Source organism: Achromobacter aegrifaciens (genome assembly GCF_902859965.1).
Classification (GTDB): domain Bacteria; phylum Pseudomonadota; class Gammaproteobacteria; order Burkholderiales; family Burkholderiaceae_B; genus Achromobacter; species Achromobacter aegrifaciens.
In genome coordinates, this window is the sequence record NZ_CADIKO010000001.1 from 1 (window position 1) to 111849 (window position 111849).

Sequence of the window (111849 nt, forward strand, 5' to 3'; positions counted from 1 at the left end):
ATAGGTAGATGCTGTAAGCCGGTGTCCGGGCGGAGGGATCCGAAGCGCAGCCCCACCGGGGCGAGCATCGGACTCCCGCAGCCCGGACGCCGGCGACTCAAGAACCCCGCCTCACAACACCGAAGCGGCAGAGCCTCGAGCTTGCGGATGTCGGGGATCTTTAGCCGCCGAGGCTGCCCTGCGCCATTCCGATGCTCGCCCCGGTGGGGCTGCGCTTCGGATGGCTCCGGGGTCCTCGGCTGGCAGTCGCCTAATGCGCTGGCTTCAGACCCGTTCATGGGTAGATGCTGTAAGCCGGCGGCCGGGCGGAGGGATCCGAAGCGCAGCCCCACCGGGGCGAGCATCGGAATCCCGCAGCCCGGACGCTGGCGACTCAAGAACCCCGCCCCACAAAACCGAAGTGCGATCCGGATTTTCTTCATCCAGACGCCTTGGGAGCGGGTTTTCCTTACCCGACAGCGTTCAGGCGACCAGGCGGTCCAAGGCTTCGCGGTACTTGGCGGCGGTCTTTTCCAGCACGTCCTGCGGCAGGCGCGGCGCGGGCGGGGTCTTGTCCCAGGTCTGGGTTTCCAGCCAGTCACGCACGAATTGCTTGTCGAACGACGGGGGGCTGATGCCCACGCGGTAGCCGTCGGCAGGCCAGAAGCGCGAGGAATCCGGCGTCAACACTTCGTCCATCAGATACAGCGTGCCGTCGTCGTCCAGCCCGAATTCGAACTTGGTGTCGGCGATGATGATGCCCTTGGTGGCCGCGAACTTGGCGGCTTCGGCATACAGTTTGAGGGTCACGTCGCGGATGCGCTCGGCCATTTCCTGGCCGACTTCCTTGACCACGTGGGCAAAGTCCACGTTCTCGTCGTGCATGCCGAACTCGGCCTTGGCGGCGGGCGTGAAGATGGGTTCGGGCAGCTGGCTTGCCTGTTGCAGGCCGGCGGGCAGCTTGATGCCGCAGACGGCGCCGGTGGCCTGGTAGTCCTTCCAGCCCGAGCCGATCAGGTAGCCGCGGGCGACCGCTTCCACCAGGATGGGCTTCAAGCGCTTGACCACCACGGCGCGGCCGCGCACCTGGTCGACTTCGTCCGGCGCGACCACGTCTTCGGGCTTGATGCCGGTGGAGTGGTTCGGCAGGATGTGGGCCAGCTTCTGCAGCCAGAACTCGGTCAGTTCGGTCAGCACCTGTCCCTTGCCTGGGATGGGGTCGTCAAGAATCACGTCAAACGCGGAGATGCGATCCGATGCGACGATCAGCAACTTGTCGTCGCCCACCGCGTACATGTCGCGCACCTTACCGCGGCCCAGCAGCGGCAAGGACTTGATGCTGGATTGATGCAAAGCAGAAGTCACGGGAATGGCCTATGGCAATAATGAAGATTCCCGCCTCGGGCAAGCGCCAGGGCGGGAAGTAGAACGGAATCCGGGAACTGCGGGCAAGGCCGGCGCGGCGCGCGGGTCCTGCGAAGCGCATAGGTTACTGCAAATGGGCAGGTTTTGCCGGGCCTCCCCTCGACGCCACCCGGCGGCCGGGTTAGGCTCTTGCCTCCCCTATGATGCGCGCCGGCCGCCTCTCGCGTCACGGCGCTGACCCCAAGCCGGAGACAAAGCCGTATGCAGGATGCTTCCCTAAAACGCAGCGCCCACGCCGACGCGCAGGTACACCTGACCGGCGGTTGCCAGTGCGGCGCTGTCCGCTACGCCATCACCGATGAACCAATCATGGCGGCAACCTGTCATTGCCGGGACTGCCAGTACTCCAGCGGCGGCGCCCCCGCCCATGCCCTGATCTTCCCGACCGGCTCCATCACGCTGTTGCGCGGCAGCCCCAAAGAGCACCGCTACCGCGGCGAATCCGGCCATACCGTGATGCGCAGCTTCTGTGCGGACTGCGGCACTCCGCTGTTCGGCAATTCGGCGGGCATGGGCTATGACATCGTGCGGGCCGGTTCGCTGGACGATCCGGAAGCCTTCCGCGCCCGCGCCACCCTCTGGACCGAGTCGGCCCCGTCCTGGCACCACGTGGACCGTACCGTGCCGCACTTTCCCCGCAACTCGCCGGCGCCCTAGCGGCGGCGCAGACAAAAAAAGGGCGGTCCGCCTGGGTGGACCGCCCTTTTTTGCGCTTTGGCGCCAGACGCCTTTTGGCGTCACGCGCCTGCGGCAGATGCTTACTGCACCACTTGAGCCAGCTTGCCCGACGCGTATTGCGCGGCGATTTCGGTCAGCGGCAGGGCCTTGATCTTGCTGGCGTTGCCGGCGGTGCCGAATTCGGTGTAGCGAGCCACACAGATCGCCTTGGCGGCGGCGCGGGCCGGCTTCAGGTATTCGCGCGGGTCGAACTTTTCCGGGTTTTCAGCGAAGAAGCGGCGGATCGCGCCGGTCATGGCCAGACGGATATCGGTGTCGATATTGATCTTGCGCACGCCGTACTTGATAGCTTCCTGGATTTCCTCGACGGGCACGCCGTAGGTTTCCTTCATGTTGCCGCCGAATTCGCGGATCTCGGCCAGCAGTTCCTGCGGCACGCTGGAGCTGCCGTGCATCACCAGGTGGGTGTTGGGCAGGCGGGCGTGGATTTCCTTGATGCGGGAGATCGACAGGATATCGCCGGTGGGCTTGCGCGTGAACTTGTAGGCGCCATGGCTGGTGCCGATGGCGATGGCCAGGGCGTCCAGCTGCGTGCGGCGCACGAAGTCGGCGGCTTGTTCCGGGTCGGTCAGCAGCTGATCCATGGTCAGCTTGCCGTCGGCGCCGTGGCCGTCTTCCTTGTCGCCTTCCATGGTTTCCAGGGAGCCCAGGCAGCCCAGTTCGCCTTCGACCGTCACGCCCAGCTTGTGGGCGGTGTCCACGACCTTCTTGGTCACTTCGACGTTGTAGTCGTAGTCGGCGATGGTCTTGCCGTCTTCCTTGAGCGAGCCGTCCATCATGACGCTGGAGAAGCCCAGGTCGATGGCGCCTTGGCAGATCTTGGGCGACTGGCCGTGATCCTGGTGCATGACCACGGGGATGTGGGGATAGGTTTCCACGGCGGCCTGGATCAGGTACTTCAGGAAGCCTTCGCCCGCGTACTTGCGCGCGCCGGCCGAGGCCTGCATGATCACCGGGCTGTCGGTCTCCGCAGCGGCTTCCATGATGGCCTGGACCTGCTCCAGGTTGTTGACGTTGAAAGCGGGAATGCCGTAGCCGTGCTCGGCGGCGTGGTCGAGCAACTGGCGCATGGAGACTAGGGCCATGAGTGGTCCTCCTTAGGTACTGTCTATTGAAAGATGATTGAAGACTTGCTGAATGGGGTGATTTTACGGGGGATTCGACGAAAGGTCTTGCAACCGCCCGTATCCGGTCCATTCAGATGAGCACGAAAGGCTCAGGCCAGCCTTCGGCTCCCCCGAAGGACCGATGGCGCGGCGGCTTGCGCCGCGCCAGAAACCGCAGCGCCTACGGCCGACCGGCGTGCGGCACGTCCACCCGGGTCATCAGGATGCAGCCTTCGTGCCTGGCCCGGCGGTTGGCCTCGATGAAGTCGGGCGCGGCGGCCATGAACAGGGTCCGGCCGTCCGGCCCGCCCAGGGCGGCGGCGAAGATGCCGAATTCGCCGGTGTCGATCTGCTCCAGGATCTTGCCGCCGCGCGCCACGCGCACGATGCGCTTGCCGATGGCGTCAGCCACCCACAAGGCCCCTTCCGCGTCCAGCGCGCCGCCGTCCGGTCCGATGGCGGAGGCGGCGATCAACACGCCCAGGTCGTCGCTGGCCGGCAAGGGGCCGAAATCGGCCCAGTCGCGGCGCGGCCCCAGCCCGCCATCGGCCAGGATGTCGAACTCGGAAATGCGGTTGCCGAAGGTTTCGTTGACGATCATGGTCTTGCCGTCCGGCGTGATGAACGAACCGTTGGGAAAGCACAGTCCGTCGGCCACCTGGCGCGCCGAGCCGTCGGGATCGACGCGCACGATGCCGGTATTGCGGACCGGCTCGCCCGCCATCAGGTCGAAACCGAAATTGCCCACATAGGCACGACCCTGCGCATCCACCACCATGTCGTTGACCGGGCCTCCGGTGTACGCCGACAGGTCGGCGTGCACGGCCAGCGTGCCGTCCGTCTCGCGCCGCAAGAGCTTGCGATCCTTCATGGACGCGATCAGCAGGCGGCCGTCCGGCAGCCAGCCCAGCCCGGACGGCTGCTGCGGCACCTTGCAGATCTGCTCGACCTTGCCATCCAGGTCCACGGCGATGACCTGCTCGGTATAGAAGTCCGACGCCCACAAGCGGTTTTCGTGCCAGCGCAGCCCCTCCAGATAGGTGTATCCGGACGCCAGCACGGACAATTCGCGTTTCGGCATTGCCTGGTCTCCTTGTGCGGCCCCGCGCAGGGGCCTGTTGTTCGTGTTGCCCTGCGCCGCTGCCGCGCACGCCGGGATCGGCCCATTCTGGCATGAGCGCGAGCGATAGCGCAGCAGTTCCAAATTGATACAACTTCGACATCGCCGGTCCCGAAGCCGCTCCCGGGTAAGCCGCCTTATCCGTCCCCGATCTGACAACTACGTGTCAGGTGCGCGGCGTTAAGATCGCGCCCCAAGGGTAAACCCGGGCCTCTCGGCCTACCCTGGCATTCCCTCTCCGGATCCTCTTGCCCGCCTCTTGCCGGCGCGCCCGCCCTGCCGGGCCAGGCAAACGATCCCTGTTTTCCGTTTTGATCATGAACACTAAGAAGCTGACGCGTTACATCGGCATCGCCATGGTGCTGGGCATCGTGGTGGGCTATTTCTGCCACAACTACGCGCAGAACGAGAAAGAGGCCTTGCAGATCGCCTCGTACTTCAGTCTCGTCACCGACATCTTCCTGCGCATGATCAAGATGATCATCGCGCCGCTGGTCTTCGCCACCCTGGTGACCGGCCTGGCCAGCATGAGCGACGCCAGCGCCGTGGGCCGCATCGGCATGCGCGCCATGGTCTGGTTCATCGCCGCCTCGGCCCTGTCGCTGCTGCTGGGCCTGGCGCTGGTCAACATCTTCCAGCCCGGCGCGCACATGAACCTGGCGCTGCCGGACGCGAACCTGACCTCAGGCCTGAAGACGGGCGACTTCACGCTCAAGGCCTTCATCACGCACGTATTCCCGCGCAGCATCGCCGAGGCCATGGCCAACAACGAGATCCTGCAGATCCTGGTGTTCTCGCTGTTCTTCGGCGCCGCCCTGTCCTTCATCCGCGGCAAGGGCCACAACACCATCTACAACCTGATCGACGAGCTGGCCAAGATCATGTTCCGGGTGACGGACTACGTGATGCGTTTTGCGCCCCTGGGCGTGTTCGCCGCCATGGCCGCCGCCATCACCACCGAGGGCCTGGGCGTGCTGGTGAGCTACGGCAAGCTGATAGGCGAGTTCTATCTGGGCCTGGCGCTGCTGTGGGCCATTCTGTTCGCCGTGGGCTATCTGTTCCTGGGCAAGTCGACCTTCCGCCTGGGCGGTTTGATCAAAGAGCCCACGCTGCTGGCGTTTTCCACGGCCAGCAGCGAATCGGCCTACCCCAAGACCATCGAGGCGCTGACGCGTTTCGGCGTGCCCAAGCGCATCTCGGGCTTCGTGCTGCCGCTGGGCTACTCCTTCAACCTGGACGGCTCGATGATGTACCAGTCCTTCGCGGTACTGTTCATCGCCCAGGCCTACAACATCCAGATGAGCTTTACGCAGCAGCTGACCCTGCTGCTGGTGTTAATGGTGACCAGCAAAGGCATGGCCGGCGTGGCGCGCGCCTCGCTCGTGGTGGTGGCCGCGACCCTGCCGATGTTCCATCTGCCGGAAGCGGGCCTGCTGCTGATCATGGGCATCGACCAGTTCTTCGACATGGGCCGCACCGCCACCAACGTGGTCGGCAACAGCCTGGCCACCGCCGTGATCTCCAAGCTGGAAGGCAATCGCGAGGACACGGCCGATACCGAGTCCGCCGCGGCCGAGGAAGCCCCCGCGGGCCAGGCCGCACGCCAGAACGCCTGACGCAGCGGGCAATGAAAAACGGGCCGCATGGCCCGTTTTTTTCATGGCTAGCGCCAGCTTGACCGGCGCCATGGCGGGGAGCAACATATAAGCCCTTCGCTTCCCATCCCGGCGCGGCGCGCATGGGCGCCACGCTCAGTCCTCATGCCATGAAACGCCTTAGCCTGCGCTGCGCCCTGGCAGCCGCGGCCCTGATGTCCGCCGCGCCCGCCTCCCACGCCTGGACCCGCATTTCCTGCGAGCTGGGCGGCACCGTGGCCAACCTGCCCGTGGTGATGCGCCAGTACCGCACCGACGGTACGGAACTGACGCAACTGATGTTTCGCTTGAAGGTCAGGAACGCGGACATCCCCGATGGCGCCCGCGCCGATACCGACTGCACCGAATTCGTCGGCCGCGAGATCGACGTGGTGCTGGAGAACACCGCCGCCAACACGGTCCGCAAGGGCAAGACCCTGAAGATGCTGTACCGCTACGACGATTCGCTGGGCCAGAGCCAGGCGACGAAGTTCGAGCTGGACCGGCCCTAGGCGCTGTACGCCCTAGTCGTTGACCGAGCACGAGACGGGCGCGCCGTCCTCGAATTCCACGTCGTAGGTGTGCACCGGATCCCAGGGCAGCGTGAACCACAGTTCATAGCCGTCGCCGTCTTCGTCGAACAGCCACAGCGCGCGCAGCACGGCATGCTGGGCCATGGCTTCGGGGGTTTCTTCCTGCAGCAGCTGGTTGTCGTCCAGGCCGAGCTTCTTGTAGTGCTCGTAGGAGTAGTTTTCCAGCAGGAATTCGGCCGCGGCCAGGATCTGGTCGTCGAGGTCGTCGATGATGGCCTTGACCACCTTGGACGCGCTGCTGTCGGGTTCTTCGCCGTCAGTCTGGATCATCACGTGGATGGGCGGACGGCCCTTGCCGGCGGCGACGTTCTCCGCGGCCCACAGATCGGGTTCCTCGGGATCCTGGGTGAAATTGAATCGTGCCATCGCAAACTCCGGAAAAAGGGCCGGCGCACCGCGGAAATCGCGGCCGCGCCTTTCCCGTCATTTAACCAGATGCACGGCCTCCCGGCTGCGCATATCGGCGATGTTTTTGCGACAGGCCGGCCTTGCGCGGACAGCGTTCAGACACGCTCCAGCGGCAGGTGCGGCAGGTCGGGCAGCGCCACGAGGATGGGATCGCCGGCGCTCACCGTGCCGCCTTCGATCACGATGCCCATGATGCCGGCGCGGCGCATCAGGCTGCCGTCCGGATGGCGGCCCAGCACAGCGGCGGTCAGGCCCTGCTGGTAGTTGTCGAGCTGGGAGCAGGGATTGCGCAGACCGGTGATCTCGACCACCGCATCCGCGCCGATATGCAGGCGCGCCCCGCGCGGCAGGCCCAGCAGGTCGATGCCGCGGGTGGTGATGTTCTCGCCCATGGTGCCTTCGGCCACGTTGAAACCGGCAAGCTGCAGCTCGTCGTGCAGCTCGCCGTGGATCAGGTGGACCTGCCGCAGATTGGGCTGGGTGGGATCCGCCTTGACGCGGGAGCGGTGCTTGACCGTAACGCCCATGTGGGCGTCGCCTTCCACGCCCAGCCCCTTCAGCAACATGATGGCCGGCACCACCGGCTTGCTGAACCCGTGCGTCGGGCTGCAGGCCACGGCTGTCACGATGGGATGCAACACATCTCTCTCCAGGAACCGGTTCAGGCCGCCACGGCCTGCTTTTCAGGCGCCCGCTGCTCGCTGGCGCGCACGGGCGGATAGTGCGCCGAGAATACCAGCCGCCCCGCCGACCAGGTATGGCTGATCAGCGGCTGCGTGCCCACTTGCGCCACCGCCACCAAGTCCGCGCGCAGCCCCGGCGCGATGCGCCCGCGGTCGGACAGGCCGCAAGCCTGCGCCGGATTCAGCGTCACCAGCGCGACCGCCTGTGGCAGCGTCAGGTCGGTCTGAGCCGCCACCGTGTAGGCGGCGGCGATCAACGCCGACGGCTGGTAGTCCGAACACAGGCAGCTGGCCACGCCCGCGCGTATGGCATCGATGGCGCGCATGGAACCGCTCTGGCTCTGGCCGCGCAGCACGTTGGGCGCGCCCAGGATGGTGGGCAGTCCGCAGGACACCGCGGCGCGCGCGGTATCCAGGGTGATCGGGAATTCGCTCATCGCGACGCCCAGGTTGCGCATGGTGGCGATGCGCTGGATCGAATCGTCGTCGTGGCTGGCGGTGGGGATGCCCAGTCCCTGCGCATGCGACAGCAGCGCCTCCACCCGCGCCACCGCGCCATCCTTGGCGCGCGTCTTGGCCTGCGCGGCCTCCTCGGCCTGCTCGCGGCTCATGGCATGGTTGCCCATCATGTACTGCAGATAGGACTCCAGCGTCTTGAACTGGCCCTGCCCCGGAGAATGGTCCATCACCGACAGCAGGTCCACCGCGCCCTCGTCCATCAGCGCGCGCAGCACGTCCACCGAGGACGCGTCGGTGACTTCGTAGCGGCAGTGGACGCGGTTGTCGACCAGGCTGTGCTGGCCGAAGGCGCGCACCGTGCGCACCACTTCCGCCGCCGTCTGGTTGTTGCGCACGCCCCACTCGCTGTTGGCGAAGGACAGCGCGTGATACGGCGTGGTGATGCCGGCCGCGGCATTGCGGCGGTCCACCTGGGCCACGGCAAAATCCAGCGGAAACAACACGCGCGAACGCGGCTCGGCTTCCTTTTCGATGGCATCGCAGTGCAGGTCGATCAAACCAGGCAGCAAGGTCTGGCCACGGAGATCGATCTCGCGGTCCGCGCGCGCGTCGGCAGGTTCGATGGCGACGATGCGGCCATCGTCGATCAGCACGGCGCTGTCCTCCAGGATGCGGTCCTGCAGTACCACGCGGGCATGGGTGAGATAGGTGCTCTGCATCATTGCTCCAGGTCGGCCAGGGCGGGTTGGGCGGGACGCAAGGCCAGCGTCTGCGTGGCGACTGCATCGCGCACTTCGGCGTCGTGGAAGATGCCCAGCAGGCAGCGGCCTTCTGCCATGGCCTCGCGGATCAGCGCGATCACGACCTGGCGGTTGTCCGCGTCCAGCGACGCGGTGGGTTCATCCAGCAGCAGGATGGGATGGCGCGCGATGAAACCGCGTGCGATATTCACGCGCTGCTGCTCGCCGCCCGAGAACGTGGCGGGCGCCAGTCCCCACAGGCGCGGCGGCACGTTCAAGCGTTGCAGCAGGGCTGCTGCGCGGGAGCGGGCTTCGTCGGCCTCCACGCCCGCTGCGCGCAGGGGTTCGGCCACCACGTCCAGCGCCGACACGCGCGGAATCACGCGCAGGAACTGGCTGACGTAGCCGATCACCTCGCGCCGCAAGGCCAGAATGCGTTGTTCGGGGGCGCCGGCCAGCTCCACCCATTCGTCGTTCCAGCGCACCCGGATGCTGCCTTCGGTCGCCAGATAATTGCCGTACAGGCAGCGTAGCAGGGTGCTCTTGCCGGTGCCGGACGGTCCCGCCAGCACCAGGCAGTCGCCCGCCGCCGCGTCGAAGTCGACCGACTCCAGCACGGGCAGGCGCATGCCCCCCTGGTTATGCAGGGTGAACATCTTTCCGAGGCCCCGCACCTCGATCATGGGAGTCTTTTCAGGCATGGTCAGCTCTGCAAAATGGAGGACACCAGCAACTGGGTGTAGGGATGCTGCGGATCGTCGAGGATCTGATCGGTCAGGCCGCTTTCGACCACTTCGCCGCCGCGCATCACCAGGGTCCGATGCGCCAGCAGGCGCGCCACGGCCAGATCGTGGGTCACGACGATCGCAGCCAAGCCCAGATCGGCCACCAGCTGACGCAGCAGGTCCAGCAAGCGCGCCTGCACCGACACGTCCAGCGAAGCCGTGGGTTCGTCCATGAACACCAGGCGCGGGTGCGTCACGAGGTTGCGGGCGATCTGCAGGCGCTGCTGCATGCCGCCCGAAAACGAGGTGGGCCTGTCATCCAGCCGTCCCGCGTCGATCTCCATCTTCTGAAGCCAGTTGCCAGCGGCCTGACGCAAGTCGCCGTAATGCCTGTCGCCCACGGCCATCAACCGCTCCGCGATGTTGGCGCCCGCGCTGACCTGCATGCGCAGGCCGTCGCGGGCGTTCTGCCGCACGAAGCCCCAGTCGGTGCGCGACAGCAGGCGCAGGCGTGCGCCGGGCAGCGCGGCCAGGTCGGTAAAGCCCTGGTCGCGGGTGTCGTACCAGACGCTGCCCGCGTCCGGCCTGGTCTGGTACGACACGGCCGACAGCAGCGTGCTCTTGCCGGAACCGGACTCGCCGACCACGCACAGGACTTCGCCCGGATACAGATCGAAGTTGACGTTGCGGCAGCCGTGCACGCCGTCCCAGGTGCGCGTCATGTTGCGCACTGAAAGCAAAGGTTGGGCGTTCATGCCGCGGTCTCCTGGTTGGCTTGCTGTTGCGCCTGCCGGTCGTTGCAGTACTCGGTGTCGGAGCAGACGAAGCGGCGCGTGCCGGCGTCGTCCAGGATGATTTCATCCAGATAGCTCTCGCGCGATCCGCACAGGTCGCAGCATTCGTTCCAGGTCTCGACCCTGAACGGATGGTCCTCGAAGTCCAGGCTCTTCACCTGCGTGTAGGGCGGCACCGCGTAGACGCGCTTTTCGCGGCCCGCGCCGAACAGCATCAGCGCAGGACTGCGGTCCAGCTTGGGGTTGTCGAACTTGGGGATGGGCGAAGGCCGCATCATGTAGCGTCCGTTCACGATGACAGGATAGTCATAGGTGGTGGCGATATGGCCGTGCTGCGCGATGTCCTCGTACAGCTTGACGTGCATGCCGCCATATTCGGCCAGCGCGTGCATGGTGCGCGTCTCGGTTTCGGAAGGCTCCAGCCAGCGCAGCGGTTCAGGAATGGGCACCTGGAACACCATGATCTGCCCTTCCGCCAGCGGCGTCTCGGGGATGCGGTGGCGGGTCTGGACGATGGTGGCGGCAGAAGTGGATTCCGTCGTCGCCACGCCCGTGACACGGCCGAAGAAGCGGCGGATGTTGATCGCGTTGGTGGTGTCGTCCGAACCCTGGTCGATCACCTTCAGCACGTCGTTTGCGCCAATGATGGACGCCGTGACCTGGATGCCTCCAGTGCCCCAGCCATAGGGCAGCGGCATTTCGCGGCTGCCGAAAGGCACCTGGTAGCCGGGGATGGCGACGGCCTTGAGCAAGGCGCGGCGCAGCATGCGCTTGGTGGATTCGTCCAGATAGGCGAAGTTGTAGTGGTCGTCGCGTTCGACCGTTGCGTGTTGCGTAGTCATGGGGAAACCGCCTCGTCCATCAGATCGTTGCGCGCGGCCTCGGGCGCGGCGCGTTCGGCGCGCATGCGCCGCAACAGTTCAAGATTGGCCTGGAAGTCCACGTAGTGCGGCAGTTTCAAGTGCTGCACGAAACCGGAGGCTTCGACGTTGTCGCTGTGATAGAGCACGAACTCGTGATCATTGGCAGGCGAATCGGCGCGTTCGCCCAGGTCGCGCGCCTTCAGCGCGCGGTCCACCAGCGCCATCGACATGGACTTGCGTTCGCCATAGCCAAAGGTCAGCCCATAGCCCCGGGTGAACTTCGGGCCTTCCTCGGCGCTGCCCGCGAACTGGCTGACCATCTGGCATTCGGTGATCTCGATCTCGCCCACGGTGACGGCGAATCCCAATTCCTCGATGTGCATTTCCACCTCGAGCGCGCCGTAGCGGATCTCGGCGGCGAAGGGGTGGGTATTGCCGTAGCCGCGCTGGGTCGAATAGCCCATGGACAGCAGGAAACCTTCGTCTGCGCGCGCCAGGTTCTGCAGGCGGGCCGCGCGCGAGGCCGGGAAATCCAGCGGCTGCCGGGTCAGGTCGAAGGGTTCGGGATCGCCTTCGGGCACGGCTTCCGCGTCGATCAGGTCGTCATGCGCCAGCAGGTCGGTGACGCGCGGCATGGCGCTATCCAGCGCCTCGCCGCCCGGCGGCAAGGCGTCGGCTTCGCGCTGCGCTTCGAGCGAGAAGTCCAGCAGACGCTGGGTGTAGTCGTAGGTCGGTCCCAGGATCTGGCCGCCAGGCACGTCCTTGAAGGTGGACGAGATGCGGCGCTGCAGGCGCATGCGGCCGGTGTCGATGGGCTGGGTATAGCCAAAGCGCGACAAGGTGGTGCGGTAGGCGCGCAGCAGGAACACCGCTTCGATCAAGTCGCCCGCGGCCTGCTTGATGGCCAGCGCCGCCAGTTGCGGATCGTAGAGCGAGCCCTCCGCCATGACCCGCGATACCGCCAGCGGCATCTGTTCGCGGATCTGGTCCAGGCTCAGCTCGGGCACTTCGCGGTCGCCGCGCCGGTAGTCGTCCAGCATGCGGTAGGAATTGAGGATGGCGCGTTCGCCCCCTTTTACGGCTACGTACATGTCAGTTCTCCTTGCGCGTGCTGCGCGGCAGTGCGCAGATCCGACGCTCGTGCGTCAGGAACACGTCGACACCGAGCGGAAACCGTTGATGATTGAGACGCCACTCGCGCCAGAAACCCTCGGGCAGCCCTGCCGCATGCAGCAGCTGCTGGCTCTTGATACCCGGGCCGCTGAGGATGGCGGGTTCCCCGCCCGACAAGGATTCGACCTCGATCAGCAAGGTGGTAGACAGATCGGGATAGGCCGGATCGCCCTGGTGGCAAGCCGAAAGCGCCGGCGCCTTGCTGCCAGCCGGCACCGCGGCAAAACGCGCGAGCGAGGGCGATGGCACGATGGGGCAGGCGCAATGAAATCGCAGAAACGCGATCGCGTCCGCGCTGACGGTTTCAGGCAGCCAGAGCGGCGTGTCCACGTCCACCAACGTCAGCAGCAGCGCGGTCATGGCAGGCGACAGGCCCGCCGGCACGCCGGTTTCGATCAGGATTTCATGGATGCGGCCCGGGTGGGCCATGGCGTCCAGCGCGGCGCGGAACGTGGCCTGCGCGTCGCCGACGGGATCCGCGAATCCGGGGAGCAGCGCCCGGCCCGAGGCCGCGGCGGCTTGTATCTGTTGCTGCATGTCAGTCCTCGCCTCGCACCATCGTGAAGAATTCCACCTTGGTCTGCGCCGCCACGCGGGCCTGGCGCTCGACCCGTTCGGCATGCAGGCGGGCCAGCGGCTGGATCAGCTGGGCCTGCACCGTGTCATGCCATTCCGGCAGTTGCAGCAGGGCGTCGGCCACGGCCGCCTGCTCGGCATGGCGCTGCGAGCGGCCCTGCACATAAGCCACGCCCACCACGCCCTCGCCCATCGTCACCGCGCAACGTGTCACGCTCATTTCGCCCAGGTTGAAGCGGGCCCCAGTGCCGCCGCTGCGGGCGCGCACCATGGCCATGCCGGTTTGCGCGGGGCGCAACGTCTGGTGTTCCGGCTTGCCCGCCAGCGCGCAAAAAGCGTCATCCAGCGCGGCCGGATCGGCCAGCGCCAGCACGCGCATCCAGGCGGCGCGTTGCGCGCCCGCCGCATCCTGCCCTGTCTTGGGGTGATCCATCTTTTTCCTCTAAACGTCTAGACGACCAGATGGAGTATGATCGCTCCGAAATGGAAGTTCAACAGCCTGGCGTGAATTTTTGATGACAGTTGCAGCGCGTCCGCAGCGCCTTTGCGGCCGCCGCCGCATGGTGCACAATCACTGCCATTCTTCATGAAGCTGATGTGACAGCACGAGCACACCCTATGGTCGAAAGAGGTTCCGGCATCGCCGTCTGGCGGCAAATCGGCGAAGCGCTGGCGGACGATATCCGCAACAAGCTCTATGCGGCAGGCGAACAGCTGCCGTCCGAGCCCGAGCTGGCCGCCAAGTTTTCCGTCAACCGCCACACCATCCGCCGCGCGATGGGCGAACTCGAACAAGGCGGCCTGGTCCGCATCGAACAAGGCCGCGGCACCTTCGTCCAGGAACACGCGATCGACTACGCCATCGGCAAGCGCACGCGCTTTTCCGAGAACCTGCGCAGCCAGGGCATGCTGGGCCACCAGGAAGTCCTGGGCAGCCAGAGCCTGCGCGCCGGCGACATCGCCAAGCACCTGGGCCTGACGCGTACCGCGCCGCTGTTGCGCGTGCAGATCGTAGGCAAAGCCGAGAACCGCCCGATCAGCGTCTCGGAACATTTCTTCGACGAAAAGCGCTTCCCCGACTTCGCCGACCGCCTGGCGTCGCTGCGCTCGATCTCCAAGGTCTATGCCCACTATGGCATCGGCGACTACACGCGCAAGTGGTCGCGCATCACCGCCGCCCTGCCCACGCCCGAAATCGCCCGCCTGCTGGGCCAGCCCAAGACCCGCCCCATTCTTCAGGTGGAGGCCTTGAATGTGGACCAGGAAGCCTCGCCGCTGCAATATAGCGTGGCGCGCTTCGTGGGCGACATGGTCCAGCTGATGGTGACGGACGACAGCTGACGCAAGGCCGCCGCCTGCGCGCGCAGGCGGCGCGGAAGACTCCGGCCAACGGATTAACTCATCTAGACATCTGGTTGTAATGCAATCCCGCTAACGTCACGCCATGAACACACACACGCACGCCCCCTCGCCCTTGGCCGGTGTCACAGGCCAACGCATCCTGACGCCGCGCGGCGTCGAACAGGCCAGCCTGCGGTTCCATGGCGGACTGATCGAAGGCTCCGCCGCCGCCGCGCCGCGGGGCGCGCCCTGGTTCGACGCCGGCGATCTGCTGGTGTTGCCCGGCATCGTGGACCTGCACGGCGACGCCTTCGAGCGCGCAGTCATGCCGCGGCCCAACGTGACCTTTCCGTACGACAGCGCCCTGTTCGACGTGGACCGCCAGCTGCTGGCCAACGGCATCACCACCGAGTTCCATGGCGTGACCCTGTCCTGGGAAGGCGGGCTGCGCGGCGAGGCTTACGCCGAACGCATGTTCGACGCGCTGGAAAGAATGCGCTATCTCATGGGCGCGCGGCACTATGTGCACCTGCGCTTCGAAACCCATCACTTGGGCGGCCTGGATATTGCCCAGCAATGGATACGCGACGGCCGCGTGCGCTTCCTGGCGCTGAACGACCACCTGCCCAGCATGGCGCGCCGCCTGGGCGATGAGCGCAAACTGATGCAGTACGCCAACCGCGCCGAGTGCGACCTCGACGTCTTCCAGGACCGGATCCGCGCCGCCATGGCCGCCGCCGATTCGGTGGCGGACGCCATGCGCGAGCTGACCGGCTGCGCGCAGGAAGCGGGCTTGAAGGTGGCCTCGCACGACGATCCGGACGCCGCCACCCGCCGCTACTACCACCAGCTGGGCTGCGGCGTGGCGGAGTTTCCGCTGACCCGCGAGGCCGCCGGCGTGGCCCGCGACCTGGGCGATTCCGTGGTCTTCGGCGCGCCCAACGTCGTGCGCGGGGGCAGCCACACCGGCGCGCCCAGCGCCACCGAAATGGTCCGCGCGGGCCTGTGCGACATCCTGACGTCCGACTATTACTACCCCGCCCCGCTGGCCGCGGTGATGAAGCTGGCCAACGACGGCGTGCTGCCGCTGGCGCAAGCCTGGGATCTGGTGTCCTTGAATCCGGCCCGCGCCGCCGGCCTGAAGGATCGCGGCGCGCTCGCGCCCGGACTGATCGCCGACGCCATCGTGGTGGATGACCAGGTGCCGGGGCTGCCCCGCGTCTGCGCCGCGATCGTGGGCGGCGAACTGCGTTACGCCACGCGCGCCTTCGACGACAGCCACAGCCAGCGCATGGCGGCCTGACCATGCCCCTCGCCCATCGCTACGCCCTGTACCTGGCGCCCACCGGCCCCTGGCGCGAACACGGCAGCCGCTGGCTGGGCCGTTGCGCCGACACCGGCCTGGCGCTGCCGCCGCGGCCGGGCCAGAACGCGGAAGCGCGCAACTGGACCGAAGCGCCGCGCCACTATGGATTGCACGCCACGCTGAAGCCGCCCTTCCGCCTGAACCCGGGCGCAAGGCCCGAACAGGTCGACGCGGCCGCCCGCCAGTTGGCCGCAGGCGGCACACCGTTCTCGTTGGAACTGGAATGCGAACCGCTGCGCGGCTTCCTGGCCTGGCGCATCGCTGCGTCCGACACGCAGGGACGCGTGCGGATCCAGGCCCTGGCCGAAGCCGCCGTGCGGGACCTGGATCCCTTGCGCGCGCCGCCTACGCCCGAGGAAACCGCGCGCCGCCAACCGCAATCGCTCAGTCCGGCGCAGCAAACCATGCTGGCGCGCTGGGGCTATCCGTACGTATTCGATACCTACGTCTTCCACATTACGTTGACCGGCAAGCTGCAAGGCGAGGCGCTGTCGCAAGCGCAGGCCGAAATCGCCGCGTTCGCCGATCCCTTGCGCGGGCAGCCCATGGCCGTGCCCGGAGTCAGCGTCTACGTGCAGCCCGCGCCGGGCGCGGACTTCGTCGCGGCGAGGCACTACGGTTTTGATGGTTCCAGCACCGATGCGGCTGGAGCCGGCTATCTGCAAGGACCGGCGGCGGCATGAGCGCCTCGGTTCCCGCCGACGGCGCCAGGCTGATCTACCTGATGGGCGCTTCGGGCAGCGGCAAGGACACCTTGCTGCGCCTGCTGCGCGCCGAGCTGCGCGGCGATGAGCCCGTGCTGGTCGCGCATCGCTACATCACCCGCGACAGCGGCGCCACCGAAGACGCGCTAAGCCTGACCGAAGACGAGTTCGGACGCCGCGCCGCCCTGGGCTGCTTTGCCCTGCGCTGGGCCAGCCACGGCCTGCACTACGGCATCGGCATCGAAATAGACGCCTGGCTGTCCTGCGGCGCCGCGGTCATCATCAACGGCTCGCGCGCGCACCTGGAACAGGCGCACTCGCGCTACCCGGCCTTGACCGCCGTGGAAGTCACGGTTGATCCCGGCCAGCTCGTCCGCCGCCTGGCGGGACGCGGACGGGAAAGCGCGGAACAGATCGCGCAGCGCCTGGCGCGGGCGACGCAGGCATTCCCCGTACCGCCACAATGCCGCTTGCTGCGCGTCAGCAACGATGCCGCCCCGGAAACCGCTGCCGCCGCACTGTTGAACATCGCCCGCGACAAGCTCAACGCCTAGCGCCGCCGTTCAACGCGGGTCGCCCTGGCCCCAGGGCGCGGCGGCGTCTCCGCACAGATCCAGCAGGATCTCCGAAAAGCATTCCTCCGCTGCGAGCGGCTGTTCGCGCTTGCGCCGTATCAGGTTGATCGGCGGCAGTTCCCAGCCGAAGTCCCAGGGCACCATGCCCAGCTTGCCGCGTTGGCAGAGTTCGCGCGCGATGTCTTCCGGCACCACGGAGATGAGGGTCTCGTTCATCGTCAGCATGCCTTCGATCACGTCGGTGGAGTACGCCTCCAGCACCGGCGATGGCGGCTGCAATTCGGCGCGGATGAAATGCTCCACGATCAGTTGCCGCGTCGGCGTGTTGGCCGCCGGCAGCACCCAGTCCATCGCCGCCACAGCGGCCCAGTCCGGCTTGCGCCGCGCCAGCCGCTGCGCAAGCCGGCCATGCGCGATCAGGCGCGGCCGCTGGCGGTACAGCACGCGGTGGATCAGATCCTCCGGCGCCACGGTCGAGGTGGCGCGGCTGATGATGCAGTCCAGTTCGTGCCGGCGCAGCATGGGCACCAGATGGTCGGTGGTGGCGCGGTGCAGGCTGAGCGTCACGCCGTGGCGCTGGTGCAGGCGGCTGATGGCCGCCGTCAGCAAGGCGCTGGACACGTAGGGCACCACGCCCACCTGCAGATGCGCGGAACGGCCGGCGTGCAGGGCCTCGACCTCGCGCGCCCACAGGTCCAGGTCGCTGAGCATGTGGCGCGCGCGCACCAGGGCCAGGTCGCCCAGCGGCGTGGGTTGCAGGCCGCGACCGGTGCGCGTGAACAGCGGCGCGCCGAAGATGCCCTCGATCTCCGTGAGCGCCTTGGTGACGGCGGGCTGGCTGATGCCGGCCGCGGCGGCCACGCGCGTGAGCGAGCCGTGCCTGGCGATTTCGATCAGCAGCGCCAGGTGGCGATGCTTGAGACGGTTGGCGAGACGGGCGGCATCCCAGGTCACGATCTTTCCTATAACCAATTGGTTATTCAATTATGCCAACAAAGGAAAAATCAGTTATTTCATGACCCTATACTGCAAGCATCCCCTGCTGCCCGGACCGGCCTCATGAGCGCATCCTTCACCACCCGCCCCGAAATACGCGGCACTTTCGGCGTGGTCTCTTCCACCCATTGGCTGGCCTCGCAAGTGGCCATGAGCGTGCTGGAGCGCGGCGGCAATGCCTATGACGCGGCGGTCGCGGGCGGCTTCACCCTGCAGATCGTGGAACCGCACCTGAACGGTCCGGGCGGCGAAGTGCCCATCCTGCTCTGGAGCGAACGAGAACAGCGCATGCGCGCGCTCTGCGGCCAGGGCCCCGCGCCCGCGCTGGCCACGCCCGCCTATTTCCGCGGCCTGGGCCTGGACCTGGTGCCCGGCATCGGCCTGCTGCCCGCCACGGTGCCCGGCGCCTTCGGCGCCTGGCTGACCCTGCTGCGCGACTACGGCACCTGGGAACTGGCCGATGTGCTGCGCCCGGCGATCGACTACGCGCGCAACGGCTTTCCGCTGGTGCCGCGCATCTCGCAGGCCATTCTGGCGGTGCAGGCGCTGTTCCGCGACGAATGGACCAGTTCGCGCGAGGTCTGGCTGCCGGACGGCCGCGTACCTGCGCCCGACGCGCTGTTCCGCACGCCCGCCATCGCCGCCACCTATACCCGCATCCTGGACGAGGCGCACGCCCGCAGCACCGACCGGCGCGGCCGCATCGACGCTGCGCTGGAGGTCTGGTACCGCGGTTTCGTGGCCGACGCGATCGACGACTATTACACGCAGGCCGAGGTACGCGATACCACGGGCCAGCGCAACCGCGGCCTGCTGCGCAAATCCGATCTGGCCGATTGGCGCGCCACCTACGACGAGCCTCTGACTGTCCAATACGGCCGCTACACCGTGGCCAAGTGCGGGGTCTGGTCGCAAGGCCCGGTCCACCTGCAGCAACTGGCGATACTGCGGCACCTGGGCCTGGACGGGCTGGAGCCGACCTCGCCGCAATTCGTGCACTACGTGGCCGAGGCGGCCAAGCTGGCCTTCGCCGACCGCACCGCCTGGTACGGCGACCCTGCCTGCACGCAGGTGCCGCTGGCCGCTTTGCTCAGCGATGAGTACGCCCGCTCCCGCGCGGCAGGCATCGGCGCGCACGCTTCGTCCGAGTTCCTGCCGGGCAGCCCTGGCGGCCAGACACCGCGCCTGCCCGACCTGGACGCAGCCGTGCGCACCCTGGCTGCCTCCGACACCCGCTTCGGCGTGGGCGAACCGACCTTCGCCGCACTGCCGCCGGTAGCCGAATGGGCGGCGCGCGAGATCTTCGTGGGCGATACCTGCCAGATCGACGTCATCGACCGCGACGGCAATATGGTGGCCGCCACGCCGTCGGGCGGCTGGCTGTCGTCCAGCCCCGTCGTGCCCGGCCTGGGCTTCCCGCTGACCACGCGCCTGCAGATGACCTGGCTGGACGAAGGCGTGCCGGGCCAACTGCAACCGGGCAAGCGTCCCTGCACTACGCTGTCGCCCGGCCTCGCGCTGCGCGACGGGCAGCCTTACATGGCATTCGGCACGCCGGGCGGCGACCAGCAGGACCAATGGACGGTGGCATTCTTCCTGCGCCATGTCATGGGCATGAATCTGCAGGAGGCGATCGAAGCGCCCTCCTGGCATATCGATCACTTCCCGGGCTCGTTCTGGCCGCGCAGCCTTACCTTGAACCGGCTGACCGTGGAATCGCGCATGCCGGCCGCCACGCTGGAGGCGCTGCGCGCGGCGGGCCACGAGGTCAAGGTGGGGCCGGACTGGTCCGAAGGCCGCATCAGCGCCTGCACCCGCGAGCCTGCCGCGGGCGGCGGCCTGCTGCTGCGCGCCGGCGCCAACCCGCGCGGCATGCAGGGCTATGCCGCCGGCCGCTGAACCTGTTTCATTCAACCGGCATGCAGACCGGATATCAAGCAAAGGGGTAAACACCATGAAACTGCAATTCAAACGACTGCTGCGCTCGTTCGCGCTGGGGTTGGCGCTGGCCGCGCCCGCGCTCACCCACGCCGCGTGGCCCGAAAAACCCATCACGCTGATCGTGCCGTGGGCTGCGGGCGGCTCCACCGACATCCTGGCGCGCGTGCTGTCCGAAGGTTTGACCCAGTCGCTGGGCCAGCCCGTCATCGTGGAAAACCGCTCGGGCGCGTCCGGCAACATCGGCACCACCTTCGTGGCGCGCGCCAAGCCGGACGGCTACACCTTGCTGGTGGGCTCGATGAGCACGCACACGATGAACCAGGCGCTCTACTCCAGCATGCCGTTCGACGGTGTGAAGGACTTCACGCCCATCGCCGAGCTCGCGCTGGTCACCAACACCCTGGTGGTGAACCCGTCGGTCCCCGCGTCCAACGTGAAGGAGTTCATCGCCTACCTGAAGGCCAATCCCGGCACCGTGGCCTATGCCTCCGCCGGCCAGGGCTCCACCAACCATCTGAGCGCCGCGCTGTTCGAGAAGGCCGCCGGCGTGAAGATGATGCACATCCCCTATCGCGGCGGCGCGCCCGCGGTGCTGGACACCGTGGCCGGCCGCACGCAGGTGCTGTTCAGCGCCGGCACGCAGACCCTGCCGCATGTGCAGAACAACAAGCTGAAGCTGCTGGCCGTCACCGAGGAAGCGCGTTCGCCGCTGTTGCCCGAGGTGCCCACGGTAGCCGAGACCTTGCCGAGCTACGAGCTGTCGGTCTGGTACGGCGCCTTCGGCCCGGCAGGCATGCCGCCCGAACTGACCGCACGCCTGAACCGCGAGATCAACCTGATCCTCAAGCGTCCCGAAGTCATCAAGAAAATGGGCGACATGGGCGTGCTGCTGACCGAGACCACGCCGGAGCAATTCGGCCAGATCCTGGCGCGCGACGCCGACAAGTACGGCAAGCTGATCAAAGAACTGGGAATCACCGCCGAATGACCGTGAGCATCCAATCCACCGCGCCGGCGCAGGCCGGCGTGGCCGCCATCGCCCGGGCCTACGCGGCCGCCGATCCGGTCGCGGCCTTGCGCGCCATCGACGCCCATGCGCACGCCGCGCTGGCGCACACGCTGTGCACGGTCAACCGCTATGACGCGCAGGCCATGCGGGTGCTGCGGCTGTATAGCTCGAACCCCGAGGCCTATCCGCCCGGCGGCAGCAAGGACAAGAGCGGCACCGCCTGGGGCCGCCACGTCCTGCTGGAGCAAAAGCTGTTCGTCGGCGAAGGCGAGGACGCGATCCGCGAATTCTTCGACGACCATGACGCGATCCAGCGTCTGGGCCTGCGCTCGGTCATCAATGTGCCGGTGGTGTACGGCGGGGGCTGCCTGGGCACCGTCAACTTCCTGATGCCGCGCGCGGCGGTTTCGGATGCCGATGTGCAGGCCGCGCAGCTGGCGGGCCTGCTGGCGCTGCCTGCGTTCCAGGCGCTGCTTCCGCAGGCCTGAGGCCGCGAGGCCCGCCCGGGCCCCGCGCATGCTCAGATGAGCGCGCGCCGGATGCGCGCCGACGCCATGTCGATGATGACCACGAAAGCCACGATGATGATCATCACGGCGCAGGTTTCGGCGTAGCGGAAACTGCGGATGATCTCCCACAGCACGGTGCCGATGCCGCCCGCGCCGACGATGCCGACCACCGAGGCCGAACGCACGTTGGATTCGAAGCGGTACAGCGAATACGAGATCCACAGCGGCAGCACCTGCGGAATCACGCCGTAGACGATTTCCTCCAGCGCGTTCGCGCCGGTGGCGCGCACGCCTTCCACCGGACGCGGATCGATAGCCTCGACGGCTTCCGAGAACAGCTTGGCCAGCACGCCGGTGGTGTGCACCCACAGCGCCAGCACGCCGGCGAATGGGCCCAGCCCGACCGCCACGATGAACAGCATGGCGAACACCATTTCGTTGATGGCGCGGCACGCGTCCATCAGGCGTCGCATGGGCTGGTACACCCAGGCCGGCACCATGTTCGACGAGCACAGCAGCCCCAGCGGCACGGCGACCACGATGGCCAGGAAGGTGCCCCAGACCGCGATCTGCACGGTGACGATCATCTCGTCCAGGTACATGCGCCAGTCGCGGAAATTGGGCGGAAAGAAGTCGGCGGCGAACTGGGCCATATTGCCCGAATCGCGCAGCAGGTCCAGGGGCCGCATGTCGGCGCCCTTCCACGACATGACCAGCAACGCCAGCACGACGGCCCATACGAGCAGGACTGGCAGCGAGGAGCGCGGCGCGGCGGAAAGGCGGGAGGTCTGCATGGCTACGTTCATAGAAAAGGCGATCCGCTAGTTGGGTTTCAGTTGCGGGCAAGCCGGCGCGCCCCGCGGCGCGCCGGCTTGCCGCTTGCAGGCTTATTGCTTGGCGGCTGGCTGGCCCAGGCTGGCCAGCTTGCTGTCCAGCTCGGCCAGCTGTTTCTGCTTTTCGGCCTGGCCCAGCGTGGCGTCGGCTTCGACCTTGGCCTTCTCGCGCGCCAGTTCGATCTGGCGGATCGGCACCAGCTGCTGGTTGTCGGAGGCGCGGAAGCCCTGGTAGGTCAGCGCCTTCAGGTTGGCCAATTCGCGCTCGGCGTCCTTGCCCTTGCCATAGTTGACGAAGAAGTCGCGGATGCGGACCTTCAGGTCTGCCGGCAGGTCGGTGCGCATGACCAGCGGATCGGCGGGGATCAGCGGCGACTTCCACAGCACGCGCACGCTGTCGTTTGCATCCTTGCCCGTGTTCAGGCGATAGCGCTCCAGCGCCTCGGTGTTGTTGACGGCCACGTCGACCTGCTTGTTGATGACCGACAGCAGATTGGTTTCGTGGTTGCTGGCGCGCACCGTCTTGAAGAAGGTCTTGGGTTCGATCTTGTTGGCGGCCCACAGGTAGTAGCCGGGGACAGCCGTACCCGAGGTCGAATTGGGATCGCCCGCGCCGTAGCTCAGCGTGCCGCCGCGCTTGAGCACGTCGTCCAGGGTCTTCAGGTTGCTGTCCTTGTTGACGATCAGCAGCGACCAGTAGCCGGGGTTGCCGTCCTTATCGATGACGGAGGCGAACACCTCGCCCTTGGCGCGGTCCACCGCCTCGATTGCGGACTTGTTGCCGAACCAGCCCATCTGCACCTTGTTGAAGCGCATGCCTTCGATGATGCCGGCATAGTCGGACGCGAAGAAGGGCTTGACCGGTACGCCGATCGCGCGGCTCAGGTCGTCGATGACCGGCTGCCATACGGACTTCAGGTTGGTCGACGATTCCGTCGAGATGATGCCGAAGTTCAGGGTCTTGGCGTCTTGCGCGTAGGCCTGCGCGGACAGGGCCGCGGCGGCGATCAGGGTGACAAAGGTTCTGCGTAGCATGGAAGGCTCCGGGGGGAAATGGGTCGGGATATCAGGCGGCTTGCGCCAGGCGGGACAGCGGCGCCATGCCGGGCATGGCCGGCGCTTGCGGCGCATATTCGGGAAGGAGTTCGCTCAATTCGGAGCCATACAGGTCGCTCAGCATCGAAGGCGTGAGCGCGGCGGAGGGGCCGTCATAGACGACCTTGCCATGGCGCAGCGCCACCACCCGCGGGCAGTAGCGCAGGGCCACGTCCACCTGGTGCAGCGACACCACTACGGCCACCTTGCGGCCGCGGTTGATCTGGGCCAGCGTGTCCATCACGCGGCGCGAGGATTCCGGATCCAGCGAGGCGATGGGTTCGTCGGCCAGGATGACGCGGGCGTTCTGCACCAGCGTGCGGGCGATGGCCGCGCGCTGCTGCTGGCCGCCGGACAGCGTCGAGGCGCGCTGAAATGCGTAGTCGTCTATACCAACCTGGGCAAGCGCTTCGAGGCCTTGCTGCACTTCGCCGCGCAGGAACCAGCGCGTCAGGCTGCGCCACAACGGCACGCGCGGCAGCAGCCCGGTCAGCACGTTGGTGATGACCGGCAGGCGACCGACCAGATTGAATTGCTGGAACACGAACCCGATGCCGGCGCGCGCGGAGCGCACGTCGCGGCTCAGGCGGCCATCGCGCTGGATCATGCGGCCGTTTACGGCCACGCTGCCCGAGTCGCCGGCCACGAAACCCGACAGATGGCGCAGCAGCGTCGACTTGCCCGAACCCGAGGCGCCGAGCAAGGCCACCATCTCGCCGTCGGCCACTTGCAGGTTCACGCCGTCCAGCGCCTTGGCGCCGGCGTGGAAGCTCTTGCTGAGCCCTTGTACTTCGATGGCGTAGGTCATCGTTGAATCCCCTTGGATGTGTTCATGGCGGCATTCTGTTTTCGCGGCATGACAGCACGATGACCTGGGAATCGATTCATTTGGCTGAAAATAGGGACACTGGAACGATCTGAAAGACGTTCGTCACAAAGGCCGTCTCCAGCCCGGCGCGCCGCAGGTATATTGGGGATATTCCCCACCAGCCTGGCGTTCATCATGATCAAAGGTTCCTGCCTGTGCAGCCGCGTCGCCTACGAGATCACGGGTCCGCTCACCGACGCCCTCAACTGCCATTGCACGATCTGCCGCAAGGCGCATGGCGCGGCATTCCGCAGCCGGGCGACGGTCCAGGTCAAGGACTTCGCCTGGACCCGCGGAGAAAACCACGTCACCTGGTACTGCTCGTCCCCGGGCAGCTACCGCGGCTTTTGCGAAGCCTGCGGCACGCCCCTCCTGACCCGCTTCGACCAGACGCCGGACGTCTACGGCCTGCCTCTAGGTCCGCTGGACGACGACCCGGGCATCAAGCCGGCAGCCCACTGCCACGTGGCCAGCAAGGCGCCCTGGTTCGACATCACCGACGGCCTGCCGCAGTACCCCGATGCGTATGGGGCGATGGAAGAAGACCATCCGCAGGCGGTTACATAAAAATTCAACCGAATAGTTGAATTTGTTGGCGAGGCCGGACTATATTCAACCTCATGGTTGAATCTATTCCCTCCCCCGTCCTCGATGCCGTCTTTCGCGCGCTGGCCGACCCCACGCGCCGCGACATGTTGCGCAGCCTGGCCGGTGGCGAGCAGACCATCGGCGAACTGGCGGCGCCCCACAGCATGAGTTTCGCGGGCGCCTCCAAGCATGTGCAGGCCCTGGAACGCGCCGGTCTGGTGCGGCGCTCCATCCGCGGCCGCACGCACGTATGCAGCCTCAATCCCGAACCCATGGCCGAGGCCATGCAGTGGCTGCGCTTCTATGAGCAATTCTGGTCGGGCAAGCTGGGCGCGCTGGAAGCCGCGCTCGCCGCCAGCCGGTCCCCGGCCGCGTCTTCTGGAGAACCACATGAGTGATCACGGCGTCGTTCTGGACCCCACCTCCATCCGCTTCACGCGGATACTGCCCGCCAGCGTCGACGAGGTCTGGGCTTTTCTCACCGAATCCGAAAAACGCGGGCGCTGGCTGGCATCCGGCGACATGGAACTGCGCGAAGGCGGCGGCGTGACGCTGCGCTTCGTGCATGCGGACCTGTCCTCGGTGGCCGAACCGGTGCCTGACGCCTACAAGCCGTACGAAGGCGGCGTCACCACGCAAGGCGTCATCACCCGCTGCGAACCGCCGCATTTGCTGGCTTTCACCTGGGGCGGCTCCCCCGGCCATCCTTCCGAGGTCACCTTCGAGCTGTCGCCTCAGGGCGAGGAAACGCGCCTGGTGCTGACCCACCGCAAGCTGTCCTCGCGTGACGGCATGGTGGACGTGGCTGGCGGCTGGCATGTGCACCTGGGCGTGCTCGAAGCCCGCCTGGCCGGCCGTGCCCCCGGTCCGTTCTGGTCCGTGCTTAACCGGGTGGAAGCCGAATACCGTGAACGGATCCCGGCTCGCTAGAGTCGTTGAACAGCAACTATCGCAGCGCGGCTACAGATAAATACTGGCTAAATATTGCGCTTTGCAGTACCATAAGTCCGTGATTTTTCCGCAAAAACCGGGCTTCGGTCACTCTGCGTGCCAACCTGTACCGCCTGCGGGCAATGCTCCGGGGCAACCCAGGACGTGCCTGATTTTTCCGGAAAAACCCCTCCGCCACCGGGCGCGCCTCCACCTCCATAGTTGCGCGGCCTGGCAGCACAAGCTCCACCCCGCTTCTTCCGGCGATTTGCGCAAAACGCGCCGCCGCGACCAAGCCGCGCACCGCGCGCACACTGCCCACGCGGCGCGAGTATCCGTCATTTCAGACATCCGCTTCGGATGCCGTGGCCCTTACCCGCGCTTGCCCGGACGTTTTACGTTCAAACCGCTGGACCCGCCCGTTCGGGTCCGACGCGCTTGCCGCCTCGCGCGGCGCGCCATGCCGTCGGTATGGCTGCGCGTTTTGATAGGAGAAAAGAATGGCTAAAGAAGAACTCATCGAACTGGACGGCATCGTTGACGAAGTGCTGCCCGATAGCCGCTACCGTGTGAAGCTGGACAACGGCATCGAAGTCGGCGCCTACGCCTCCGGCCGCATCCGCAAGCACCGCATCCGCATCCTGGCCGGCGACCGCGTCACCCTGGAAATGTCGCCGTATGACCTGACCAAGGGCCGCATCAACTTCCGCCACAAGGACGAGCGCGGTCCCGCGCCGCAGCGTCCCCAGCAATTCCGCCGCTAAGCCAGGGCGACAGGGCCGGCCCCGCGCCGGCTCCCTTTTCGCGCCAGCCTTAAACCTGGGCCGCGCGATGCCGTAATGCGTGGAGCGCCCGTTCATGAAAGAATGGCGCCCTCTGCCCGGCGCGACGCCCGGCAGGATGAGCATGAAGCAAGATGGACCTGACACAAGATCTGCAAGCCGCCGCTGACCAGCTTGCCCTGGCGCGAAGAAAATTCGTCAAGGGCGAGGAAGGCCTGCGCCTGCTGCATCAGTCGCGCGAGGCCTTCATCAACAGCCTGCGCAATACCGGCCTGACCTACGCCGAGGCCAAGACCAAGTACGACAACTGCCTGGACGAGCAGGAAGCCGAGCAGCTCGAAGTGCGGCAGCAGATGGACTATGCCGAGCGCGTGCATCAGCACGTGCTGCAACTGATCGCGCAGCAGGCCGCAACGGCCTGAGGGCGCGGGTCCGCGCCCCCATCCCGGGACAGGATCAGGGCTTGAACACCCCGATGAAGATGGCCGGATCGACGCGCGCGTCGTTCAGGCTGACGTTCCAGTGCAGGTGCGGGCCGGTGGCGCGGCCGGTGGCGCCCACCTTGCCCACCAATCCGCCGCGCGGCACTTCGTCGCCGACCTTCACGTCGATCGCCGACATGTGGCAGAACATGCTGACGAAGCCCTGGCCATGGTCCAGGAACACCGTCTTGCCATTGAAGAAGTAATCCCCCACCAGCACGACCACGCCAGCGGCCGGCGCCTTGATCGGCGTGCCCGAGGGCACGGCGAAATCCAGGCCCGAATGCGGATTGCGCTCTTCGCCATTGAAGAAGCGGCGCAGGCCGAAGGGACTGGACAGGCGGCCGCCGTTCACCGGGCGATCCAGCAGCAGGTTGCTGGGCGTGATGCCAGCGCGGTAGGCGCGGTTGGCGGCGGCCTGCTCGGCCTGCTCGCGTTCGATGCGCTTCATGTCGTCCGGATCCGGATTGACCTGGCGCGGATTCTTCAGCGTGATGTGCTGGGCCTTGTATTCCTTGGCGCCGACCTTGAAGGACACTGAACGCTTGCCTTGCGCGTCCTTGATATCCACCTGCTGCTCGCCCGGCTTCACGCTGAGCGGGATGCCGACCACGGCGATCCACTGCTTGCCCTCTTCACGCACGACCAGCACGCGCCGGCCCAGGAAGCTGACCTCGGGCGCGCGTTCGGCATTGCCCAGGCCCAGGACGGCGACGCCGCCAGGCACGGGAACGTTGAGCTTGCGGCTGATAAAACCGCTCTGCTGCTGCGCGCGGGCCGGCAGGCCCAGGCAAAGGGCGGCCGCGGCCAGGCCCAGCCGCAGGACGTCGCGACGATGCTGCATGGCGTTCACAGGCACAGGTTGGCGGGCTCGATGATGCTTTGGTCGCGGCGGGCGATGCGCGTGGACAGGCGCGCTTCGGTCTTGCCCTTCCAGTGCGTGGTCGTCAGCACGGCTTCGACACCCAGGCTGTCCTCCTGGATCAATTCAAAGCCGTTGCGCACCGCCTTCTGCTGGAAATTGATGCCCAGGTTCTTCCAGGATTCGGCGACGCAAGCCGTGTAGTCCTCGGGCGTACGTTGGGTGGAACCGTAGAAGACCGGATCGCGGTCGCGCACGTCTTTGACGTTGGCGCAGGCCGACAAGGCTGCCAGGACAGTAAGGGACAAAGCGGTGCGGACCTTCATGGCGATGGAACTCTCGAGCGGTTGGAGGTGGATGGGGCGGCCAATATAACGCAGCGCCAGGTCAAGCCTGCGGCGCGCGCCGGGCCGATTTGGGACGGAAGGCCGCGATGACTTCCGGCCGGGTTTCGGCGTATGGGCCGCCGATAAGATCGATGCAATAGGGAATGGCGGCGAAAATCCCCGGCACCAGCACGGCGCCGTCCTCGCCCTTCAGTCCTTCCAGCGTTTCGCGGATGGATTTCGGCTGGCCGGGCAGGTTCACGATAAGGGCGGCGTGCGCGGGCGTTTCCCGGATGACCGCCACCTGGCGCGACAGGATGGCCGTGGGCACGAAGCGCAGGCTGATCTGGCGCATCTGTTCGCCGAAGCCGGGCATTTCCTTGGTGCCGACGGCGAGCGTGGCCTCGGGCGTGACGTCGCGGCGCGCCGGACCGGTGCCGCCGGTGGTCAGGACCAGGTCGCAGCCGCAGCCGTCCACCAGTTCGATCAGCGTCTGGGAAATGCGTGCGGGTTCGTCGGGGATCAGGCGGTCCACCGCCTGCCAGGGCGAGGCCAGGGCGCCGCCCAGCCATTCGCGCAGCGCGGGCAGCCCCAGGTCCTGATAGGTGCCGCTGGAGGCGCGATCGGAAACGGACACCAGGCCCACGATCAGTTCGTCGGGGTGCTTGCGGGCGATACGGGTAGTGGCGGTCATGGGCTGCGCAATCTTGGTAAGAAACTGTCGGGCGGCGCGGATGCGGCCGTGGGCAAGGTCAATCATGGAAATCCAGAAGAGGCCCGCCAGAGCGATGCTATCGCATTCCTTCCCTGCGGGAATCGCGTCAGCAGGCAGCGCGCCGGCGGCGGCCCTGTCGCAAAAAGGCGAATCGGCTTTGGCCCCGCTTTCCCGCGCTTGTTCCAGACATGCCCGCTCGATAACATCCGCTAACAAACCTATCCCAATAAAGAGGGCCCCGAGCGGCATTGGTTCCCCATGTTCAAACGCACATTACGGCAGCATGCGCTGGCGGCGGCGCTGGCCCTGGCCGCGGCGGCGGCCGCCGGATGGGGCGCCCTGCACTCCCTGGCGCTGAAGACGGAACCCGTGCCGGCGGCCGCTCCGGGCATCTACATCCCCAACCTGGGCAATACGCTGGAGGAACAGACGCGCAACCTGTCCCGCATGAGCCAGGCCTTGCGCACGGGCGACAGGCTGGTGATCCTGGGTTCGTCGGAGCTGACCAGCAACGACCTGCGCTTCGTGCCGTACCGCTACCTGGCCGACGAATTGCAGATGCCGGTGCTGGCCTATGGCCATTCGGGATTCCAGTCTCTGGGCATGCAGCTGGTGCTGGCGGCGATGGCCGAGGACCTGTCGCCGGCCTCGCGCGTGGTGGTGATGCTGTCGCCGGGCTGGTTCGACGGCGACGGCGGGCTGGGTCCGGACGAATTCAAGGAACACGCCAATCCGCTGCTACCCCGCCTGCTGCGGCAGCCCGAGGGCCGGGCGGAGGTGGTCCGCTGGCTGCAGGCCAAGGGCGACGCGGGCGTCGCCTGGTCCATGGCGGCCGAGCAGGCCTACGTCTTCCGCCAGCGGCTGGTCAACCTGTGGGCGCCCGTCCACGCAGCGCCTGCCCCCGAGCGCGAACGCGAGGGGCCGCCCGCGGCCGCCCGGGTGGTGGACTGGGAGGCGCTGGCTGCCGAAGCCCAGGGCGCAGAACAGGCCCTGATGGGCGGCAACCGCTACGCCGTGCGCGATGAATTCTTCAATAAATACCTGCGCAGCATTCCCGAGGGCGGCAAGACTGCCTATCTGCCCCAGCCGCTGACCGGCCGGGACGAGCTGCGCGAACTGGACGCGCTGATGGCGCTGCTGCGGCAGCGCGGCGTCAATGCCCTGTTCGTCATGCAGCCGCTGCATCCGCTGGTGTTCAAGGACCTGGACCGCTTCGGGCCGGTGCAGCGGGAAGTCGCGGCGCTGTGCCAGCGCTATGCCATGCGCTGCATGGACATGTACAGCGCCCCCTTCGAGGTGGGGATGCTGCGGGACGTACAGCACCTGGGGGAACTGGGCTGGCTGCGCGTGAACCAGAAGATCGCTGAAGTGTTCTACCCATGAAGGATGGCCGGCAATGAAACGAACCCTGTGGCTGTGCCTGCTCTACCTGGGCGTCCTGGCGGTGATGGTGATCCAGGCGGATACCTCGGCGAACCTGGGCAAACCGATGGAAATCGAGTTCCAGTATTCGAAATTCTGACCCCGGGCGGGGTCGGCTGACCGCACTTGGTAGCCGCAAGCAACCAGTGACAGGTCACAAATCTGCAATAATCGGCTCCTCTCGCCGGAACCTCCCCCGCCTCCATGTTCGACCTCTTCCACGGCCTAGACCTCTGGGTCGGCCTCAGCCTTGCGCTGGCCCTGACATTCGTCCTGGCCTTCGAATTCATCAACGGATTCCATGACACGGCGAACGCCGTGGCCACGGTCATCTACACCAAGGCCATGCCGCCGCATCTGGCGGTGGTGCTTTCCGGCATATTCAACTTCCTGGGCGTGCTGCTGGGCGGGGTGGGCGTGGCCTATGCCATCGTGCACCTGCTGCCGGTGGAGCTGCTGATCAACGTGGACACGGGCCGCGGGCTGGCCATGGTGTTCGCCATGCTGGCCGCGGCCATCGCCTGGAACCTGGGCACTTGGTACTTCGGCATTCCGGCGTCCAGCTCGCACACGCTGATCGGCTCGATCCTGGGCGTGGGCCTGGCCAACGCGCTGATCACCGACCTGCCGCTGGCAGACGGCGTCAACTGGGGCAAGGCCATCGACATCGGCCTGTCGCTGGTGGTATCGCCTGTGGCCGGCTTCCTGGTGGCGGGCGGCCTGCTGCTGGCGCTCAAGCGCTGGCTGCCGCTGTCCAAGATGCACAAGACGCCGGAACAGCGCCGCGCCATCGACAATAAAAAGCATCCGCCCTTCTGGAACCGCCTGGTGCTGGTGCTGTCCGCCATGGGCGTGAGCTTCGTGCACGGCTCCAACGACGGACAGAAAGGGATTGGCCTGATCATGCTGGTGCTGATCGGCATCGTGCCCGCCAACTTCGTGCTGGACACCAACAGCACCACCTACCAGATCGAGCGCACCCGCGACGCCGCCAACCACCTGAACGTGTTCTACCAGCGCAATGAAGCCATGCTGGGCGAATACCTGGCGCTCAAGCGCGTGGACGCGACCACCGAACTGCCGCGCAACTTCCGCTGCGACCCCGAACTGACCATGCCGACCATCGCCGCGCTGCAGGCCGATCTGCACGGCGTGTCCAACTACGCCGACCTGTCGGCCGAGAAGCGCATCTCCGTGCGCCGCTACCTGCTCTGTCTGGACGACACGGCCAAGAAGGTCGCGCGCATCGAAGGGCTGCCGGCCCGCGAACGCGCCGACCTGCAACGCCTGCGCGCCGACCTGACAGCCACCACCGAATACGCCCCCTTCTGGGTGATCGTGGCAGTCGCCCTGGCGCTGGGCGCGGGCACCATGGTCGGCTGGCGCCGCGTGGTGCTGACGGTGGGCGAGAAGATCGGCAAGCAGGGCATGACCTATGCGCAGGGCATGTCCGCACAAGTCACCGCCATGGGCGCCATCGGCATCGCCAACGTCTTCAGCCTGCCTGTTTCCACCACCCACGTGCTGTCCTCGGGCGTGGCCGGGACCATGATCGCCAACAAGAGCGGCCTGCAAGGCAGCACCGTACGCAACATCCTGATGGCCTGGGTGCTGACCCTGCCCGCCTCGATGCTGCTGGCCGCCGGCCTGTTCTGGATCGGCGTGCAGATCGCTGGCTGATGATTCGCGGCCGTGCAGGCAATCTGCACGGCCGATGCAACACTCTGGCTATCCCGCCAGGCTTCCTGCCAGCCGTGCCCGCGTCTACCATGGCGCCATGGCTACCTCAAATCCCACCCTGCATTACATTTTCGACCCGCTCTGCGGCTGGTGCTATGGCGCCGCGCCGCTGGTGGAGGCGGCTCGAGCCGTCTCCGGGCTGGACATCGCGCTGCATGGCGGCGGCATGATGACGGGCGGCAACCGCCAGCCGGTCACCGACAGACTGCGCCGCTACGTCATGCCGCATGACGAGCGCATCGCCGGCCTGACCGGCCAGCCCTTCGGCGAAGACTATTTCAACGGCCTGTTGCGCGATGAGGGCGCGGTGTTCGATTCCGAGCCGCCCACCACTGCCATCCTGGCCGCGCAGACGCTGGCCGGTCGAGGCCTCGACCTGCTCAAGCGCATCCAGCGCGCCCACTACGTACAGGGGCTGCGCATCGCCGATCCGGCCGTACTGGCCTCCCTGGCGGCCGACATCGGCCTGGACCCGGCAGCCTTCCGCGCAGCCTATGACGCAGCCCAGGGCGCCGAAACCGCCACGCACATCGCCGCCAGCCGCAGGCTGCTGGCGCAGGTCGGCGGCAGCGGTTTTCCCACCCTGGCACTGGAACGCGATGGCGTCTACGAGATGCTGGAGCCCAGCCGCTACCTGGGCCGTCCGCAGGAATGGCAGGCGGACCTCGGCGCGCGCATCGGCCGCGCTTGAAGGCGGGAGCCCCGCGTCAGGCTTCCTCGATGTCCCCGTCGCGCTGCAAGGCGCGGTGCATGGCCGGACGGTCGCCCAGCCGCTCCGCGTAGGCGGTGAACACAGGGGTCTCGGGCAGAACCTTCACCTGCATCATGTATTGCAGGGTGCCGCCCAGCACGATGTCCGCGGCCGAGAACTTGTCGCCCAGGAAGAACGGCCGCGCCTGCAAGACCCGGGTCAGCACCTGCTCGACCTCCTCGGCCGAACCCCAGCCCAGCGCGCCGCCCGGATGCGGCGTCTTGAAGGCGCGCTCGGCCATGGCCGGTTCGAACACGCCGGTGGAATAGGCCAGCCAGGTCAGGTATGGCCCGCGCAGCGGGTCGCCCACCACCGGACCCAGCCCCGCTTGGGGAAACAGGTCGGTCAGGTAAAGGGCGATTGCCGGCGTCTCGAACACGGGCACGCCGTCGTGCACCAGGGCCGGCACCTTGCGATGCGGGTGGATGTCGATGTAGTCCGAGGGCATGTGGCCCGCGCTGTCGGTGCCGCGGATGGACACCATTTCGGTGTCGTAAGGCACGCCTAGTTCCTCGAGCAGCCAAAGTATCCGGAACGAGCGCGAACGCGGCGCATGATAAAGCGTAAGCATGGTCGGTCTCCGTGGAAGTCCGACCATTTTGCCCCGCGGGTCTTACGCCGCCAAGGCCAGCAACACCCCGTATCCCGCCATGCCCAGCAGCACCGCGACGCCGGCATTGCTGACCAGGCGGGCCGCCACGGCGGTCACGACCAGGCCGCCTGCGTAGGGGCCGAGGTTCGCCGCCTGGTCGCCGGCGGCCAGCAGGTCGGGCACGATAACCGCCGCGGCGATCCCAGCCAGCAGCGACGGCCCCAGGGCGGCCAGCGCCGAGCCTTCGCGCGACAGGTGGCGCAGCAGGCGGCTGCGCTCGGACAGCATGAAGGGCAAGGCGCGCGTCAGATAGGTGATGGCCGCCATGGCGATCACCGCGCCCCAGAAACCCAGTCCGTCGGTGTTCATGCGGGCCTCCTCATTCGATACGCCACGCAGCCGATGATCGCGCCGGCCAGGATGGCCAGGCTGGTATGGCCCAGCGCGGCCACGGCCCCGGCTCCGGCCACCGCCGCAACGATGGGCAGGCCCATGCCGCGCTTCGCGCTCTGGCACACCAGGGCCATGAACAGCGCCGGCAGCGCAAAGCGCATTACCTGTGACAGCATGGGGTAGTGGCGCTCCAGGCCGTCTCCCGCATAGACGCCGACGGCCGTGCCGGCGATCCAGGTCAGCCAAGCGCCCAGCCCCAGCGCGATCATCCAGCGCTGGCGGCCCGCGGGCTCCACGGTCTGCAAACGGTTGAAAGCGGTGGCGAAGACTTCATCGGTGAGCAGGAAGGCGACCTTCAGGCGCTCATTCAGTCCCGCCGGCAGGAACCGCGACAACAGCGGGCCGTACAGCAGATGGCGGGCGTTGAGCAGCGAGCACAGCGCCACCACCCACAGCCACGGGGTGCCGGCCTTGATGGAAGCGAGCAGCAGGAACTGGCTGGCGCCGGCATAGACCAGCACGGAAATCAGCACCACCTGCAGCGGAGACAGGCCCGCGGCCACGCCCGCGATGCCGAAGGTCACGGCCACCGGGAAGTAGCCGATCATGACGGGCAGGCAGGATTTCAGGCCGTCGATGCGGGCGCTGCCCGCCAGAGCGGGCGCATGGGCTGGAGGGGTCTGCAAGGTGTTCCGCTGGTCTCTTCAACAACCAGCTAGTTTACCCACCCGCGCACAGCCTACTTGTCCTCCAGGCCCAGCGCGCGCAGTTGCGCCTTCAGGCGACGGACTTCCTGGCTCAGGTCCAGGATCAGCGCCGCAGCGTCCAGGCCGGCGCCGTAATCCCGCACCAGGCGGCGGGCGTCCAGCGCGCGTTGCAGGTCGGCGCTGTAGAAGCGCCATTCGGCGGGCCTGGGACCGCTGGCATTGACGATGCCGACTTCGACCAGCCTGACGACCCATTCGACTTCCTCGCCGCAGGCGCGGGCCAGGTCGTCGGCGGAAAGCGGCCGGGACTTGCCCACGACCGTGGCGGTGGTGACGACTATTTTTTTCATGGTCATACCCCCAGGTGGCGCCGCGGATTGAAGGGCAGGTCCTGCTGCATCTTGCGGTAGGCCTCCTTGGCCGCTTCGCTATCGGCGGGCGGCAACACCAGGTCCAGCACCAGGTAGAGGTCTCCGGGCGGATCGCCCGGAATGCCGCGGCCGCGCAGGCGCAGCTTGCGGCCGTTGGCGGACCCCGCGGGGATCGACACTTCGACCGTGCCGCCCGGCGTGGGCGCATGCACGCTGGCGCCGAGTGCCGCTTCCCACGGCGCCACCGGCAGCGTCATGTAGAGGTCGCGGCCGTCGGCGCGGTAGCGCGGATGCGGCTTGAAGCGGACTTCCAGATAGAGATCGCCGTTCTCGCCGCCGCCGTAGCCGGGCATGCCCTGCCCGGCCAGCCGGATGTACTGGCCTTCGCGCACGCCGGCGGGGATGCGCACGCTGAGCGTGCGGGTCTGCATGTGGGGGCGGCCCTGCTCGTCCATCTGCATGGAACGCAGGCTGATGTCGCGCGTGGCGCCCTTGAGCGCGTCTTCGAGGTCCACCTCGATCGCGGCGTGGTGGTCCTCGCCGCGCGCGCGGAATTCCTGTTGCTGCTGCGCCCCGCCGCGCCGGTTGCGGCCGCCGAACAGCGAAGAGAAGAACTCGCTGAACTGGGCCTCGTCGCCGGGCGCGGCGCCGCGGTGGAACTCGAAGCCTTCGTCCCAGCCGGGCGGCGGCTGGAAGCTGCCCTCGGGCGAGACGCCTGCGGCCAGATTGTCGTAGGCCTGGCGCTTTTCCTTGTCGCGCAGCACGTCATAGGCTTCGTTGACGTCGCGCATGCGCGTTTCGGCGTCGCTTTCCTTGCTGACGTCGGGATGGTATTTGCGGGCGAGCTTGCGGTAGGCGCGCCGGATGTCGTCTTCGGAGGCGTCCCGCTCCACGCCCAGCATGCTGTAGTAGTCCTTGAACTCCATGTGCAGCCCTTGGCAAAGCGTTGCGGCCGCTTCCGGTTGCGTCGGGTCCGGCCTGGGATATCAAGAAGATAGGGGTTATGGGGCGATTTTTCAATGCGCCTTGTCAGGCGTCGGGCATCGCGCATAATGTCCGGTTGGCGCCCGGATGCGCCAGCCCCGACCACGACAGGCCCACAGGAACAGATCGTGCTGGAAATCATCGACGCAGACTTCAACAATCCCGAACACGGCCGCCAGGTGCTGGCCATGCTGAACGAGTACGCCAGCGGCCCCATGGGGGGCAACGCTCCCCTGCCCGCCTACGCACAGCAGAACCTGATCGCCGAACTGGCCCGCCGCCCGACGGCGCGGGCGCTGCTGGCCCGCATCGACGGCGAAGCCGCCGGCGTCGCGGTCTATCTCGAAGGCTTCTCCACCTTCGCCTGTCGCCCGCTGCTCAATCTGCACGACCTGGGCGTCGCGGAAAAATTCCAGGGCCGCGGCGTGGGCAAGGCCCTGCTGTCGGCGCTGGAAGAGCGGGCGCGTGACCTGGGCTGCTGCAAGATCACCCTGGAAGTGCTGGAAGGCAACGCGGTCGCCCAGGGGCTGTACCGCAAGCTCGGTTTCGAAGGCTATGCCCTGGACGAAACCACCGGCCGCGCGATGTTCTGGCACAAGAAACTGCCCGCGCTGGCGTAGTCTCCATTCTTTGGCGGACGCCATTGCGTCCGCGTCACAACGCAGGAATCACCATGAAGATGAGCAACATCCCCTTCGGCACCACCGACTGGTCCGAGGTCGAGCGCACCGAACACGCTGGCGAGACCGGCATGGCCTATTGGCGCACCCGGCAGTTCGGCGACCTGCGCGTGCGCATGGTCGAGTACACGGCCGGCTACCTGGCCGACCACTGGTGCAGCAAGGGCCACATCCTGTTCTGTCTGGAAGGCGAACTGCACACCGAGCTGGAAGACGGCCGGCAATTCGTGCTGACGCCGGGCATGAGCTACCAGGTCGCCGACCAGGCCGAACCGCACCGCTCATCCACCGCGACCGGCGCCAAGCTCTTCATCGTCGACTGAAGCCCCCCGGCGCGACAGCCCGGCCGCAGATGCGTTACGCTTTGACGTATCCGCGGCCCGCCGCCGCGGCACATGCCGTTACCCGTCAAACCGGAGACTAGATTTTGGGCGCCCCGCTTACGCTATTCGTCGATTCCCTGTTCCTCAGCCCCTACGCCATGTCGGCCTATGTGGCGCTGACTGAAAAACAGCTGCCGTTCGAGGTGCGCCCCATCGATCTGGAAGCGGGCGAGCAGCGCATGCAGCCCTACCAAAGCCGCGCGCTGACCTCGCGGGTGCCGGCCTTGACCCACGCGGATTTCAGCCTGACCGAATCCAGCGCCATCACCGAATACCTGGAAGACGCCTTCCCCGCCCCCGAGCACCCGGCGCTGTATCCGCGTGACCTGCGCCAGCGCGCCCGCGCCCGCCAACTGCAGGCCTGGCTGCGCAGCGACCTGGGAGCGCTGCGTCAGGAACGCCCCACGGAAACCGTGTTCTACGGCGCCGCCGGCCTGCCGTTGTCGGACGCCGCCCATGCCGCCGCGGCCAAGCTCATCCACGTGGGCGCCCATCTGCTGGGCGCGGACCGGACCTCGCTGTTCGATGAATGGTGCATCGCCGATACTGACCTCGCGGTCATGATCAAGCGCTTGTTCCAGGACGACCTGCCCGACGCCCTGCGCGCCTACGCCGAGGCCCAGTGGCAGCGCCCCTCCGTCCAGAAATGGCTGGAGCACAACGCCGCCGCGCGCGCCTGAACCGCCCGGGAGCCGCGATGCAACTGCTGGATCACGTCTCCATCACCGTTTCCCGCCTGGACGCCGCCCGCCCCTTCTATGACGCCGTCATGCAGGCCTTGGGCGCGGCCAAGGTCTATGACCGCCCCGACGCGCTAGGCTACGGCGAGCGCTGCCGGGCAGGCAGCAGCCAGCACAGCTATCTCTCCGTGTTCGCCGATGACGCAGCCGCCCCCGCGGCGCGCCGGCACTGGTGCTTCAAGGCGCCCAGCCGCGCCGCGGTCGACGCTTTCCATGCCGCCGGCATGGCCCACGGCGGGCGCGACGACGGCGCCCCGGGCTTGCGCGAGCACTACCACCCGCAGTATTACGCGGCCTTCCTGCTGGACCCTTCCGGCAACCGCATCGAAGCGGTGTGCCACGACCCTGACTGAACCGCTGCCCGGCTGACCAGTCCTAAAGGGGACGGATATATCGGCCACTGCTTGACCTGCATCAAGACGCTTGATGTTGCACCGCAACATCAGTTGCGGTGTAATGGGGAGGTCAACTCGGCCGGTTCCACTCTGAATCGGCGCGGCGGCCCGCCGCCGCAAGCAACCTACAGGAGATCGCCATGGCCGGATCTGGCAACGATCGCGTACCCGCCCCGCCCTTCAACCCCTGGACTGCCGCCTACGAATACGCGGTGGACGCCTGGCAGCGCGGCGTGCTGTACGCCGATGTGATGCGCCAGCGTGGCAACCAGTACCACGAGCACATGGCCAAGCGCGCGCCCAACGTGCTTAGCATGGAGTCCGAACTGGTCATGGACGGCCGCTGTCTGCCGCGCCCCGTCAATTACGGCCTGCTGCGCATCAAGCCGCCGGAAGGCGTGGAAACCGACCCCATCAAACGGCCCTTCCTGGTGGTCGATCCGCGCGCCGGGCACGGCCCCGGCATCGGCGGCTTCAAGCCTGAAAGCGAGATCGGCGTGGCGCTGCGCGCCGGCCACCCCTGCTACTTCGCCACCTTCCTGCCGCAGCCCATGCCGACCCAGACCGTCGAGGACGTGATGATGGCCGAGGCGCGCTTCCTGGAAGAGATCATCGCCCTGCACCCCAACGCCGAAGGCAAGCCGGTGGTGGTCGCCAATTGCCAGGCCGGCTGGCAGATCATGATGACCGCCGCGGTCCGTCCCGAACTGTTCGGCCCCATCATCGTGGCGGGCGCGCCGCTGTCCTACTGGGCGGGCTGGCGCGGCATGAATCCCATGCGCTATGCCGGCGGCCTGCTGGGCGGCAGCTGGCTCACCGCCCTGACCAGCGACCTGGGCGACGGCAAGTTCGATGGCGCCTGGCTGGTGCAGAACTTCGAGAACCTGAATCCGGCCAACACCCTGTGGTCCAAGCAGTACAACCTGTACTCCAACGTCGACACCGAGGCCAAGCGCTACCTCAGCTTCGAAAAATGGTGGGGCGGCCACGTCTTCCTGAACGGCCCGGAAATCCAGTACATCGTCGACAACCTGTTCGTCGGCAACCGCCTGGCCACCGCCGGCCTGGTGACCTCGGACGGCATCCGCATCGACCTGCGCAACATCCGCTCGCCCATCGTGGTGTTCTGCTCCAAGGGCGACAACATCACGCCCCCGCCGCAGGCGCTGGGCTGGATCCCCGATCTGTACCAGGACGAATCCGAAGTGCTGGCGCACGGCCAGACCATCGTCTATGCGGTGCACGAAAGCATCGGCCATCTGGGCATCTTCGTGTCCGGCAGCGTGGCGCGCAAGGAGCACCAGGAATTCACGTCCAACATCGACATGATCGACGTGCTGCCGCCGGGCATCTACCAGGCGGAGATCGCCGACAAGACGCCCGACACGCCCAACGCCGACCTGGCCTACGGCAACTACGTGCTGTCGTTCGAGCAGCGCACGCTGGATGACGTGCGCGCCATCGTCGAGCGCAACGAAGAGGACGACCGCCGCTTCGCCGCCGTCGCCCGCATTTCCGACATCAACCTGGGCATGTACCGCAGCTTCGTGCAACCCTGGCTGCGCGCCCTGGTGACGCCGCAATCGGCGGAATGGTCGCAGCGCCTGCATCCGCTGCGCCTGCCCTATGAACTGATCTCCGACCGCAATCCGGCCATCGCGCCGATTGCCCAAGTCGCCGAACAGGTGCGCGAACACCGCCAGCCGGTGTCGGCCGACAATCCCTTCCTGATGGCCCAGGAAATGTTCTCGAACCTGATCGAGACCAGCCTGAACATCTGGCAGGAACTGCGCGATTCCGCCGACGAACGCACCTTCATGGGCGTTTACGGTTCGCCGCTGGTGCAGGACCTGGCCGGCCTGGGCGCGCGCTCCGGCCCGCCGCGCAAGCATCCGGGCGTGTCGCCCGAGCACCGCCGCTTCATGGAAGAGCGCGCCGCCGAGCTGCGTTCGCTGATGCTGGAAGGCGGCCTGCGCGTTGCCGCGATCCGCATGCTGCTGTATGTGTCGGGCGCCGAAGGCGGCCTGGACGAACGCAGCTACGCGCTGATCCGCAAGATGCGCGCCGAATCGGATACCGCGCTGTCGTTGCAGGAATTCAAGGACATCATCCGCGACCAGGCGTTGATGATGACCCTGGACGCCGCCGGCGCCATCCAGGCCATACCGCACCTGCTGGACAACGCGCCCGCCGCCGCAATCCGCGAAACGCTGGACACCATGAAGCATGTGCTGGAAGCCGCCGAGCCCCTGAGCGAGGCCGCCCGCATCAGCCTGGACGAGATGGAACGCATCTTCGAGTACGCCGAGCGCCGTGCGCAGAAGCGTGAGGAGGCTCAACAGCCAGCGCCCAGGAAAACGGCGACCGTTGCGCGCAAATCGGTGCGCGCTGCGGCGGCCAGGCCCGAAGCGGCCTCGGCCGCGGCCGAGCCTGCCGTCCCGGTGCGCGCCAAGAAGCGTAGCGCCTCCGCCAAACCCGCCGCGCGTCCCGCGCGCAAATCCGCCAAGGCGAAATCCGCATGACGCTGCCTCCCACCTCCCACTACGACAGGCTCATCGCGCGCGCGCAGACGCTGGCGCCGGCGCATTGCGCCATCGCCCACCCCTGCGACGAACCCTCGCTGTCGGCCGCGCTCGAAGCCCGCGACCTGGGCCTGCTCAAGCCCATCCTGGTGGGCCCCGAGCAGAAGATCCGCGCCGTCGCTGCCGAGCACAAGTTCGACCTGGGCGATGCGCGCATCGTCGACGCGCCGCACAGCCACGCGGCAGCCGAATGCGCGGTCGCCCTGGTGCGCAGCGGCGAAGCCGAACTGCTGATGAAGGGCAGCCTGCACACGGACGAACTCATGCACGAAGTGGTGGCGCGCAACACCGGGCTGCGCAGCAGCCGGCGCATCAGCCACGTCTTCATCATGGAAGTGCCGACCTACGCCGAACCGCTCTTCATCACCGATGCGGCGATCAACATCTTTCCGGACCTGGAAACCAAGGCCGACATCATCCGCAACGTGATCGACCTGCACCACGGCCTGGGCCTGGGCGAGCCGCGCGTGGCGATCCTGTCGGCGGTCGAACAGGTCAACCCCAGCATCCCCAGCACCATCGAAGCCGCGGCGCTGTGCAAGATGGCCGACCGCGGCCAGATCGAGGGCGGCCTGCTGGACGGCCCGCTGGCGCTGGACAACGCCATCAGCCCCGACGCCGCGCGCATCAAGGGCATACGCTCGCCGGTGGCCGGCGTGGCCCAGGTGCTGGTGGTGCCCGACCTGGAAGCCGGCAACATGCTGGCCAAGAACCTGACCTTCCTGGCCAATGCCGAGGCAGCCGGCATCGTGCTGGGCGCGCGCGTGCCCATCATCCTGACCAGCCGCGCCGACAGCCCACGCTCGCGCCTCGCGTCCTGCGCGGTAGCCGCCATCTACGCCCACCACCTGGCCCAGCAACAGGCCCGCCCGCTCGCTTGAAGCGCCCCTCGGAATCCGGAATCACAGCGCCATGACCGACACCATCCTCGTCATCAACGCCGGCAGTTCCAGCATCAAGTTCTACCTGTACGACATCGACGGGGCGCAGGAGCTGGCCCCGCGCCTGGGCGGCCAGCTCGAAGGCATAGGCACCTCGCACCCGAAGCTGAAGGTGCGCGACGCCGCCGGCCAGACCCTGGTCGAACGCGAAATCGCGCCCAGCCACGCGCCCGACGTGCCCAACGGCCAGGAAGTCGTCGGCACCTGGCTCAGCGGCCACCTGGGCGGCGCCCCGCTGGCGGTAGGCCACCGCGTGGTGCACGGCGGCCCCGAGCTGTCCGAGCCGGTACTGATCGACGACGCCATCCTGGCCAAGCTCGACACCTTCACGCCGCTGGCGCCGCTGCACCAGCCGAACAACCTGGCGCCCATCCGCGTGATCCGCGAGCGCCGGCCCTGGATTCCGCAGGTCGCCTGCTTCGACACCGCGTTCCACCGCAGCCACTCCGACGTGGCCGACCGCTACGCGCTGCCGGAACGGCTGTACCAGGAAGGCGTGCGCCGCTACGGCTTCCATGGCCTGTCCTACGAGTACATCGCGCAGCGCCTGAAGAAAGCGCTGCCGGACATCGCCGACGGCAAGATCATTGCGGCCCATCTGGGCTCGGGCGTTTCCGCCTGCGCCATGCATCACGGCAAGAGCGTGGACAGCACCATGGGCTTCACCGCGCTGGAAGGCCTGCCCATGGGCACCCGCCCTGGCCGCCTGGATCCGGGCGTGGTGCTGTGGATGATGGAACGCGGCATGACCCATGACGAGATCGAGCACCTGCTCTATCACGACTGCGGCATGAAGGGCCTGTCCGGCATCAGCAACGACATGCGCGAACTGCTGGCCAGCGACGCGCCCTCGGCCAAGCTGGCGCTGCAGTACTTCGCCTGGCGCGTGGCCGAGGGCATGATAGGCCTGGCCTGCGCCATGAACGGCGTGGACGGCATCGTCTTCACCGCCGGCGTGGGCGAGAATTCCGCCGAGATCCGCCAGGCCATCAGCGAGCACTGGGGCTGGCTGGGCATCAAGCTGGATCCCGAACGCAACGCCCGCCATGGCCCCCGCATCTCGGCCGACGACAGCCGCATCGGCGTCTACGTGGTGCGCACCAACGAAGAACTGATCATCGCCCAGCACACGCTGGAACTGGTGAGGCAGCGATGAGCGCGCTGCTGCCGCTGGCGGGCAAGCGCGGCCTGGTGACGGGCATCGCGAATGCGGATTCGATCGCCTGGGGCTGCGCCAAGGCCTTCCGCGCCCTGGGCGCGGAGCTGGCCGTGACCTACCTGAACGACAAGGCCCTGCGCCACGTGGAGCCGCTGGCCCGCCAGGTGGAGGCGCCGCTGCTCTTGCCGCTGGACCTGATGCGCGAGGGCCAGCTCGAAGCCGTGTTCGACAGCGTCGCCGCCGAATGGGGCCAGCTGGATTTCGTGCTGCATTCCATCGCCTTCGCCCCGCGCGACGACCTGCATGGCCGCGTGACCGACTGCTCGCGCGAGGGCTTTCTGCAGGCCATGGACGTGTCCTGCTGGTCCTTCATCCGCATGGCCAAGCTGGCCGAGCCGCTGATGCGCAACGGCGGCGCGTTGTTCTGCATGAGCTACTACGGGTCGCAGATGGTGGTCGAGCACTACAACATGATGGGGCCGGTAAAGGCCGCGCTGGAGTCCGCCACCCGCTACCTGGCGGCGGAACTGGGCCCGCAGGGCATACGCGTGCACGCGATATCACCAGGGCCGCTGAAGACGCGCGCCGCCTCGGGCATCGCCGAATTCGATACGCTGCTGGACCGCGCCCAGTCCAAGGCTCCCGCGCGCAGCCTGGTGTCCATCGACGACGTGGGCGAAGCCACCGCCTGGCTCGCGACCGACGCCGCCCGCCGCATGACGGGGCAGACGATATACATCGACGGCGGCTACCACATCATCGATTAAGCCAAGGCGCCCAGCCGGGGCGCCTTAGCCCAGCGCCGCGGGCGGTGCCTGGCGCCAGCGTTCGATCGCTTCCACGGCCTGCTCGGGGCTGCCGAAGATCTTGTCGCGGCCGATCTTCTTGACCAGGCCGGAGCGTTCCAGCGCGGTGCGGAACTGGCCGTGTCCGCCCGCCACCAGCAGCGTGATGCCGCGCTCGTCCAGCACATGCTTCAGTTCATACAGCGCCTCGACCGCGTCGGCATCAGCCTGGGTCATGGCTTCGGCGTCCAGCACGAACCAGCGCACGTCGCCTGCCTGCTCGATGACCTCGCGCGCACGCCGGCGGAAGGCGTCGGCGTTGAAGAACCACACCGAAGACTCGAACAGCCAGATCACCGTGCCCGGTACCGGCTGGGCCTCGGGATTCAGGTGCAGCTTGCCCAACACCGTTTCGCCGGGCAAACGGCCCAACAAGGCGTCGCGCGGATTGCCCGACACGTACATCGCATACAGCAGCGTGGCGCCCACCGACACGGCCACGCCCTGCAACACGCCAAAGCCCACCACGCCCACCGCGGCAAGGATGCCGAACGCCAGCTCGATGCGCGAGATGCGCGCCAGGCGCATGAAGGCGTGCCCATCGAACAAGCTGATGGCGGCCAGCAGCAGGATGGCCGACAGCACGGCCTGCGGCAGCCAGAACAGCGGCCCGCTCAAAAGGCTCACCACCACCGCCAGCGCCAGCGCCGCGGTGACGCTGACCAGCGGCGAAGAACCGCCAGCCACCAGTCCCACCGCCGTGCGCGAGTCCGCGCCCGTCACCACGAAGCCCTGGAACAGGCCCGCCGCCATATTGGCCGCGCCAAAGCCCACCAGCTCGCGGTTGGGATCCACGTGTTCGCCCGTGCGTGCGGCGAAGCTGCGCGCCGTCACGATGCCGCTGGAGAAGCTCACCACCAGCACACCCGCCGCGCCCAGCAGGATGCCGTCCACGCCCTCCAGGCGCACCGGCAGGCTCAGGGCCGGCAAGCCGGCAGGCACTTCTCCCACGACGGCGATGCCCAGGCCGGGGAAGTTGAACAGCCAGGACAGCACGCAGGCCAGCACCACCAGCAGGATGGGGCCGGGCCAGTTCGGCCGCCAGCGCTTGACCGCCACCAGCAAGGCGCAGGACGTCAGGCCCAGGATCAGGGTGGGAATCTGGATTTCCGGCAGGCGCCGCGACAGCTCCAGGAACGGATGCACCAGTCCGCTGTTGCGCAGGCCCACGCCAGTCAGGCCGCTCAACTGCGACAACGCCAGCGTGATCGCCACGCCCGCCATGTAACCGATCAGCACCGGCCGCGACAGCAGGTTGGCCAGCACGCCCAGCCGCAGGGCGCGCGCGATCAGGCAGCCCACCCCCACCGTCAGGGCGATGCCGGTGGCGGCCACCAGCCGGTCTTCCGGCGTCGTCAGCGCCATGCCGGTCAGGGTGGCGGCGATCAGGGTGCAGGTGGCAGTATCGGGCCCGACGATCAAGGTGCGCGACGAGCCGAACAAGGCATAGCCCAGCATCCCGGCGATCGCCGCCCACAGGCCCGCCACCGGCGGCACGCCCATCATGGCGGCATAGGCCAGGCCCACCGGGAGCGCCACCGCCGCCACGCTCAGGCCGGCGGTGATGTCACGCCGCGCCGATTCCCGGGTGATGCCGCGGAAATTGTTGAGGCCGGGAATGAAGCGTAGGTTCATGGTGCTGCGGAGAAATCGGGGATGAAGCGAGCCCGGGGCGCGCCGGTTTGCGCCAAGGCTACACCAAGCCAGCCAAACCTGGGCAGCCTGGATCAATGCGCCGGCATAAAAAAAGCCGCCCCATCGGGGCGGCTTCGGTCTTGCATGGCAAGACGTATTACTTGGCGTAGCGGGCTTCCAGCACGGCCACGGCAGGCAGGGTCTTGCCTTCCAGGAATTCCAGGAAAGCGCCGCCGCCGGTCGAGATATAGCCGACCTGCTCGCCGATGCCGTACTTGGCAATGGCGGCCAGGGTGTCGCCGCCGCCGGCAATCGAGAAGCCTTCCGATTCGGCGATCGCGCGCGCCACCACTTCGGTGCCGTTGGCGAACTGGTCGAATTCGAACACGCCGACCGGGCCGTTCCACACGATCGTGCCGGCCTGCTTCAGGATCTCGGCCAGTTGCGCCGCGGTCTTGGGACCGATGTCCAGGATCATGTCGTCGTCGGCCACGTCTTCGGCCGCCTTGACGGTGGCTTCGGCGTCGGCGCCGAAGGACTTGGCGCACACCACGTCCACCGGAATCGGCACGGCCGCGCCGCGCTGCTTCATGATGTCGATCACGGCGCGCGCCTGGTCGACCTGATCGGGTTCAGCCAGCGACTTGCCGATGGACAGGCCGGCAGCCAGCATGAAGGTGTTGGCGATGCCGCCGCCCACGACCAGCTGGTCGACCTTGTCGGCCAGCGATTGCAGGATCGAGAGCTTGGTCGACACCTTGGAGCCGCCCACGATGGCGACCAGCGGACGCTTGGGCTCGTGCAACGCGCGGCCCAGGGCTTCCAGTTCGGCGGCCAGCAGCGGGCCGGCGCAGGCCACGGGTGCGAAACGCGCGATGCCGTGGGTGGTGGCTTCGGCGCGGTGGGCGGTGCCGAACGCATCGTTGACGTAGACGTCGCACAGCGCGGCCATCTTCTTGGACAGCGTTTCGTCGTCTTTCTTTTCGCCGACGTTGACGCGGCAGTTTTCCAGCAGCACGACCTGGCCGTGATCGACCTGGACGCCGTCGACCCAGTCGCGCACCAGCTGCACAGGCATGCCCAGCAGTTCGGACAGGCGCTGGCCGACCTTGGCCAGCGAATCGGCTTCGGTCAGCACGCCTTCCTTGGGACGGCCCAGGTGGGAGGTGACCATGACGGCGGCGCCGGCGTCCAGCGCCATGCGGATGCCGGGCACCGAGGCGCGGATGCGGGTGTCTTCGCTGATGCGGCCGGCGTCGTCGAACGGCACGTTGAGGTCGGCGCGGATGAACACGCGCTTGCCGGACAGGGCGCCGGACTTGGCCAGCGCGGACAGAGTGTTGACCTTGGACATATTTGGATTCCTACGATGGGCGTACAAAGGGGACGAACCCATTTTCCGCATACGCGGAAAACAAATCCGTCCCCTCTATCTAGCCGTGTTGCTTACTTGGCCGACATCAGCGCGACGGTGGTGTCGAGCATGCGGTTCGAGAAGCCCCACTCGTTGTCGTACCAGGACGAGACCTTGACCAGGCGGCCCGAAACCTTGGTCAGCGACGCGTCAACGGTGCTGGAGGCCGGGTTGTGGTTGTAGTCGACCGAAACCAGGGGCTCGGTGTTGTAGTCCAGGATGCCCTTGAGCTCGCCTTCCGAGGCGGCCTTCAGGATGCCGTTCACTTCTTCGGCGGTCGTGTCGCGGCTGGCCACGAACGACAGGTCGACCAGCGACACGTTGATGGTCGGGACGCGGATGGCGTAGCCGTCCAGCTTGCCGTTCAGTTCCGGCAGCACCAGGCCCACGGCGGCGGCAGCGCCGGTCTTCGTGGGGATCATGCTCATGGTGGCCGAACGCGCGCGGCGCAGGTCTTCGTGGTAGACGTCGGTCAGGACCTGGTCGTTGGTGTAGGCGTGGACGGTGGTCATCAGGCCGTTTTCCAGGCCCAGCTTGTCGTTCAGCGGCTTGACCAGGGGGGCCAGGCAGTTGGTGGTGCACGAAGCGTTGGAGATGACGGTGTCGGTGGCCTTCAGCACGCCGTGGTTCACGCCGTACACGATGGTGGCGTCAACGTCCTTGCCGCCGGGGGCCGAGATGATGACTTTCTTGGCGCCGCCCTTGATGTGCGCGCCGGCCTTTTCCTTGGTCGTGAAGAAGCCCGTGCACTCCAGCACCACGTCGACCTTCAGCTCGCCCCAGGGCAGCTCGGCCGGGTTGCGGTTGGCCAGCACGCGGATCTTGTCGCCGTTGACGACCATGAAGTCGCCGTCGACTTCGACGGTGCCCGGGAACTTGCCGTGGGCGGTGTCGTAGCGCGTCAGGTGCGCGTTGGTCTTGGGATCGCCCAGGTCATTGATGGCGACGATTTCGATATCGTGCTTCTTGCCACCTTCGTAGTGGGCACGCAGGATGTTGCGGCCGATGCGACCGTAACCGTTGATGGCGACGCGAATGGTCATGACTAAGCTCCTTTTTACAAAACTTGCTTGACGGTCTCGGCCACCTTGTCGGCGGTCAGCCCGAAGAACTTGAACAGTGCGCCGGCCGGCGCGGATTCACCGTAGCGGTCGATGCCGACGACGGCGCCTTCCAGGCCCACGTACTTGTGCCAGAAGGCGGTAACCCCGGCTTCGACGGCCACCCGCGGCAGGCCCTTGGGCAGCACGGATTGCTTCCAGGCGGCGTCCTGGCGGTCGAACACGTCGGTGCTGGGCATGGAGACCACGCGCACGGCGATGCCGTCCTTGGCCAGCTGCGCCTGCGCGTCCAGCGCGATGGCGACTTCCGAGCCGGTGGCAATGATGACTGCGCGGGCGCCTTCGGCATCGCGCAGCACATAGCCGCCGCGGGCGATGGCCTCGACGGTGGCGGCGTCGCGCTGCACGAACGGCAGGTTCTGGCGCGACAGCAACAGGGCCGTCGGGCCGCCGTCGTGCACGTCCATGCCGATGCTGGTCGGGCGCGTCACGGCCGCGTTCCAGGCCACGGCGGTTTCAGCCGTATCGCAAGGACGCCACAGCGACAGGTTGGGGATCAGTCGCAGGCTGGCTGCGTGCTCGATCGACTGGTGGGTCGGGCCGTCTTCGCCCAGGCCGATGGAATCGTGGGTGAACACGTGGACCACGCGCTGCTTCATCAGCGCGGCCATGCGGATGGCGTTGCGCGAGTAGTCGGAGAACGTCAGGAACGTGCCGCCGAACGGCAGGTAGCCGCCGTGCAGGGCCACGCCGTTCATGATGGCGGCCATGCCGAATTCGCGCACGCCGTAGTTGATGTGGCGGCCGAACTGGATGCCCTTGTCGCCGGCGCGGACGGCGGCAACGCCCTTCCAGTCGGTGAAGTTGGAACCGGTCAGGTCGGCCGAGCCGCCCAGCATTTCCGGCAGCAGCGGCGCCAGCGCGGTGATGGCGAACTGCGACGCCTTGCGGGTGGCGACGGTTTCGGCCTTTTCCAGCGTGGCGTCCAGGAACGCCTTGAACTGTTCGGCGTAGCCGGCGGGCATTTCGCCCTTCATGCGGCGCTTGAATTCAGCGGCTTCGGCGGGGAATTCGGTGGCGTAGGCGTCGAACGCCGACTGCCATTCAGCCTGGGCGGCGGCGCCCTGCTTGCGGCCATCCCAGCCGTCGTAGATGTCTTGCGGAATCTGGAACGGTTCCGACGACCAGCCCAGCGCGGCGCGGGTGGCGGCGATCTCGTCCTTGCCCAGCGGCGCGCCGTGCACGTTGTGCGTGCCGGCCATGTTGGGCGAACCCTTGCCGATGACGGTGCGGCAGACGATCAGCGTGGGTTTTTCCGATTGCGAACGCGCGGCCTTGATGGCGGCGTCCACGGCGGCGACGTCATGGCCGTCGATGCCGCGGATCACGTTCCAGCCGTAGCCTTCGAAGCGCTTGGCGGTGTCGTCGGCAAACCAGTGTTCCACGTGGCCGTCGATGGAAATGCCGTTGTCGTCATACAGCACGACCAGCTTGCCCAGCTTCAGCGTGCCAGCCAGCGAGCAGACTTCGTGCGAGATGCCTTCCATCAGGCAGCCGTCGCCGGTGAAGGCGTAGGTGTGGTGGTCGACGATGGTGTGGCCGGGTTTGTTGAATTCAGCAGCCAGCAGCGCTTCGGCCAGCGCCATGCCCACGGCATTGCCCAGGCCCTGGCCCAGCGGACCGGTGGTCGTTTCCACGCCCGGGGTGATGCCCACTTCGGGGTGGCCCGGCGTCTTGGAATGCAGCTGGCGGAAATTCTTCAGTTCTTCGATCGGCAGGTCGTAGCCGGTCAGGTGCAGCAAGGCGTAGATCAGCATCGAGCCGTGGCCGTTGGACAGCACGAAGCGGTCGCGGTTGGCCCAGGCGGGATCCTTAGGATTGTGACGCAGGTTGCCGGCCCACAGGGCTTGGGCGATTTCCGCCATGCCCATGGGAGCACCCGGGTGCCCGGAGTTCGCTTGTTGCACGGCGTCCATCGCGAGGGCGCGGATGGCATCCGCCAAGGCAAGTTTAGGGGCGGTCGGATTGCTCATTCGGAAGGCTCTTTGAAGCTGGCGGGCCTACGGTCAAAATAGGGGCCAGTTGAGTAGGTTGCGAAGCATGGGATTTTAGCATCCAGGGGTTTCCCCGACGCCATCGGCCATAAGGCGGCCCGTGCTAGGCTTCCTTTCTGAATAAAAGAACCATAGATGTCCATGTCAGCCCCCCGCTTCTTCTGCGATATCCCCCTGAGTACCGGCGCCCGCGTGGCGCTTCCCGAAGCCCTGGCGCACCATGCGCTGCGCGTGCTGCGCCTGCGCGCGGGCGAGGCCGTCGCGCTGTTCAACGGCCAGGGCGGCGAGTATCCCGCCACGCTCGAAGTGGAAGGCAAGGCTGGTTTTGCCCAGTTGGGCGAATTCCTGCCGCGCGAGGCCGAACTGGGCGGACGCGTCACCCTGGTGCAGGGCCTGCCTTCCGGGGACAAGATGGACTGGGTGGTGGAAAAGGCCGTGGAGCTGGGCGCCGCGCGCGTCAGCCCCATCGCCGCCCAACGCAGCGTGCTGCAGCTGTCGGGCGCCCGGCTCGACAAGCGCGTGGCGCATTGGCAGCGCATCGCGCAGTCCGCCAGCGAACAATGCGGCCGCAACCGGCTGATGACGGTGGACGCGCCGCTGACCCTGGCCGAATGGCTGCAACAGCCCGCCGAGGGCCTGCGCCTGCTGTGCCACCCGGAAGCGCAGGACGATCTTGCCGGCGCGCTGCGGGCCGCCCCCGGCCTGCAGGCGCTGACCCTGCTGGTGGGACCGGAAGGCGGATGGTCGGACAAGGAGTTGGCGCAAGCCCAAGAGGCCGGCGTGCAGGCCGTGCGCTTCGGCCCCCGGGTGCTGCGCACCGAAACCGCGGGGCTGGCGCTGCTGTCAGCGGCCAGCGCGCTATTGGCCTGGTAGAACGGCCGGGTCAGTGGTCTTCGCCGTAGGGCGCTGCCGCTACCCCGGGCTCGGGGTCCGGATGGCGTCCGGCGTGTTCGATGACATACGAAAAAACGCGGCCGTTTTCGCGGGCGAAATCGGCCGCGTCGGAGCAGACGGTTTCGATGCGGCCCGAGTCTTCTTCCAGTGCCGGATCGCCCGAATGCAGCTTGTACAGCCACAGCACCACGCCGGTCTTGTGGTCCAGCACGGTATCGCACAGGCAGTCGTAGAGGGCGTCCAGGTTGCCGCCGAAGTATTCGGGGAAATCCACTGCCTTGACGATGGCGCGCAGCACCGCGGAACGGCTGCGGGCAGGATCGCAATTGGCGACGAACAGGGCCAGGCCAAGCTCATGGGCGGCGTCCACCACGGCCTTCTTGTCCAGCCCGTCATGGGCCAGCGCACCGCCGCGCATCAGTTGCCGCTGCAGAGTAGATTGGCCATTGCGCGTCATGCCTGAGCCCCCTTGAAAAAGGCGATCACTTCGTCGTTACGCTGCATCGTATCGGCATAACCCAGTTCAATCAATCGCTTGGTGTAGCTGGATTCAAATAAGAGGTAGGACATCAGCGAACCGCCGCCGGGACGGTCTGGATCGGACGATACACCGAGTACGCGGAAAAGAGCACGGGCCTGGGCCGGCATATCCTGCAAATGTTCCAGCGCCATGACGTCCAGCGACTGGCTGGGCGTGATCGTCAGGACCTCGATGCGGCGCGCATGCCCGTGCTGCGCGCCTTCCGGGCCGGACTGATCCATCAGGAAGTTGATGCGCTCCAGGCGCTCGACGTCGGCCGACAGGCCGTCCAGGAAGATGCTGGCCAGCGCATGCCCGCCGACCTGGGCCAGCGACGGGTAAGGCGGCGAGTCTTCGCGGTTTTCCGGGTGGGTTTCGTCGCGGAAACCCGTGCCGATCACCAGCACGCGATGCGCGCCCAGGTGAATGGCCGGACTGATGGGCGCGAGCTGGCGCATCGAACCGTCGCCGCACCACTCCCCCTTGCCGTGCACCTGCACCTGCCGGGCCGGAAAGACGAAGGGGATGGCGGACGAAGCCATCAGGTGGTCGATGCCGATGGGCGTGGGCAACGCCAGGCGCAGATAGCGGTGCCAGGGCTCGATGGGCGTGTGCGCCTGGTAGAAGGTCAGGTGCTCGCCACTGGTGTAGCCCGAGGCCGTGATCGCCAACGCCGACAGCGCGCCGGTTTCCAGGTTGGTGCGCAGATGCTGGAAGTCCAGCACCCGCTCCAGCAGAGCCTGCATGGGACTGTTGTCCAGCAGCGAATGGGGCCGCTTGCGCGTCAGGCCCGAGTACATCCACCCCAGCGACAGCAGGCCCAGCCAGCGCACGCCGGTACGGATCAGGCCGGGCGCGTCGGCCCGGTAGATCATGTCGGTATTCAGGGAAGACCACAGCCGGCGGATGCGGCGCACGCCCAGATGGGGCCGGTCGGCGCGGCAGGCCAGCGCGGCGGCATTGATGGCGCCGGCGGACGTGCCGCAGATGATGTGAAAGGGATTCTGGAAACGCGAATGCCAGTCCGGATCCAGCAATTCCATGATGGCGCTGAGCACGCCCACCTGATAGGCGGCGCGAGCGCCGCCTCCGGTCAGGACCAGGCCGGTCGGCGTGCGCGGGCACGCCGGACCGGGTGGCGTCACGTCAACGCGGCGTATTGACATCGACCACCGTCATCGCGGTCATGTTGACGATGCGGCGCACGGTGGAGCTGGAGGTCAGGATGTGCACCGGTGCGTTGGCGCCCAGCAGGAACGGACCCACCGCAACGTTGCTGCCTGCGGCGGTCTTCAACAGGTTGTAGGCGATGTTGCCCGAGTCCACGTTCGGGCACACCAGCAGATTGGCCTGACCCTTGAGCGTGGACGACGGCAGGATGCGCATGCGCAGCGCTTCGTCCAGCGCGCAGTCGCCGTGCATTTCACCGTCGATCTCGAGTTCCGGCGCGGCCTGGCGCACCAGTTCCAGCGCGCGGCGCATCTTCGCGCCCGAGGCCGAACTGCCCGAACCGAAGTTCGAGCGCGACAGCAGCGCGACCTTGGGCGCCAGGTACATGCGGCGCATCTCGTTGGCGGCGGCGATGGTGAATTCGGCGATTTGCTCGGCCGAAGGTTCATCGTTGACGTGCGTGTCCACCAGCACCACCGTGCGCTCGTTGAGCAGCAGGATGTTCATGGCGGCATACACGTTGTGGCCGGGACGGCGGCCGATGACCTCGTCGACGAAGCGCAGGTGATCATGGTAGGCGCCGACCGAACCGCAGACCATGCCGTCGGCGTCGCCCAGGCGCACCATCATGGCGCCGATCAAGGTCATGCGGCGGCGCATTTCCACGCGCGCCATTTCCTTGGTGATGCCGCGGCGGCACATCAGCTCCCAGTACGTGGTCCAGTACTGGTGGAAGCGTTCATCGTATTCGGGATTGGTGACTTCGACGTCTTCCCCGAGGCGCAGCCGCAGGCCCAGCTTTTCGATGCGGGTCAGCAGTACCGACGGACGGCCCACCAGGATGGGACGGGCCAGGCCTTCATCGACGATCACCTGCACCGCGCGCAGCACGCGCTCGTCCTCGCCTTCGGCGAACACGATGCGCGCCGGGCCGCCCTCGCGCACGATGCGCTTGGACGCCGAGAACAGCGGCTTCATGAACGCGCCCGAGTGGTACACGAACTGCTGCAGTTGCTCTTCGTAGGCTTCCAGATCGGCCAGCGGGCGCGTCGCCACGCCGCCTTCCATTGCGGCCTTGGCCACCGCCGGCGCGATGCGCACGATCAGGCGCGGATCGAAAGGCTTGGGGATCAGGTATTCGGGGCCGAACGAAATATCGAAGGTGCCGTAGGCCGCGGCCACGACTTCGTTCTGCTCTTCTTCCGCCAGCTCGGCGATGGCGTACACCGCCGCCTTTTCCATTTCACGGGTGATGGTGGTGGCGCCCACGTCCAGCGCGCCGCGGAAAATGTACGGGAAGCACAGCACGTTGTTGACCTGGTTCGGATAGTCCGAACGGCCGGTCGCCATGACCACGTCGTCGCGCACCGACTGCGCCAGTTCCGGCAGGATCTCGGGCGTGGGATTGGCCAGCGCCAGGATCAGCGGGCGCGGACCCATGGCCGCGACCATTTCCGGCTTGAGCACGCCGCCCGCCGACAGGCCCAGGAACACGTCGGCGCCCTGGATCACTTCGGCCAGCTTGCGGGCGTCGGTCTTTTGCGCGAAGCGCGCCTTGTCCGGATCCATCAGCGCCGTGCGGCCTTCGTAGACCACGCCTTCGATGTCGGTGACCCAGATGTTTTCCAGCGGCAGGCCCAGGTCCACCATCAGGTCCAGGCAGGCCAGCGCGGCGGCGCCTGCGCCCGAGGTCACCACCTTGACCTGCTTGATGTCCTTACCCACGACCTTCAGGCCGTTGATGAAGGCGGCGGACACACAGATCGCGGTGCCGTGCTGGTCGTCGTGGAAGACGGGGATCTTCATGCGCTCGCGCAGCTTGCGCTCGACGGTGAAGCACTCCGGGGCCTTGATGTCTTCGAGGTTGATACCGCCGAAGGTGGCTTCCAGGCCCGCGATGATCTCGACCAGCTTGTCCGGGTCGGTCTCATTGATTTCGATATCGAAGACGTCCAGGCCGGCGAACTTCTTGAACAGCACCGCCTTGCCTTCCATCACCGGCTTGGAAGCCAATGCGCCGATGTTGCCCAGGCCCAGCACCGCGGTGCCGTTGGTGATCACGCCCACCAGGTTGCCGCGCGCCGTGTAGCGGTACACATTGGCCGGATCGGCCACGATTTCTTCGCAGGCCGCCGCCACGCCAGGCGAGTACGCCAGGGCCAGGTCCCGCTGGTTGGTGAGCTGCTTGGTCGGCGTGACCGAGATTTTGCCGGGGCGTCCAAGCTCATGATATTCAAGGGCGGCTTTGCGGAGATTGGCATCCATAGGGGCGGCTACTGGCTAGAGTGTGTGACACGAAAGGGGGGAATTCTATTCCGATGGCGGGCGCCGCGATACCTCGGCAATGCCCGCCTGCCCCTTGGATAAGCGGGCTCGTCCCATGTTAGCGCTGGCTTACAAATTGTCGCTATTCCGCGATGTGGAATGAGAGAAAACGTCCATCGGGATCGAACAGGGCCTTCACCCGAGAGTCCAGGCGGGTGGTAGCCAGCCCCGGCGGCTCGTTCGGGCAGGCAGGAGCGTGCGGCGCCGGCCCGGCGTCTGCCAGTGTCACCGACTGCACCCAGGCCAGCGTACCGCCGTGCCCCAGCAGCAGATGCGCCAGGTTGACGGTGGCGGGCGCTTCCGGCTTGAGCGCGTCCAGCCGGTAGCGGCCCAGCCAATGCTCGCCGTCCCGGGTGGCGAAGGCGTCCCCCCCAGACGCCAGCTGGAACAGCGCCGGCACCAGGCGCTGCACGGTGGCGGAACGCAAGGGCTGGACGTCCGACTCGCCGAACGGCCCCAACGTTTCCTCTATGCCGTCAGCCAGCATCACGTCCAGCGCCACCACGCCGGAGTCGGCGCAGCGCCCGGCGGGCCAGTGGGCCTTGGCCGCCAGCCATGCAGCCAGCGTCAAGCCCCCGGGCAGGCCGGCGAACTGGCGCAGCCCGGCCTGCGCCAACATCGCCAGCGGCGTGCCCGGCTGCGCGCGCCAGCGCCCGGTTTCGCCGGACAGGCGCACCAGGCCGGTCATGGCGGACGGGTCCACCGTGAGGAGCGGACCATGGACGGTCTCGAAAGGCCCTTCGGCGCCCGCCAGCGCCAGCGTCACGTGGTACTCGGCGCACAGCGTGCGCGCGTGCGCCACATCCGCGTCGCGCGCCGGCGTCAGCAGGCCCCGCGGGCCGCCCTCTCCCGCCTCGCCCGAATCTCGGACAGATCCCTGACAGAGCAGGCTCAACCGCTCCATGAAGGCCGACCACGGGCTGCGGGCCGGACGACGGCCCAGGAGGAAAGCGCGCCGGGATGGCTGCATGACTACAATTCCTTTTTCGCTACAAACGCCTTCGAGAATCCGATGCCCCGCCTTGCCCATCGCACCAATGACTTCCTGACCTTCCAGGTAATGGAACTATTCAAGCAGGCGCAAGCGCTGCAGGCGGCCGGCAAGGACATTATCAGCCTGGGCATCGGCGAACCGGACTTTACCGCGCCCCCCCAGGTCGTGGAAGCGCTGGAGCGCGCGGCGCGCGCCGGCCTCAGCGGCTACAGCCCCTCGGCCGGCCTGACGCCGCTGCGCGAGGCCATCGCCCAGTTCTACCACGAGCAGTTCGGCGCCAGGATCAACCCGGCTCGCGTGATCGTCACCGCGGGCGCCTCCGGCGCCCTGACGCTGGCCTGCGCGGCGCTCGTCAACCAGGGCGGAGAAGTGCTGATGCCGGATCCGTCCTACCCCGCAAACAGCAATTTCGTGCTGGCGGCGGGCGGCGTACCGCGCCTGATCCCCAGCACGGCGGCCAAGCGCTTCCAGCTGTCGGCGCAGGACGTGGCCAGCCACTGGACGCCCGCCACCCAGGGCGTGCTGGTCGCCTCGCCCAGCAACCCTACCGGCACATCCATCGACCATGGCGAGCTGGCCGAGCTGCTGGCGCAGGTCCGCGCCCGCGACGGCTTCGCCATCGTCGATGAAATCTACCTGGGACTGTCCTATGAAGGCCAGCCGCGCTCGGCCCTGACGCTGGACGACGACGTCATCGTCATCAACAGCTTCTCGAAGTACTTCCACATGACGGGCTGGCGCCTGGGCTGGATGATCGTGCCAGAGGACATGGTGGCGCCGGTGGAGAAAATCGCCGCCAGCCTGGCGATCTGCGCGCCCACGCTGGCCCAGCATGCCGCGCTGGCCTGCTTCCAGCCAGGAGCAATGAAGACCTTCGAGCACCGCCGCGAGGCCTTCAAGCAGCGCCGCGACTACCTGCTGCCGGAATTCGAGCGCATGGGGATCCAGGTGCCGGTGAAGCCCGACGGCGCCTTCTATATTTATGCCGACATCGCCAACCTGGGCATGGATAGCGCCGCGTTCTCGCAGCGCCTGCTGCTGGAGGCCGGCGTGGCCGCGGTGCCGGGCCTGGACTTCGGTCCGGCCCACGGCAAGCACACCATGCGCTTTTCCTATGCCACGGGCCTGGACCGTCTGGAAGAGGCCGTCGCCCGCATCGGCCGGTTGCTGCAGGGCTGAGTCCGACAGCCAAACCGCGAAAAACAAAGCGCGTCCCTAGGGACGCGCTTTGCATTCAGGCCAGGACGGGAATCAGTCGCGCGCCAGCGCGATCCCGGAGGCCAGCGCCAGGCGGCGGCGTTCCGCCTGCACTTTGGCGCCGTAGCCGTTGTCGTCCGGTCCGGTGGCGCCGACGTAGCATGCCAGGCCGCCATCGACCGAGCCGCGGCGATTGATGCAATCGCGCAGGATCGTGGCTCCGACCCCGATATTTGCGGCCGGGTCCAGCGCGGTCTTGCCGACCGCGTCGAATTTGTCCTGGTGCACGCTGGTCATCACCTGCATCAGTCCCTGGGCGCCCACGTGGCTTTCGGCCAGCGGGTTGTAGCGGGACTCGATGGCGATCACGGCCAGCACCAGCAGCGGGTCCAGCTTCTTTTCGCGGCTTACCTTGTACACGGTATTCAGCAGCGGGCCGGTGGCGTCATACGCGACCTTGTACTTGCGCGAAATATAGTTGCGCAAGGCTTCTGCCTGCGGGCCAGTGGCGCTCATCGCAACGGGCTTGGGCGCCGCAGGCGCGACACGGGCGGGCCCCAGCATGCCGGTGGCATTGCTGGCGGGAGCAGAAGGAACGGCCATGGCAATTGCCGACGACATGTCGGAACCCAGTTCGGAACCGGCTTCGGATTCGGTGCCGGTTTGCATGGATGTAGGCGCTAGGGCGGTCAACAAGGCTTTGTGCACTTGCAATGCCTGGTCGCGCAAACCAGGCAGGGCGAATCCCATGCTTACCGTCACAATGACCGCAATGCCCAGATAAACGGAGCAAATGCGCAGGGACTCGGCAAGATATTGGTGCACTCCTTGGGCCAGGCTTCGGAACAGGCTGGCCACTGACGCATCGGGCATAAAACCTCCTGCGTTAAAAAGAGGGAGTCAATGTTAACCTCTCTGTCTACCCAATATGTAACCAAATAGCTGGGATCTGTAGTGAAATACCGCGACCTTAGAGACTTCATCGCCCAACTTGAACGCATGGGCGAGCTCAGACGCATCGCTGCGCCGGTGTCCACCCGGCTGGAAATGACTGAAATATCCGACCGCGTCCTGCGTGCGGAGGGCCCTGCCCTGCTGTTCGAAAACGCGCAGCACAATGGCCAGACGGCGCAGATGCCGGTGCTGGCCAACCTGTTCGGCACCCCGGCCCGCGTCGCCCGCGGCATGGGCGCCGACGACGTCAGCGCCCTGCGCGACATCGGCGAACTGCTCGCTTCGCTGCGCGAGCCCGAAGCGCCCAAGGGCCTGCGCGATGCGTTGGCCAAGGTCTCGATGCTGAAGTCCGCGCTGTGGGACATGAGCCCCAAGAACGTCAAAAGCCCCGCCTGCCAGGAAATCGTCTGGGAAGGCAAGGACGTCGACCTGAACCGCCTGCCGATCCAGACCTGCTGGCCCGGCGACGTGGCGCCGCTGTTGACCTGGGGCCTGGTGATCACGCGCGGCCCCAACGCCCGCCGCCAGAACCTGGGCATCTACCGGCAGCAATTGCTGGGCCCCAACAAGCTGATCATGCGCTGGCTGTCGCACCGCGGCGGCGCGCTGGATTTCCGCGACCACGCCCTGGCGCATCCCGGCACGCCCTTCCCCATCGCCGTGGCCCTGGGCGCCGACCCGGCCACCACGCTGGGCGCGGTCACGCCGGTGCCCGACAGCCTGTCCGAATACCAGTTCGCCGGCCTCTTGCGCGGATCCCGCACCGAGGTTGCCAAGGCGCTGGGCAGCGACCTGTCCGTGCCGGCCTGGGCCGAGATCGTCCTGGAAGGCCACCTGCTGCCGTCATCCGACCCGCGCGCCATCGCGCCCGTCGTGCCCGAAGGCGTCAACCCGCCGCCGAACACCGATTACGAGATGGCGCTGGAAGGTCCCTACGGCGACCACACCGGCTACTACAACGAGCAGGACTGGTTCCCCGTCTTCACGGTGGAGCGGATCACGATGCGGCGCAATCCCATCTACCACTCCACCTACACCGGCAAGCCGCCCGACGAGCCCGCCGTGCTGGGCGTGGCGCTCAACGAGGTCTTCGTGCCGCTGCTGCGCCGCCAGTTGCCCGAGATCGTGGACTTCTACCTGCCGCCGGAAGGCTGCAGCTACCGCCTGGCAGTGGTGTCGATCCGCAAGCAGTATGCCGGCCACGCCAAGCGCGTCATGTTCGGCCTGTGGAGCATCCTGCGCCAGTTCATGTACACCAAGTTCATCGTGGTGGTGGACGAGGACATCAATCCGCGCGACTGGAAGGAAGTGGTCTGGGCGATGACCACCCGCATGGACCCGGTGCGCGACACCTTGCTGGTGGAAAACACGCCCATCGACTACCTGGACTTCGCCTCGCCGGTCTCCGGCCTGGGTGGCAAGATGGGCATGGACGCCACCAACAAATGGCCCGGCGAGACCAATCGGGAATGGGGCACCCCCATCACCATGGATGCGGATGTCAAGAAGCGGGTGGATGAGATGTGGGGGCAGCTGGGCCTTTGAGTTCCAGGCTCGCATCATAAAAAAACCCGCCTTCATGGCGGGTTTCTAATTGGACAAGGCCGCAACTTCAGCGTTGCCCACCTGACGGATCATCATCACGGCGCGAGTTCTGCCAGGCCTTGAACAATTGCCAGCCGACAAAGGCGCCGCCGGCGATCTTCAGAAGCTTGGAGCGCTTGCCGCCGCGCATGATCATGGCGGACAGCGATGAACTGACGATGGGATAGCGACGCGCCAGGCTGATTGCCTGCAAGGCCCAGCGCGATGCGCCTCCGGAAGCCAGACCCGGCAGCAGCCCCTTGAGGAGCGCGGCCGGTTCCAGCTTGCGTCCGGTGGACGCGATGCTCTGCGCCAGCGATTCGCGTTCGATGGCGGCGCGGGCGCGCAGCAGTTCGATGCGCACGGCGCGGTCGACGGTGGGAGACCTTTTCGTCATGCTTCAGCCCTCCTCGCGCCGGCGCGCCTGCGCTTCGTCGTCGTCCTGCGCGTCGCGCACCCGATCCAGCAATTCAGCGTCGCGCCCAAGCTCTTCGAGCGTGGCCGCGAACGGCGGCGCGCCGTAGACCAGCCCGCGGCGCACCGCCACCAGCAAGGCCACGCCAACCAGACCGTAGAAACCCGCCAACAGGCCCAGGGCCAGATAGCGGTCTTCAGTGGGCCAGAACGCCACCGCGACCGTGACGGTGAAGACCAGCACCGCCAGCGTCAGGAACAGCAGCGCAGCAAACGCCATGCCCAAGAGCTTGAGCAGGCGCGCCTTTTCGTCCGCTGCTTCCAGCGCCAGCAATTCCAGGCGCGTGCGCAACAGCCCGACCACGCTGGAGGCAACGCCGAAAACAGATTTTCGTAGACCCATGGCTGAGAAGGACGCCGGGCGGGAAGCGCGGCCTTGCGCCCGCGCCGCCCGCCCGGATGTCCTGCCCTATCAGCGGCGGCTGATCAGCAAGCCGAGCAGCAGGCCGGTCACGCCTGCGATGCCGATGGCTTGCCAGGGATTGTCGTGCACGTAGTCGTCGGTCGCGCGGGCAGCCTTGCGGCCGCGTTCCAGCACGGCGTCCTGCGCTTCGTACAGGGCTTCACGCGTGCGCTTCAGGGACGTCAGTGCACGGTCGCGCAATTCGTTGGCCTTGTCGCCCGTGCTGCTGGCAGCTTCGCGCAGCAGGCTTTCGGCGTCATTCAGGCTGGACTTGACACTGTCGATGAGTTTTTCTTTTGCGACTTCTTCGGATTTTCTCGTGGCCATTATTTGAGCTCCTGTTGTGTGTCAATGACGGAACCATCATACCAGCCGCCATGCGGGAGACACGGCGCGCTTGCTACGGTGTGCTACTTGATTTGCGTAATCTCAACGGCGGATTTGACGCCGCCCTGATCGATGTCCTGCTTCATCACCAGATTGATCGCCGGACAGTACCAGTCCGTCACGGTGGTGTTCATGCCCGGGATGGGAATGGTCAGGCCCTGGAACGTGGCCATGGTGGGATCCGAATTGCGGGTGTAGGTAATCGGATGGCAGGACTGCGCGCCCAGCGCGGTGCTCACCGAAGTCTTCTGCCCCACGGTTTTCTCGCCGATGCGCACCGTGGTGCTGGGCTGGCCGCCGACGGGCGCCTCTTTGCCGATCTTCAGGCGGAACGACGAGCCAGGCAATTTCTGGCCGGCGCTGAGTTTGCCGTCATAGGCGAAGAGACCCAGCATGCGCAGGTCGAACTGGCCTTCGGAAGGCTTGGGCGCTTCGCCCGCGGAGGCATAGCGCAGGAAGGTGGCCTGGCCGCCCTTGACCGTCATCAGGTAATCCAGCTTGGACTTGCCCGGGGGCAGGCCCGCATAGCTAAACGTGGCCACGCCCTGCACGCGCGCGCGGCAGTTGTCGCCATTGCTTTTTGTAACTTCGGCGAAAGTAAGGTCGGCGCCCAGCGCCAGATTGCCGCTGCCGGTCAGTTGCACCGCGCCGCCGTCATGCATGAACTGCGCATCGCACACGCCGGCCTGCGCCGCAGCGGCCGCGCCCAGCGCGCCCACCGTAAAAACCAGGGATGCCATTTTTCGCATCGTCACAAGCCACTCCATGAATCCGGATAAAAACCGCCCGCGCCTGGCGCATGGCTGGCTTGATACTACACCGGTTGCGAGACGCGGCGCGTGTCGGAACGTGTCGGCCGCAGCCAAGCTGGCGGCGGCTATGCCGGTGCGGCGGCGCGCGCGGCGCGGCCGATCAGGGCCTGGATCTCCGGCACGCAGGAACCGCAGCCGGTGCCGCAACCCAGCGCAGTCTTCAAGGCCGCCAGATCGCAGCCCCGGGCGATGCCGGCAAGGATCGCGGCCTCGCTCACGCCATTGCAGACGCAGACCGTGCGCGAGCGGACCGCGCCCGCAATCCGTCCGGTCAGCAGCGCCGCCACGCTGGCCGGCGCATCGCCGCCGCCGGCCCAGGACAACAGCGTATCCTGCGCCCGCAGATCGCCTGCCAGCAGAAAGCCGCGCAAGGCGCCTTGCTCCACCTTCACCCTGCGCATCTGGCCGCCCGCGGGATCGTCGAAAGCCACGTCGGGCAGGCGCAGGTCCAGCGCATCCGCCATCGCATCCAGGACCTCTGCCGACGGCGCGGCGGGGGCTGCCAGACGCATCCGCACGCCACCCGCGCCCGCCGGCAGCACGACCGCGTAGTCGAAGCGCCGCAGCCAGGGCTCCAGCCGCGCGCGCAACACGACGCTGTCGCCCTGCAGCCAGCCCGCAGCCTGCCACGCCAGGCCGGCCGGTTCGGCGGACACGGCGCTGTGCTTGAGTTCCGGCTGGCGCGAGAGAGGATCGGCGGCCGGATTGGTCAGCGCGTTGACCCCATGTCCCGCCATGTAGGCGCTGCCCCAATGCATGGGCAGGAACACCAGTCCCTCTGCCAGCGAGTCGTCTTCCTGCACGGGTAGCACCACACTACCCCGGCGCGATGCCAGCCTGGCCAGCGCGCCGGCTTCGAGCTTGAGCCGGCGCATGTCCTCGGGATGCATGGACACCCAGGGTTCCTCGACATGCTGCGTCAGCGCGCGGGCCAGGGATGTGCGCGCCATGGTGTGCCAGTGGTCGCGCAAGCGGCCGGTGGTGAGCCGCAGCGGATATTCCTGCGTAGCGGCTTCGGCGACTGGGCGGTAATCCACATCGCAGAAACGGGCGCGTCCGCTGGCGGTGGGGAACATGCCATCGGCATACAGGCGCGCAGTACCCTGCCCTTGCCGATACGGCCATTGCTGCGGTCCGTGCGCATGCAGCGCCGCGTAATCCAGCCCGCTGTAATCCAGATCCCGGCCCGCGGTCGTGCGGGCATGCTCGGCAAAGACCTCGCTTTCATCCCGGTAGGCGAATAGCGCCGCCTTGGGCGGGGCCATGCGGGCGGCCAGGCGCAGCGCGACCTCCTGTGCCAGCCGCCAGTCCGGCAGCGCGTCGCCAGGCGGATCGATCGCGGCGTGCACCCGGCTGATGCGCCGTTCCGAATTGGTCACGGTGCCGGACTTCTCGGGCCAGGTCGCGGCGGGCAGCACCAGGTCGGCGTAGGCCAGGGTCTCGGTGCCTGCATACGCCTCCTGCACGATGACGAAGTCGGCGCGCTCCAGCGCCGCGCGCACCCGGGCCTGGTCTGGCAGGGACTGCGCCGGGTTGGTGGCCGCGATCCACAGCACCTTGATGCGCCCATCCAGCGCCGCGTCGAACATCTCCAGCGCGGTGACGCCCGGCGCCTGCGGCAAGGCGCCCACGCCCCACAGTGCGGCCGTCGCCTCACGGTCGGCCGCGGACGCGGGATCGCGGTGGCCCGGCAGCAGCGTGGCCATGCCGCCCGCCTCGCGCCCGCCCATCGCGTTGGGCTGCCCCGTCAGCGAAAACGGCCCCGCCCCCGGCTTGCCGATCTGCCCGGTCGCCAGATGCAGATGTATCAGGGCGGCGTTCTTGTCGGTGCCGCTGGTCGACTGGTTCAAGCCCATGGTGTAGAGCGACAGCGCCGCGCCGGCCGCGCCGAACCAGCGCGCCGCCTGGACGATGTCCTCCGCCGGCACGCCGCAGATCTCTTGCGCCGCTTGCGGCGTGTACCGCCGCGCGCGCGCCATCAAAGGCTCGAAGCCTTCCGTATGCCGCTGGATGTAGCCGTGGTCCAGCAACCCCTCCTGCTCCATGACATTGAGCATGGCGTGGAACAAGGCCACATCCGTACCCGGCGCCAGCTGCAGGTGCAGATCGGCGAAGGCCGCGGTATCGGTGCGCCGCGGATCCGCGACGATCACCTTGATGCCAGGACGCCGCGCCCGCGCGGCCTCCAGCCGCCGGAACAGCACGGGATGCGCATAGGCCATGTTGGAGCCGGCGATCAGCACCGTGTCCGCCAGGTCCAGGTCCTCGTAGCAGGCCGGTGGCGCATCCGCGCCGAGCGTGCGCTTGTAGCCCGAGACCGCGCTGGACATGCACAGGCGCGAATTGGTGTCGATGTTGTTGGTGCCGGCCAGCGCGCGAGCCAGCTTGTTGAAGACCGCGTAATCCTCGGTCAGCAACTGCCCCGACAGGTAGAAGCCCACCGCGTCCGGGCCATGCTGCGCGATGGTGTCGGCCAGCCTGGCCGCGGCGATATCCAGCGCCTGGTCCAGCGCGATGGCGCGCCGGGGGTGGGCACGCGTCTCGCGCCATTGCGCCGACAGCACACGCGCGCCATCGCGCCGCACCGTGTCCGCCAGCGCCAGGCCCTTGCTGCAGAGCCGGCCATGGTTGGCGGGATGCTGCTCGTCGCCGCGCACGCGCAGCACCGCGCCATCGCGCGCTTGCACCCGCACGCCGCAGCCGGTGCCGCAATAGCAGCATACCGACGCCACTTCGCGCACGCCTTGCGGCGCCGCGTCCGCGATATCGATCCGGCGAATCATGGGCGCGTCCATCCCTTATTCCTCCGCCGCGCCTTCGCCGTGCATGAGCCGCTCGCGCAATGCGCCGATGCGCCGGCCCTCGCGGATCAAGCGCACATACCAGGCGCTATCCGCCGTGTCGCCGTACAGGCAGGCGCCCACCAGCTTGTCGTCGCGGATCACCAGTTTCTTGTAGACGCCGCCAGGCGTATCGGCCAGCGTGATCGACTCGGTCTGTTGCCCTCCGGCGAAATCGCCGGCGGAAAACAGGTCGATGCCGGTGACCTTGAGCCGGGTCGACGTCACGCTGCCTTCGTAGCGGCCAATGCCGTGCAGCGCCAGATGGTTGGCCGCCACCTTCGCCTGCTCATACAAGGGCGCGACCAACCCATAGGCGGTGCCGCGATGGCTCACGCACTCACCCACCGCGTAAATGCGCGGGTCATAGGTCTGCAAGGTGTCGCTGACCACCACGCCGCGGTTCACATGCAGCCCGCAACGTTCGGCCAGTTCCGTGTTGGGTCTGACGCCCACCGCCATCACCACCAGGTCCGCCGGGATTTCTGCGCCGTCCGCGAAGCGCAGCGCACGCACCCGCCCGTCGGCCCCGCCAAGGATCTCGCGGGTCTGGCGCCCCAGCAGGAACTTCAGGCCGCGCGCCTCCAGGCCGCGGCGCAGCATGGCCGCAGCGCCGCCGTCCAGCTGCCTGTCCAGCAGCGCTTCCCCCAGGTGCACCACGGCCACGTCCATGCCACGCGCGGCCAGGCCGTTGGCGGCCTCCAGGCCCAGCAGGCCGCCTCCTATCACCACTGCGTGCCGGTAGCGCGAGGACGCCTCTATCATCCGGTTCACGTCGCCGATATCGCGAAAGGCGACGACGCCGTCCAGATCACTACCGGGCACCGGCAGAATGAACGGATTCGAGCCCGTGGCCAGCAACAGCCGGTCATAGGGCGTCTCTGACCCATCGTCCGCCAGCACGGTACGACGGGCGCGGTTGACGCCCACGACCTTGCGGTTCAACAACAGGCGGATGCCGTGGCGGACGTACCAGTCCTCATCGTTGAGCACGATATCCTGCAAGCTCTGTTCGCCGGTCAGCACCGGCGACAGCAGGATGCGGTTGTAGTTGGGATGCGGCTCGGCGCCGAATACCGTGATCTCGTACAGGTCGGGCGTCAGCTTCAGCAGCTCTTCCAGCGTGCGTATGCCCGCCATGCCGTTGCCGACCACCACCAGCTTCTGCTTCGCATCCATGGCGGTCCCTACGCGGCGGCGCGCGACGCCCCGGCCTCGGCCAGCGGCTGCGGGTCCGCATCCAGCGCCGCGTTGGCCTGGAGCGCCGCCTGCGAGCGCTCGGGATTGCCATGGCGGCGATGCAGGAAGTCGACCACCGCGGCCCGGCACGCCAGATAGGCCGCGTCATTGGCCAGCCGTACGCGGTCGCGCGGACGGGACAAAGGCACGGGCAGGATTTCGCCGATGGTCGCGGCCGGGCCGTTGGTCAGCATCACGATACGGTCGGACAACAGTACGGCTTCGTCGACGTCGTGCGTGACCATGACGGTGGTGGTGTGCGTCTTGGCGACGATCTTCAGCAATTCGTCCTGCAGGTGCGCACGGGTCAGCGCGTCGAGCGCGCCAAAGGGCTCGTCCATCAGCAGCACGCCCGGCTCGATCGCCAGCGCACGCGCGATGCCGACGCGCTGCTTCATGCCGCCGGAAATCTCGCGCGGCAGCTTGTTCTGCGCTGGCAGCAGGCCCACCAGGTCCAGCGCCGCGCGTGTGCGCTCGACCAGCTGCGGGCGCTTCTCCTTGGCGCCGAACACCCGCTCCACCGCCAGGTACACGTTCTGGAAGCAGCTCAGCCAGGGCAGCAGCGAATGGTTCTGGAACACCACGGCGCGGTCCGGGCCGGGGCCCGTGATCTCGCGCTCCGCGCACAGCAGCACGCCGCTGGTGGGGCGGGTCAGGCCGGCGATGAGATTGAGCAAGGTCGACTTGCCGCAACCGGAATGGCCGATCAGCGTGATGAACTCGCCCTGCTCCACGGTCAGGTCGATGTCGCGCAGTGCCACGAAAGCGCCCTTGCGGGTGTTGAACGTCTGGCCCACGCGCTCGATGCGTACGTATTTCTTCATGGCGCTATTCCTCGGTATAGGTGTAGCGGCGGGCCAGGGCGACCAGCAGGGTTTCCAGCAGCAGCCCGACGATGCCGATCACGAAAATGGCGATGACGATGTGCTCCACCTTCAGGTTGTTCCATTCGTCCCAAAGCCAGAAGCCGATGCCCGTGCCGCCGGTCAACATTTCCGCCGCCACGATCACCAGCCACGCGGTGCCGATCGACAGGCGCACGCCGGTCAGCATGTAGGGCAGCACGGCGGGCAGCAGCACCTTGGTGGTCACCTTCCATTCGGACAGGTTCAGCACCCGCGCCACGTTCAGGTAATCCTGCGGCACGCGCGCCACGCCGACCGCGGTGTTGATGATCATCGGCCAGATCGAACAGATGAAGATGGCCCAGATGGCGGCCGGGTTGGCCGCCTTGAACAGCAGCAGCCCCAGAGGCAGCCAGGCCAGCGGCGACACCGGCCGCAGCAGGCTGACGATGGGCGAGAACATTGCCCGCACCGCCGCATAGCGGCCGATGGCGAAACCCGCGGGGATGCCGACCAGCGCGGCCAGGCCGAAGCCCACCGCCACGCGCTGCAACGATGCCAGCAGGTTCCAGCCTATGCCTTTGTCATTGGGGCCGTTGTCGTAGAACGGATCGGAAAACAGCTCGACGGCGGCGCGCCAGGTCACGCCTGGCGTGGGAATCTCCGGTATCCGCATCGCCACCACCTGCCACACCAGCACAAACAGTGCGAAGCCCGCCACGGGCCCCACCACGGCCCGCAACGCGGATTCCAGGCGCTCGCGCCAGAGGGCGAGGAGTTCATCGCCGCGGCTCATACTCGTTGCGTCAGACATTGCATGCCCCTTTCGTATCGGCGCTCAGGCCTTGACCTTGAATCCGTCGGCGTAGGCGGCAGGGTTGCTGCCGTCCCAGACCACGCCGTCGATGAGTTTCGAAGTCCGCATCTCGCTGGCCGGCAACGCCGCGCCAGCGGCCTGCGCGGCCTGCTTGTAGAGGTCTATCCGGTTGATCTGTTTCGCCATCGCCAGATAATCGGGATGCTCCTTCAGCAACCCCCAGCGCTTGTGCTGCGTCAGGAACCACATGCCGTCGCTCAGGTACGGGAAATTGGCGGCGCCGTCGGCGTAGAAGCGCATGGCGTGCTCGTCCGTCCAGCTTTTCCCCAGCCCATCGTCATAGCGGCCCAGCATGCGATCGACGATGCCGCTCGCGTCCGTGTTGACATAGGACTTGGCCGCGATGGTCTCGGCGGTTTTCTGGCGGTTGGCGGGCGAGGCGTCGATCCATTTGCTGGCCTCCAGGATGGCGGCCGTGACTGCGCGCGCGGTGTTCGGGTGGCGCGACACGAAGTCCGCGCTCGTGCCCAGCACCTTTTCGGGATGGTCGGTCCAGATGCCCTGCGAAGTGACGGCGGTGTAGCCGATCTTGTCCAGGATGGCGCGCGCCCCCCAGGGTTCGCCCACGCAGTAGCCGTCCATGTTGCCCACGCGCATGTTGGCGACCATCTGCGGCGGCGGCACGGTGATGACCTTGGCGTCCTTCATGGGATGGATGCCGTAGGTCGCCAGCCAGTAGTAAAGCCACATCGCGTGCGTGCCGGTGGGAAAGGTCTGCGCAAACGTGTACTCGCGCTTGTCGGACGCCATCAGCTTGGCCAGCGATTCGCCGTCGCGCACGCCCGCCGCCAGCAGCTTGTTCGACAGCGTGATGGCCTGGCCGTTCTGGTTCAGGCTCATCAGCACGGCCATGTCCTTCTTCGGCCCGCCTATGCCCAGGTGCACGCCGTAGACCAGGCCGTACAGCACGTGGGCCATGTCCAGCTCGCCGTTCATGAGCTTGTCGCGCACGGCGGCCCAGGACGCTTCCTTGGACGGCGTGATCGTCACGCCGTGCTTCTTGTCCAGGCCCAGCACCGAAGCCATCACGACCGAGGCGCAGTCGGTCAGCGGAATGAAGCCGATCTTGACCTCGGTCTTCTCGGGCGCGTCGGTGCCGGCGGCCCAGGCGCCGGCACGCACCAGCGGATCGACCAGCGACAGCAGGCTGGCGCCGGCCACCGCGCGCGCCGTGCCGCAAAGCCATTTACGGCGTGCGGCGTTGGCGCTGAGATCCCCGGCCGCGGCGGCTTCTGTGGAGGGGCTACGGGTCGATGGCGTCATGCATGGCTCCTGGCAAAAAAAAACGTCCCGCGCGCCCCGGATTCCCATCCGGTGGCGCTGCGGAACGTCGTTGTCCCTTGCCGCAGGTCGCGGCGCGTTGCGTCGGGCAACCTTCGTTGGCCGCCCGCTTTCACTGAAGCAAACGCTGTGCCAGAAAGAAAAAAACATGGCCTGAAAGGCCGCCAGCCCGCGCCCCCGCTGACGCTGCCTCGCCAATCGGCGCGCACTCCGCGTTGACGGAAAACAGGGTGCGACCCAACTTGGTGCACCTCCGGTTGCGGCAGTGCACCATCCGCGTGCGGAGTGCGCTCCGCGGCTGTGCGCAACTGGCGGCCCGCGCGGCGCAACACGATGGCATGGAACTTGCATGACTGAAAGCATCAGGGGGAATCTCATGCTCAAGGTCATGCTGCTCAACGATGGCGAGGGACGCGCGGCGTCGCTGCGGCAAACGCTGGCCGCAGCGGGCGTACATGTCGTGGCCGAAATGGCGCCGGACATGGATCTGGCCGCCGCCATCGCCCAAGCTGCACCCGATGTGGTGTTGATAGACAGCGACGCCCCCGGCCGCGACACGCTGGAGAACGTATGCGTGGCCAGCGAACACAGCGACCGCCCGGTCGTGATGTTCACCGACAACGGCAATCGCGAAACCATACGCAGCGCCTTGCGCGCAGGCGTCGCGGCCTACGTGGTCGGCGACGTGCCTGCCGGACGCATCGAGCCGCTGCTGACTGTGGCGATCGAGCGCTTCGCCATGGAGAAGTCGCGGCGCGAAGAACTGCGCGAAGCGCAATTGCGCCTGGCCGACCGCCAATGGGTGGAAAAGGCCAAGGGCATCCTGATGAAGGCGCGGGCGATTTCCGAGGATGAGGCCCATGGCCTGTTGCGCCAGCGCGCCATGCAAAGCCAGAAGCGGCTGGGCGAAGTCGCGCGGGAGGTCGTGGAAATGAGCGCGTGGCTGGGCAAGGCCACTTAATAAGCTTTGGTTATATGGAACAAAGAAATCAAAAGTTGTGGGGATGAAGCCCCCTTCCTATGATCCAACGACACTATGCCGGGTACGCCCGAGGCTGGCATTCATGAAGCTTTTCCCGATTTTTGCCGATTTGAAAGACAGGCTGGTCCTGGTGGTGGGCGGCGGCGCCGTCGCCGAACGCAAGACGCTGTCCCTGCTGGAAGCCTCCGCCGACGTGCTGGTGGGAGCGCCGGAACTGACGCCCGCCCTGGCCGCGCTGGCCGCCGAAGGCCGCATCCGCCATTTGTCCGGCCGATTCGATCCCGCCTGGCTCGACGAAGTCTGGCTGGCGGTCGCCGCCACCGACGACCGCGAGACCAACGCCGCCGTCTCGGAGGCTGCCGGCGCCCGGCGCATCTTCAGCAACGTGGTGGACGATCCTGAGCTGTCGTCCTTCCAGGTGCCCTCCATCGTCGACCGCTCGCCCGTGATCGTCGCCATTTCCTCGTCCGGCGTGGCGCCGGTGCTGGCGCGGCGCATCCGGGAACGCATCGAATCGCTGTTCGACCATACCCTGGGCCAGTTGGCCGGACTGGCCGCGAACTACCGCAAGCGCATCCGCGCCAGCCATCCCGACCTGGGCGCGCGCCGCCGCTTCTACGACTGGCTGCTGGACGGCCCGGTGGCCGGCTTCCTGCGCCAGCAGCAGCCGGCCCAGGCCGAAGCCGCGTTGGCGGGGGCCTTGGCGGCGCCGCGAACGCCCGACGCCGGCAGCGTAGTGCTGGTGGGCGCCGGCCCCGGCGACCCCGGCCTGCTGACGCTGAAGGCATTGCGCGCGCTGAACGAGGCCGACGTCATCCTGCACGACCGTCTGGTCAGCGCCGACGTCATGTCGCTGGCGCGCCGCGACGCCGAGCGCGTATCGGTCGGCAAGCTGCCCGGCGAAGACCATAACGCCACCCAGGCCCGCATCCACAGGCTGATGGTCGAGCACGCGCGCGCCGGCCGCCGCGTGGTGCGGCTCAAGGGCGGCGACGCCTTCATCTTCGGCCGGGGCGGAGAGGAACTGGAATGCCTGCGCGCGCACGGCGTGCGTTATGAAGTGGTGCCCGGCATCACCGCCGCGCTGGCCTGTGCGGCCTATGCCGGCATCCCGCTGACGCACCGGGAACACGCCCAGTCCGTCCGCCTGGTCACCGCACATTGCCGCGAAGACGAGGACAACCTGGACTGGCCTGCCCTGGCCCGCGAAAAGCAAACCCTGGCTTTCTACATGGGCGTGGGGCAACTGGATCTGCTGACTGGCCGCCTGCTGGCCCACGGCCGTTCGCCCGACACGCCGTTCGCGCTGATCGAGAACGGCAGCCGGCCCGAGCAACGCGTGCTCTCGGGCACGCTGGAACAGCTGCCGGCCCTGGCCGCCGAACACGCGATCCGCTCACCCGCGCTCTTGATCGTGGGCGAAGTGGCGGGATTGGCTTCGCAATTGCAGTGGTTCGGCCAGCACCTGGACGGACGCCTGGAGCGTCTGGCAGCCTGAGGGGCCGGGGGGCCGGGGGCCCAATGCAAAACGCCAGCCTGCGGGCTGGCGTTTTTGTTCGTGGCCGTACCCCGGCCGCTATTCCGTCTTCTGCGTGGTGCCGAAGATGCGGTCGCCGGCGTCGCCCAGGCCAGGCATGATGTAGCCGTGTTCATTCAGGCCGTCGTCGATGGACGCGGTGTAGATGTGCACGTCGGGGTGCTTGGCCAGCACGGTATCGATGCCCACGGGCGCGGCGACCAGCACCAGGGCGCGGATTTCCTTGCAGCCCGCGCGCTTGAGCAGGTCAATCGCGGCGACCATCGAACCGCCGGTGGCCAGCATCGGGTCGACGATCAGCGCCAGGCGCTGGTCCAGTTCGCCCACCAGGCGTTCCAGGTAGGTATGCGCTTCCAGCGTTTCTTCATTGCGGGCCACGCCCACCACGCTGACCTTGGCGCCCGGAATCAGGCTGAGCACGCCGTCCAGCATGCCGATGCCGGCGCGCAGGATGGGCACCACGGTGACTTTCTTGCCTGCGATCTTTTCGACTTGCACCGAACCGCACCAACCTTCGACGGTGGCCGGCGCCAGCGGCAGGTCCTTGGACGCTTCATAAGTGAGCAGCGCGCCCACTTCCTGTGACAGCTCACGGAAGCTCTTGGTGCTGAGGTCGGCGCGGCGCATGATCCCGAGCTTGTGGCGGATCAGCGGATGGCGGATTTCGTGCACGGGCATGTGCGTAACTCTCCAGAGTATTGATAGACAGGGTATTCGCCTCAGGCGGAACCATGACGGCACGGCGCGCTTTGCGTCGCCCAGCCGTCGAGCCACATTTGAGGATCGTAATCGGTTTGGAAGGGAATTGTTATTGACCGCCCGCAGGATGATCCGAAGATACTCGCCGGCGAGGCGGAGGCATGTTTATTGTTCAGTGAGCCAGGCGATCAGGGCGTCGTCGAAGGCCCGCACGGCGCCCGCCTGTTCATGGTTGACGATGCTGACCACCACATAGCGCTTGCCGCTGGCGCCCAGCACGTAGCCCGCGATGGAACGCACGTCGCGCAGCGAGCCTGTCTTCAGGTGGGCCATGCCCGCCGTGCCGTCGCCCTTGAGGCGGCGACGTACCGTGCCGTCCACTCCCGCGATCGCAAAGGATGAAATGTACTCGGGCATGACCGGCGAGTTCCAGGCCACGGTCAGCATCGACGCCAGGCTGTCGGCCGACACCCGCGCGTCGCGCGACAGGCCGGCGCCGTTGTCGATGACCAGCTCGGGCATGTCCAGGCCCTGCCTGGCCAGCAGCCCCTTGGCCACGGCTTCGCTGCTGGAGACCGTGGCGGGCCGGCGGCCGCGCTCGGCGCCCAAGGTCAGCAGCAAGGTGCGCGCCATGACGTTGTTGCTGCGCTTGTTGATCTGGCGGATCGCCTCGGCCAGCGTGGGCGAATCATGCGAGGCCAGCACCACCGCGTCGGGCGGCACCATGCCGGAACGGACCTGGCCCTTGAACGTGCCGCCCAGCTCCTTCCAGAGCATGCGGAACACTTCGGTGGCGTACTCGGGCTGGGACAGCGCCAGGCGATACAGGCTGAATTCGCCGCAGGAGCCGGCCACCTTGCCGTTCACGCGGATGGTCACGCCCTGCTGGGTGATCACCGGCTCGGTCGTCACCACCGGGGGGCCCGGGCAACGGGCATCGCTCCATTCGACGCGGCCCTCGATCTTCAGGCCCGGCAGCGGCGGATCGATCAGTGGCACCCATTTATTGGCGGCGGGGTCCGGCGTGAAGAGCAGCCGCATCGCGCCAAAACCCACCATCAGGGCGTCCGGACTGGCGTTGTAGGCCCGGTCCGGGGCGCCGTCGAAGGCGCCCGGGTCGGTCGCGACCTGGCCGAAGATGCTGCGGTCGATGACCAGGTCATTGATCTGCTTGACGCCGCGCAGGCGCAGTTCGCGCAGCAGCACCCACAGGTCCTGCAGCAGGAATTGCGGATCGCCGCCAGCCCGCAGGTACAGCGGGCCGCTCAGCACACCCTTGGCGTCGGGACGCGCGCCCGGCGCCGTCATGAATTCGGTGCGCCAGACGTAGTTGGGCCCCAGCTCGGACAACGCGGCCCAGGTCGTGACCAGCTTCATCACCGAGGCGGGATTGCGCGACTCCTTGGCGTTCAGCGCCACCAGGCGCGGTCCGCCCACCTCCTGCACCACCAGGGACAGGGAACTGTCGGGCAGCTTGCTGGCTTTCCAGGCATTCACCACGTTGGGCGGCAGGCCGGGCACCTGCGCCCAGGCCACGCCCGCCACCGCGGCCAGCAGCCCGCCGGCCAGCCATCGCTTCAGCCCGCCCATACGCTTATACGCTTGTCCCGTCATGCCACGCCCACCCGGTTGCTCGTCCTGCAAAACCGAGAGCATACAAAACCTGGACGAATTGCGGCGTGGGAGGCCCTCCCACCGCCAGCCCCGAACAAGCAAAAAGGCCTCTTGAGGACGCGGCAGATACATATTGCATGCGCAACGCCGGGGCCTTCCTCCTTATTTCTGCAGCCTCCACTTGCCGGAAGCCACGGTCGCCATCACCAGCGCCCGCTCATCCAGCCCGTTGTGGTCGGTGGGACTCATGTTGACCACGCCGGTCGCAGTGGGCAGGTTCTTGACGTTCTCCAGCGCATCGCGCAGCGCCGCCCTGAATTCGGGCGTGCCGGGCTTCGCGGTCTTCAGTGCCACCGGGATGGCCTGCTGCAGCAAGAGGCCGACGTCCCAGGTATAGGCGGCGAACAGGGACACGCTGCCCGCCCCGTTTGCCGCTTCATACTTCTTGGCGAAGGCCTGGGCGGTGGACTTGACGGGGTTGGTATCCGGCAGCAGGTCGGCCACCATCACCGGTCCCACCGGCACCCAGGCGCCCTCGCAGGCATCGCCGCAGACCCGCAGGAAGTCGTTGTTGGCCACGCCGTGGTTGAAATAGATCTTGCCCTTGTAGCCGCGTTCGCGCAGCGCCCGCGCCGGCATCGCGGCGGGCGTGCCGGAGGCGCCGACCACCACGGCGTCAGGCGCCGCGCCGATCACCTTCAGGGTCTGGGCCACGGCGGACGTGTCGGTGGGCGCGAAGGCTTCCTTGCCCACCACCTCGATGCCATGCTTCTTGGCCGCCTTCTCGATTTCCACCCAGAAGGTTTCGCCCAGCGCGTTGTTGAAACCGATGAAGGCCAGCTTCTTCACGCCGTTGGCCGCCGCATGCCGCGCGATGCCCTCGGCCATCAGCGAATCGGAGTGCGGAGTCTTGAACACCCAGCGGCGCTTGTCGTCCATGGGCTCGATCAGCCGCGCCGACGAGGCCAGCGTAATCACCGGCGTGGCGCCGCTGGCCACGGTGTCCAGCATGGCCATGGTGTTGGGCGTGGTGGTGGACCCGACGATCAGGTCCACCTTGTTCTCCGAGATCAGCTTGTGGGAATTGCTGACGGCGCGAGTGGTGTCGGAAGCGTCGTCCAGCACCACGTACTCGACCTTGACGCCCCCGATCTCGGTGGGCAGCAGGCTGATCGTGTTGCGTTCGGGGATGCCCAGCGAGGCCTGGGGACCGGTGGTGGACAGGGTGGCGCCGATTTTCACCTGGGCCAGCGCGGGCGCGGCGCCCGCTGCCAGCAGGGCGGCCAGCGCGGCGGCCATGAGGGTACGACGAGGGGTCATGCGGAGTCTCCTTGGATACGCGGATGTCTTATGCTTTGCGCCGATCCGCTACGGCGTGGAACTCTGTTTATACGGCGGGGAACCCGGCTGGCGGGCGCCTCGGTGGCCCGCTGCGGGTTTGTCCGCACGGCCTCGCAGCGCGGCGCGGCTGCGTTCTTGCTGGTCTCCACGTTGCCAGTGACTGGCAAGCGCTGTATTTTTTAGTGATACACGTATTCTAATAAGAGACAAACTCATGTCAACAGATAGCAGCACGGGGATCCAATCAGCCGAAATCGCCCTGGACGTGCTGACGCGGCTGGCCGAATTGGGCGGCGCCCTGTCCGTGTCCGAGCTCGGCCGCAGCCTGGACATGCCGCGCGCCAAGGTGCACCGTTACCTGGTGTCGCTGGAGCGGCGCGGCTATGTGGAGCAGGACGCGGCCAGCGCCCGCTACCGGCTGGGCCCGCAGGCGCTGCACACCGGACTGGCGGCGCTGGCCGAAGTGGATTTCGTGAAGCTGGCGGCCGGCAGCCTGGACGGCCTGAGCGCCGCCATCGGCCAGACCGTGTTCATCTCGGTCTGGGGCCAGCACGGTCCCACCATCGTGCAATGGCGCGACGCGCGGCTGCCGGTGACCGTCAACGTGCGGGTGGGCTCGGTGCTGCCGCTGCTCAACAGCGCCACCGGCCGGGTCTTCGCCGCGTGGCTGCCCGAAGCCCTGGCCCTGCCGCGGGCGCTGTCCGAATGGGAGGCGCTGCAGGCGCATGATCCCGAGGCCGCCCGCAAGCTGGATGCGACTGAACCGCCCGCCGATCTCGCCGCCGCGCTGCGCCGCCAGTGGCAGGCGACCCGCAAGCGCGGCTACGCCAGCGTCAGCGGTCACCTGCTGCACGGCATCAATTCGGCCTCGGTGCCGGTGCTGGATGCCCAGGGTCATCTGGCCGGCGCCATCACCAGCCTGGGACTGCACGGGGGATTCGACCTGTCGGCCGACGGCGAACCTGTGCGGGCGCTGACGGCGGCGGCCGCGGATTGCTCGCGCCGGCTGGGCTGGAGCCCGGCGCGCTGAACCCAGCCGGGAGGCCCATCCGTCCCCAGGACCGGCAGCCCGATCTTGCGGGCGCTTTACAATACAGGGTTGCCCCGGGCCTGCCTGGCCCGTTTCCGCCCTCTTTTTGCCGCCCTTGCCGGACGGATAGCCGCGTGTCCCAGCCCCTCACCGTCGCCGATTTCAATTACGAACTGCCGCCCGAGCTCATCGCCCAGGCGCCCGCCGCCGAACGCACCGGCAGCCGCCTGCTGCACCTGGACGGCGCGGGCCAGCTGCACGACCGGCAGTTCGCCGACCTGGCCTCGCTGCTGCGTCCGCAAGACCTGCTTATCTTCAACGACACCCGCGTCATCAAGGCGCGGCTGAACGGCCACAAGATCACCGGCGGCAAGATCGAGGTGCTGGTCGAACGCATCACCGAACCCGACCGCGTCCTGGCCCATGTGCGCGCCAGCAAGTCGCCCGGTCCGGGCATGGTGCTGCGCCTGGCCGACGCCTTCGAAGCCACCGTGCTGGGCCGCGAAGGCGAACTCTTCGACATCCGCTTCCCAGGCCCCGTGCTGGACCTGCTGGACGCGCACGGCGCCACCCCGCTGCCGCCCTACATCACGCACGAAGCCGACACCGGCGACGACGAGCGCTACCAAACGGTCTACGCCCGCGAGCCCGGCGCCGTGGCCGCGCCCACCGCCGGCCTGCATTTCGACCAACCCACGCTGGACCGCCTGGCCGCGATGGGCGTGGAACGCGCCTTCGTCACGCTGCACGTGGGCGCGGGTACCTTCCAGCCGGTGCGCGTGGACAACCTGGCCGACCACGTCATGCACGCCGAATGGTTCACCGTGCCGCAAGCCACGGTCGACGCGATCGCCGCCGCCCGCAGCCGCGGCGGCCGGGTCATCGCCGTCGGCACCACCAGCGTACGCGCCCTGGAATCCGCCGCCGCCCAGACCGAAGGGCGCACCGCCCCCGGCCTGCCGCTGGCCGCCGCCCAGGGCGATACCCGCCTCTTCATCACCCCCGGTTACCGGTACCGCGTCATCGACGCCCTGGTCACCAACTTCCACCTGCCCCAGTCGACCCTGCTGATGCTGGTGTCGGCGCTGGCCGGCGTAGAACCGATACGCCGCGCCTACGCCCACGCCGTTGCCGAGCGCTACCGCTTCTTCAGCTATGGCGACGCCATGTTTATCGAGTCCCCCGCCCCATGACCGGACTGAATTTCGAACTGCTCGCCACCGACGGCGGCGCCCGCCGCGGCCGCATCACGCTGAACCACGGCGTGGTCGAGACGCCCATCTTCATGCCTGTGGGCACCTATGGCAGCGTCAAGGCCATGATGCCGCACGAACTGAAAGAGATCGGCTCGCAGATCGTGCTGGGCAACACCTTCCACCTGTGGCTGCGCCCGGGCACGGAAATCATGGAAAAGCATGGCGGCCTGCATGGCTTCATGCAGTGGGACAAGCCCATCCTGACCGATTCCGGCGGCTTCCAGGTGTTCAGCCTGCAAGGCATGCGCAAGATCACCGAGGAAGGCGTCAAGTTCGCGTCCCCGATCGACGGCGCGCGGCTGTTCCTGACGCCGGAAGAATCCATGCGCATCCAGCGCTCGCTGAATTCCGACATCGTCATGGTGTTCGACGAGTGCACGCCCTATGAAATCGACGGCCGCCCCGCCACCGTCGAAGAGGCCGCCCGCTCCATGCGCATGTCGCTGCGCTGGGCGCGCCGCTCACGCGAGGAGTTCGACCGCCTGCAGAACCCCAACGCCCTGTTCGGCATCGTCCAGGGCGGCATGTACGAAGCCCTGCGCGACGAATCCCTGGCCGGGCTGCAGGAGATCGGCTTCCACGGCTACGCCATCGGCGGCCTGTCGGTCGGCGAGCCCAAGGAAGACATGATGCGCATCCTGGCGCATGTCACGCCCAAGCTGCCGGCCCAGGCGCCGCGCTACCTGATGGGCGTAGGCACGCCGGAAGACCTGGTCGAAGGCGTGAGCCGCGGCGTCGACATGTTCGACTGCGTCATGCCGACCCGCAACGCCCGCAATGGCTGGTTGTTCACGCGCTTTGGCGACGTCAAGATCCGCAACGCCAAGTACCGCGACGACACCCGACCGCTGGACCCCAGCTGCAGCTGCCATACCTGCGCGAATTTCTCGCGGGCCTACCTGCACCACCTGCAGCGCGCCAACGAAATCACCGGGGCGCGCCTGAACACCCTGCACAACCTGCATTTCTATCTGACCATCATGAAGGAAATGCGCGAAGCCATCGCCGAAGGCCGCTTCGACGCCTGGCGCGCGCAGTTCGCGGCAGACCGGGCGCGGGGGGTGGATTAGAATTTCAGGACCTATATACAATAGTCGGCTTGCCCTATCCATGGCTCGCGCGGGGATGGGCGCAGAAAAACACTAGATACAAACACCCAAACAGACTAAACGCAGGAGAATTCAATGTCCGTTATCGATACCGCCAGCCTCGTCGTGGCTCAGGCCGCCGCCCCCGAGGGTAACGCGCTGATGGGCATGCTGCCCATCATCCTGATGTTCGTGATCCTCTACTTCCTGATGATCCGTCCCCAGATGAAGCGCCAGAAGGAACACCGCAACCTGATCGCCGCCCTGGCCAAGGGCGACGAAGTGGTCACCGCCGGCGGCATGCTCGGCAAGGTCACCAAGGTCAACGACAGCTACGTCACCGTCGAAGTCTCCGAACTGGCCGACAAGCCGGTCGAAGTGATCATGCAGAAGTCCTCGGTCTCGACCGTGCTGCCCAAGGGAACCATCAAGGCCCTGTAAGCGTCCCACAGGAGCCCCCATCGGGCTCCTGTTGCTTGATGGCCCTGTCGCCGCCCGCCGCGCTTGCCGCCCGGGCGGCCCTTTCATCACTTTTACATGAAGTAGCCGGCAATGAACCGCTATCCCCTTTGGAAGTACATTACGGTCCTGGTCGCGGTCATCATCGGCCTGCTGTACACGCTTCCCAACTTCTACGGCGAATCCCCGGCCGTCCAGGTTTCCAGCGCCAAGGCCACGATCAAGGTCGATCCCGCCATGCTGAGCCGGGTCGAACAGATCCTGACCGACGCCAAGATCCCCAATGAAGGGGTCTATTACGAACAGAACGGCACGCTCGGCACCGTGCGCGCCCGCTTCACGTCGACCGACCTGCAGCTGCAGGCGCGCGACCTGATCGACAAATCCCTCAACACCGTCGCCGGCGACCCCCACTACACGGTCGCGCTGAACCTGCTGCCCGCTTCGCCCGCCTGGATGCGCGCGCTGGGCTGGTTCGCGCCCAAGCCGATGTACCTGGGCCTGGACCTGCGCGGCGGCGTGCACTTCCTGCTGCAAGTGGACATGCAGGGCGCCCTGACCGCCCGCTACGACTCCCTGGCCGCCGACGTGCGCTCCGTGCTGCGCGACCAGAAGGTCAACGTGGCCGGCGTCGAACGCTCGGGCATGGCCATTGCCGCCACCTTCGCCAATACGGACGACCGCGACCGCGCCATTTCCACGCTGCGCAGCCGCCTGCCCGACCTGGAATTCACCGAGCGCATGGAAAACGGCAAGCCGCTGCTGATGGCTGCGCTGAACCCGGCCGCCGTCACCCGCGTGCAGGATTCCGCGCTCAAGCAGAACATCAACACGCTGCACAACCGGATCAACGAACTGGGCGTGGCCGAACCGGTCATCCAGCAGCAAGGCGCCGACCGCATCGTGGTGCAGCTGCCCGGCGTGCAGGACGTGGCCAAGGCCAAGGAACTGCTGGGCCGCACCGCCACGCTGGAAATCCGCATGGTCGACGACTCCCCCGCCGCGCAGGCCGCGCTGCTGGGCGGCAGCGTGCCCTTCGGCCTTGAACGCTACAACGACCGCGACGGCCGTCCCATCCTGGTCCGCCGCCAGGTCATCCTGACCGGTGAAAACCTGCAGGACGCCCAGCCCGGCCGCGACTCGCAGACCCAGCAGGCCGCCGTCCACCTGACCCTGGACTCCAAGGGCGCCCGCATTTTCCGCGACGTCACCCGCGACAACATCGGCAAGCGCATGGCCATCCTGCTGTTCGAAAACGGCAAGGGCGAAGTGGTCACGGCTCCGGTCATCCGCGGCGAAATCGCCGGCGGCCAGGTGCAGATCTCGGGCAGCATGAGCTCCGAAGAGGCCGCCGACACCGCGCTGCTGCTGCGCGCCGGCGCCCTGGCTGCGCCCATGTCCATCATCGAGGAACGCACCATCGGCCCGAGCCTGGGCGCGGACAACATCGCCAAGGGCTTCTACTCGACGCTGTACGGCTTCCTGGCCATCGCCGCCTTCATCATCCTGTACTACCACCTGTTCGGCGTGTTCTCCACGATCGGCCTGACCATGAACGTGCTGCTGCTGCTGGCGCTGCTGTCCATGCTGCAGGCCACGCTGACCCTGCCGGGCATCGCGGCAATCGCGCTGACGCTGGGCATGGCCATCGACTCGAACGTGCTGATCAACGAGCGGATACGCGAGGAACTGCGCGCAGGCGCAAGTCCGCAGCAAGCCATCCATCACGGCTTCGAACGCGCCTGGGGCACCATTCTCGACTCGAACCTCACCACGCTGATCGTGGGCCTGGCGCTGCTGGCCTTCGGTTCCGGCCCGATCCGGGGCTTCGCCGTGGTGCACGTGCTGGGCATCCTGACCTCGATGTTCTCGTCGGTGGTGGGTGTGCGCGCGCTGGCCAACCTCTGGTACGGCCGCAAGAAGAAGCTCACGTCGATCTCCATCGGTGAAGTCTGGAAACCGAAGACCAACTGAACATGAGCGCGGGCGGCCCGGCCGCCCGCCACAGATAAAGCCTAAGGCGAAAAATGGAATTTTTCCGTATTCACCGCACCATCCCGTTCATGCGCCACGCGCTGGTGCTGAACATCATCAGCCTCGTCACATTCCTGGCGGCTGTTTTCTTCATCGTCACGCGCGGCTTCCACCTGTCGATCGAATTCACCGGCGGCACGGTCATGGAAGTCAACTACGCCCAGACGGCGCAGCTTGAAAACGTGCGCGGCGTGGTCTCCAAGCTGGGCTACACCGACTTCCAGGTGCAGAACTTCGGCACCTCGCACGACGTCATGATCCGCCTGCCGTTGCAGGAAGGCCAGACCTCGGCCACGCAGAGCGAAACCGTCATGGCCGCGCTGAAGACCGCCGACTCCGGCGTCGAACTGCGCCGCGTCGAGTTCGTGGGCCCGCAGGTGGGCCAGGAGCTGCTGCACAACGGCCTGATGGCCCTGCTGGTCGTGGTCATCGGCATCATGGTCTACCTGGGCTTCCGCTTCGAATGGAAGTTTGCCGTCGCCGGCGTGATCGCCAACCTGCACGACGTGGTGATCATCCTGGGCTTCTTCGCCTTCTTCCAGTGGGAATTTTCGCTGTCGGTGCTGGCGGGCGTGCTGGCGGTGCTGGGCTATTCCGTAAACGAATCCGTGGTCATCATGGACCGGATCCGCGAGAACTTCCGCAAGTACCGCAAGGCGGACGTGCACGAAGTCATCAACAGCGCCATCACGCAGACCATCTCCCGGACCATCATCACCCACGGTTCCACGCAGATGATGGTGCTGGCCATGCTGTTCTTCGGCGGCCCCACCCTGCACTACTTCGCCATGGCCCTGACCATCGGCATCTGGTTCGGCATCTACTCGTCGGTGTTCGTGGCCGCGGCCCTGGCCATGTGGCTGGGCGTCAAGCGCGAAGACCTGGTCAAGCCGGTCAAGAAGGAAGGCGAGGAAGGCGAAGCCGCCTGATCCGTTTCCGCTTGAAGACAAACCCGCCGCAATCACGGCGGGTTTTTTATTGCGCGGCGCTTGCCGTCTTACGCCTGGCCAGGCGCCGCAGGGCCAAACCGCTCGGAACCACGGCGAATTGCAGCAAGCCGGCGTAGAGCCAGGCCCAGGTCCAGCGGAAACGCCACGGAATGAATTCAGGCACCCCGTTGTCGTCGAAGTACGGGTCATGAATGACCAGCGCCAGGCCGACCAGATACGAAAGCACAAGGCATCCCGCCACGAACAGCCACCGCCGCGTAGCCGGGGCCTTCCAACCATGACGCCGGCCATGCACGGCGCCGGCCGCCAGGCTGATCAGCAGGCTGGCCGCGAACAAGACGGGGAATAGAAGAAAAGCCACGGCGTCGCTCCCGACTGCAGGTCCGGCGCCATTGTGCCAGTCGCGATCGCAAATGGCTCTCGGACGCGCACAGGGTGCTTTCCGCTTGACCAATACATAAGTATTGACTAATGTATTGTCATGCTCGAAACCGACATCTTCAAGGCCCTGGCCGATCCGACCCGCCGTGCCATCTTCGAAAAGCTCGCCGCCGGCGGCATGAACGCCAGCGCCCTGCGCGTCGGCATGGAGATCAGCCAGCCAGCCATGTCGCAGCACCTTGCGGTGCTGCGCAAGGCCCGCCTGGTGCGCGAGGAAAAACAAGGCCGTTTCGTGAACTATGAAGTCGACCCCGACGGGCTTGCGCTCATCGCCGGATGGCTGGCGAAGTACCGCGCCTACTGGCCGGCCCGCATCGAAGCCCTGAACGCCCTGCTCAAGGACATGGACCAATGAAGCCGACCGCGCCGCAAGACCCGCCCCAGGACATCGTGCTCGAATACGAACTCGACGCGCCGCCCGAAAAAGTCTGGCGCGCCATCAGCATCCCCGAATTCCGCGAGCAATGGCTGCCTGGACGGGCGCTGGCCAGCGCCGAACCCGCGGACGCGACGCCTGCCGAAGAAATCCAATACCGCATGCGCGACGAGGAGCCGCCTTTCCTCGAAAGCCTGGTGACCTTCCAGATCCGGCCCGTCGCCGACGGCCGCACGCTCCTGCGCATCATCCACGCGCTGGACGACGCGCGGTTCGAACGCCGTGGGCGCCCAGCCGCCAACGACGCCGGCCCCTTCCTCATGCGCGCCGCCTGAACCCGGCCCAAGCGCAAGGCAATCGCAACCCAGGAGATTCGTCCATGCAGGACGTGATGCAATACGTACCCATGGTGGTCGAGCAGTCCGGCCGCGGCGAGCGGTCCTTCGACATCTATTCGCGACTGCTGCGCGACCGCATCATCTTCCTGAACGGCGAAGTCAACGACTCGGTGTCGGCGCTGGTCTGCGCCCAGCTGCTGTTCCTGGAATCCGAGAACCCCACCAAGCCCATCCATCTCTACATCAACTCCCCTGGCGGCGTCATCACCAGCGGCCTGGCCATGTACGACACCATGCAGTTCATCACTGCGCCGGTGCACACGCTGTGCATGGGCACGGCGCGCTCCATGGGCTCGTTCCTGCTGATGGCGGGCGAACCCGGCGAACGATGCGCGCTGGCCAATGCCAGCGTGCACGTGCATCAGCCTTTAGGCGGCTTCCAGGGCCAGGCCTCGGACGTGCTCATCCACGCCGAGGAAATGCGCAGGACCAAGGACCGCGTCACGCGCGTCTACGCCCAGCACTGCGGACGCAGCTACGAAGACGTAGAGCGCACACTGGACCGCGACTGCTACATGAGCGCGGAGGAAGCGCTGGAATGGGGCCTGATAGACCGGGTGCTGAAGCGCCGGGACCTGGGCGTCTGACACTGTACCGCCCGCCCCCGTCGCGCTGTACGGGTACGGATCCGCGCGGATTCGCTACCATAGCCGGACCATGAAACTCGTCATCGATCACCTCGTCATCGCCGCCGCGGACCTGGACAGCGGCACCGAATACGTCGCAGCACTGCTCGGCATCGCCCCCTCGGGCGGCGGCGCGCATCCGCGCATGGGCACCCACAACCGGGTGCTGGGCATGGCCGGCGGCATCTACCTCGAAGTCATCGCCATCGATCCTCAGGCCCCGGCGCCTGCGCGGCCACGTTGGTTCGGGCTGGATCAGGACGCCGTCCGCGCCCGCATCGCCCAGGGTCCCTACCTGGCGCATTGGGCGGCGCGGGTCGAAGCGCCGCTGGATCTGACGCGTATGCAGGCGGAGCATCCCGCACGCATCCCGCCCGCCATTCCCATGGAACGCGGGCAGTTGCGCTGGCGGCTGACGGTGCCCGACGACGGCAGCCTGCCCGCCTGGCGCGAAGCGGGCCATGCGGCCGGCGACGGTCTGCTGCCCACGCTGATCCAGTGGGACGTGGCCGACTACCCCGGCGTCAGCCTGCCGCGCCAGCACCTCACACTCAAGCAACTGTCCGGCAGCCATCCGCAGGCCGGGCTGCTGCGCCAAGGGCTGGCCTGGCTGGGCGCGGATCACCTGATCCAGGTGGAACAGGTCGACGGCCCGCCGCGCCTGAGCGCACAGATCGAAACGGCCGGCGGCCTGAAGATCCTGGCCTGATCGTCCGCCCCGCCTTGCAAAAAAAATCCAGAACATCCGGAGACCCTTTACATGAATGCCACCCGCAAGCGATTCGACGAAGACCCTTACCTGGACCAATGCGAGGCCACCGTGATCGCGGTCAGCCCCGAGGGCGTCGAACTGGACGAGACTGTCTGCTACGCACGCAGCGGCGGCCAGGCGGGAGACAGCGGCACCTTGACGCTGGCTGACGGCCGCGCGCTGACGCTTGCCGACACCGTCTACGCCGAAGACCGCAAGCGCATCCTGCACGTGCTGGAAGGCGACATCGCCCTGCAAGTGGGCGACCGCGTCTCGGTGACCATCGACTGGCCGCGGCGCCACCGCCTCATGCGCCTGCACACCTGTCTGCATCTGCTGGGCGCGCTGGTGCCCGCGCCGGTGACCGGCTGCAATATTTCGCCCGACTCCGCCCGCATCGACTTCGACCTGCCCGAATCCACACTGGACAAGGCCGACCTGACCGAACGCCTGAACGCCCTAATCGACGCCCGCACCGGCGTCAGCATCAACTGCATCACGCCCGAGGAACTGGCCGCACAACCCGATCTGGTGCGCACCATAGGCGCCGCGCCCCCGGCCGGCACGGCCAGCATACGCATCGTCGAGATTCCCGGCGTGGATCGCCAGCCCTGTGGTGGCACGCACGTGGCCAACACCGGCGAGATCGGCGCGGTGATCGTTACGAAGATCGAGAAAAAGAGCCGCACCAACCGGCGCGTGGTGGTGAATTTCGCGTAAGGCGTAGTCTGGAGCCCGCCCCTGGCCGGAATCATGTATGTGTTGTTCGGCCGCCCGCGCGGCCGAACAACACGGGCAGCCCACGACTCGCCCCCGACCACAGTTCCCGCAGCACAACAGACCAACACGCACGTAGCCCGTCGGCGCGGGCGGCGTGGCGGCTCGCAACCTCGATGCGCCCGAGGGAATCTGAAGGAAAGGCCGAAGGCCTTGACGAAGATGACGACGGGGGGGGCCGCCGAGGCCAGTCCGGAGCGAACGCTCCGGACCGCAATCGTGGGCGCGAGCCGCCACGCCGCCCGCGACGACGGGCGACCTACGAAGCACAACCCAACGTCCGCAACAGCAGACCTTATTTCTTCCACCAGCGCCAGGGCGCGCGCAGAGGCCACTGATATCCGGCGCCCAGCACACGGGGCGCCAGCACGTGCCCGACCAGCACCGCAATGCCCGCGGCCGTCATCACGTCCGACAGATAGTGGTCCAGGTTGACCAGCCGGCTCATCGCCACCAGCGCCGCCAGCAGCAGGAAGACCCAGCGCCAGCGCGGCGCCAGGATGCCCAGCACCACTGCCACGGCAAATGCCGCATAGGTGTGGCTGGAAGGGAAGGAGTTGTACAGCTGGGCGCGCGAGAACGACTCGCCCACCCCGTAGATGCCTTTTTCGAAGAACAGCTCGGGACGCGCCCGCGCCACCGAACGCTTGAGCACCAGCACCACCAGTCCGCCGACCGCCAGGGTCGACAGCATCAGCAGGCTGCCGCGCGCCATGCTGGCGTAGCTCATGCGCACCGGATTGCGCCAGCCGCGCGCCAGGCCGACCAACCCGATCACGTAGAAGGCCAGCGCCACGCCGATATAAGGGCCGCTTTCGCCGAGTTCACCGATCCATTCGAAGGATTCGTTCACGCCTTCAGATACCGACTGCTTGATCCACACCGCCAGCGGCAGGTCCACCCACAACGCGCACGCGCTGGCGGCCAGCGCCAGGGCGCAGCCCAGCAGCACCCACGTCAGCGCGGAAAAGGGGTTGCGGAACTGGTCCGGCGCGGGGCAGGCTGAGGCGTCGGATACGGGAGCGGCCGCCGAAGGCGTCAGGGGATTGCTGTTCATCGATACCGCTATCGGGAAATGAGAAACGTTCCTGGGCTGCAAAATCAGCCCAGCACGCTATCGTAACGGCCTGCGCGCGCCAGACCAAGAAGCAAATGCGGGCAAGGGTTAAAATCCCGGGTTTCCTACCATTCTCTGCCCCCGGGATCTACACCCGTCACGGCGACCATCATGCAAGAAACCACCCTCAAGCGCGCCGACGCCGCGCCCGACGGCGCCAGCGCCGCCCTCCCCGCCGCAGACGCCGGCTCCCCCCGCAAGTTGTACATCCGCACCTTCGGCTGCCAGATGAACGAGTACGACTCGGACAAGATGGCCGACGTGCTGCGCGGCGACCAGGGCCTGGAACTCACCGACAACCCGGAAGACGCCGACGTCATCCTGTTCAACACCTGTTCGGTGCGCGAGAAGGCGCAGGAAAAGGTCTTCTCGGACCTGGGCCGCGTGCAGCACCTGAAAAAGACCAATCCCAACCTGGTGATCGGCGTGGGCGGCTGCGTGGCCAGCCAGGAAGGCGAAGCCATCGTCAAGCGCGCGCCCTACGTGGACGTGGTGTTCGGTCCGCAGACGCTGCATCGCCTGCCGGACCTGATCAAGCGCCGCCGCGACGAAGGCCGCTCGCAGGTGGACATCAGCTTCCCCGAGATCGAAAAGTTCGACAACATGCCGCCGCCCCGCGTGGACGGCGCTACGGCGTTCGTGTCCATCATGGAAGGCTGTAGCAAATACTGCAGCTTCTGTGTCGTGCCCTACACGCGCGGCGAGGAAGTCTCGCGCCCCTTCGAGGACGTGCTGGTGGAGGTCGCCGACCTGGCCGACCAGGGCGTGAAGGAAGTGACGCTGCTGGGCCAGAACGTCAACGCCTACCGCGGCCGCATGACCGACAGCGACGAGATCGCCGACTTCGCCATGCTGCTGGAATACGTGCACGAAATCCCGGGCATCGAGCGCATCCGCTACACCACCTCGCACCCCAAGGAAATGACCCAGCGCATGGTGGACGCCTACGCCCGCCTGCCCAAGCTGGTGTCCTTCCTGCACCTGCCGGTGCAGGCCGGCAGCGACCGCGTGCTGGCGGCCATGAAGCGCGGCTACACCACCCTGGAATTCAAGTCGGTGGTGCGCCGCCTGCGCGCCGCCCGCCCCGACTTGACGCTGTCCTCGGACTTCATCGTGGGCTTTCCCGGCGAAACCGAGGAAGACTTCGAAAAGACCATGAAGCTGATCGAGGACGTCGGCTTCGACACCTCGTTCTCGTTCGTGTATTCGCGCCGCCCGGGCACGCCCGCCGCCGACCTGCACGACGACACGCCGCAGGACGTGAAGCTGCGCCGCCTGCAGCGCCTGCAGGCGCTGATCAACGAGCAGGCGGCCACGATCGCCCGCAACATGGTCGGCACGCGCCAGCGCCTGCTGGTCGAAGGCCCCTCGCGCCGCGACCCGAACGAACTGATGGGCCGCACCGAGAACAACCGCATCGTGAACTTCGCCGCGCCCGCGCGGCTCATCGGACAAATGGTCGACGTCATCATCACCGAAGCGCACACCAATTCGCTGCGCGCCCGGGTCGCCGACGTGGACCGCACTCCCCAAGAGGCCGAATGACCACTCCCCGCTCCCGCGCCCGCCGCAGCATGCCCATCGTCGTCACCCTGGACGGCGACAACACCCACCTGGCCAATCTCTGCGGCCCGCTGGACGAAAACCTGCGGCAGCTGGCCGACGGCATGAACGTCAAGCTCTCGCGCCGCGGCAGCCGAGTCACCATCGAAGGCGAACTCGCGGAACTCGCCGGCCGGATACTGCGCCGCTTCCACGAACAGGCCGTGCACCGCGCCCTGTCGGTCGACGACATCCAGCTCGGGCTGGTCGAGATCGGCGTCGGGCGGCAGGAACAGGAACTGAAGGAAGAGCAGGCCCGCGAGGCCGACCCGCTGCCCGCCCTGGACGACGAAAGCGACAGCATCGCCCTGCGCACCAAGCGCAGCGACCTGCGTCCGCGCACGCCGCGCCAGCGCGACTACCTGAACAACATCCTCAAGCACGACATCACCTTCGGCGTCGGTCCCGCCGGCACCGGCAAGACCTGGCTGGCCGTGGCCTGCGCCATCGACGCAATGGAGCGCGACACCGTGCAACGCCTGGTGCTGACACGCCCCGCGGTCGAAGCCGGCGAACGCCTGGGCTTTCTGCCCGGCGACCTGGCGCAGAAGGTGGACCCGTACCTGCGCCCGCTGTACGACGCGCTGTACGACCTGATGGGCTTCGAAAAGGTGCAGCGCCTGTTCGAAAAGCAGACCATCGAAATCGCGCCGCTGGCCTACATGCGCGGCCGCACGCTCAACCACGCCTTCGTCATCCTGGACGAAGCGCAGAACACCACGCCGGAACAGATGAAGATGTTCCTGACGCGGATCGGCTTCGGCAGCAAGGCGGTCATTACCGGCGACCCGTCGCAGGTGGACTTGCCGCGTGGCCAGGACAGCGGCCTGGCGCATGCGGTGAAGGTGCTGCACGACGTGCAGGGCATCGCCACCACCCGATTCACCAGCCGAGACGTCGTGCGCCATCCCCTGGTCGCCCGCATCGTCGACGCCTACGACCGCGCCGCAGAAGATGAAACCTGAACTGTCCCTGTCCGTGCAATACGGCGTCAAGGAAGCCCGCCTGCCCCGCTGGCGCCTGCGCCGCTGGGCCGAACGCGCGCTGGCGGGCGCGGCCGACGACGGCCTGGTCGCGTTTTCCGCGGCGGAGCTGAGCTTGCGGCTGGTTGGCGCGGCCGAAGGCCGGCGCCTGAACCGCGACTTCCGCGGCCGCGACTATGCCACCAATGTGCTGACCTTCGAATACGGCGTGGATCCGCTGGGCGTTGCGCGCGGCGACATCGTCATGTGCGTGCCGGTGCTGGTGCGCGAGGCCCGCGAACAGCGCAAGGCGCTCCTGGACCACGCCGCCCATCTCACCATCCACGGCGTGCTGCACGCGCTGGGCTACGACCACATCAAGGCCCGCGACGCCAAGCGCATGGAGGCCCTGGAGACCGCCACGCTGGCCGCCATGCGCATCGCCGATCCTTACGTGGCAGCCTGACGCGCGGACTCGGGTCAACCCTGAGAAAAATTGGCCCCCACGCTGCGCGCCTTAGGCGCTTGCTGCCCCCCGAGGGGGCGATTTTTGCCTTGGGGCGGCCCGGCGGCAAAAATTGCCGCAAAATGGCGTCCAGCAAGGCGCAGATGGCGGCGGTTCCCCTCATTTTGGGGGCCGCCGTTACAAATTGCAGGCCAGTATCGGTTATGCTGGGCCCTCCATAACTTGTCCTCCCGGACGATGTCTGACCCTTATCCTGCTCCCGAAGCGACGCCTGCTCGCTCCTCCAAACCTGCCGCCAAATCCCTTCTAGACCGCCTGCTTTCCCTCGTGCGCCGCGAGCCTGAGGACCGCGAAGGCATCAAGGCCGTTCTGGAAGCCGCGCACGAACGCCAACTGCTCGACGCGGAATCCTACAAGATGATCAAGGGCGCGCTCGCCGTGTCCGAAGGCACCGTGGGCGACATCATGGTCCCGCGTTCGCGCATGGATCTGCTGGACGTCACGCAGCCCATTCCCTACCTGGTCGCCTCGGTCATCGAGACCGCCCACTCGCGCTTCCCCGTCTACGAAGGCGATCGCGACAACATCATCGGCATCCTGCTGGCCAAGGATCTGCTGCGCTGCATGCTGGAACCCGGCATCGAGGTGCGCACGCTGGTGCGGCCCGCCGTCTTCATCCCCGAATCCAAGCGCCTGAACGTGCTCCTGCACGAGTTCCGCGCCAGCCGCAACCACCAGGCCATCGTCATCGATGAGCATGGCGGCATTTCCGGCCTGGTGACGATGGAAGACGTGCTGGAACAGATCGTCGGCGATATCGAAGACGAATTCGACGAAACCGAGGAAGACTCGATCTTCCCCGAAGGCGAAAACCAGTGGCGCGTCCTGGCGGCCACCGACATCTCGCACTTCAACGACGTATTCGGCTGCCAGTTGCCCGACGACGAGTACGACAGCGTCGGCGGCTGGATGGGCGGACAGCTGGGCCGCATCCCGCGCCGCGGCGACATCGCCGAATTCGACGGCCTGCGCCTGGAAGTGGCCCGCGGCGACGCGCGCCGCGCCATCTGGCTGCGCGTCAAGCGCAACGCCGCACCCCAAGCCCCCCGCTCCTCCGAAGACGCATGACCCAGTCCCCGCGCAGCCATAAACTGCGCGGCGCCGCCGGCCTGGTGCTGGCGGGCGCCGCGCACGCCCTGACTTTTTCGCCCGGTCCCCTGCCGGATTGGGCCTTGGCGGCCACACAGGTCCTGATGCTGGCCATCGTTGCGCGCGTGACCCTGTATGCGCCCTCGGCGAAACAGGCCTGGCTGCGCGGCTGGCTGTTCAGCTTCGCCAGCTACTCGCTGGGCCTCTACTGGATTTTCATCAGCCTGCACCGCTACGGCGATCTGGCCGCGCCGCTGGCCGTGGCCGCGGTGCTGGCGCTGTCGGCCTTCCTGGCGCTGTTCCCGGCCACGGCCAGCGCGCTGGCGCGCCGCTACGCGCCGCTGGAGCCGGGCTCTCCGCCCTCCCGCATACTGTCGGGCACGCTGGCCTGGGCTGCGATGTGGGCGGCCTTCGAATGGCTGCGCGCCGTGCTGCTGACGGGCTTTCCCTGGCTCAATATCGGTTACGCGCAAGTCGATAGCCCCATCGCAGGCTGGGCGCCGCTGCTTGGCGTGCACGGCATGGCCTTCCTGGCCGCCTTCGTCGCCGCTGCCCTCGCCAGCCTCTGGCAGCCCTCGCGTAAAAGCGGGACTGGCTCGCGCCACGCCCTGGCCGCCGGTATCGCGCTGGCCCTGGCCGCCGCTGGCTGGCCGCTGTCCCGCATCGACTGGTCCACGCCGTCCGGCGATCCGCTGAACGTGCGCCTGGTCCAGGGCAACATCGAGCAGTCGCAGAAGTTCGACCCCGCCCTGCTCGACCAGAGCCTGGTGCGCCACCTGGACCTGGCAGCCATGCCGCCGGCTCCCGGCGTGCCCGCGCCGCAGTTGATCATCTTGCCGGAAACCGTGCTGCCCATCTTCCAGGACCAGCTGGATCCGCGCGTCTGGGCGGTCTGGCGCGACCTGGCCGCCCAGCGCAATACCACCATCGCCATGGGCGTGCCGCTGCACGACCGCGTCAATGGCCGCGAGCGCTACACCAACAGCGTCATGGGCTTTGACGGCAATACCCCGGTCGAACAGCTCGTGGCCGGCACCACCGCCATGCGCTACGACAAGCGCCACCTGGTGCCCTGGGGCGAATACGTGCCGCCCGGATTCCACTGGTTCGTCGACATGCTGAACATTCCGCTGGGCGACTTCGATCGCGGCGCGGTACGCCAGACGCCCTTCGCGGTCGGCGGCCAGCACATCGCGTTCAACATCTGCTACGAAGACCTGTTCGGCCCCGACCTGTTGCCCGCGCTGCAACCCGGCCCCAACGGCGAACCGGGCGCGACGATACTGGTGAACGTGAGCAACCTGGGCTGGTTCGGCGACTCCTGGGCCTTGCGCCAGCATCTGCAGATCGGCCGCGTGCGCACCATGGAAACGGCGCGGCCCATGCTGACCTCCACCAACACCGGCATCACCGCCGCCATTGACGCCAAAGGCCGCGTCGCGGCCCAGCTCGCGCCGCTGCAGGCCGGTGTGCTGCCGGTGGCCGTGCAAGGCATGACGGGGCTGACGCCATACGCGCGCTTTGGCGACAAGACGGCACTGGCCCTGATCGGCCTGGCGCTGATCGCCGCGTTCGGCAGCGGCCGCAAGACGCGTCGCGCCTGAGGCGCCCTCAAGCGAACAGATTCGCCGGCAGCGCCCCGCTCTCCCCGGGCGGGCGCAGCGGCCCGCTTCCGGCGCCGGTACGCTCGATCGCGTCCGCGATGGCGTCCATGTCATCGCCATCCAGTTCCAGCGACGCTGCGCCCAGCAGTCCATTCACCTGAGCCGCGCTGCGGGCGCCCACGATCGCGCCCGTGACGCCCGGCCAGGCCAGCGTCCAGGCCGCCGCCACGGCCGCCACCGTGGCGCCGTGGCGTTCGGCGATGGGCTTGAACGCATCGGCCAGCGCCAGGTTGCGCTCGATGCCGGGCGAGGCGAACTCCGCGTTGCGCGCGCGCCAATCATCCGCCGGCAGAGCACGGGCGCGCTCCACGCTGAAGGCGCCGGTCAGCAGGCCGGACTGCATCGGGCTGTAGACGATCACGCCCGTGCCGTTACGTTCGCACCACGGAATCAGCTCCGCGCCCGCGGCGCGCTGAATGGCCGAAAACGGCGGCTGCAGCGTATCCACATGCCCCAGCGCTTCTGCCTGCCGCAGCTGGGCAAGATTGTGGTTGGACAGGCCCACCGCCCTGACCTTGCCCTCCCGCTTCAGATCCAGCAGTTCCTGCCAGTACACCTCCAGCGGCGTGCCATCGCCCGCCGGCCAGTGCATCTGATAGAGATCGATGCGTTCGACGCCCAGCCGGCGCAACGAATCTTCGATTTCGCGCCGGATGCTGGCCGGCGCGCCGGTGCGCCGCGGCATCGCCTGCGGCTGTTCCGCAGACCAGGTCAGGCCACATTTGGTGAACACGTAAGGCCGGGCGTCAGGCGCCATCTGCGCCAGCGCGCGGCGCACGATCTCCTCGGAATGCCCCAGGCCGTACACCGCCGCGGTATCGATCCAGTTGATGCCGCGCTCGACGGCCCGGCGGATCGCCGCCACCGAATCGGCGTCGTCCTGCGGCCCCCACCCCACCGCCCAACCGCTGCCGCCGATGGCCCAGGCGCCCAGCCCGATGCGGGTGATGTCCATGCCGCTCTGGCCCAGCGGGCGTGTGGGGAACGAAGTCTTGCTGCTCATGGCGATGTCCGTGTGTGCGGGTCCGGTGCAAAAAATGCCGGATCGACGAAAAAAATTTCCGCTCACGATAGCATTCTCACAAGTCTTTGATTTACTTGATTTCTGCATCAATCACGCTAGCTCAAGCTGAGCAATAAAAGCGCAAAATCGGCCCTAAAATGCCTTCCAGCCCCCTTTTTTTCACGACTTTTTAGCTTTTTGCCTCATCGCGACTTGCACACCCAATTTAGTTCGTGCATAATCTCGTTTCTTCGCCAACGGCACTAAACAAAACCGGCAACGAACTACGAAAAAGCACTCGGTAAAACGTGTGTTCGGTTTCGTAAAACGTTGAACGGGCTGATTAGAAAGACGGGGGTATAGCTCAGCTGGGAGAGCGCTTGCATGGCATGCAAGAGGTCAGCGGTTCGATCCCGCTTACCTCCACCAGTCAACGGCGAAGGATGCAGTACCAGTTTGCAAGTCCAAGTCCCCTTCGTCTAGAGGCCTAGGACATCACCCTTTCACGGTGAGTACAGGGGTTCGAATCCCCTAGGGGACGCCAGTTCTTCTGGCAGCAGTATGTAGTGATGCAGTTGAAGTGACAATGTAGTTGAGTACGCCGCTGCGGAGCGGTAGTTCAGTTGGTTAGAATACCGGCCTGTCACGCCGGGGGTCGCGGGTTCGAGCCCCGTCCGCTCCGCCAAAGCTCTCGCTCAGAGTCTTTCAAGAGCTCCGTTTTCGGGGCTTTTTTGCTTTATATAGTGTGAGACCTTGTTGTCTGTAGTTTGGGGCATCGAGGATCCTGGGGGGTATAGCTCAGCTGGGAGAGCGCTTGCATGGCATGCAAGAGGTCAGCGGTTCGATCCCGCTTACCTCCACCAGTAAGCAGTACGGTAGTAAAGTAGTTCTGTTTTGTTCAGGTCCCCTTCGTCTAGAGGCCTAGGACATCACCCTTTCACGGTGAGTACAGGGGTTCGAATCCCCTAGGGGACGCCAGTCTTTCTGGCATGTAGTACCAAACTGCCTTGACACCGCAGTGCATTGAAGAAGTCAGAGTAAACCGCTGCGGAGCGGTAGTTCAGTTGGTTAGAATACCGGCCTGTCACGCCGGGGGTCGCGGGTTCGAGCCCCGTCCGCTCCGCCAAGCACATCACGCAGTTCGCAAGCGCCTCGGCCTTGCCAGCCATAGAAAGCTCCGGTTTCCGGAGCTTTTTTGCATTCCGGCCCGCATCATCTAGCGGCAGCCATCTTCCCCGCCATTGCCCCCTACGCTCAGACTCGTCCATTTCGCCATCTGGACAGCCTTTCAGTGCGCCTTCATTCTCTTTGCGTCGTGCCCTGCGAAAAGAAGAGGACTACGTGACCGCGAACGCCGCCGCTCCCCATCCGCACCGCCAGCATCTGCAACGCATCATCGCAGGCCTGAACGAAGGCATCATCCTGCTCGAAGCGGACGGCGCCATCGCCTGGGCCAATGCCAGCGCGCTCAAGCTGCATGGCACCGATAACCTGGATGAACTGGGCGGCACGCCAGCCGGCTACCGCAAGCGCTACAGCCTCAGCTACCGCAATCATCACCGCGTGCCAGCGCGCCAATATCCGCTGGACCTGCTGGCCGCGGCCGAGCCGTTCGACGAACTGCTGCTGGACCTGGAACGCAAGGACGATGACGCGTTCCTGCGCAACATACGCGCCAGCGGCCTGAACCTGGACGGCAGCGAAGGGACCGACTACCGCGTCCTGATCCTGCATGACCAAACTGAGCAGATCAATGCCGAAGTACGCTTCGAGCGCGCCTTCGGCGCCAATCCAGCACCCGCCCTCATCTGCCGCCTGTCCGACCTGCGCTATGTGAAGGTGAACCAGGGCTTCCTGGAGATGACCGGCTATGCACGCGACGCCATCGTGGGCAGGTCGGCCTATGAGCTGGACGTGCTGGACGGCGGCGACGACAAGGACAACGCGATCGCCAGCCTCAACGAGGGGCAGACCATTGCGCAGCGCGAGGGCGTGTTGAAACTGGCGGACGGCAGCGTGAAGTTCGTCATCGTCGCGGGCCAACCCATCGACATGCAGGGCGAGCCATGCATGCTGTTCACCTTCATCGACCTCGAGGCCCGCAAGCGCACCGAACTGGCCCTGCGCGAAAGCGAGGAACGCTTCTCCAAGACATTCCGCCTCGCGCCCGTGCCCATGGCCGTCTGCGAGGGCGAGACCCTGCTGGCGCTGGACCTGAACGACGCTTTTGCCACGGCCGCCGGCGCCTCTGCGCAGGACGGCATAGGCCAGACGCTGACCGGATTGGGACTCCAGCTCGCCGAAGATCTGGAGGCCAGCCTCAAGCGCGGTGAAAGCGCCCGCAACCGCGAGGTGGCATTGGCTGCCCGGGACGGCAGCCGGCTGGATTGCCTGCTGTCGGCCGAACCCGTGACTATCGGCGGGCAGCCGCGCGTACTGCTGGCGGTCCAGGACATCACGGAACGCAAGCGCTCCGAGGCGGAACTGCTGACGGCGATCGAGGCCGTCATGCAGGACACTTCCTGGTTCAGCCGCAGCGTCATCGAAAAGCTGGCGCAACTGCGTGAGCCGGCGCCCGCCACCCGCGACGTGGCAGAACTGGCGCAGCTCACTTCCCGCGAACGCGAGGTGCTGGGCCTGATGTGTCAAGGCCATGACGACGAGGGCATTGCCCGGCAGTTGAAGCTGTCGCGCAACACGGTGCGCAACCACGTGGCCACGATCTACAGCAAGATCGGCGTGCACCGCCGCAGCGCGGCCATTGTGTGGGCGCGCGACCGCGGCATCACCGGGCATGAACAGGCGCAGACGCGAAACAAGCGCGCCAAGGGCTGACATCCCTCGACTATTTACAATTTGATTCAAAATAAACGGCTGCCCGGCGTCCCCGAAGATGTGCGCCACTTAGAAGTCGACGCCCCTCAAAATCTTCCATTTTCCACAAAAATCACAGCAACAGGCCGTTAATTTCGGCCACGCAGCCTTCATTGCGCAAACCCTGCGCAGCTTCTTACGATCCGCCGATCCTGCCCTTGCCCGACAAGCGGCGCGATCCCCGCAAGACCGAAAGGAGCCCATCCGTGCAGACCGCCTACATTCCCGTCCCGACCGTCGCCAAACCGACCGCCGCCCCCGCCTGGAGCGCCGCCGACATCATGGCGCTCTACGAGTTGCCGTTCATGGATCTGGTGTTCCGGGCGCAGCAGACGCACCGCGCTCATTTCGATCCCAACGCCATCCAGCTGTCCAGCCTGCTGTCGATCAAGACCGGCGGCTGTCCCGAGGACTGCGCCTACTGCCCGCAGTCCTCGCACTACGACACCGGCCTGGACGCCGACAAGCTGATGCCCCTGGCGGACGTGGTGGCAGCGGCCCGCAAGGCCCAGGAAGGCGGCGCACAGCGCTTCTGCATGGGCGCCGCCTGGCGCAGCCCCAAGCCGCACCACCTGGAGGCGGTGGCCGAGATGGTCAGCGCGGTGAAGGCCCTGGGCCTGGAGACCTGCGTCACGCTGGGCATGCTGCGCGAGGGCCAGGCCGAACAGCTCAAGAGCGCGGGCCTGGATTACTACAACCACAACCTCGACACCTCGCCCGAGTTCTACGGCAAGATCATCTCCACCCGCACCTACCAGGACCGGCTGGACACGCTGGACCGGGTGCGCGACGCCGGCATCAACGTGTGCTGCGGCGGCATCGTCGGCATGGGCGAATCGCGCCGCGAGCGCGCCGGCCTGATCGCCCAGTTGGCCAACATGGAGCCCTATCCCGAGTCCGTGCCGATCAACAACCTGGTGCAGGTGGAAGGTACGCCGCTGGCCGGCGTCGAAGCCCTGGACCCGTTCGAGTTCGTGCGCACCATTGCCGTGGCCCGCATCGCCATGCCGCGCGCGGCCGTGCGCCTGTCCGCCGGCCGCGAAGCCATGGATGACGCGTTGCAGGCCCTGTGCTTCATGGCGGGCGCCAACTCCATGTTCTACGGCGACGCCCTGCTGACCACGGCCAATCCGCAGATGGAAGCCGACCAGCGCCTGCTGCAGCGCCTGGGCATGCGCATCGACGCCGCCCAGCACACGCACCACGACGCCACGGCATGCCGTTGACTCCCGGCCTCCTCTACCTGCTGGCCAGCGTCGCCTGCAGCGTCACCGTGGCCGTGCTGCTGAAGCTGGCGCGGCGCTATCAAGTCGACGTGCGCCAGGCCATCGCCATGAACTATGCGGTGGCCGCCCTGCTCTGCTGGGCCGTGCTGCGCCCGGACCCGGCGGCGCTGCTGACCCCACAGACGCCGTGGCTGGTGCTGGCCGCGCTGGGCGTACTGCTGCCCAGCGTGTTCCTGGCGATGGCGGCGGCCGTACGCCATGCCGGCATCGTGCGCAGCGACGCGGCGCAGCGCCTGTCCCTGTTCATCCCGCTGCTGGCGGCCTTCCTGCTGTTCGGCGAACCGGTAAGCGGCCGCAAGCTGGCCGCGACCCTGCTGGCCGCCAGCGCCTTGTACTGCCTGCTGCGCCGCGCCCCCCGCGCGCAGACGCCGGGCGAGGACACGGCCGCAAGCAGCCGCGCCATGTGGCTGTGGCCGCTGGTGGTCTGGGTGGGGTATGGCGTCATCGACATCCTGTTCAAGCAGATGGCGCGCGCGGGCACCGCTTTCGCGGGCGGGCTGCTGCTGGCCTTCCTCGTCGCCGGCGTGCTGATGCTCTGCTACCTGCTGTGGCGCCGGGTGCGCTGCCAGCTTCGGCACCTGGCCGCGGGTGCGGCGCTGGGACTGGCGAACTTCGGCAACATCCTGACCTACATCCGCGCGCACCAGTCGCTGCCCGAGCACCCCGCGCTGGTGTTCGCGTCCATGAACATGGGCGTGATCACCCTGGGCACGCTGGTCGGCGCACTGGCCTTCCGCGAACCGCTGACCCGGCTGAACTTGCTGGGCATCGCGCTGGCGCTGGCTGCCATCGTGCTGATGGCGCCCTGGTAAGGACGCGACCCCGGCCTCAGGTGCCGGTGCGCCTCTGGCGGCCGTCTTCGGCCGCGTCGTCCGCCACATCCGCCGCCACATCCGCCGCGGCATCGCCAGGCGGTTCCGCAGCGGGCGGCTCAGTGGCTGCCACGGGCGCCACTTCGGGCTGCACCATTTCCATGGCGATGTCGGTTGCAGGATCCACGCGCGGATCCAGCACCGCCGCGGCGGGCGAGCTCTGCAGCGTGTCCGGCATGGGCACGAAATGCGTGGGCGCTTCTTCCACCTGATGCGCGCCGGTGACGCGCGTGGGACGCACATGCCAGACCAGGATCAGGGCGCAGGCGGAGATGAACACGTAGTACATGCTGGGGCCGGCCAGGGACATCAGCACCCCGGCAATCATCGGCCCCACGCATGCACCGACCCCGTAGGTCATGAGCAGCACGGCCGACAGGCTGACCCGGCGCTCGGATTCCACGTGATCGTTGGCGAACGCCGCGCCCAGCGGGTACAGCGTGAACTGCAGCACGCCGAAGACACAGGACATGGCCACCAGCGCCCAGTACGGCAGCACGATCCAGCCCCACATGACCACCGGCAGCAGCACCAGCAGCAGCGCATTGAAGCGGATCAGACCGGCGCGGTTGATGCGGTCGGAAAGCCAGCCCATGGGCCATTGCGACAGCAGGCCGGCGGTCACTGCTGCGGCCACGAAAATCGCCGCCTGCGAGGTGGACAGGCCATGCTTGGCGCCATAGACGGCCGCCAGGCCATAGAACGCGCCGGAAAGGTTGCCGGCCACGAACAACACCGTCATCGACAGCGGCACGCGCCGCATGAAGAAGCGTATGTCCAGCGGCGCCGGCAGCGGCGTGGGCGGGTGCGAGCGCGCGGTGACGGCGATAGGCACCAGGCACAGCACCAGGCACATGGCCACCAGCGTCAGCGGCCGCAGGTCCAGCGTGGCATAGGCCGTCAGGGCCAGTTGGCCCAGCACGGTGCCCAGGCCGGACACGACCATGTAGACGGAGAAGACGCGCCCGCGCTGGTGATTTTCGGTCTGCTCGTTGAGCCAGCTTTCGATGACCATGAATTCGGTCACCATCACGATGCCCGAAATGACGCGGAACACCAGCCACAGCGGCATGGATTCGACCAGCGTCTGGGCCAGGATCATGCTGGTGGCCACCGCCGCACAGGCGACGAACGCCCGGATGTGGCCCACGCGGATGATGAGTTTGTGCCCCAGGCGGGCGCCGCACACCAGGCCCAGGTAGTAGCCGGCGATCAGGGCGCCGATCCACACCTCGCTGACAGACTGCGCTGTCAGCCTGAGCCCCATATAGGTGTTGAACAGACCCGTGCCGATGAGCATCAGCAAGGTCGCGAAGTAAAGCGACGAAAAGGAGGAAATGGTGGCGAGCATGGCGTCGGCAACCGCTGCTGGCGGCAGCGCAACAGGCCGCGAAAGCGGCCCGCTGCGCTAAGCGGTAAAACAGGAACTGCGTGGGATCAGACTTGCGACAGCATCGTGGCGGCGTCGCTGACTTCGAACTTGCCGGGGCCTTCGACGTTCAGCTGTTTGACCACACCGTCGACGATCAGGGCCGAGTAGCGCTGCGAGCGCACGCCCATGCCGCGCTGGATCAGGTCCAGCTCCAGGCCCAGTTCCTTGGTCCACAAGGCGGAACCGTCGGCCAGCATGCGGACCTTGCCTTCGGTCTTCTGCTCGCGGCCCCAGGCGCCCATGACGAACGCGTCGTTGACCGACACGCACCAGATTTCATCGACGCCCTTGGCCTTCAGGGCCGCAGCCTGTTCCACATAGCCCGGCAGATGCTTGGCCGAGCAGGTGGGCGTGAAGGCGCCCGGCAGGGCGAACAGCGCAATGGTCTTGCCGCGGGTCAGGTCGGCGACCTGGAACGCGTTGGGGCCCAGCGAGCAGCCGGCGGTTTCGGTTTCGATGAATTCGGTCAGGGTGCCGTCCGGCACGCGATCGCCGACTTTGATCGTCATGTAGATCTCCAGGAGGAATAGGGGCAATGCATTGGGGCAGGAGCGCCCCACAGGCTCCATCATAGTTCCTGCGCGGCCGCCTTGCTGGCCAGCCAGCGTCAGGGAAAGAAAGATGCACAGTCTGAAACGACTCCACACCAAGGCTACACGGGCGCGAAACGGCTGATTGCCATAATGTTGTGGTTGCAATCACCGCCCGCGCACGCCGCGCTGCCGGCTGGCGGGCATCTAGCGGAGATTCATCGATGCGCAAGATCTTGACCGGCCTGGCCCTGGCGCTGACCTCGGCCGCCACGGCCTGGGCGGCTCCCGATGCCGCCGAACAGGCCCAATACGACTCCTTCGTCATCGCCGCCGGCGCCTCCAACGGCGCCGCCCGCGCCTGCGGGGCTTCCGAACCCGATCTGGCCCAGCACCAGGCCACGGCCCGCAAGAACCTGCTGCAGTATGCGCAGGAATATGGCTTTCCTTCGGGCGGGTATGACGGGCTGTTCCAGAAGGGACAGGCGCAGGGAACGGCGATGATGGAAGAGATGAAGCGATCGGGGGTGGACGGGTGCCGGGGGGTGTTGGGCGGGTTTCAGGGGGAGAGGGTGATGGAGTATGAGGATATGAAGAGGGCGTTGGCGGAGGTTAGTGATGGGTTGCCGGGGGAGAAGGCGCAGTAGCAGGTTCTGTTTCTGAAGGTTCAGGTTCTTGAGACGCCAGTCGCAGCGGCGGGGCCAGAGGCGCGGGGCAACGATTGCGGTCCGGAGCCTTCGCTCCGGACTTCCCCTTCGTCATCTTCGTCACCGCCTTCGGCGGTTCCTTCAGATTCCCTCGGGCTTATCGACGCCCCGCGCCTCTGGCCCCGCCGCCGCGACTGGCTCTGCTGGTTGAAACTTCCTGGCCCCGAGGACGAACGGTGTGCTTAGGGTTCTCGCCGCCGGTGGGGTTTGGCGATGGATCTTGCGGGGCCCGCCCCCGGCCGGCCGCGCAGGCGGCCTCTGGGGGCTTACGCGGTGTCTTGCGATTCCCGATGGCGCTGCGCGCTGGTGGGGAGTGATCGTGGATATCACGGGCACTTTTTCGTGACGGCCCATCAAAGCCCGTTGGCAAGTCAATCGCCACTTGAACTCCAAAACCGGATGGGTGGCGCGCGTACGGGTCTTCATGCACAAACGGCTGCCCGCCGCGCGCCACCCATCACCGCCCCTCCCCCCTGACGGCGACGCCAGAAGAAATCCAATCGAGGCATGCGCGCCAGCGATCACAATCACACTTCAAATAATGACGTATGTATTAATCGGCCGCCCGCGCGGCCGATTAATACGGGCAGCCCAAGACTCTCCGCCGACCACAGCTCTAGCAACGCAACAAGCCAAGACGCACGCAGCCCGTCGGCGCGGGCGGCGTGGCGGCTCGCAACCTCGATGCGCCCGAGGGAATCTGAAGGAAAGGCCGAAGGCCTTGACGAAGATGACGACGGGGGAGTCCGGAGCGAACGCTCCGGACCGCAATCGTGGGCGCGAGCCGCCACGCCGCCCGCGACGACGGGCGACCTACGAAGACTCGCGGGACCTACGAAGACTCGTGGGACCTACGAAGACTCGTGCGCACTCATAGCGCCCAACAAGCCCCAAGAAGACCCAAACGAACCCACGAAGATCAAAGCCCGTTCTGCTTGAACCAATCCAACATCCGCGTCCAAGCCTGCTCCGCCTCAGCCTTCCGATAAGAAGGCCGATAATCCGCATGAAACGCATGCGGCGCGTCCGGATACACATCGATCCGCGAAGCCTTCGCCGCCGCCGGCCCCTGCGCCAGTTCCAGCCGCATCTTGTCCACGTCCGCCATCGAAATCCCGGCGTCCTTGCCGCCGTACGCCCCCAGCACCTTCGCCTTCAGGTCGTTCACCTGGCTCAGCACCGATTTGGGCTTCAGTTCCGAAGGCTGCCCGCCCAACTGGCCGTACCAGGCCGCGCCGGCCTTGAGCTTCGGGTTGTGGGCCGCATACAGCCAGACCTGGCGGCCGCCCCAGCAAAAGCCCACGATGCCCAGCCGGTCCGGATTGCCGCCGTTGGACGTGGCCCAGGCCGCGGTCGAGTCCAGGTCGGACATCACCTGCGCGTCCGGGACCTTACCGATGATTTCCGCCTGCAACTTGGGGATCTCGGTGTACTTGGACGGATCGCCCTGGCGCGCGAACAGCTCGGGCGCGATGGCCAGATAGCCCTGGTGGGCCAGCCGCCGGCACACGTCCTGGATGTACTCGTGCACCCCGAAAATCTCCGACACCACCAGCACCGTGGGCAGGTCCTTCTTGCCCTTGGGCGCCGCGCGGTATGCCGGCATCTTGCCGTCCTTGACCGGGATGTCCACCTTGCCGGCGACAAGGCCGTTGACGTCCGTGGTGATCGTGGTCTGCGCCACGGCCTGTCCGGCCGCCAGCGAAAACCCCGTCGCCACCGTGGTGGCCATGAAACCCCGCCGGTTCAGCCGCAGGGGCGGCAGCAGGCTGTCGAAGTGCGCGTCCTGGTCATTCATCGAGAATCTCCTGGCAAAAAGCTGGCAGGGGCGGCTGGACGCCGCCTTCCGGACCAGCCTGGTTCACTTCAGGGAGAAGTCCACGCGCGAGGGTTGCCCCTCGTCCTTGATGCCATCCGCGTCCAGTTGCGGCGCAACGATGAACACGCGATCCGCGAGTCCTTCCTGGGCTTGCAGCTTCTCATAAACCGCCTGCGCGCGCGCATCGGCCAGTTGGCGCAACTGCTCGTCGCCCACCGGCGCCACGCTGCGCAGCATCTCCTCCATCTGCGCCGCCGGCACGGATTTGGACATGCCGATGAAGTTGCGCGGCTTGTCCTTGATGTCCGTGTCGTCGTAGACCTCTTCCAGATACTTGGCGCGCTCCGCGCCCGAGACCTCGACGCCGGCCGGGTTCGGCTTCTTGCCGCGCGGCGCGACGTCCGCGGCCTTGGCGGCGCGGATCTTGGCGTCGACCCAGGCCTGGCGCAGGCCTTCCATGTCGGTCTTGGGATCGGCGCGGCCGCTGATGTCCATCTTCAGGGCCGGACGGTCCGTCAGCGCCTTGGTCAGCGTGTCGATGCGCTGCAGGCTGTCCTCGGTCAGCGCCGCGCTGCCAGGCGCAAATTCCACGTAGGACAGTTCTTCCCCGCCGCCGAAGGCCGAGGCCAGCAGACTGAAGGGCGAAGTCACCGCCTTGACCACCAGGTTCAGCAGCACGCGCACCACGATGCCGCCCACCGAGAACTCCGGATCGTCCAGCGAACCGGAAATCGGCAGGTTGATGTCGATGTTGCCGCGCGAGTCCTTCAGCAAGGCCACGGCCAGCAGCACCGGCAGCTTGGTCGCGTCGGGACTGTTGGTCTTGTCGCCGAAGGTCAGCTGGTTCAGCACCACATGGTTGGTGGCTTGCAGCGCGCGGTCCTTGATCTTGTATTCCAGGTCCACCGAGAGCTTGCCGCGCTTGATGGGGTAGCCCACGTACTTGGCCGAATAGGTGTTGAAGCGCGGCAGGTCCACGCCCTTGGCCGAAGCCTTCAGGTCCAGCGACAGGTACTTGGCGAAAGGCTGCACCACCCCGCTGATCGACAGCGGCGCGGTGGTGTAGACGCGCCCGGTAACCTTGACCTTGGCGGGCTGGGGATTGGTGGACGACACCGCCGTGATCGAACCTTCGATGCTGGAGAGCTCGGCCACGTAGTTGGGCTTGACGAAGCGGTCCGTGAAGGTCATGCGGCCGCGGTTCAAGGTGACGCTGTTAACCGAGATGTCCGGCATGCCCCCGCCCCCCTTTGCGGCGGGCGCGGCGGGTGGCGGCGCGGCGCTGCGGCCGGGCGTCTGGGTGTCCTGGGTGATGGAGCCCCCGGCCTGGCCGGGAGCCGCCACCAGGTCCATGACATTCAGGCGACCTTGGGCGTTGAGCAGCACGCGGCCGTAGAAATCCTCGAGCGCGATGTCGCCCAGCTTGGCGCCGATCTTGTCGCCCGCCACCGAGATGTCCATGCCGGTAAAGCCCAGGCGCTTCCAGTTCAGGAAGTCATCCTTGTTGACTCGGTCCTGCAGATCCACGCCGGTGACTTCGACGCCGCCCTTCCAGCTGGCCTTCATCGGCGCCGAACCGGCCGCGGCGGCGAACTCCGCGTTGCCCTTGGCGCCCAGCGTGATGGCGCGCACCGTGGCGTTCAGGCTGGAGGCCGCATAGGGCGCAAAGGACGCGACGTTCAGTTCCGACAGGTCCACGGAGGTTTTCACCGTCAGCGGCTGTGGCGTGAACGCGCCCTTGAGATCGAGCTTGCCATTGCCCTGGATGCCGGCGGCGGCCAGGGTGAAATTGCTCTGGCCCGGTCCCATGGCCAGGCGGTCGGCGGTCACGCGCAGGCTTTGCAGCGCGATGTCCACGGCGGGCTTGAGGGATTCGTCGCGGGCCTTGAATTGGGTCAGGTCGGCCTGCACGGCGCTGGCGGATGCATCCACCGCGCCGTTCGTTTCCTTCACATGAACTTGCGCGCTGGCGGCCAGGCGGCCATCCAGCAGCGCGATCGGCGCCGCGTTGCGCACGGCCGGCGCCAGGGGCGCCAGCGCAATGTTGCCCAAGCGCACGCCCAGTTCCAGCGACAGCGGCTTCAGGACCAGCGGCCCTTTGGCGCGCAGCCAGCCGCCGTCGGTGCTGTTGTCCATGGTCAGCCACAAATTGATGGGCTGGCCGGACACCTGCGGCAGGGCCACGCCCTCGACCGTCGCGGCCAGGCCGGTCATCACGTAGTCCAGCTTGCTGACCGCGTCGGTGACGTAGACCTCGCCTTCGTGCAGATTGAAGGCATCCAGCTCGACCTTCCATTCAGCGGGCGCGGGCGCCGGCTGAGGCGCGGCGGCGTCCACGGCCGGGGTTCCTGCCGGAGTCGTGGCGGGCGGAGCGGCGGGCGCTCCCGCGGCGGGCGTTCCCGCAGCGGGCGCTCCCGCGGCGGCGGCCGCTGCTGCAGGCGCAGCGCCCTTGGCGGAGGGGTCCGAGGTTGCGCCCGCTGCGGCCGGCGCGCCCTGGGCCTGGGGCTGGGCCGGGGCCGCGGCGGGACCGGCTTTGCCACCCGCCTTGGCCGGGTCCAGGCCGCTGGCCTTGCGCAGCTTGTCGGCCACCGGCGTGGCGGTCGGCTCCACGCCGCCCAATCGTTTCAACCCGGCGACCACGTCCAGCCAATTCAGGTTGGCATTGGCGTAGCGGCGCACGTGGATCTGCGGCGCCCACAGGCCCACCTCGCCCACATAGGCGTGGCGCGCAATGGGCTCCAGTTCCAGGCGGGTGACCGTCAGCGCGCTCCAGGCGACGAGATTTGCGCCAGCGGTGTCGCGCAGGTCCAGCCGCCGCAGGCCAAGGTCTCCGACCACGCGGATCTTGGGCGGCGCGTCCTTGGGCTGCTCGAACACCACTTGCAGGTTGGAATCCAGCAGCGCGCTTTCCACCTTGAACGGCAGCGGCATGGGCCAGACGTCCGCCCACTTTTCCAGCTGCAGCCCGTTGAAGGCCACGCGCAGCGTGGACGAGGGCACCTTGTCGAAGGGGCGCGCCACGCCGTTCAGATCAAAGGGGCTGCCGTTGATGCGCAGATGCACGCGCGGCTGCACATCGATGTCGGTGGCGTAGCCGAACGTGGAGATGAACGGCACGCCCACGCCCAGCTCGTCGACCACCTGCTTGCGGCCGGTGACCTTGTCATCCAGCGTGATCGTGCCATTCTCGATCACCATATTGTTCAGCGAGAAGCGCGGCAGCCCTTCGTCCGGCTTGGGCGGTTCTTCGGGCTGGGCGGCCGTCAATTCGGCCACTCGTTGCTGAATATCAGAGAAATTGAAGCGCGTGACGTCCTCGCGGACGATGGCGATGTTAGGCTCGCGCAGCGTCATTCGATCGACGACCGGCGCAAACCAGAACAGGGAAGTCCAGGCCGCGCTGACGTCCAGCTCGGCCAGCGTCAAGAGCGGCGTCTGCGAATCTGGCTGGGCCACGGCCAAGTCGCGCGCGCGGACGGTCAGCGTGAAGGGATTGAAGCTGATGTCGCCGACGGAGACGTCCCGCCCGATCATCTTGGAGACGTCCTGCACCAGGACGTTGTGCAGCACTTTGGGGACTTGCCAGGCGGCAACCCCGAAAAGGATCAGTACGAATGCCGCAATACCCAGAAGAATCTTGCCGACCCGGCGGGTTAACCGAAGCTTGGGCATCCGCAAGGGCATTGCGCGTCTCCTGATACGAATTGAAGGACGAGCGTTTCCGTCCTTCTAATGACTACAGGCGCGATTATCGCGCCCCCTGCACCGCTCGTCTATCATAGGCGTATCGATGGGCCGATCCGGCCAGCCGGGACCGCCCTTTTCAATCATTAACAATTATCGCTCCCGATTCCCATGTCCACGCCCACCCCAACCTTGAGCCACCTGGATGAAGCCGGGCAGGTCCGCATGGTCGACGTCATCGCCAAGACCGACACCGAGCGCGTGGCGATCGCCACCGCCAGCGTGCGCATGAACGCCGTCGCCTATGGCTTGCTGACCCAGCCGGGCCAGGGCAAAGGCGAAGTCCTCAACACCGCCCGCGTCGCCGCCATCCTGGCGGCCAAGCGCTGTGCCGACACCATCCCGCTGTGCCACAGCCTGCCGCTGGCCTTCGTCGGCGTCGAGTTCGCGCTGGACGACGCCGAACACCGCATCGACGTGCTGGCCACCTGCCGCACCAGCTACAAGACCGGCGTGGAAATGGAAGCCATGATGGCCTGCAGCGTCGCCGCGCTGACCATCTACGACATGTGCAAGGCTGCCGACAAGGGCATCGTCATCGAGCAAGTTCGCCTTAAGTACAAGGCAGGAGGAAAAAGCGGTGAATGGCGCAACGATTAATCTTCTCTACTTCGCGCGCGTGGCCGAACTGGTCGGCAAGCGCTCCGAAGCCTGGCCACTGGAAGGCGAGTCCACCGGCGCGCAGTTGCTTGCCGCGCTGGGCGAACGCTACCCCCAGCTGGCGCCCTCCGCGCGCCTGAAGCTGGCCATCAACCAGACCCACTCCAAGCCGTCCGCGCCCATCCGCGCGGGCGACGAGGTCGCGGTATTCGAACCCGTCACCGGAGGTTGAACGCCATGATCAGCGTCCAGGAAGCCGACTTCGACGGCGCCGCGCTCACGGCCGCGCTGCGGGAGAGCGCCGGCCCGGGCGTGGGCGGCATCGTCACGTTCGTGGGCTATGTGCGCGACTACGCGCCCGACACGCCCACCGACACGCTCTTTCTCGAACACTACCCAGGCATGTGCGAACGTGAACTGGAAGAGATCGCCGCGACCGCCCGCGCGCGCTGGAACCTGGCCGGCACGGTCATCGTGCACCGGGTGGGCCCGCTGCACCGCAATGCCCAGATCGTCTTCGTCGCGGCGGCCAGCGCCCATCGCGGCGACGCCTTCCGCGGCTGCGAATACATCATCGACGCGCTCAAGACGCGCGCGCCCTTCTGGAAGCGCGAAACCCTCGCGGGCGGCAGCAGCTTCTGGGTGGAGCAACGCCAATCCGACCAGGACCGCACGCAGTCCTGGGATGAAGACACCACCGCCTAGAAGAGGAAAATCCATGAGCGACGAAAGCCTTGTTTCGCTGGCCTGCGCCGTGCTTACGGTCAGCGACACCCGCAGCGCGGGCGACGACACCTCCGGCAATCTGCTGGCCCATAGCCTCGCGCATGCCGGCCATCAGTGCGTGCGCCGCGACATCGTCAAGGACGACATCTATCAGATCCGCCGCATCATGAGCGACTGGATCGCCGATCCCGAGGTGCAGGTGATCCTGACCACGGGCGGCACGGGCTTCTCGCATCGCGACCACACGCCCGAGGCCATCATGCCCCTGCTGGACCGCGAGATTCCCGGCTTCGGCGAGCTGTTCCGCCAGATCTCCTATACCGAGATCGGCAGCTCCACCATCCAGTCGCGCGCCTTTGCCGGCTCGGCCAACCAGACGCTGATCTTCTGCCTGCCCGGCTCGAACAACGCCTGCGAAACCGCCTGGGCGCAGATCATCCGCGAGCAGCTGGACAGCAGTCACCGCCCCTGCAATTTCGCCACCCATTTCAAGCAACGCGAAGAAGACAACTGACCCATGCTGGATTTTGATCAAGCCCAGACCCTGCTGGCCAACGCCGCGGGGCCGCTGCAACGCAGCGAAGAGGTGAGCCTGGCCGATGCCGCCGGCCGCGTGCTGGCCGCCGATCTCACCGCCACCGTGGACATACCGCCTGCCGACAACAGCGCCATGGACGGCTATGCGCTGCGCGTGGCCGACTGGGGCGCCGGCGTGCGCCTGCCCATCCAGCAGCGCTGCTACGCGGGGGAAATGCCGGAACCGCTCAAGCCTGGCCACGCCATCCGCCTGTTCACCGGCAGCCTGATTCCCGAAGGCGCGGATACGGTCGTCATGCAGGAAGACACCACCGAAGCCGACGGCCAGGTGGAAATCTCGCGTGCGCCCAAGGCCGGCCAGCACATCCGCCGCCGCGGCGAAGACACCATGGCCGGCGCGCCGCTGCTGGCCGCGGGCACCGTACTTGAAGCCGCCCACGTGGCGCTGATGGCTTCGCAAGGCCTGGCCCGCGTGCAAGTCTTCGGCCAGTTGCGCGTGGGCATCCTGACCACCGGCGACGAGCTGGTGCTGCCCGGCCAGCCGCGCGCGGCCGAGCAGATCTACAACTCCAACGGCCCCATGCTGGCCGCCTTGGCGCGCGGCATGGGCGCCCTGCCCGTGCACGTGCTGCACGCCCGCGACACCGAGGCCGACCTGCACGCCGCATTCAAGACGCTGCTGGCCGATTGCGACCTGGTGGTGAGCGTGGGCGGCGTGTCGGTGGGCGAACGCGATCTGGTCAAGCCCGCACTGGCCTCGCTGGGCGGTGAACTGGCGCTATGGAAGGTGCGCATGAAGCCGGGCAAGCCGGTGGCGCTGGCGCAGATCGACGGCAAGCCCGTGGTCGGCCTGCCCGGCAACCCGGTGTCGGCCTACGCCGTGTTCACCCTGCTGGTGACGCCGCTGATGCGCCGCATGCAGGGCCGCGAAACCTTGTTCCCGCCGACCAGCCTGCTGCCGCTGCGCACCGAGCATCCGCGCCAGGACAGCCGCGAGGAATTCCTGCGCGTGCAGCGCCGTCTGGCCGACGACGGCAGCGCCGAACTGGTGCCCTACGGCCATCAGGGTTCGGGGGTGATCAGCTCGCTGCCCTGGGCGACGGGCCTCGCCCGACTGCCGGCCGACGTGCAAGTGCAGGACAAGGACCGGGTCGCCTACTACGACCTGCGTCACTGGTTGGCGTAGCGCTCGGCCCGCGCCAGCTCATCTGGCGTGTTGACGTTCATGAAGGCATCGGGCGCGTCGTCGAAGCAGGCTTCGACCGCGCCCATCCTCGCCTGCCACAGCCCTACCTTGCGGTCCCCGGCCCGCAGGTATGCCAGCAGATCGGGCAATAGCGACGTGCGCAAGGCCATGCAGGCCGAATGGCGCTGTCCGTCCGCCACCGCATAGGCCATGGGCGCATTGGCGGACTCGGCCGCGCGCACCAGGCGCGCTGCCAGATCCTTGGGCAGGAACGGCGTATCGCAAGGCGCCACCACCAGCCAGGCCTCCTGGCGTGCGGCATCCAGGCCCGCGGCAATGCCCAACAGCGGCCCTTGCCAGGCGCCCAGATCGGCTTCGCCGTCCTGCACGACGGCGCCGTAGCGGGCATAGAGATCCAGGTGACGGTTGGCGCTGATGACGAGGCGCGACACCTGCGGCGCCAGGCGGCGCGCCACGTGCGCCACCATGGGCTCGCCGCGCAACACGACCAGGCCCTTGTCCTGTCCGTTCATGCGCGCGCCCTGGCCGCCCGCGAGGATCAGGCCGGCGATGCCCCTGCTGGCAAACGCTTCAGCCACCGATGTAGCTCATCTCGATCTTGCGCGCCGGGTCGGCCATGTTGCGGCCGCGCAGCTCGGAATAATGGTCGTTGCGCCCCGCCCAGATGCCCGCGATGATGCCGGCGAGTTCGGCATCGCTGGCCCCGTCGCGCAGCGGCGCGCGCAGGTCGTAGCCATCGTGCGCAAACAGGCACAGGAAGAGCTTGCCTTCCGGCGACAGGCGCGCGCGCGTACAGCCGCCGCAGAAGGCGTGCGTGACGCTGGAGATGACGCCGATCTCGCCACCGCCGTCCAGGTAGCGCCAGCGTTCGGCCACGCGGCCCATTTCGCCGCTGGCCACGGGTTCCAGCGGATAGGCCGCGCCGATGCGGTCCAGCACTTCCTGGCTGGGCACCACCTCGGCAAGATTCCAGCCGTTGGTATTGCCCACGTCCATGTATTCGATGAAGCGCAGGATGTGGCCTGAATGGCGGAAGCGTTCGGCCATGGGCAGGATCTGCCCGTCGTTCAGGCCGCGCCGCACCACCATGTTGACCTTGACCGGCGCGAGCCCGGCCTCGGCCGCGGCGTCGACGCCGCGCAGCACGTCGTCGGGCGTGAAGCCGCTGTCGCTCATGCCCTGGAACATGGCCGGGTCCAGCGCATCCAGGCTGACGGTGACACGCGTGAGCCCGGCGCTCTTGAGCGCCTCGGCCTTGCGCGCCAGCATGCTGCCGTTGGTGGTCAGGGTCAGGTCCAGCGGGCGGCCGGCGGGCGTGCGCAGGTCGGCCAACTGGCCCACCAGGTTCTCGATATGCTTGCGCAGCAGCGGCTCGCCGCCCGTCAGGCGGATCTTCTCCACGCCCAATTGCGTGAAGATGCCCGCCAGGCGGCTGATTTCCTCGAACGACAGCAGCGCCGAATGCGGCATGAAGGTGTAGCTGCTGTCGAAGACTTCGCGCGGCATGCAGTAGGTGCAGCGGAAGTTGCAGCGGTCCGTGACCGAAATCCGCAGGTCGCGCAAGGGACGCGCGCGCAGGTCCAGCGCGGGCTGTCCGTGCGGCGGCAGTTCGCCGGGCGCCAGCGGGCCGCTGCGGCGATCGGCAAGAAAGATCACTTTGCTCATGGGAGCATCATATCCCGGCGCATCGCGTTTCGCGCTCATGGAAAGGCCTCCTGCAGCGACTGCAGCCTGCCGGTGTCGCGGGCGTCGTAGCCCGCCAGCTGGCCGACGTAGCCGACGTAGTCCGGGCTGCGCATGATGGACAGCAGGTCGCGCATGGCCGGCGTCTCCAGCGAGGCCTTGCGGATGGCGAAGAAATAGCGTTCCCGCACCAGCGGGATGAAGTCCAGCCCGAAGCGGCAGGCGGCCGTTTCCACCCCCACGCCCGTGTCGGCCATGCCGCTGGCGATGTGCGCGGCAATGGCCATATGGGTGAACTCGTTGGTTTCGTAGCCCTGGACCTCGCTGATCGAGACCCCCGCCCGCTGCAGCATCAGGCCCACCAGATAACGCGTGCTGGAGCCGATCTGGCGGTTGACGAAACGCACGTCGGGCCGCGCCAGGTCAGCCATGCCGCGTATGTGCTTGGGGTTGCCGGCGGTGACGAACAGGCCGGCATTGCGCACCGCCAGGTGGATCAGCATGTACTCGTCAGCATGCAGCCATTGGGCGTAGCGTTCCATGATGGGCGCTTCGAAATCGCCCAGCGGCACCTGGAAGCCCGCCAGGTCGCACTCGCGACGCTCCAGCGAGGCCAGCGCCTCGATGGCGGTGCGGTAGCGCAACTCCAGGCCCGGCTTGCGGTTGCCCATGTGCTGCATCAGCGACTCCACCGCGAAGCCGTGGCTGGCATGCAGCCGCAGATGCGGGCCGCTCTCGGGCAGCAGGCGCTCCAGCTCTTCCTGCAGTTCCGAGGCCATGCTGTCCAGCGTGGGCATCAGGCGCGCCTCGATACGGCGGTTGGCCCACAGCAGGCGCTGCGCGAACGGCGCCAGCTGCGTGCCCTGGCGGCGGTTGGTGATGAGCAACTGCGTGCCGAAGATTGCCTCGAAACGGCGCAGCACGCCC

111 protein-coding genes, 6 tRNA genes and 1 pseudogene (1 of these 118 only partly in view) are annotated in these 111849 nt (G+C 67.1%); 63 read left to right on the plus strand and 55 right to left on the minus strand.

Going from position 1 to position 111849, the window contains the following annotated elements; translation table 11 throughout:
* Positions 1–462 precede the first annotated feature (462 nt).
* Positions 463–1344, minus strand: coding sequence for a phosphoribosylaminoimidazolesuccinocarboxamide synthase (locus HV793_RS00005; RefSeq protein WP_049075485.1), 882 nt, complete (start codon positions 1342–1344; stop codon positions 463–465).
* A gap of 261 nt (positions 1345–1605) precedes the next feature.
* Between HV793_RS00005 and HV793_RS00010 the strand changes: the two genes are divergently transcribed.
* Positions 1606–2061, plus strand: coding sequence for a GFA family protein (locus HV793_RS00010; protein ID WP_054451472.1), 456 nt, complete (start codon positions 1606–1608; stop codon positions 2059–2061).
* A 101-nt stretch (positions 2062–2162) separates the two neighbouring features.
* Here HV793_RS00010 and fba read toward each other — a convergent pair whose 3' ends face one another.
* Positions 2163–3227 carry a class II fructose-bisphosphate aldolase gene (fba, locus tag HV793_RS00015; RefSeq protein ID WP_013395676.1) on the minus strand — a complete coding sequence of 355 codons (1065 nt, stop codon included), beginning with the start codon at positions 3225–3227 and terminating at the stop codon, positions 2163–2165.
* 202 nt (positions 3228–3429) lie between these two features.
* Positions 3430–4329, minus strand: a complete 900-nt coding sequence (locus tag HV793_RS00020; protein ID WP_175162094.1) for an SMP-30/gluconolactonase/LRE family protein — start codon at positions 4327–4329, stop codon at positions 3430–3432.
* Between the two features lie 356 nt (positions 4330–4685).
* On the opposite strand from HV793_RS00020, the gene HV793_RS00025 reads away from it, so the two are divergent.
* Together HV793_RS00025 and HV793_RS00030 are read left to right on the plus strand one after the other, a co-directional pair.
* A complete protein-coding gene (locus HV793_RS00025; protein ID WP_119450666.1) occupies positions 4686–5984 on the plus strand; it encodes a dicarboxylate/amino acid:cation symporter in 1299 nt (432 codons plus the stop codon).
* Between the two features lie 149 nt (positions 5985–6133).
* On the plus strand, positions 6134–6514 hold the full coding sequence (locus HV793_RS00030; protein WP_125470418.1) for a hypothetical protein: 381 nt from the start codon (positions 6134–6136) through the stop codon (positions 6512–6514).
* A 12-nt stretch (positions 6515–6526) separates the two neighbouring features.
* On the opposite strand, the gene HV793_RS00035 is transcribed toward HV793_RS00030, so the two are convergent.
* The 9 genes from HV793_RS00035 to phnG form a co-directional block, all read right to left on the minus strand.
* Complete coding sequence (locus HV793_RS00035) at positions 6527–6961, minus strand: hypothetical protein (RefSeq protein WP_054451475.1); 435 nt, start codon at positions 6959–6961, stop codon at positions 6527–6529.
* A gap of 137 nt (positions 6962–7098) precedes the next feature.
* Positions 7099–7641 (minus strand): MOSC domain-containing protein, encoded by a 543-nt coding sequence (locus HV793_RS00040; protein ID WP_175213128.1) that lies wholly within the window; start codon positions 7639–7641, stop codon positions 7099–7101.
* 23 nt (positions 7642–7664) lie between these two features.
* Complete coding sequence (locus HV793_RS00045; RefSeq protein WP_175212450.1) at positions 7665–8864, minus strand: alpha-D-ribose 1-methylphosphonate 5-triphosphate diphosphatase; 1200 nt, start codon at positions 8862–8864, stop codon at positions 7665–7667.
* Positions 8864–9586, minus strand: a complete 723-nt coding sequence (gene phnL, locus HV793_RS00050; RefSeq protein WP_054451479.1) for a phosphonate C-P lyase system protein PhnL — start codon at positions 9584–9586, stop codon at positions 8864–8866. Before phnL ends, HV793_RS00045 begins: the two co-directional genes overlap by 1 nt.
* 2 nt (positions 9587–9588) lie before the next feature.
* Positions 9589–10365 (minus strand): phosphonate C-P lyase system protein PhnK, encoded by a 777-nt coding sequence (gene phnK, locus HV793_RS00055; protein WP_013395684.1) that lies wholly within the window; start codon positions 10363–10365, stop codon positions 9589–9591.
* The gene (locus tag HV793_RS00060; protein WP_175181919.1) at positions 10362–11246 is read right to left on the minus strand and encodes an alpha-D-ribose 1-methylphosphonate 5-phosphate C-P-lyase PhnJ; all 885 of its coding nucleotides are present in this window, start codon (positions 11244–11246) and stop codon (positions 10362–10364) included. Before HV793_RS00060 ends, phnK begins: the two co-directional genes overlap by 4 nt.
* Positions 11243–12358, minus strand: coding sequence for a carbon-phosphorus lyase complex subunit (locus HV793_RS00065; RefSeq protein ID WP_054451483.1), 1116 nt, complete (start codon positions 12356–12358; stop codon positions 11243–11245). The genes HV793_RS00060 and HV793_RS00065 overlap by 4 nt, the downstream gene beginning before the upstream one ends.
* Position 12359: 1 nt before the next feature.
* Positions 12360–12977: a phosphonate C-P lyase system protein PhnH gene (gene phnH, locus HV793_RS00070; protein ID WP_054451484.1), complete on the minus strand. Its 618-nt coding sequence runs from the start codon at positions 12975–12977 to the stop codon at positions 12360–12362.
* A 1-nt stretch (position 12978) separates the two neighbouring features.
* Positions 12979–13449 carry a phosphonate C-P lyase system protein PhnG gene (phnG, locus tag HV793_RS00075; RefSeq protein ID WP_175212451.1) on the minus strand — a complete coding sequence of 157 codons (471 nt, stop codon included), beginning with the start codon at positions 13447–13449 and terminating at the stop codon, positions 12979–12981.
* Positions 13450–13634: 185 nt separating this feature from the next.
* On the opposite strand from phnG, the gene phnF reads away from it, so the two are divergent.
* From phnF to phnN, 4 genes are all read left to right on the plus strand, one after another.
* Positions 13635–14357, plus strand: coding sequence for a phosphonate metabolism transcriptional regulator PhnF (gene phnF / locus HV793_RS00080; RefSeq protein WP_175181918.1), 723 nt, complete (start codon positions 13635–13637; stop codon positions 14355–14357).
* Positions 14358–14460: 103 nt separating this feature from the next.
* Complete coding sequence (locus HV793_RS00085) at positions 14461–15660, plus strand: alpha-D-ribose 1-methylphosphonate 5-triphosphate diphosphatase (protein WP_175212452.1); 1200 nt, start codon at positions 14461–14463, stop codon at positions 15658–15660.
* Positions 15661–15662: 2 nt separating this feature from the next.
* Positions 15663–16406, plus strand: a complete 744-nt coding sequence (locus HV793_RS00090) for a DUF1045 domain-containing protein (protein WP_175212453.1) — start codon at positions 15663–15665, stop codon at positions 16404–16406.
* Positions 16403–16981 carry a phosphonate metabolism protein/1,5-bisphosphokinase (PRPP-forming) PhnN gene (phnN, locus tag HV793_RS00095; protein ID WP_054451494.1) on the plus strand — a complete coding sequence of 193 codons (579 nt, stop codon included), beginning with the start codon at positions 16403–16405 and terminating at the stop codon, positions 16979–16981. The genes HV793_RS00090 and phnN overlap by 4 nt, the downstream gene beginning before the upstream one ends.
* 9 nt (positions 16982–16990) lie before the next feature.
* On the opposite strand, the gene HV793_RS00100 is transcribed toward phnN, so the two are convergent.
* Positions 16991–17956 carry a LysR family transcriptional regulator gene (locus tag HV793_RS00100; protein ID WP_175212454.1) on the minus strand — a complete coding sequence of 322 codons (966 nt, stop codon included), beginning with the start codon at positions 17954–17956 and terminating at the stop codon, positions 16991–16993.
* A gap of 105 nt (positions 17957–18061) precedes the next feature.
* Here HV793_RS00100 and HV793_RS00105 point away from each other — a divergent pair, with 105 nt between their 5' ends.
* Genes HV793_RS00105 through HV793_RS00115 form a run of 3 tightly spaced genes read left to right on the plus strand, consistent with a single transcriptional unit; the run spans position 18062 to position 21436 of the window.
* Complete coding sequence (locus HV793_RS00105; protein ID WP_175181916.1) at positions 18062–19897, plus strand: gamma-glutamyltransferase family protein; 1836 nt, start codon at positions 18062–18064, stop codon at positions 19895–19897.
* A 55-nt stretch (positions 19898–19952) separates the two neighbouring features.
* Positions 19953–20927: a Bug family tripartite tricarboxylate transporter substrate binding protein gene (locus tag HV793_RS00110; protein WP_175212455.1), complete on the plus strand. Its 975-nt coding sequence runs from the start codon at positions 19953–19955 to the stop codon at positions 20925–20927.
* The gene (locus HV793_RS00115; RefSeq protein WP_175212456.1) at positions 20924–21436 is read left to right on the plus strand and encodes a GAF domain-containing protein; all 513 of its coding nucleotides are present in this window, start codon (positions 20924–20926) and stop codon (positions 21434–21436) included. Before HV793_RS00110 ends, HV793_RS00115 begins: the two co-directional genes overlap by 4 nt.
* Before the next feature lie 32 nt (positions 21437–21468).
* Here the strand turns inward: HV793_RS00115 and phnE are convergent, their stop codons facing one another.
* From phnE to phnC, 3 genes are all read right to left on the minus strand, one after another.
* Entirely contained in the window at positions 21469–22263 is a 795-nt protein-coding gene (gene phnE / locus HV793_RS00120) for a phosphonate ABC transporter, permease protein PhnE (RefSeq protein ID WP_054451506.1), read from the minus strand.
* A gap of 81 nt (positions 22264–22344) precedes the next feature.
* Complete coding sequence (gene phnD, locus HV793_RS00125) at positions 22345–23325, minus strand: phosphonate ABC transporter substrate-binding protein (RefSeq protein ID WP_054451508.1); 981 nt, start codon at positions 23323–23325, stop codon at positions 22345–22347.
* A gap of 31 nt (positions 23326–23356) precedes the next feature.
* Complete coding sequence (gene phnC / locus HV793_RS00130) at positions 23357–24193, minus strand: phosphonate ABC transporter ATP-binding protein (RefSeq protein ID WP_175162104.1); 837 nt, start codon at positions 24191–24193, stop codon at positions 23357–23359.
* A 195-nt stretch (positions 24194–24388) separates the two neighbouring features.
* Here phnC and HV793_RS00135 point away from each other — a divergent pair, with 195 nt between their 5' ends.
* From HV793_RS00135 to HV793_RS00155, 5 genes are all read left to right on the plus strand, one after another.
* A complete protein-coding gene (locus tag HV793_RS00135) occupies positions 24389–24820 on the plus strand; it encodes a GFA family protein (RefSeq protein ID WP_054452219.1) in 432 nt (143 codons plus the stop codon).
* Positions 24821–24873: 53 nt separating this feature from the next.
* Positions 24874–25239 carry an ArsR/SmtB family transcription factor gene (locus HV793_RS00140; RefSeq protein WP_054451512.1) on the plus strand — a complete coding sequence of 122 codons (366 nt, stop codon included), beginning with the start codon at positions 24874–24876 and terminating at the stop codon, positions 25237–25239.
* Positions 25232–25771, plus strand: a complete 540-nt coding sequence (locus tag HV793_RS00145) for an SRPBCC family protein (RefSeq protein WP_054451513.1) — start codon at positions 25232–25234, stop codon at positions 25769–25771. Before HV793_RS00140 ends, HV793_RS00145 begins: the two co-directional genes overlap by 8 nt.
* A 500-nt stretch (positions 25772–26271) precedes the next feature.
* Entirely contained in the window at positions 26272–26535 is a 264-nt protein-coding gene (gene infA, locus HV793_RS00150; protein ID WP_013395703.1) for a translation initiation factor IF-1, read from the plus strand.
* Positions 26536–26687: 152 nt separating this feature from the next.
* Positions 26688–26975, plus strand: a complete 288-nt coding sequence (locus HV793_RS00155; RefSeq protein WP_054451514.1) for a hypothetical protein — start codon at positions 26688–26690, stop codon at positions 26973–26975.
* Between the two features lie 34 nt (positions 26976–27009).
* Here HV793_RS00155 and HV793_RS00160 read toward each other — a convergent pair whose 3' ends face one another.
* The 3 genes from HV793_RS00160 to mog form a co-directional block, all read right to left on the minus strand.
* The gene (locus HV793_RS00160; protein ID WP_175212457.1) at positions 27010–27879 is read right to left on the minus strand and encodes a peptidoglycan DD-metalloendopeptidase family protein; all 870 of its coding nucleotides are present in this window, start codon (positions 27877–27879) and stop codon (positions 27010–27012) included.
* A gap of 5 nt (positions 27880–27884) precedes the next feature.
* Entirely contained in the window at positions 27885–28223 is a 339-nt protein-coding gene (locus HV793_RS00165) for a hypothetical protein (protein ID WP_054451515.1), read from the minus strand.
* Positions 28224–28284: 61 nt separating this feature from the next.
* The gene (gene mog / locus HV793_RS00170) at positions 28285–28917 is read right to left on the minus strand and encodes a molybdopterin adenylyltransferase (RefSeq protein WP_054452223.1); all 633 of its coding nucleotides are present in this window, start codon (positions 28915–28917) and stop codon (positions 28285–28287) included.
* Between the two features lie 279 nt (positions 28918–29196).
* On the opposite strand from mog, the gene HV793_RS00175 reads away from it, so the two are divergent.
* The 4 genes from HV793_RS00175 (at position 29197) to HV793_RS00185 (ending at position 32791) form a co-directional block, all read left to right on the plus strand.
* On the plus strand, positions 29197–30321 hold the full coding sequence (locus HV793_RS00175) for a D-alanyl-lipoteichoic acid biosynthesis protein DltD (protein WP_175181913.1): 1125 nt from the start codon (positions 29197–29199) through the stop codon (positions 30319–30321).
* Positions 30322–30334: 13 nt separating this feature from the next.
* Positions 30335–30460, plus strand: coding sequence for a hypothetical protein (locus tag HV793_RS31220; RefSeq protein WP_008162923.1), 126 nt, complete (start codon positions 30335–30337; stop codon positions 30458–30460).
* A gap of 104 nt (positions 30461–30564) precedes the next feature.
* The gene (locus tag HV793_RS00180; RefSeq protein WP_054451517.1) at positions 30565–32040 is read left to right on the plus strand and encodes an inorganic phosphate transporter; all 1476 of its coding nucleotides are present in this window, start codon (positions 30565–30567) and stop codon (positions 32038–32040) included.
* Positions 32041–32137: 97 nt separating this feature from the next.
* Positions 32138–32791, plus strand: a complete 654-nt coding sequence (locus tag HV793_RS00185) for a DsbA family protein (RefSeq protein ID WP_119451067.1) — start codon at positions 32138–32140, stop codon at positions 32789–32791.
* Positions 32792–32807: 16 nt separating this feature from the next.
* On the opposite strand, the gene HV793_RS00190 is transcribed toward HV793_RS00185, so the two are convergent.
* The 5 genes from HV793_RS00190 to HV793_RS00210 are packed head-to-tail and all read right to left on the minus strand — an operon-like array spanning position 32808 to position 35840.
* Positions 32808–33422: a glutathione S-transferase family protein gene (locus HV793_RS00190; protein WP_054451518.1), complete on the minus strand. Its 615-nt coding sequence runs from the start codon at positions 33420–33422 to the stop codon at positions 32808–32810.
* Between the two features lie 42 nt (positions 33423–33464).
* On the minus strand, positions 33465–33812 hold the full coding sequence (locus HV793_RS00195) for an AzlD domain-containing protein (protein WP_054451519.1): 348 nt from the start codon (positions 33810–33812) through the stop codon (positions 33465–33467).
* Positions 33809–34522: an AzlC family ABC transporter permease gene (locus HV793_RS00200; protein WP_119451054.1), complete on the minus strand. Its 714-nt coding sequence runs from the start codon at positions 34520–34522 to the stop codon at positions 33809–33811. The genes HV793_RS00195 and HV793_RS00200 overlap by 4 nt, the downstream gene beginning before the upstream one ends.
* Positions 34523–34575: 53 nt before the next feature.
* Entirely contained in the window at positions 34576–34893 is a 318-nt protein-coding gene (locus HV793_RS00205; RefSeq protein WP_054452227.1) for a chaperone modulator CbpM, read from the minus strand.
* Positions 34894–34895: 2 nt separating this feature from the next.
* On the minus strand, positions 34896–35840 hold the full coding sequence (locus HV793_RS00210) for a DnaJ C-terminal domain-containing protein (RefSeq protein ID WP_175212458.1): 945 nt from the start codon (positions 35838–35840) through the stop codon (positions 34896–34898).
* A 186-nt stretch (positions 35841–36026) separates the two neighbouring features.
* Here HV793_RS00210 and HV793_RS00215 point away from each other — a divergent pair, with 186 nt between their 5' ends.
* The 8 genes from HV793_RS00215 to fabI all read left to right on the plus strand — a co-directional run bounded on the left by HV793_RS00215 (position 36027) and on the right by fabI (position 43545).
* On the plus strand, positions 36027–36518 hold the full coding sequence (locus HV793_RS00215; RefSeq protein WP_119451052.1) for a GNAT family N-acetyltransferase: 492 nt from the start codon (positions 36027–36029) through the stop codon (positions 36516–36518).
* 53 nt (positions 36519–36571) lie between these two features.
* The gene (locus HV793_RS00220) at positions 36572–36901 is read left to right on the plus strand and encodes a DHCW motif cupin fold protein (protein ID WP_054451523.1); all 330 of its coding nucleotides are present in this window, start codon (positions 36572–36574) and stop codon (positions 36899–36901) included.
* Between the two features lie 104 nt (positions 36902–37005).
* Entirely contained in the window at positions 37006–37641 is a 636-nt protein-coding gene (yfcF, locus tag HV793_RS00225; RefSeq protein WP_175212459.1) for a glutathione transferase, read from the plus strand.
* Between the two features lie 17 nt (positions 37642–37658).
* Positions 37659–38054 (plus strand): VOC family protein, encoded by a 396-nt coding sequence (locus HV793_RS00230; RefSeq protein WP_119451051.1) that lies wholly within the window; start codon positions 37659–37661, stop codon positions 38052–38054.
* Positions 38055–38236: 182 nt separating this feature from the next.
* A complete protein-coding gene (locus tag HV793_RS00235; protein ID WP_175162111.1) occupies positions 38237–40618 on the plus strand; it encodes a DUF3141 domain-containing protein in 2382 nt (793 codons plus the stop codon).
* Entirely contained in the window at positions 40615–41559 is a 945-nt protein-coding gene (locus HV793_RS00240) for a phosphate acetyltransferase (protein ID WP_054451527.1), read from the plus strand. The genes HV793_RS00235 and HV793_RS00240 overlap by 4 nt, the downstream gene beginning before the upstream one ends.
* Before the next feature lie 31 nt (positions 41560–41590).
* Positions 41591–42775, plus strand: coding sequence for an acetate/propionate family kinase (locus HV793_RS00245; protein WP_054451528.1), 1185 nt, complete (start codon positions 41591–41593; stop codon positions 42773–42775).
* Positions 42772–43545, plus strand: a complete 774-nt coding sequence (gene fabI / locus HV793_RS00250) for an enoyl-ACP reductase FabI (RefSeq protein ID WP_125473384.1) — start codon at positions 42772–42774, stop codon at positions 43543–43545. Before HV793_RS00245 ends, fabI begins: the two co-directional genes overlap by 4 nt.
* 24 nt (positions 43546–43569) lie before the next feature.
* Here fabI and HV793_RS00255 read toward each other — a convergent pair whose 3' ends face one another.
* The 4 genes from HV793_RS00255 to tkt form a co-directional block, all read right to left on the minus strand.
* Positions 43570–45258 (minus strand): SulP family inorganic anion transporter, encoded by a 1689-nt coding sequence (locus HV793_RS00255; RefSeq protein WP_082400760.1) that lies wholly within the window; start codon positions 45256–45258, stop codon positions 43570–43572.
* 157 nt (positions 45259–45415) lie between these two features.
* Positions 45416–46612, minus strand: a complete 1197-nt coding sequence (locus HV793_RS00260) for a phosphoglycerate kinase (RefSeq protein ID WP_119451049.1) — start codon at positions 46610–46612, stop codon at positions 45416–45418.
* A gap of 92 nt (positions 46613–46704) precedes the next feature.
* Positions 46705–47715 (minus strand): type I glyceraldehyde-3-phosphate dehydrogenase, encoded by a 1011-nt coding sequence (gene gap, locus HV793_RS00265; protein ID WP_013395726.1) that lies wholly within the window; start codon positions 47713–47715, stop codon positions 46705–46707.
* 14 nt (positions 47716–47729) lie between these two features.
* Positions 47730–49766 carry a transketolase gene (gene tkt, locus HV793_RS00270; RefSeq protein WP_175212460.1) on the minus strand — a complete coding sequence of 679 codons (2037 nt, stop codon included), beginning with the start codon at positions 49764–49766 and terminating at the stop codon, positions 47730–47732.
* Between the two features lie 162 nt (positions 49767–49928).
* Here tkt and HV793_RS00275 point away from each other — a divergent pair, with 162 nt between their 5' ends.
* Positions 49929–50660: a 16S rRNA (uracil(1498)-N(3))-methyltransferase gene (locus HV793_RS00275; protein ID WP_175213129.1), complete on the plus strand. Its 732-nt coding sequence runs from the start codon at positions 49929–49931 to the stop codon at positions 50658–50660.
* 10 nt (positions 50661–50670) lie between these two features.
* Here HV793_RS00275 and HV793_RS00280 read toward each other — a convergent pair whose 3' ends face one another.
* The 4 genes from HV793_RS00280 to HV793_RS00295 form a co-directional block, all read right to left on the minus strand.
* Entirely contained in the window at positions 50671–51138 is a 468-nt protein-coding gene (locus HV793_RS00280; protein WP_054451534.1) for a barstar family protein, read from the minus strand.
* On the minus strand, positions 51135–52367 hold the full coding sequence (locus tag HV793_RS00285; protein WP_082400761.1) for a patatin-like phospholipase family protein: 1233 nt from the start codon (positions 52365–52367) through the stop codon (positions 51135–51137). The genes HV793_RS00280 and HV793_RS00285 overlap by 4 nt, the downstream gene beginning before the upstream one ends.
* Positions 52348–54636: an NADP-dependent malic enzyme gene (locus HV793_RS00290; protein WP_175181907.1), complete on the minus strand. Its 2289-nt coding sequence runs from the start codon at positions 54634–54636 to the stop codon at positions 52348–52350. The genes HV793_RS00285 and HV793_RS00290 overlap by 20 nt, the downstream gene beginning before the upstream one ends.
* A gap of 142 nt (positions 54637–54778) precedes the next feature.
* Positions 54779–55666: an FAD-binding protein gene (locus HV793_RS00295; protein ID WP_175212461.1), complete on the minus strand. Its 888-nt coding sequence runs from the start codon at positions 55664–55666 to the stop codon at positions 54779–54781.
* Positions 55667–55708: 42 nt separating this feature from the next.
* Between HV793_RS00295 and HV793_RS00300 the strand changes: the two genes are divergently transcribed.
* Positions 55709–56869 carry a pyridoxal phosphate-dependent aminotransferase gene (locus HV793_RS00300; RefSeq protein ID WP_054451536.1) on the plus strand — a complete coding sequence of 387 codons (1161 nt, stop codon included), beginning with the start codon at positions 55709–55711 and terminating at the stop codon, positions 56867–56869.
* Positions 56870–56941: 72 nt separating this feature from the next.
* On the opposite strand, the gene HV793_RS00305 is transcribed toward HV793_RS00300, so the two are convergent.
* Positions 56942–57760, minus strand: a complete 819-nt coding sequence (locus HV793_RS00305; protein ID WP_054451537.1) for a lytic transglycosylase domain-containing protein — start codon at positions 57758–57760, stop codon at positions 56942–56944.
* Between the two features lie 81 nt (positions 57761–57841).
* Here HV793_RS00305 and ubiD point away from each other — a divergent pair, with 81 nt between their 5' ends.
* Positions 57842–59386, plus strand: coding sequence for a 4-hydroxy-3-polyprenylbenzoate decarboxylase (gene ubiD, locus HV793_RS00310; protein WP_054451538.1), 1545 nt, complete (start codon positions 57842–57844; stop codon positions 59384–59386).
* A gap of 67 nt (positions 59387–59453) precedes the next feature.
* Here the strand turns inward: ubiD and HV793_RS00315 are convergent, their stop codons facing one another.
* The 9 genes and pseudogenes from HV793_RS00315 to HV793_RS00355 all read right to left on the minus strand — a co-directional run bounded on the left by HV793_RS00315 (position 59454) and on the right by HV793_RS00355 (position 68565).
* Positions 59454–59822: a hypothetical protein gene (locus HV793_RS00315; RefSeq protein WP_175212462.1), complete on the minus strand. Its 369-nt coding sequence runs from the start codon at positions 59820–59822 to the stop codon at positions 59454–59456.
* A 3-nt stretch (positions 59823–59825) separates the two neighbouring features.
* Positions 59826–60242, minus strand: a complete 417-nt coding sequence (locus HV793_RS00320; RefSeq protein ID WP_054451540.1) for a phage holin family protein — start codon at positions 60240–60242, stop codon at positions 59826–59828.
* 69 nt (positions 60243–60311) lie between these two features.
* Entirely contained in the window at positions 60312–60629 is a 318-nt protein-coding gene (locus HV793_RS00325) for an ElaB/YgaM/YqjD family protein (protein ID WP_013395739.1), read from the minus strand.
* A gap of 83 nt (positions 60630–60712) precedes the next feature.
* On the minus strand, positions 60713–61438 hold the full coding sequence (locus HV793_RS00330; RefSeq protein WP_082400762.1) for a hypothetical protein: 726 nt from the start codon (positions 61436–61438) through the stop codon (positions 60713–60715).
* A gap of 128 nt (positions 61439–61566) precedes the next feature.
* A complete protein-coding gene (locus HV793_RS00335) occupies positions 61567–64296 on the minus strand; it encodes a nitrate reductase (RefSeq protein ID WP_175212463.1) in 2730 nt (909 codons plus the stop codon).
* Between the two features lie 21 nt (positions 64297–64317).
* Positions 64318–65520 (minus strand): annotated as a pseudogene (locus tag HV793_RS00340) (NAD(P)/FAD-dependent oxidoreductase); the annotation flags it as partial.
* An 8-nt stretch (positions 65521–65528) separates the two neighbouring features.
* On the minus strand, positions 65529–66404 hold the full coding sequence (locus HV793_RS00345; RefSeq protein WP_125473315.1) for an ABC transporter ATP-binding protein: 876 nt from the start codon (positions 66402–66404) through the stop codon (positions 65529–65531).
* Positions 66405–66408: 4 nt separating this feature from the next.
* A complete protein-coding gene (gene ntrB, locus HV793_RS00350; protein ID WP_054451543.1) occupies positions 66409–67239 on the minus strand; it encodes a nitrate ABC transporter permease in 831 nt (276 codons plus the stop codon).
* A 24-nt stretch (positions 67240–67263) separates the two neighbouring features.
* Positions 67264–68565: a CmpA/NrtA family ABC transporter substrate-binding protein gene (locus HV793_RS00355; protein WP_175163578.1), complete on the minus strand. Its 1302-nt coding sequence runs from the start codon at positions 68563–68565 to the stop codon at positions 67264–67266.
* A 367-nt stretch (positions 68566–68932) separates the two neighbouring features.
* On the opposite strand from HV793_RS00355, the gene HV793_RS00360 reads away from it, so the two are divergent.
* On the plus strand, positions 68933–69544 hold the full coding sequence (locus HV793_RS00360) for an ANTAR domain-containing response regulator (protein WP_225588907.1): 612 nt from the start codon (positions 68933–68935) through the stop codon (positions 69542–69544).
* Between the two features lie 103 nt (positions 69545–69647).
* A complete protein-coding gene (cysG, locus tag HV793_RS00365) occupies positions 69648–71063 on the plus strand; it encodes a siroheme synthase CysG (protein WP_175212464.1) in 1416 nt (471 codons plus the stop codon).
* A gap of 78 nt (positions 71064–71141) precedes the next feature.
* Here cysG and upp read toward each other — a convergent pair whose 3' ends face one another.
* From upp to HV793_RS00380, 3 genes are all read right to left on the minus strand, one after another.
* On the minus strand, positions 71142–71780 hold the full coding sequence (upp, locus tag HV793_RS00370; RefSeq protein ID WP_054451547.1) for a uracil phosphoribosyltransferase: 639 nt from the start codon (positions 71778–71780) through the stop codon (positions 71142–71144).
* 186 nt (positions 71781–71966) lie between these two features.
* Positions 71967–73415 (minus strand): D-alanyl-D-alanine carboxypeptidase/D-alanyl-D-alanine endopeptidase, encoded by a 1449-nt coding sequence (dacB, locus tag HV793_RS00375; RefSeq protein WP_175212465.1) that lies wholly within the window; start codon positions 73413–73415, stop codon positions 71967–71969.
* A 162-nt stretch (positions 73416–73577) separates the two neighbouring features.
* Positions 73578–74735: an ABC transporter substrate-binding protein gene (locus HV793_RS00380; protein WP_054451549.1), complete on the minus strand. Its 1158-nt coding sequence runs from the start codon at positions 74733–74735 to the stop codon at positions 73578–73580.
* A 235-nt stretch (positions 74736–74970) separates the two neighbouring features.
* Here HV793_RS00380 and HV793_RS00385 point away from each other — a divergent pair, with 235 nt between their 5' ends.
* From HV793_RS00385 to secF, 6 genes are all read left to right on the plus strand, one after another.
* Positions 74971–75786, plus strand: a complete 816-nt coding sequence (locus tag HV793_RS00385; protein ID WP_054451550.1) for an IclR family transcriptional regulator — start codon at positions 74971–74973, stop codon at positions 75784–75786.
* Positions 75787–75920: 134 nt separating this feature from the next.
* Positions 75921–76979 (plus strand): tRNA preQ1(34) S-adenosylmethionine ribosyltransferase-isomerase QueA, encoded by a 1059-nt coding sequence (gene queA, locus HV793_RS00390; protein WP_054451551.1) that lies wholly within the window; start codon positions 75921–75923, stop codon positions 76977–76979.
* Positions 76976–78112, plus strand: coding sequence for a tRNA guanosine(34) transglycosylase Tgt (tgt, locus tag HV793_RS00395; RefSeq protein WP_054451552.1), 1137 nt, complete (start codon positions 76976–76978; stop codon positions 78110–78112). The genes queA and tgt overlap by 4 nt, the downstream gene beginning before the upstream one ends.
* 114 nt (positions 78113–78226) lie before the next feature.
* A complete protein-coding gene (gene yajC / locus HV793_RS00400) occupies positions 78227–78571 on the plus strand; it encodes a preprotein translocase subunit YajC (RefSeq protein ID WP_054451553.1) in 345 nt (114 codons plus the stop codon).
* 111 nt (positions 78572–78682) lie between these two features.
* Positions 78683–80563 carry a protein translocase subunit SecD gene (gene secD / locus HV793_RS00405; RefSeq protein ID WP_054451554.1) on the plus strand — a complete coding sequence of 627 codons (1881 nt, stop codon included), beginning with the start codon at positions 78683–78685 and terminating at the stop codon, positions 80561–80563.
* Between the two features lie 53 nt (positions 80564–80616).
* Entirely contained in the window at positions 80617–81552 is a 936-nt protein-coding gene (secF, locus tag HV793_RS00410; RefSeq protein WP_054451555.1) for a protein translocase subunit SecF, read from the plus strand.
* Between the two features lie 46 nt (positions 81553–81598).
* On the opposite strand, the gene HV793_RS00415 is transcribed toward secF, so the two are convergent.
* Positions 81599–81934, minus strand: a complete 336-nt coding sequence (locus tag HV793_RS00415; protein WP_156337323.1) for a hypothetical protein — start codon at positions 81932–81934, stop codon at positions 81599–81601.
* Between the two features lie 120 nt (positions 81935–82054).
* Here HV793_RS00415 and HV793_RS00420 point away from each other — a divergent pair, with 120 nt between their 5' ends.
* From HV793_RS00420 to HV793_RS00440, 5 genes are all read left to right on the plus strand, one after another.
* Positions 82055–82369: an ArsR/SmtB family transcription factor gene (locus HV793_RS00420; protein ID WP_054451557.1), complete on the plus strand. Its 315-nt coding sequence runs from the start codon at positions 82055–82057 to the stop codon at positions 82367–82369.
* Entirely contained in the window at positions 82366–82725 is a 360-nt protein-coding gene (locus tag HV793_RS00425; RefSeq protein WP_054451558.1) for an SRPBCC family protein, read from the plus strand. The genes HV793_RS00420 and HV793_RS00425 overlap by 4 nt, the downstream gene beginning before the upstream one ends.
* Positions 82726–82769: 44 nt before the next feature.
* Positions 82770–83375 carry an ATP-dependent Clp protease proteolytic subunit gene (locus HV793_RS00430; RefSeq protein ID WP_054451559.1) on the plus strand — a complete coding sequence of 202 codons (606 nt, stop codon included), beginning with the start codon at positions 82770–82772 and terminating at the stop codon, positions 83373–83375.
* A gap of 70 nt (positions 83376–83445) precedes the next feature.
* A complete protein-coding gene (locus tag HV793_RS00435; RefSeq protein WP_054451560.1) occupies positions 83446–84123 on the plus strand; it encodes a VOC family protein in 678 nt (225 codons plus the stop codon).
* Between the two features lie 51 nt (positions 84124–84174).
* Complete coding sequence (locus HV793_RS00440) at positions 84175–84885, plus strand: alanyl-tRNA editing protein (RefSeq protein WP_175212466.1); 711 nt, start codon at positions 84175–84177, stop codon at positions 84883–84885.
* 352 nt (positions 84886–85237) lie between these two features.
* Here the strand turns inward: HV793_RS00440 and HV793_RS00445 are convergent, their stop codons facing one another.
* Positions 85238–85999, minus strand: coding sequence for a phosphatase PAP2 family protein (locus HV793_RS00445; protein WP_175212467.1), 762 nt, complete (start codon positions 85997–85999; stop codon positions 85238–85240).
* A gap of 171 nt (positions 86000–86170) precedes the next feature.
* Here HV793_RS00445 and miaB point away from each other — a divergent pair, with 171 nt between their 5' ends.
* The 5 genes from miaB to lnt all read left to right on the plus strand — a co-directional run bounded on the left by miaB (position 86171) and on the right by lnt (position 91842).
* Positions 86171–87604, plus strand: coding sequence for a tRNA (N6-isopentenyl adenosine(37)-C2)-methylthiotransferase MiaB (miaB, locus tag HV793_RS00450; RefSeq protein ID WP_054451562.1), 1434 nt, complete (start codon positions 86171–86173; stop codon positions 87602–87604).
* Positions 87601–88626 (plus strand): PhoH family protein, encoded by a 1026-nt coding sequence (locus tag HV793_RS00455; RefSeq protein ID WP_054451563.1) that lies wholly within the window; start codon positions 87601–87603, stop codon positions 88624–88626. The genes miaB and HV793_RS00455 overlap by 4 nt, the downstream gene beginning before the upstream one ends.
* Positions 88616–89089, plus strand: coding sequence for an rRNA maturation RNase YbeY (ybeY, locus tag HV793_RS00460; protein WP_175212468.1), 474 nt, complete (start codon positions 88616–88618; stop codon positions 89087–89089). Before HV793_RS00455 ends, ybeY begins: the two co-directional genes overlap by 11 nt.
* Before the next feature lie 237 nt (positions 89090–89326).
* Positions 89327–90217 carry a CorC family transporter gene (locus HV793_RS00465; protein WP_054451565.1) on the plus strand — a complete coding sequence of 297 codons (891 nt, stop codon included), beginning with the start codon at positions 89327–89329 and terminating at the stop codon, positions 90215–90217.
* Positions 90214–91842, plus strand: coding sequence for an apolipoprotein N-acyltransferase (gene lnt / locus HV793_RS00470; protein ID WP_054451566.1), 1629 nt, complete (start codon positions 90214–90216; stop codon positions 91840–91842). The genes HV793_RS00465 and lnt overlap by 4 nt, the downstream gene beginning before the upstream one ends.
* 7 nt (positions 91843–91849) lie before the next feature.
* Here the strand turns inward: lnt and HV793_RS00475 are convergent, their stop codons facing one another.
* Positions 91850–92905, minus strand: coding sequence for an aldo/keto reductase (locus tag HV793_RS00475; RefSeq protein WP_175212469.1), 1056 nt, complete (start codon positions 92903–92905; stop codon positions 91850–91852).
* A gap of 353 nt (positions 92906–93258) precedes the next feature.
* On the opposite strand from HV793_RS00475, the gene HV793_RS00480 reads away from it, so the two are divergent.
* The 9 genes from HV793_RS00480 to HV793_RS00520 all read left to right on the plus strand — a co-directional run bounded on the left by HV793_RS00480 (position 93259) and on the right by HV793_RS00520 (position 97877).
* A tRNA-Ala gene (locus HV793_RS00480) sits at positions 93259–93334 on the plus strand.
* A gap of 39 nt (positions 93335–93373) precedes the next feature.
* Positions 93374–93449, plus strand: a tRNA-Glu gene (locus HV793_RS00485).
* A gap of 64 nt (positions 93450–93513) precedes the next feature.
* Positions 93514–93590, plus strand: a tRNA-Asp gene (locus HV793_RS00490).
* 102 nt (positions 93591–93692) lie between these two features.
* Positions 93693–93768, plus strand: a tRNA-Ala gene (locus HV793_RS00495).
* A 39-nt stretch (positions 93769–93807) separates the two neighbouring features.
* Positions 93808–93883 (plus strand) — tRNA-Glu (locus HV793_RS00500).
* Positions 93884–93954: 71 nt separating this feature from the next.
* A tRNA-Asp gene (locus HV793_RS00505) sits at positions 93955–94031 on the plus strand.
* Between the two features lie 215 nt (positions 94032–94246).
* Complete coding sequence (locus HV793_RS00510) at positions 94247–95740, plus strand: PAS domain S-box protein (protein WP_119451031.1); 1494 nt, start codon at positions 94247–94249, stop codon at positions 95738–95740.
* A 245-nt stretch (positions 95741–95985) separates the two neighbouring features.
* A complete protein-coding gene (gene bioB / locus HV793_RS00515) occupies positions 95986–97005 on the plus strand; it encodes a biotin synthase BioB (protein WP_054452235.1) in 1020 nt (339 codons plus the stop codon).
* Entirely contained in the window at positions 97002–97877 is an 876-nt protein-coding gene (locus tag HV793_RS00520; RefSeq protein ID WP_175213130.1) for an EamA family transporter, read from the plus strand. Before bioB ends, HV793_RS00520 begins: the two co-directional genes overlap by 4 nt.
* Before the next feature lie 16 nt (positions 97878–97893).
* Here the strand turns inward: HV793_RS00520 and HV793_RS00525 are convergent, their stop codons facing one another.
* Together HV793_RS00525 and HV793_RS00530 are read right to left on the minus strand one after the other, a co-directional pair.
* Complete coding sequence (locus tag HV793_RS00525; RefSeq protein WP_175212470.1) at positions 97894–99288, minus strand: MFS transporter; 1395 nt, start codon at positions 99286–99288, stop codon at positions 97894–97896.
* Between the two features lie 86 nt (positions 99289–99374).
* Positions 99375–99878: a peroxiredoxin gene (locus HV793_RS00530; protein ID WP_054451571.1), complete on the minus strand. Its 504-nt coding sequence runs from the start codon at positions 99876–99878 to the stop codon at positions 99375–99377.
* Between the two features lie 245 nt (positions 99879–100123).
* Here HV793_RS00530 and HV793_RS00535 point away from each other — a divergent pair, with 245 nt between their 5' ends.
* Positions 100124–100546 carry a hypothetical protein gene (locus HV793_RS00535; protein WP_175163597.1) on the plus strand — a complete coding sequence of 141 codons (423 nt, stop codon included), beginning with the start codon at positions 100124–100126 and terminating at the stop codon, positions 100544–100546.
* 979 nt (positions 100547–101525) lie between these two features.
* Here the strand turns inward: HV793_RS00535 and HV793_RS00540 are convergent.
* The gene (locus tag HV793_RS00540) at positions 101526–102404 is read right to left on the minus strand and encodes a dienelactone hydrolase family protein (protein WP_119452207.1); all 879 of its coding nucleotides are present in this window, start codon (positions 102402–102404) and stop codon (positions 101526–101528) included.
* Between the two features lie 63 nt (positions 102405–102467).
* Positions 102468–106109, minus strand: a complete 3642-nt coding sequence (locus tag HV793_RS00545; protein ID WP_175212471.1) for a DUF748 domain-containing protein — start codon at positions 106107–106109, stop codon at positions 102468–102470.
* Between the two features lie 171 nt (positions 106110–106280).
* Here HV793_RS00545 and moaC point away from each other — a divergent pair, with 171 nt between their 5' ends.
* From moaC to HV793_RS00570, 5 genes are read left to right on the plus strand one after another with little or no spacing between them, the layout of a single operon-like run.
* Positions 106281–106769: a cyclic pyranopterin monophosphate synthase MoaC gene (gene moaC, locus HV793_RS00550; protein WP_042794830.1), complete on the plus strand. Its 489-nt coding sequence runs from the start codon at positions 106281–106283 to the stop codon at positions 106767–106769.
* Positions 106750–107001 carry a MoaD/ThiS family protein gene (locus HV793_RS00555; protein WP_054451574.1) on the plus strand — a complete coding sequence of 84 codons (252 nt, stop codon included), beginning with the start codon at positions 106750–106752 and terminating at the stop codon, positions 106999–107001. The genes moaC and HV793_RS00555 overlap by 20 nt, the downstream gene beginning before the upstream one ends.
* Before the next feature lie 5 nt (positions 107002–107006).
* Positions 107007–107474 (plus strand): molybdenum cofactor biosynthesis protein MoaE, encoded by a 468-nt coding sequence (locus HV793_RS00560; RefSeq protein ID WP_175212472.1) that lies wholly within the window; start codon positions 107007–107009, stop codon positions 107472–107474.
* A 13-nt stretch (positions 107475–107487) separates the two neighbouring features.
* Positions 107488–108009 (plus strand): molybdenum cofactor biosynthesis protein B, encoded by a 522-nt coding sequence (gene moaB / locus HV793_RS00565; protein WP_054451576.1) that lies wholly within the window; start codon positions 107488–107490, stop codon positions 108007–108009.
* A gap of 3 nt (positions 108010–108012) precedes the next feature.
* The gene (locus tag HV793_RS00570) at positions 108013–109218 is read left to right on the plus strand and encodes a molybdopterin molybdotransferase MoeA (RefSeq protein WP_054451577.1); all 1206 of its coding nucleotides are present in this window, start codon (positions 108013–108015) and stop codon (positions 109216–109218) included.
* Here the strand turns inward: HV793_RS00570 and mobA are convergent.
* The 3 genes in view from mobA to HV793_RS00585 are tightly spaced (at most 35 nt apart) and all read right to left on the minus strand, a layout consistent with a single transcriptional unit that may run on beyond the window.
* The gene (mobA, locus tag HV793_RS00575; protein WP_280528333.1) at positions 109203–109817 is read right to left on the minus strand and encodes a molybdenum cofactor guanylyltransferase MobA; all 615 of its coding nucleotides are present in this window, start codon (positions 109815–109817) and stop codon (positions 109203–109205) included. The two genes, HV793_RS00570 and mobA, sit on opposite strands and share 16 nt — an antisense overlap.
* The gene (gene moaA, locus HV793_RS00580) at positions 109810–110904 is read right to left on the minus strand and encodes a GTP 3',8-cyclase MoaA (RefSeq protein WP_175180751.1); all 1095 of its coding nucleotides are present in this window, start codon (positions 110902–110904) and stop codon (positions 109810–109812) included. The genes mobA and moaA overlap by 8 nt, the downstream gene beginning before the upstream one ends.
* Positions 110905–110939: 35 nt before the next feature.
* Positions 110940–111849: the 3' portion of a substrate-binding domain-containing protein gene (locus HV793_RS00585; RefSeq protein ID WP_054451578.1), read on the minus strand. 170 nt of this gene lie beyond the right edge of the window; only the last 910 of its 1080 coding nucleotides appear in the window; the start codon falls outside the window, past its right edge — the gene reads right to left on this strand; it ends in the stop codon at positions 110940–110942.

Bases quoted from the DNA above. Each gene is read 5' to 3' on its own strand.
- infA (WP_013395703.1), top strand. From the start codon at position 26,272: ATGGCTAAAGAAGAACTCATCGAACTGGACGGCATCGTTGACGAAGTG.
- HV793_RS00420 (WP_054451557.1), top strand. From the start codon at position 82,055: ATGCTCGAAACCGACATCTTCAAGGCCCTGGCCGATCCGACCCGCCGT.
- HV793_RS00465 (WP_054451565.1), top strand. From the start codon at position 89,327: ATGTCTGACCCTTATCCTGCTCCCGAAGCGACGCCTGCTCGCTCCTCC.
- HV793_RS00540 (WP_119452207.1), bottom strand. From the start codon at position 102,404: ATGAATGACCAGGACGCGCACTTCGACAGCCTGCTGCCGCCCCTGCGG.
- fba (WP_013395676.1), bottom strand. From the start codon at position 3,227: ATGGCCCTAGTCTCCATGCGCCAGTTGCTCGACCACGCCGCCGAGCAC.
- HV793_RS00285 (WP_082400761.1), bottom strand. From the start codon at position 52,367: ATGTCAATACGCCGCGTTGACGTGACGCCACCCGGTCCGGCGTGCCCG.
- HV793_RS00030 (WP_125470418.1), top strand. From the start codon at position 6,134: ATGAAACGCCTTAGCCTGCGCTGCGCCCTGGCAGCCGCGGCCCTGATG.
- HV793_RS00245 (WP_054451528.1), top strand. From the start codon at position 41,591: ATGACCGACACCATCCTCGTCATCAACGCCGGCAGTTCCAGCATCAAG.
- phnL (WP_054451479.1), bottom strand. From the start codon at position 9,586: ATGCCTGAAAAGACTCCCATGATCGAGGTGCGGGGCCTCGGAAAGATG.
- HV793_RS00175 (WP_175181913.1), top strand. From the start codon at position 29,197: ATGTTCAAACGCACATTACGGCAGCATGCGCTGGCGGCGGCGCTGGCC.
- HV793_RS00570 (WP_054451577.1), top strand. From the start codon at position 108,013: ATGCTGGATTTTGATCAAGCCCAGACCCTGCTGGCCAACGCCGCGGGG.
- moaA (WP_175180751.1), bottom strand. From the start codon at position 110,904: ATGAGCAAAGTGATCTTTCTTGCCGATCGCCGCAGCGGCCCGCTGGCG.
- HV793_RS00035 (WP_054451475.1), bottom strand. From the start codon at position 6,961: ATGGCACGATTCAATTTCACCCAGGATCCCGAGGAACCCGATCTGTGG.
- phnH (WP_054451484.1), bottom strand. From the start codon at position 12,977: ATGCAGCAACAGATACAAGCCGCCGCGGCCTCGGGCCGGGCGCTGCTC.
- HV793_RS00290 (WP_175181907.1), bottom strand. From the start codon at position 54,636: ATGGATGCCAATCTCCGCAAAGCCGCCCTTGAATATCATGAGCTTGGA.
- HV793_RS00295 (WP_175212461.1), bottom strand. From the start codon at position 55,666: ATGCAGCCATCCCGGCGCGCTTTCCTCCTGGGCCGTCGTCCGGCCCGC.
- HV793_RS00455 (WP_054451563.1), top strand. From the start codon at position 87,601: ATGACCACTCCCCGCTCCCGCGCCCGCCGCAGCATGCCCATCGTCGTC.
- HV793_RS00185 (WP_119451067.1), top strand. From the start codon at position 32,138: ATGGCTACCTCAAATCCCACCCTGCATTACATTTTCGACCCGCTCTGC.
- HV793_RS00275 (WP_175213129.1), top strand. From the start codon at position 49,929: ATGTCAGCCCCCCGCTTCTTCTGCGATATCCCCCTGAGTACCGGCGCC.
- HV793_RS00135 (WP_054452219.1), top strand. From the start codon at position 24,389: ATGATCAAAGGTTCCTGCCTGTGCAGCCGCGTCGCCTACGAGATCACG.
- HV793_RS00335 (WP_175212463.1), bottom strand. From the start codon at position 64,296: ATGGACGCGCCCATGATTCGCCGGATCGATATCGCGGACGCGGCGCCG.
- phnE (WP_054451506.1), bottom strand. From the start codon at position 22,263: ATGAACGTAGCCATGCAGACCTCCCGCCTTTCCGCCGCGCCGCGCTCC.
- HV793_RS00530 (WP_054451571.1), bottom strand. From the start codon at position 99,878: ATGACGATCAAAGTCGGCGATCGCGTGCCGGACGGCACCCTGACCGAA.
- HV793_RS00220 (WP_054451523.1), top strand. From the start codon at position 36,572: ATGAAGATGAGCAACATCCCCTTCGGCACCACCGACTGGTCCGAGGTC.
- moaC (WP_042794830.1), top strand. From the start codon at position 106,281: ATGTCCACGCCCACCCCAACCTTGAGCCACCTGGATGAAGCCGGGCAG.
- HV793_RS00305 (WP_054451537.1), bottom strand. From the start codon at position 57,760: ATGCCCGATGCGTCAGTGGCCAGCCTGTTCCGAAGCCTGGCCCAAGGA.
- HV793_RS00355 (WP_175163578.1), bottom strand. From the start codon at position 68,565: ATGACGCCATCGACCCGTAGCCCCTCCACAGAAGCCGCCGCGGCCGGG.
- HV793_RS00160 (WP_175212457.1), bottom strand. From the start codon at position 27,879: ATGCAGCATCGTCGCGACGTCCTGCGGCTGGGCCTGGCCGCGGCCGCC.
- cysG (WP_175212464.1), top strand. From the start codon at position 69,648: ATGAAGCTTTTCCCGATTTTTGCCGATTTGAAAGACAGGCTGGTCCTG.
- HV793_RS00045 (WP_175212450.1), bottom strand. From the start codon at position 8,864: ATGCAGAGCACCTATCTCACCCATGCCCGCGTGGTACTGCAGGACCGC.
- HV793_RS00240 (WP_054451527.1), top strand. From the start codon at position 40,615: ATGACGCTGCCTCCCACCTCCCACTACGACAGGCTCATCGCGCGCGCG.
- HV793_RS00380 (WP_054451549.1), bottom strand. From the start codon at position 74,735: ATGACCCCTCGTCGTACCCTCATGGCCGCCGCGCTGGCCGCCCTGCTG.
- HV793_RS00325 (WP_013395739.1), bottom strand. From the start codon at position 60,629: ATGGCCACGAGAAAATCCGAAGAAGTCGCAAAAGAAAAACTCATCGAC.
- HV793_RS00060 (WP_175181919.1), bottom strand. From the start codon at position 11,246: ATGACTACGCAACACGCAACGGTCGAACGCGACGACCACTACAACTTC.
- HV793_RS00140 (WP_054451512.1), top strand. From the start codon at position 24,874: ATGGTTGAATCTATTCCCTCCCCCGTCCTCGATGCCGTCTTTCGCGCG.
- ntrB (WP_054451543.1), bottom strand. From the start codon at position 67,239: ATGTCTGACGCAACGAGTATGAGCCGCGGCGATGAACTCCTCGCCCTC.
- HV793_RS00235 (WP_175162111.1), top strand. From the start codon at position 38,237: ATGGCCGGATCTGGCAACGATCGCGTACCCGCCCCGCCCTTCAACCCC.
- HV793_RS00560 (WP_175212472.1), top strand. From the start codon at position 107,007: ATGATCAGCGTCCAGGAAGCCGACTTCGACGGCGCCGCGCTCACGGCC.
- fabI (WP_125473384.1), top strand. From the start codon at position 42,772: ATGAGCGCGCTGCTGCCGCTGGCGGGCAAGCGCGGCCTGGTGACGGGC.
- HV793_RS00425 (WP_054451558.1), top strand. From the start codon at position 82,366: ATGAAGCCGACCGCGCCGCAAGACCCGCCCCAGGACATCGTGCTCGAA.
- HV793_RS00210 (WP_175212458.1), bottom strand. From the start codon at position 35,840: ATGGAGTTCAAGGACTACTACAGCATGCTGGGCGTGGAGCGGGACGCC.
- HV793_RS31220 (WP_008162923.1), top strand. From the start codon at position 30,335: ATGAAACGAACCCTGTGGCTGTGCCTGCTCTACCTGGGCGTCCTGGCG.
- HV793_RS00315 (WP_175212462.1), bottom strand. From the start codon at position 59,822: ATGACGAAAAGGTCTCCCACCGTCGACCGCGCCGTGCGCATCGAACTG.
- HV793_RS00330 (WP_082400762.1), bottom strand. From the start codon at position 61,438: ATGCGAAAAATGGCATCCCTGGTTTTTACGGTGGGCGCGCTGGGCGCG.
- HV793_RS00195 (WP_054451519.1), bottom strand. From the start codon at position 33,812: ATGAACACCGACGGACTGGGTTTCTGGGGCGCGGTGATCGCCATGGCG.
- HV793_RS00145 (WP_054451513.1), top strand. From the start codon at position 25,232: ATGAGTGATCACGGCGTCGTTCTGGACCCCACCTCCATCCGCTTCACG.
- gap (WP_013395726.1), bottom strand. From the start codon at position 47,715: ATGACCATTCGCGTCGCCATCAACGGTTACGGTCGCATCGGCCGCAAC.
- HV793_RS00435 (WP_054451560.1), top strand. From the start codon at position 83,446: ATGAAACTCGTCATCGATCACCTCGTCATCGCCGCCGCGGACCTGGAC.
- yajC (WP_054451553.1), top strand. From the start codon at position 78,227: ATGTCCGTTATCGATACCGCCAGCCTCGTCGTGGCTCAGGCCGCCGCC.
- mog (WP_054452223.1), bottom strand. From the start codon at position 28,917: ATGACCGCCACTACCCGTATCGCCCGCAAGCACCCCGACGAACTGATC.
- HV793_RS00090 (WP_175212453.1), top strand. From the start codon at position 15,663: ATGCCCCTCGCCCATCGCTACGCCCTGTACCTGGCGCCCACCGGCCCC.
- phnD (WP_054451508.1), bottom strand. From the start codon at position 23,325: ATGCTACGCAGAACCTTTGTCACCCTGATCGCCGCCGCGGCCCTGTCC.
- HV793_RS00300 (WP_054451536.1), top strand. From the start codon at position 55,709: ATGCCCCGCCTTGCCCATCGCACCAATGACTTCCTGACCTTCCAGGTA.
- HV793_RS00475 (WP_175212469.1), bottom strand. From the start codon at position 92,905: ATGAGCAGCAAGACTTCGTTCCCCACACGCCCGCTGGGCCAGAGCGGC.
- lnt (WP_054451566.1), top strand. From the start codon at position 90,214: ATGACCCAGTCCCCGCGCAGCCATAAACTGCGCGGCGCCGCCGGCCTG.
- HV793_RS00165 (WP_054451515.1), bottom strand. From the start codon at position 28,223: ATGAAGGTCCGCACCGCTTTGTCCCTTACTGTCCTGGCAGCCTTGTCG.
- HV793_RS00105 (WP_175181916.1), top strand. From the start codon at position 18,062: ATGAGCGCATCCTTCACCACCCGCCCCGAAATACGCGGCACTTTCGGC.
- HV793_RS00535 (WP_175163597.1), top strand. From the start codon at position 100,124: ATGCGCAAGATCTTGACCGGCCTGGCCCTGGCGCTGACCTCGGCCGCC.
- HV793_RS00115 (WP_175212456.1), top strand. From the start codon at position 20,924: ATGACCGTGAGCATCCAATCCACCGCGCCGGCGCAGGCCGGCGTGGCC.
- HV793_RS00255 (WP_082400760.1), bottom strand. From the start codon at position 45,258: ATGAACCTACGCTTCATTCCCGGCCTCAACAATTTCCGCGGCATCACC.
- HV793_RS00110 (WP_175212455.1), top strand. From the start codon at position 19,953: ATGAAACTGCAATTCAAACGACTGCTGCGCTCGTTCGCGCTGGGGTTG.
- HV793_RS00385 (WP_054451550.1), top strand. From the start codon at position 74,971: ATGTCAACAGATAGCAGCACGGGGATCCAATCAGCCGAAATCGCCCTG.
- HV793_RS00020 (WP_175162094.1), bottom strand. From the start codon at position 4,329: ATGCCGAAACGCGAATTGTCCGTGCTGGCGTCCGGATACACCTATCTG.
- secD (WP_054451554.1), top strand. From the start codon at position 78,683: ATGAACCGCTATCCCCTTTGGAAGTACATTACGGTCCTGGTCGCGGTC.
- phnN (WP_054451494.1), top strand. From the start codon at position 16,403: ATGAGCGCCTCGGTTCCCGCCGACGGCGCCAGGCTGATCTACCTGATG.
- HV793_RS00445 (WP_175212467.1), bottom strand. From the start codon at position 85,999: ATGAACAGCAATCCCCTGACGCCTTCGGCGGCCGCTCCCGTATCCGAC.
- HV793_RS00525 (WP_175212470.1), bottom strand. From the start codon at position 99,288: ATGCTCGCCACCATTTCCTCCTTTTCGTCGCTTTACTTCGCGACCTTG.
- HV793_RS00010 (WP_054451472.1), top strand. From the start codon at position 1,606: ATGCAGGATGCTTCCCTAAAACGCAGCGCCCACGCCGACGCGCAGGTA.
- phnC (WP_175162104.1), bottom strand. From the start codon at position 24,193: ATGACCTACGCCATCGAAGTACAAGGGCTCAGCAAGAGCTTCCACGCC.
- phnK (WP_013395684.1), bottom strand. From the start codon at position 10,365: ATGAACGCCCAACCTTTGCTTTCAGTGCGCAACATGACGCGCACCTGG.
- HV793_RS00155 (WP_054451514.1), top strand. From the start codon at position 26,688: ATGGACCTGACACAAGATCTGCAAGCCGCCGCTGACCAGCTTGCCCTG.
- HV793_RS00545 (WP_175212471.1), bottom strand. From the start codon at position 106,109: ATGCCCTTGCGGATGCCCAAGCTTCGGTTAACCCGCCGGGTCGGCAAG.
- phnF (WP_175181918.1), top strand. From the start codon at position 13,635: ATGGTCGAAAGAGGTTCCGGCATCGCCGTCTGGCGGCAAATCGGCGAA.
- HV793_RS00205 (WP_054452227.1), bottom strand. From the start codon at position 34,893: ATGAAAAAAATAGTCGTCACCACCGCCACGGTCGTGGGCAAGTCCCGG.
- phnG (WP_175212451.1), bottom strand. From the start codon at position 13,449: ATGGATCACCCCAAGACAGGGCAGGATGCGGCGGGCGCGCAACGCGCC.
- upp (WP_054451547.1), bottom strand. From the start codon at position 71,780: ATGCCCGTGCACGAAATCCGCCATCCGCTGATCCGCCACAAGCTCGGG.
- HV793_RS00440 (WP_175212466.1), top strand. From the start codon at position 84,175: ATGAATGCCACCCGCAAGCGATTCGACGAAGACCCTTACCTGGACCAA.
- HV793_RS00320 (WP_054451540.1), bottom strand. From the start codon at position 60,242: ATGGGTCTACGAAAATCTGTTTTCGGCGTTGCCTCCAGCGTGGTCGGG.
- moaB (WP_054451576.1), top strand. From the start codon at position 107,488: ATGAGCGACGAAAGCCTTGTTTCGCTGGCCTGCGCCGTGCTTACGGTC.
- HV793_RS00025 (WP_119450666.1), top strand. From the start codon at position 4,686: ATGAACACTAAGAAGCTGACGCGTTACATCGGCATCGCCATGGTGCTG.
- tkt (WP_175212460.1), bottom strand. From the start codon at position 49,766: ATGAGCAATCCGACCGCCCCTAAACTTGCCTTGGCGGATGCCATCCGC.
- HV793_RS00190 (WP_054451518.1), bottom strand. From the start codon at position 33,422: ATGCTTACGCTTTATCATGCGCCGCGTTCGCGCTCGTTCCGGATACTT.
- HV793_RS00260 (WP_119451049.1), bottom strand. From the start codon at position 46,612: ATGTCCAAGGTCAACACTCTGTCCGCGCTGGCCAAGTCCGGCGCCCTG.
- HV793_RS00430 (WP_054451559.1), top strand. From the start codon at position 82,770: ATGCAGGACGTGATGCAATACGTACCCATGGTGGTCGAGCAGTCCGGC.
- HV793_RS00345 (WP_125473315.1), bottom strand. From the start codon at position 66,404: ATGAAGAAATACGTACGCATCGAGCGCGTGGGCCAGACGTTCAACACC.
- dacB (WP_175212465.1), bottom strand. From the start codon at position 73,415: ATGACGGGACAAGCGTATAAGCGTATGGGCGGGCTGAAGCGATGGCTG.
- secF (WP_054451555.1), top strand. From the start codon at position 80,617: ATGGAATTTTTCCGTATTCACCGCACCATCCCGTTCATGCGCCACGCG.
- HV793_RS00180 (WP_054451517.1), top strand. From the start codon at position 30,565: ATGTTCGACCTCTTCCACGGCCTAGACCTCTGGGTCGGCCTCAGCCTT.
- HV793_RS00230 (WP_119451051.1), top strand. From the start codon at position 37,659: ATGCAACTGCTGGATCACGTCTCCATCACCGTTTCCCGCCTGGACGCC.
- HV793_RS00065 (WP_054451483.1), bottom strand. From the start codon at position 12,358: ATGTACGTAGCCGTAAAAGGGGGCGAACGCGCCATCCTCAATTCCTAC.
- miaB (WP_054451562.1), top strand. From the start codon at position 86,171: ATGCAAGAAACCACCCTCAAGCGCGCCGACGCCGCGCCCGACGGCGCC.
- ybeY (WP_175212468.1), top strand. From the start codon at position 88,616: ATGAAACCTGAACTGTCCCTGTCCGTGCAATACGGCGTCAAGGAAGCC.
- tgt (WP_054451552.1), top strand. From the start codon at position 76,976: ATGACCGGACTGAATTTCGAACTGCTCGCCACCGACGGCGGCGCCCGC.
- HV793_RS00360 (WP_225588907.1), top strand. From the start codon at position 68,933: ATGACTGAAAGCATCAGGGGGAATCTCATGCTCAAGGTCATGCTGCTC.
- HV793_RS00280 (WP_054451534.1), bottom strand. From the start codon at position 51,138: ATGACGCGCAATGGCCAATCTACTCTGCAGCGGCAACTGATGCGCGGC.
- HV793_RS00085 (WP_175212452.1), top strand. From the start codon at position 14,461: ATGAACACACACACGCACGCCCCCTCGCCCTTGGCCGGTGTCACAGGC.